The sequence below is a fragment of the Mycetocola miduiensis genome, assembly GCF_900115155.1.
Classification (GTDB): domain Bacteria; phylum Actinomycetota; class Actinomycetes; order Actinomycetales; family Microbacteriaceae; genus Mycetocola_A; species Mycetocola_A miduiensis.
This window is the reverse complement of the sequence record NZ_FOVM01000003.1, coordinates 86747-199909: the sequence shown is the minus strand read 5'-3', so window position 1 is coordinate 199909 and position 113163 is coordinate 86747. Positions and strand designations below refer to the sequence as shown.

The window sequence follows — 113163 nt, the reverse complement described above, 5'->3', positions numbered from 1 at the left end:
GATGGGCGCGGGCGCCCATGAGCGTATCCCGATGGACGCTGAAGTGGAGCTCCCATCAGACTGCGTCGGGGTCATTGCCATCACTCATGCCGCTGAGGGCCTCCGGTTTCCGGAGGCGTCTGCCCGGCTTCCCGTCGTCGCCATTGATCCGTGGGAGGACGCTCCTGCGCACTGGATGACCATCGGGGCGACGAACTGGATGGGGTCGAAATCGGCGACCGACCACCTGCTGGGGCTCGGGCATCGGGCGATCGGCTGGATCGGCGGCCCCGCAGGCAATGAGGCATCGGCCGAACGGCTGCATGGTTACAGGGCTGCGCTCCAATCGGCGGGAATCGAGGTCGTCGCGTCGAGAGAGCGTAATAGCGACTTCGAGTTTGAATTTGGGCGGGTCGCGGCCGTCGAACTCCTCGGGCTGCGCGATCGGCCGACGGCGTTCGTCGCAGCCAACGACGAGATCGCCATCGGAGCGATCGACGGGGCGTTGTCCATGGGCCTCAGCGTCCCCGGCGATGTGTCCGTCACGGGGTTCGACGACACCCCTCAGGCATCTTGGTCCACTCCCAAGCTCACGTCCGTGCGGCAGCCGCTAGCCGACATGGGACGAATGGCGGTGTCGATGATCCTTGATACCGTACGCGGGAGCGTCCCAGAGTCCCGCCACGTGCAGCTCGGCACGAGCCTTATGGTCCGTGAGTCGACCGCGCCGCCCCGCTCCTCTTGACAAACAAAGGGCGTGCTTGCACGCCCGCTTCGATCGAATGAGCGCGAGAGCGAATGTAGATTTCATCGATCTCAGTCGATTGATCTTCAATGACGGTCAAGTGATACTTGGTGCATGCGCGAGACGGACTGGATGCTCACTCCGCTCAAAACTCTGCTCCTGAAGTGCGGCTCGGCCGCTGCTCCCGTGCCGAAAGCGAGCTCCGTTAGCCGTCGGCGCTGTGGCTAGGTTGCCGAGGTGACGGCGATCCGAGTGGGCCTGGTGGCCGACCCGGCCTCGCCCACGGAGATTGCGCGTCGGATGATCAACCTGGGCCCGCCAGAGGGGGAGGGCCCCGACGTTTGGGACATCGAGGTCGTGAGCGAGCCGTTCACCCTGGGGTCCGAGGACGTCGACACCGCGTTGGCACGGCTGCGGGGCCAGGCACGCCAGCACGAATGGGACCTTGTCATCGGGGTAACCGAACTTCCGCTCCGGGACGACGACGGCCGATACCTGCTGGCCGCGAGCGACCCGCAACGACGAACGGCTGTGCTGTCGTTACCTGCGCTCGGCGGGCTCCGTGTGCACACACGCGCCCGTCACGCGGTGCGCGGGCTCGTCAGCGGCATGGCAGAGTCGATAGCGCAGGACGAGCAACGCGTAGCTCTCCCCGGCCTCAGCGCCCGCGGGCGGGTGCTCGTGGGCATGGTGCTCGCCAACCGTCCATGGCTCCTCATGTCCGGCCTCAAGTCCGCACTCGTTGCTGCCCTGGCAACCGGAGCTGTCGCAACGATCAGCTCTGACGTTTGGAAACTGGCCGGCTCCCTGTCGGGGTGGCGCCTCGGGATCGCGACGGTCGTTTCCATCGGGATCGTCATCGCGTGGATCGTAATCGACGGCGAGCTCTGGGACCGCCCTGACGGCAACTCCGCCGCGGCCAGGGAAAGGTCCCGTCTCTACAACACATCGACCCTGGTGACCCTGACGGTCGGCGTCCTCATCTGCTATCTGGCGCTTTACGTCGTAAATTTGGCCTGGGCTCTGTTCGTGCTCGACCCGGCCGTGATGGCCGATTCCCTCGGCAGACCGGTCGGCTACGGCGATCTCTTCGTGCTTGCCTGGTTCGTCGCGTCGGCGGCGACTCTCGGCGGCGCCCTCGGCACCGGCCTGGAGTCGGACGAAGCGATCCGTGCAGCGGCGTATTCCAAGCGGGAGGAGGAGCGCCGCAATCGACTCGCGAGCGAAGAAACCTAGCGGCCGCGACGGCGACCCTGTTCCCGTTGCGTTCGATCTCGCGCTCGATTGACCGGGACCGTGCGTCGCGCGTACTGTCGATGGAATGGGAAAGGAACGGGACTCCCCGTGAACGACCTGAGGATGGGAATCCCTGGGGTGGGCGAGATCCATCCGGGGATGCACGTCTGCGTGATCTATGCGGGACCAGAGGAACGAGACCGGCTGCTGGTGCCGTTCATGCAGGAGGGGCTGCGCCACGGGGACAAGTGTGTCTGCCTTATCGACGACGTCGAGCCAGCCAGCATGCGGCAACGGGCGTACGAACCGGCGAGTCCCGGCGACGCGCGCCGGTCCGGACAGCTCGACGTGTACTCGGCTCCAGACGCCTACCTCCAGACCAGCGGATTCTCGGTCAAGCAGATGATCTCGTTCCTCGTCGCCAAACCGGCATCGTCCGCCGATGCCGAGGTACCTCTGCTACGCGCCGCCGGGCAGATGTCCTCGGTGCCCTTTGAGCCCGGCGCGAGGGAAATGTTCGACTACGAGACGGCCGTCAGCCACATAATCGCCGGGCTGCCCGCCGTCTTCCTCTGCATGTACGACGTGCAGCGTTTCGGGGTGGGCGTGCTCATCGACGTACTGAGGCTCCACCCTATGGTGCTGCTCGACGGGATACTGCTCCCCAACCTGCATTTCCTTGCACCGCCCGATTATCCGAAGACCGCGCCAGATGCCGTCCCGCGTTACCCGTTGGCCAGGCTTCCCACAAGCCCCATGGACGGGGATGACCAGTGGTTGCTCCTCACCGGCGCCGAGGTCAGGGTTGCCGAGCTGGTGGCCAGGGGCATGACGAACCGCGCGACGGCCGAGGAGTTGATCGTGTCACCCCACACAGTCGACGCGCATCTCAAGCACATCTACGAGAAGCTCGGTATTCACTCGCGGGTTGAGCTCACCGTACTCGCGTTTCGCCACGGCTCGCCGGCCGCCTGACGCCCGGCGCCGAGGCGCAGACCGCACGAGTTATACCCGTTTACGGGATGCGCGGGGTGGTGCACAGCGAAAGCATTGCCAATGAAGGCATCGAGCGAACGGAGTGCGTCATGGCTAGGTCTGTAGGTATCGACTTGGGAACAACCAATTCGGTGATCGCCGCGATGGAGGGCGGCCAGCCCCAGGTCATCGCCAACGCCGAAGGAAACCGGACCACTCCCTCCGTCGTCGCGTTCCTTGAGGGCGGTGAACGACTCGTAGGTCAGATGGCCAGGCGACAGGCGATCCTGAACCCCAAGGGCACGATCTACTCGGCCAAACGCTTCGTCGGTCGCAAGTACGACGAGGTGGAGAGCGAAATCCACGCCGTCTCATACGACGTCGTCGCCGGACCGGACGGCGCAGTCCGTTTCTCGGTCCACGGCAAGCTCTATGCGCCTGAGGAAATCTCGGCGCAGATCCTGCGAAAACTGGCAGACGACGCAGGCAAGGCGCTCGGCGAGCGGGTCACCGAAGCCGTCATCACCGTGCCCGCCCACTTCAACGACGCCCAGCGCCAGGCCACCAAGGATGCCGGCAAGATCGCGGGGCTCGAGGTGCTCCGCATCATCAACGAACCCACCGCTGCGGCCCTGGCGTACGGCATGGAAAAGCTCGAGAACGAGACGATTCTCGTCTTCGACCTCGGCGGGGGAACGTTCGATGTCAGCCTCCTGACCGTCGGCGAGGGCGTTGTCGAGGTCCGGTCCACAGCGGGCGACACTCACCTCGGTGGGGACGACTTCGACCGGCGCATCGTGGACTACCTCGCGGACGAGTTCAAGAAGGAGGTCGGCGTCGACCTGCGGCAAGACCCGCAAGCCCTGCAGCGCCTATTCGAGGCGGCCGAGAAAGCCAAGGTCGAGTTGTCGGCCGTCACCCAGACAGCCGTGAACCTTCCCTTCGTGACCGCGGATGCTTCTGGCCCAAAGCACCTCAACGTCAACCTCATGCGCTCAACGTTCGACCAGCTCACCGCGGATCTCGTTGAACGCTGCATGGGTCCGGTCAAACAGGCCCTGGGAGATGCAAAGGTCACCGCGGATGACATCGACGAGGTCATCCTGGTCGGCGGATCCACTCGCATTCCCGCAGTGCAGAGCCTCGTTCGTCGGATGACCGGTGGCAAGGATCCCAACATGACCGTCAACCCTGACGAGGTCGTCGCCCTCGGCGCGGCCGTTCAGGCGGCGATCATCAAGGGTGACGTGAAGGACGTCCTGCTCCTCGATGTCACACCGCTCTCGCTGGGGTTGGAGACGCAGGGCGGGGTGATGACCAAGGTCATCGAACGCAACACCACAATCCCGGCGCGTCGGAGCGAGGTCTTCAGCACCGCCGACGACAACCAGCAGGCGGTGGACGTGGTGGTCCTCCAAGGGGAGCGGGAGCGCGCCAGCGATAACCGGGTCCTCGCGCGCTTCCGGCTGGAGAACATCCGCCCAGCGCCTCGAGGTGAGCCCCAGATCGAGGTCACGTTCGACATCGACGCCAACGGCATCCTGCACGTCTCCGCGAAGGATAAGGACACCGGTGCCGAGCAACAGGTCACCATCAGCGAGACGTCGACCCTGACCAAGGAAGAGATCGATCGCATGGTGTCGGACGCTGACGCGCACCGCAGCGAGGACGCCCAGCTCCGCGAGCTGGTCGACGCCCGTAACGAACTCGACGCCGTGGCCTACCAGGTCCAGCGCGTACTCGCAGAGGCCGGGGATGCAGTCCAGGAGCATGACCGCGCCCGGGCGGAGATGCTGGTCAACGACGCGCGCGCGGCTCTCGACGAGCAAGCCCCGATCGACCGTCTGCGGTCGCTCACGGGCGAGTTGCACCAGATGGCCCAGGCCCTGAGTACGTCCGCCCCGAGCCAGGCCGACGCCGGGCCCGGCGGTCAGCCGGCTGGCTCCAGCCAGGCTGGACCGGGCGACGATTCAGACGACGTGATCGACGCCGAGTTCACGACCCACTGAGCGTCAAAATGCCTGAACAAGAGAATCCGCCACCTGCGCCGGACGACAGCCGCGCGGCAGAGAGCGACGCAGAGAGCGCGAAGCAGATCGCCGAACTCGAAGACTCCTGGCGCCGTACCGCCGCGGAGCTGGACAACTTTCGCAAACGATGCGCGAAGGACCTGCTCCGTGCTCGCGAGCAGGAGCGGGCCTCGGTGGCCGCCCGCTGGTTGCCGGTCCTCGACAACCTCGAGCGTGCGCTGGAGCACGCATCCTCGAACCCCGACCAGATCGTCGAGGGGGTGCGTGCCGTGCACCAGCAGGCACTGTCCATTCTCGCCGACCTGGGTTACCCGAGGCGCGAGGATGACACGGGCGCAGCCTTCGACCCTGCCCGTCACGAGGCGGTCAGCACGATCGCCGGCGAAGACCTCGTTCCAGGCACGGTGGCGCACGTTGTCAGGGCAGGCTACGGGCCCGACAATGAGATCCTCCGCCCGGCGTCCGTAATAGTAGCGACCAGGAGCGAGTAATGGCCCGGGACTCTTACGAGGTCCTCGGTGTCTCCCGCGACGCCGACCAGTCGGAGATCCAGCGGGCTTACCGCAAACTTGCCCGCAAGCTCCACCCAGACGTCAACAAGGATCCCGGTGCCGAAGACAGGTTCAAGGAGCTCTCCGAGGCGTACGACGTGCTATCCGACCCCGACCAGCGCAAACGGTATGACGCGTTCGGCGAGAATTTCCGGCGCGTCGATGCGAACGTGGACCCGGACGCCTACCGCCGTGCGCGCGCTTATGCGGGTGCCGATGCCACCGGCGGTCGGTCCGGCGGCTGGGGCGGGGCTGGTCCCTACGGCGACTTCCGGTACTCCGGCTCCGGAGACGATGTGGATCTGGAGGATCTGCTCGGCGGCATCTTCGGTGCCCGCGGTCGCGGCCGGGGTGGATGGGGACCGGTCTCAGGCTCCGATCAGGAGACGGAGGTGGAGCTGTCCGTCGAGGAGGCATACACCGGGACCCAGCGAACCTTGTCGCTTCGTGACGCCGCCGGCCCGCGCACCATAGACGTTGTCATTCCCGCTGGTGTTGTGGACGGCCAGCGGATCCGGCTGCGCGGCCAAGGGGGTCAGGGATCCGGCGGTGGCGAGGCCGGTGACCTGTACCTCATCGTCCGCATCGCACCGCATCCTCGCTACCGGCTGGAGGGCCGTGACCTGCACGTGATGCTGCCGCTCGCCGCCTGGGAAGCGGCGCTCGGTACGTCGCTCCCCATCGAGACTCCTGGCGGCCCCGCCACCGTCAAGGTACCTGTCGGCACCTCGAGCCACCGGCGGCTGCGGCTGAAGGGGCGCGGGCTGCCGAACAAAGCGGGCAAGCCGGGAGACCTGTACGCCGAAGCCCAGATCAAGGTGTCCAAGTCGCTCTCCGCGGAGGAACGCAAACTGTTCGAGAAGCTCGGCAAGGTGTCCACCTTCGACCCGAGGAGCTCACAATGACCGACCCGACCGCCGGGACGAACTGGCCTCTGGCCCGCCCCTATCGCCTGAGTCTTGACAGCTACGCCCGGATCACCGGTGTGCACCCCGAGCTGGTTCGTCGGCTGGTCACTCTCGGGCTGCTCGAGATCACCCGGGACGCCGAGGGCAACCTCTGGTTCGCCCCGTCCCAGGTTCGGGAGATGGCCACGATCCAGCGGCTGCACCTGCGGCTGAACCTCTCTTACGCGTCGCTCGGCCTGGTAATGGACCTGCTCGACCGGATTGCCGACCTCGAGAGATCACAACGGCGCTCGCGCTCAGATAGGGGATTCCCATGGACCTGAACAGACTCACGCAGAAGTCGCAGGAAGCACTACACGACGCCCAGACCAAGGCGCTCCGGTTCGGCCACCAGGAGGTGGACGGCGAGCACCTGCTGCTGGCGCTGCTGGAGCAGACCGAAGGGTTGGTACGCCCGCTGCTGGCTCGGGCGGGGGCGGACGTGGACCGACTGCGTGAAGACCTGGAGGCCGAACTGGAGAAGCGCCCCCGGGTCACCGGCACCGGTGCCGAACCCGGGAAAGTGTACGTCACCCAGAGGTTGAACCGCGTCCTCGATGCCGCCGAGGAGGAGGCCCGCAGGCTCAAGGACGATTACGTTTCGGTCGAGCACCTGCTGATCGCGCTGCTCGACGAGGGATCCGGCTCGGCAGCCGGTCGGATTCTTTCGCAACACGGCGTGACTCGCGACTCATTCCTGAACACGCTGACCACCGTGCGGGGGTCCCAGCGTGTCACATCCGCCACCCCCGAGGGGACCTACGAGGCCCTCGCCAAGTATGGTCGCGATCTTGTCGCAGACGCGGCAGCCGGACGGCTGGAACCGGTGATCGGCCGGGACTCGGAGATCCGTCGCACCGTCCAGATCCTGTCCCGTAAGAGCAAGAACAACCCGGTGCTGATCGGAGAGCCTGGTGTCGGGAAAACCGCGATCGTGGAGGGTCTCGCACAGCGGATCCACAACGGTGACGTGCCGGAGGGGCTGCGGGACAAGACGGTTTTCGCCCTGGACATGGGATCCCTCGTCGCCGGGGCGAAGTACCGAGGCGAGTTCGAGGAGCGGCTCAAGGCCGTCCTCAACGAGGTTCTGGCCGCCGAGGGGAAGATCCTGCTGTTCGTCGACGAACTGCACACCGTGGTCGGCGCCGGCGCATCCGAAGGTGCGATGGACGCGGGCCAGATGCTGAAGCCTATGCTGGCGCGCGGCGAGTTGCACATGATCGGTGCCACGACGCTCGACGAGTACCGTACCCACATCGAGAAGGACGCGGCGCTCGAGCGTCGCTTCCAGCCGGTCGTAGTCGATGAGCCGAGTGTCGAGGATGCCCTGTCGATCCTCCGGGGACTGCGTGAGAGATTCGAAGTGTTCCACGGCGTCAAGATTCACGACGGCGCTCTGGTCGCCGCGGTCACGATGAGCTACCGCTACATCTCCGATCGGTTCCTGCCAGACAAAGCCATCGACCTGGTGGACGAGGCGTGCGCAATGCTGCGCACGGAGATCGATTCGATGCCCGCGGAACTCGACGAGCTCACCCGCCGTGTGACACGCCTGGAGATCGAGGACGCTGCGGTGGCACAGGAGACGGATCCGGCCAGCCAGCGTCGCCTCGAGGAGCTGCGCAAGGAACTGGCCGACCTCAAGGCCGAGGCCGACGCGATGCGCGCCCAGTGGGAATCGGAGCGTCAGGCGCTCCGCGAGGTCCAGGCGCTGCGGCAGGAAATCGAACACGTGCGCCTGGAAAGCGAACGGGCTGAGCGCGAATACGACCTGAACCGGGCGGCGAGCCTGCGCCACGGCAAGCTGCCCGAACTCGAGCGACGACTCACGGCTGCCGAGGAGAGACTCGAGGCCAAGCAGGGCGGAAGGCGCCTCCTTCGTGAGGTGGTGACAGCCGACGAGATCGCCTCGATCGTGGCCCGGTGGACTGGTATCCCGGTGAGCCGCCTCCAGGAGGGCGAGCGGGAAAAGATCCTTCGTCTTGACGAGGTGCTTCACGAGCGCGTGATCGGCCAGGACGAGGCGGTGCAGTTGGTGACCGACGCGGTCGTGCGGGCGCGCTCCGGCATCAAGAACCCGACCCGCCCGATCGGCTCCTTTGTCTTCCTGGGCCCGACTGGCGTGGGCAAGACCGAGCTCGCCAAGGCGCTCGCCGAAGCCCTGTTCGACAGCGAAGAGAACATCATCCGCATCGACATGAGCGAATATCAGGAGCGGCACACAGTGAGCCGGCTCGTGGGGGCCCCACCCGGATACGTCGGATTCGAGGAAGGCGGCCAGCTGACCGAGGCGGTTCGGCGCAAGCACTACTCCGTGATCCTGCTCGACGAAATCGAGAAGGCTCACGTCGACGTGTTCAATATCCTGCTCCAGGTTCTCGACGACGGGCGCCTCACCGACTCCCACGGTCGCACGGTCGACTTCCGCAACACCGTCATTATCATGACCTCCAACATCGGGTCGGAGTACCTGCTCGAGGGCGTCACGCCGGACGGCGAGGTGAAGTCAGAAGCCCGTACCCTGGTGATGAGTTCCCTGCGATCCCACTTCCGGCCGGAGTTCCTCAACCGGATCGACGAGATCGTGCTCTTCAAGCCGCTGACGTTCGCCGAGATCGAGCGCATCGTCGATCTCCAACTCGACGAGCTGCGGGAGCGGTTGGCCGAGCAACGGATTACGCTCGAGGCCACTGAGCAGGCCCGGCGTTACCTGGCGGAGCAGGGCTTCGACCCGGCGTACGGCGCTCGCCCGCTGCGGCGCTACATCTCCCGTGAGGTGGAGACGCGTGTGGCCCGCGCGCTCCTGCGCGGAGACCTGCCCGAGGACTCCACCATCGTGATAGACCTCGCCGACGGGGAACTCACCGTCCTCCCCGGACGAGCCGAGTACCGGAAGCAGGCAGTGGCGTGAGTACGACAGCGAGTAGTCCGACAAAGGTCGTGGTGTGCCCGAATTGCAGCACGAAGAACCGAGTTCCGGCCGCCGCTGACGGGGCACCACGCTGTGGAAACTGCCAAAAGCCACTTCCGTGGGTGGTCGACACGTCCGACGCGGATTTCCCCACCGTGGCAGATAAGGCAACCATCCCAGTGCTTGTCGACGTGTGGGCGCCGTGGTGCGGTCCCTGCCGAATGGTCAGCCCGGCGCTTGAGCAAATGGCGACGGAACTCGCGGGCAAGCTGAAGCTCGTCAAGGTCAACGCGGATGAGGCACCAGAGGTGAGCCGACGCTTCGAGGTTCAGGCGATCCCGACACTGGTCCTCATGCACCACGGCCAGGTGGTCGACAAACAGATCGGCGCAGCGCCCGCGGGCGCTCTGCGGTCGTGGCTCACAAAGCACCTGCCCGCGGAGGAGACAACGCCCACGCGAGAGAGCCCATCAAGCGGGGACGACCAGTGACTACGGCCTTTGGTCGGGTGGTCCCAGACGCGCACCTCGCATTGGTGCGGCCGGTGGGTCCGCCCAGGGCTCCCGGTTGTGAGGAATGCCTGCGCTTGGGCACGCCCTGGGTGCACCTGCGGCAGTGCCTCACCTGCGGTCAGATCTGCTGCTGCGACTCCTCACCGATGCGTCACGCTCGCGCTCACGCCGCCACGACGGGCCACGTCATCGTGCGTTCGATCGAGCCGGGGGAGAGCTGGAGGTGGTGCTATGTCGACGAGCAGTTCGTCTGAATTCGACCTTCAGGACCTGCCCGAAACCCCCGATACCACCGGAGCCTATCCCCGGCTCACCGACGACCAGATCATGCTGCTTTCTCATCACGGTGAGCGGAAGCGACTGACCAAAGGCTCCGCATTGTTCCGCGAGGGGGACCGCAACTGCGGACTGTTCGTCGTGCTGGACGGCCGGGTCCGGGTTGTTGACGAGGACGCCCCCGGGGGAGAAGCGCGGGTGATCGCCGTCCACGGGCGGGGCCGCTTCGTGGGCGACTTGTCGATGTTGACCGGCCAGCCCGTTTACGTCACCGCAGTCGCCCAGACCGACGTCGACGTCCTGGAAATTTCCTACGCCCGGCTGAAGGAGGCGGTCGCCCAGAGTCAGGCGCTGGGGGACCTGATCCTGCGGGCCTTCATCATCCGACGCAACATCCACGCCGATCTCGGCGTCGGCCTCCGGATCATCGGTTCCCGTTATTCAGCCGATACCCGCCGGCTGAGGGACTTCGCGAGCCGTAATCGCATCCCGTACCGCTGGGAAGACCTGGAGCAGGATCCCGAGGCTGAGACTACCCTGCGGGCCTTCGGCATCCCACCCGACCAGACCCCGGTCGTGATCTGGAAGGGGCGCACCGTTCTGCGCAACCCCGGCAACACGGAGCTTGCCGAGGTACTCGGCCTGCGGGAAGACGCGCCGCACCGCGACGCACACGACATTCTGGTGGTCGGGGCGGGGCCTGCTGGCCTCGCCGCTGCGGTGACTGCGGCCTCCGAAGGGCTCTCCACGATCGTGCTCGACGGGATCGCCACGGGAGGGCAGGCCGGGACCTCGTCCCAGATAGAGAACTACCTCGGCTTTCCGGCGGGAATCTCGGGTGCCGAGCTCGCCGACCGAGCGGTGGTCCAGGCTCGCAAATTCGGCGCCACCTTCACGATCCCCGGCGAGGCCCAATCGCTCGGGCAGATCGACGACCATTTTGTCGTGGGTCTGACCGACGGTGACCAAGTGGAAGCGCATACGGTCATGCTCGCGACCGGCGTGAGCTATCGCCGCCTCGACATCCCTGGCATGGACAGGCTCGAGGGGTCCAGCGTCTACTACGCCGCCACGGAGTTCGAGGCACGGCTCTGCCGCGGCGACCCGGTCGTCGTCGTTGGCGGCGGGAACTCCGCCGGGCAGGCGGCCCTGTTTCTCGCCCGTAACGCCACTGAGGTCAACCTTGTGATCCGACACGACGACTTGAATCGCGACATGTCCCGTTACCTCGCGGATCGGGTCGTGTCGGCTCCTCGAGTGCACCTCTGGCGGAACTGCGAGGTCTGCGAATTGCGAGGTAGCCTTCGCCTCGAGGAGGTCGTCGTACGGGACCTCAAGACCGACCAGCGTCGACCCCTCCCTGCGACGGCTTTCTTCGTATTGATTGGGTCAGAGCCGCACACCCAATGGCTCAAGGGCACGATCGCACTCGACGACCGAGGGTTCGTGCTGGCCGGCGCCGGCTCCGGAGGCACCGTGATGTTTGAGACCTCGAGTGCGGGTGTCTTCGCGGCCGGGGACGTGCGCAGCGGTTCGGTGAAACGTGTGGCGTCCGCCGTGGGTGAGGGCGCGGTTGCCGTGCGCCTCGTGTACGACTATCTCGTCAGCGCTGGCCGAAGGTGACGGCAGCGGAGCCGGAACGGGCGACGCTGCTTTGCGCCCCGACTTATCCGAGCGGGCAGTCCGGTGCCAGGCGCTTATGGAGGCAGGCGGAACTCCACCCACAACGGATAGTGGTCGGAGATCCGCCACGACTGCTCTGAGCGTGTCAGCCCGCCAAGCAGGTTCGGCAGGAAGTCGAAGGAGCCTGCTCGCATTGAGTAGGTCAGGGAGTGCAGCAGGGAGGCCCCGTTCGGCCCGCTGAACCAGGCGATCTGGTCATAGAAGTGCTTGGACCTGTCGTTGTCGAACACCGTCCGCGGGACGTCGTTCAACTCTGCTGGCGGCCACAGGCCCGTCGAGACAAACGCCTCGAACAACGGGTCCCCGATGCGATCCAGATTGAAGTCACCGAGCACCAGAAGGTTGTCGTTCCAGTCGTGAGGGCGATCCGCCCAAGCGCGCATCCACTCCGCGAACGCCGCGATCTCAGGCAGGCGCGCTTGGGCGTTGGCGCCCCAGATGACGTGCAGCGTCGTCAGAGTGAACTCGGCGGATCCGCGAGAAAAGCTGGCCACGTATGGCGTGCGCGCGAACTGCTCGGTTGGACCCTGGACGGTGGCCGGCAAGACGATCTCGCCCACCAGCCCCGAGGCCTGTACCCGCGTCGAGTCATAGAGAAACGTCAGCCGTTCGCCGTTTCCCGGACCGCCCTCGGTCACGTCTGAAACGATCACCCGCCACTCGTCGCCAAGCTGCTCGAGAAGAAAACGTAGTGCGGTCGTGGTGCGGCGCACCTCCTGGATGGCTATCACGTCGAAGCGCGAGACGATCTGGGCGATGCACGCCACGGCGTACCAGTTGCGTGCTGGTGAATCGCCAACGTCGGAGTGCCACTTCGCCGTCAGGCCACCCATCGCGCGAAGATTCCAGGTCGCGATCAGCAGGTTGGAGGCATCCTTCGGTGGGATCACCTCGGATAACATTGCGCCGCGGAGGGCGAGATTCTCAGCGACATCGGATGGCACTGTCGTCGCCATACTTCATGAAACCACGCCACAACTTCCGGTGGAATCCCATACTAAAAAGACGCGTCGTACACGGCATCCTGACCCCTATCGCTCAGGCACGGAACGATATATCGTTGAGCATCTTTCACGTTCGAGGAGGAGATTCATCATGGGTAACTCATTCCCAGCAGGAGCGTTCGGTGCCGGCAACCCCGCCGATGGTATGTGGCAGTTCATGGAGCAACTGCGCTCGGCATTCGAGAAACGCGGCGGCAGCCGCATGGGCCGAGGCGACGTGCGCGCGGCGGTTCTTGCACTGCTCGCCGAGAAGCCGATGCACGGTTACCAGATCATCCGAGAGATCGACGAGCGCAGCAACGGCACCTGGAAACCGAGCGCCGGCTCCGTGTACCCGACGCTGCAACTACTCGCCGACGAAGGACTGATCAGCGCCGAGGAGTCCAACGGTCGCAAGACCTACTCACTCACAGAGGCCGGGCGTCAGGAGGCCGCCAGTTCCAGCTCATCGGCACCGTGGGAGACCGCGGGTTCGGGCAGCGGATCCGGCTTCTCCGCCCTGCCGAAAGCGGGCATGGAACTTGCACAGGCAGCCGCCCAGGTCGGTCGAACCGGATCACCTGAGCAGATACAGCAGGCGGTGAAGGTGCTCGACGAGGCACGACGCCGGCTCTACTCGATTCTCGCCCAGGACTGACGGCGGTGCCGTCGGCTCCACAGGGTTGGTGGATGGCTCAGCCATGTGCGGCTCGTCTGCGACCGTACGCTCAAAGATGTGACGGCGATCAAGATCACCGACAGGGCATCGCTTCTGGCAGCAGGAATGACCCCGTGGAGGTGGCGCCGGTTTTCGCCACGGTGATGTTCGACCAGCTGTTCACACAGGGTTTCTTCCACGCCGACCCGCATCCGGGCAATATCTTCGTCACTCCGGTGTCGGATGGCTCCGGCGAGCGACCGTGGAGACTGACGTTCATCGACTTCGGCATGATGGGGGAGGTGTCGAGCGGTACGCGCAGCGGCCTGCGCAAGCTTCAACCTGTGGGATTCCGTCGAACCGTACGCGGCGCAACTGCTGCGGGACGAAGGCAGCAACGTGGTGAAGGATGTCGCCCTGCAGGCGCTTGAGGTCGCAGGGCGCTCCGTACGCTTGCCCGAACGCCTGGACGGGATCATCGCCCGATTCGAAGACGGTTCGGTTTCGGTGCAGACTCCCGCGGTCGAACGACGGATCGCGCGGTTGGAGAGTATCGGGCGGCGGCTCGTTCCGGCGCTCCTTTTTGGCGCCCTCCTCATCGGCGGTGTTCTGCTCCGCGCCGATGATGCGGTCTTCGGCACGGTGCTCATGGTGGCGTCGATTGTTCCGCTTTTGCACGTGCTGTTCACCTCCCGCCGGGGATAGCTCTCCGGGACTTTTCCGGCCGATGAATCGTGCTGTTACCAGACCCCGTGTGCTTCGCACTCCGCCGGGGAGCCACTGTCAAGGCAGAGACCTCCTTCAACTTCGGGTTCAGTTCGTCACCGTCCTCGACCACGCCCGTGCGCCACCAGATTCTGAGCCCCTCCGGTGTTTCCTCGAGGCAGGCGAGGTTGTTGTCGAACCACGGACCCTTGAGGCCCGCCCAGCGGAACGGCGGATCCGGAACTCTTGCCGAGCGGGCAACCAACGCTCCGATCGTCCCGGCAACGCCGAAAGACATGACCGCCGCAAACGACCTCGTCAGCCGGGGGAGCGGATTGCGGATCGGCGAGCAGACGGCCTGCACGATCTTGCTCCCTGACGAACGCTTCACCTCCGACACGTAGGAGAAGTGCACATCCCCGGAGAGGAACGCGACGGTTTCCGGAGCCGGGCCGCGTCTGCCATCCGCGACCTCGGAAACCATGACCGCTACCTTCCGGAAGCTGTCCTGGAATGCCGCCCAATGTTCCAGATCGACCGCCTGGCGCAGCTTCTCGCCGATCCGACCCGCTCGTTTGCCCCATGCGCCCTGCGACAGAGCCTCGTCCCAGGACTCGACATGGTGCAGGCCCATAGGAAGCAGGAAGGGCAGCGACGTCGCCACCAGCAGGTTGCGGAAGCCGCCGCGCATCCTGTCATCGAGCCAGGCCATTTCCTCGGAGTCCAGCAGTCCCCGGTTATCGGGCGCCAGATTTCTCGCGGCGCGGGAGTCCACAACAACGAGCCGTGTGTCCCCGAAGTCCCGGCAGTAACTCCATCGGTAGAACGTCGGCTCCTTGTCGGCCCGATCCGCGAAAGCGTCCAGTACCGCGCTCAGATCCAGTTCGGCCTCACCGCTGTACCGGGCGACATGCTGCCAGATGGCATCCTCGGCCCGCTCCTTCGGCGACAGGTTGCCCAGGTGCTGGTAAACCCAATAGGAGGCGAGCCCCGCCACGATCCGTTCGTGCCACCACGATGTGGCCTCCATCTCCTGCTTCCAGTTCATCGACGTGTTCCAGTCGTCGCGGATGTCATGGTCATCGAAGATCATGGCGCTGGGCAGAGTCGACAGCAGCCACCGGTTGGCGGGATCCGACCAGGCCAGATAGTAGAGATGCGCGTACTCCTCGTAGTCCTTGAGCTCTTCACCAGGCGGCGCCTTGATATCGCGGCGGGCGCGGATGAACTCCTGCATCTGCTCGCTGGTCGAATCGGCGTACACCTGATCGCCGAGGAAGGCCACCAGATCTGGCCACGGCAGGTCATCGCTATTCGAGGCCATTGCCAGTGCGTAGGCACGCAACGAGTCGACGCCGTGGGTCCGGTTTCCGGATGCATCGTGCGGAACGCTCGTGCGGCAGGAACCAAAGGCCATCCGCAGCGGTTTTCCCGGAGTCAGGGTGGCGATTCTCGACGGCGGGAACGCGGACCCCACATCGGGCCAGACCTGGCTGCCGTCGATGTCCACCGTATACGCCGTCACCGATCCTGGTTCCAGCCCATCTACCTCGACCAGGGCATAGTGGTGGCCGTGCACCCCGAAGGTGCGGGCAGCCCAGCTTCGGCCTCCGGCCCGGACCGCGACCTGGACAGCGTCCCGAGTTTCCACCCAGATCGTTGCCGAAGTCTCATCCACATGCCGCATCAACGGGCCGAGCACGAGCGGTGAGATCGTCATGACACAGTCTTACCCGTTTCGGCTCGGCGCAGCCAAGGCCCCCAGAACAGCTTGCGGCCGATAACTGCCAGGGTTTAACGTCGCGACAGTCGGGTTACAAACCGCGTCCGGCTACCAGTGGGCGCCGATCATCCGTTGGGGTGAGGAGAGCGTCAACAACTACTTCCGGTCGCCCGCCACCACGCCCGGCCAGAAGCGCTACGGCCTGTCGACGTCGGCATCCACCTACGGCTGGGAAGCCCTCGAACCGCGCTTTGATGCGGTGGCCAACCCCGGCTACGTCAACGAGCCGAACCGGTTCGGCTACATCGTGGAGATCGACCCGCACGACCCCACATCCACCCCGGTGAAGCACACCGCCATGGGCCGCATGAAGCACGAAGGGGCCAACGTCACCGTCGCACCCGACGGCCGAGTGGTCGCATACATGGGTGATGACGAGTGCTTCGACTACCTCTATAAGTTCGTCTCCCACAAGACGTTGCGACCAGCGGCGAGGTGTACGTGGCCTGCACCAACAACACGCAGCGCGGCACGCCGGGCAAGGCGGGCGTCGACGAGATGAACCCGAAGACGATCAACCGCGACGGCCACGTGCTCGAGATCACTGAGGCGCGGAACGACGCCACTGCGACGAGTTTCGGATGGAGCATCCTGCTCGTCTGCGGCGACCCCGCCGTCTCAGGCTCGGCATACTTCGCCGGCTACCCCGTCGACCAGGTCTCGCCGATCTCCTGCCCGGATAACGTCGCCTTCGACAAGGCAGGCCTATTGATCTCGACCGACGGCCAGCCCGGCGCCATCGGTTACAACGACGGCCTGTTCCGCGTCGGCCTCGAAGGTGCCAACCGCGGCCGCGTCGACCAGTTCCTCGCCGTACCGCGCGAGGCGGAGACCTGCGGCCCGATCATCCGCGACGACGAGAGCATGGTCTACGTAGCCGTGCAGCACCCGCGTGAGCACGGCAGCTTCGCCGAACAGCACTCCGACTTCCCCGATTACACCGCGGTGACCGGCAACGGCATGGTGGCCGCACCTCGCCCCTCTATGGTGCAGGTCTGGCAGAAGTAGAGTTGCGGCCTATTCGACCGTACGGAGAGCGTGGTCGGTGTTGTTGAACCGCTCACCGGTGGTGTCGGTGACCGTGACGATGTCCTCGATCCGCACGCCGAAGCGACCGGCGAGGTATATCCCCGGCTCGATCGAGAAGCACATCCCGGGCCGGAGGGTCTGCTCCTCACCCTCGACCATGTACGGCGGCTCGTGAGTCGTCACACCGATTCCGTGGCCGGTGCGATGGATGAACGCCTCGCCGTACCCGGCCTCCGTGATGACCGCCCTCGCCGCCCGGTCGATCTCCTGGCACGCGATCCCCGGACGGACCGCTTCAAAAGCCGCCTGTTGCGCCAGTCGAACCACCTCGTGAACCGCCCGCACCTCCGCGGATGGCTCACCGACATACACCGTACGGCTCGTGTCCGACCCGTAGCCGTACATGAGGCCGCCGAAGTCCAGCACGACCGCATCTCCCTGCTCGATCACCCGATCGCCCGCCTCGTGGTGAGGGTTGGCCCCGTTGGGGCCAGAGCCGACGATCGTGAAGTCGACCTGCTCATGACCGAACTCCCGCAGGAGCCTGGCGAGATCGGCAGCCACCTCCGTCTCGCGCCGGCCGGCGAACCGCAGTTTCACGATCTCGCCGTAGGTTGCGTCTGCGGCGGCGCCCGCCATCGCGAGGCGGCCGAGCTCATTCGAATCCTTGACCGCGCGCATCATCGGAAGGCTTGCGCTCAACGCCCGATACCTGGTGTCGGGCAGCGTTGTTTGCAGCCCGAGCAAATGCAGTGCCCACGCCGAGTCTGACACTCCGAACCGGCCGTCCGGCGGGAGCAGGTGTCTGGCAGCCTCGTAGGGGTCCGTCCCATCGGCCCAATCGACGACTGTAACGCTGGACGATCCTTCGGCAGCCTCCGCATCGGACCTTTCAAGGGCGGGCACGAGTAACGTCGGATGTTCGTCGGGTGCGAGAACCAACATCGTCAGCCGCTCGGTGATCGCGGTGGGCTGGTAACCGGTGAGCCAGACGAGGTCCGGTCCCGGTGTCGCGAGAACTCCGTTGAGGCCGACCTCGGCCGCGTCCTCGACAACGCGAACCATCCGGGCCGCATAGTCGTCGCTTGTAAATCTGACCGGTTCTGTGTGCACTTTCTGGTTCATCGCATTCCTTCCTTCACCGCCACGGCGGAAATCGCGGCCACCACCCCGGCCATCGCCATCCAGAACGCGGTTGAACAGCTGAAGATGCCGGCCGGGAGTCCCGCCGCGGCACAGTAAGCATGCGCGGTTTCGCCGAGGGGGCTAGGCGCCCTGCTGCCGGTCCACCATCTCGGCGATCCAGATCGGCGCGAACGGAGACGTGCAATTCGGGGGAGTGGGATAGTCCTTGAGCACCTCAAGGCGCTCACCGATGTCGACCGCGCGGGCGCGATACTCGGGGTGCTCAATCCCGATCGAAGCGAGGGTGTTGTTCATCGCCCACTGCAGGCGATCCGGTGCATCTTTCATTTCTGCCTCGATGGCGTCAAGCAGACCGGGAAGGTCGAGGCCCTCCGGCTTCTTGGCCACGCGTCCACCGGTTAGCGCCCAGCCGGCACTTGCCACCAAAGGGTCCGGGTCGGTAAACCAGAGCACTCGCAGCTCTTCGGCGTGCGGGTTCTTCTTCACCACGTAGTTCACGAGCCAGTCCTGAACTTTGGGAGTGCGCGACTCACGCAGCATCCTGTCGAGCTCGCCTGGTTCGAACGCCTTCGGGCGGCAGATCAGTAGCGCGAGCAGCCGCGCAGCGGTGTCGCCGGTCTGCCACAGGTCCAGTGCGAGCTCCTGCTGGGTCTTGAGTCGCTTCGCGATGGCACGCAGCTTGCCAAGATTCACGCCGTGGTCATCGCCATGCCTGGCGTTCACCTCGCGTGCTCTCGGGTCGTCGAGCGCAGCCAGCTCCGCCATCAACTCAGGGACCGTCGTTCTGGTCGGCCTACTGGCAGTCGTTGTCTGGGCCATCGTCGTCTGGGCCATCGCGGCCTCCTGTTCTCGCGCGACATCCAGTCTACGAGGAGGGTTCCCGCTCTGCCTGGGACCCGGGATCGTGCAAGGCTTGGCTCATGGACCTGGAGGTGTCACCGGCGCTGACGATTCCGTCATCCGAACTCGGCTGGCGATTCTCCCGTTCGTCCGGGCCCGGCGGCCAGCACGTGAACACCTCGGACAGTCGCGTCGAGCTCTTCTGGAGCGTCGCCGATTCGTCGTCGCTCACGGATGAGCAGCGCCAGAGACTTAACGCGCGTCTCGGACGCCGACTCGTCGGAGGGGTTCTCACCGTTACCGCTTCTGAACAACGCTCGCAGTTGCGCAATCGCGAGGTCGCCCGGCGCAAGCTTGCCGAGATCGTGAGTGCAGGTCTCGCTCCTGACGGGCCTCGTCGTCGGCCGACCAAGCCCTCCCGGGGCTCGCAACGCCGTCGGCTTGCCGCGAAAGGGCAGCGCTCCGAGACCAAGCAACAGCGGCGGAGGCCGTCGGCCGATTAGCCCGCAGACAAGAAGTGGGCCCCTCCGTTTCCCGGCATGTTCGACACGAGAGTCGCGAAGTCGCGCTTCTGGCCGTTCGCACACTTGGTGCTGAAGCCGGACTGCGAGATCAAATCACCCCTGAGGCGGTAGACGTAGTTGCCTGCGCCATCCGTGATCTCGAATGGTGAGTTGACACCCGAGGTGAGGTCGCGCGAGGCGACGACCTGGGCGTCCACGAAGTACGCGCCGCCGGATGTTCCGGTGAGGCCGGCGCCCTCGGTGTTGTTGCCGTGGGGGTTGTCGCTGCTGGTGACAACCGTGCCCGCGTCGTCGACGAGCGGAACCGTTACCCATTCGCCGTTGACGAGCGCCTCAACGAAACCGTAGTCCCAGCCCTCTTCAATGAAGTGCGTACGGGAGGTGGTCGACGCCGGGTCGCCGAAGTCGACGGCCTTGATGTCGAAGCGGTCCGACTCCTCATCGTCGAGGTAGACCGCGACGGCCCAGTCCTGGAACAGTTCCTCAGCCGAGCGCAGCTGCGATCCCGACTCAGCGTTGAACGCGTCGATCGCGGCCTGGACACCATCCATGCCATCTGCCTGGTGATCGAAACGGAGAGGGACTGATGTGGCTTCTAGGCGCCCGGCGGGCGGTAACTGATTTGTCGCGCCTTGCTCAGCGCTTCCAACGTTTCGTCCACCGTCAGCAGCACCGTTGTCTGGATGGAACTCATGGCGCCGCCCCCGTTGATCGCAAGCGCAACTGCAGCCATCGAGACGTTGTCCGGAGCTTCCCACAGGGTGTAACCGTCGTGGTCGCCGAAGGCGTACCAGAACCCGTGGAGTTGTCCGCCGACCGATTCGATGTAGGTCTGAGCCGCCTTCCGGCGATCTTCGGGGTTGCTCGCCAACCGCGCCCAGGTCTCGGCCGTGTAGCTGAATTTCGTCAGGTAGAGAGGCATCGTTCGCTCCTTGCTCAGTCTCGCAGTGCCGTTTCACCCAGAATGAACTCCTGCAGCCGCGCCATCAACGGGGTAGCAGGACGCGCGGATAATCTTCTCTTCCTATTCAGCATGTTCAATGTTACGATTTTGAAATTATGAACGAGTCCTTCGGCGGTGACGTCAGCCCAACCTTCGACCGGGTGACCAATGACCACGTCTCGCGGGCGGAGGCTGTTGCGCACCAGGTCAGCGAGCTGATCAAGCGGCAGCATCCGACTCCGGGAGCGCGCCTGGGGAGGAAATCCGACCTGCGCGCTCAATTCGGAGTGGCAGCCTCCACCCTGAACGAAGCCATTCGCCTGCTGGAGAGTCGCGGCCTGGTCGAGACGCGCCCGGGCCCGCAGGGTGGCATCTTTGTGGCGGAGCAGTCCGCCCAGCTTCGTCTCAGCCACCTGATCCTGGCTCTGGACAGCAACTCGCTGTCGGTGTCTGACGCGCTCGAGATTCGCAACGCGCTGGAGATTCCGCTGGCCGCACACGCCGCTATCCGTGCAGATCGCGAAGGACTGGCTCGCTTGGAAGCGATTCTGGCACGAATGGGCGAGCTTCAGGATGACCCAGCCGAATACCTCAGGCAGAACTGGCACCTGCACGAGGAAATCGCGCGGATGTCGCCCAACGAGATGCTCCGCACGATCTACATCTCCTTGATCGATACCGCCCGCGAGGCACTGAAGAACGTTGCGGCCGACCCCCATTTCAGGAACTCATGGCGGGACAACTGGGAACTGCATCGGGAGCTTGTGGATGCCATCGCGTCCGGCAGCCCCGGACGCGCACGCATCGCGGCCGAGCGACATGCCCCATACTCGGAGCGACTCACCGACACCATGAGTTGACGACAACATAGGGAAACTCGCCCATCCCTATAGACATATTCGACATGATGAATAATATGGTTCTGCCGCTCCGGAATCGCTGACGATTCCCTGACAACGAGGTCCGATCTTGAACGACATCGACATCGCCGCCCTCGGCGGACACCTGCACGAGGCCTACGGGACACGTATGCCCGTCGCTCCGCTTACGGACGCGCACCCCGACCTGCAGCTCGAGGACGCTTACCGTATTCAGCTCCACCAGGTCGAGCGGTGGAAGAACTCGGGTCGACGTGTGAGCGGCTACAAGGTAGGCCTCACCTCGCTCGCGATGCAGCGCCAGCTGGGCGTCGACCAGCCCGACTTCGGTCACCTCTTCAGCGACATGATCGTTGACGGCTCAGCTGTCGACGCGGCTGCGTTCATCAGCCCGAAAATCGAACCGGAGATCGCCTTCGTACTGAAGCATGACCTGCGCGGACCGGGACTCAGCCTGGTCGACGTGATCGGAGCCGTCGACTACGCGATCGCCTCACTCGAGATCATCGACTCGCGCGTCGCCGACTGGAAAATCAAGCTTGCCGACACCATCGCCGACAATGCATCCTCCGGCGCCGTTGTGCTCGGTAATCGCCCCGTCCGGCTGGACGTCGCAGACCTCGGTCTCGCCGGTTGCATACTCACCAGGAACGGCGACGTCGTCGCCACCGGGGCCGGTGCCGCAGTACTCGGGAACCCGCTGAACGGCGTGCTGTGGCTGGCGAACAAGCTCGGATCGCTCGGTCAGACGCTCGAGGAGGGCTCGGTCGTGATGGCCGGCTCGATCACCGCCGCCGTCCCCATCGCCCCTGGCGACGTCTTCACCGCCACGTTCGCCCACCTGGGCGACGTGCGCGCCCGCTTCACCGCAGCATCCGAGGAGGACGCAGTATGACCGCAGACTGGACGATCGAGAAGGTCGCCGACATCCTGCTCGACGCCGAATCCAACCGCACCGACCGCGGCCGGATCACCGACGAGTGGCCGGGGCTCGACCTCAAAGCCGGCTACGACGCGCAGAAGGTCCTGATCGAACGCAAGAAAGCCGACGGTCACACCGTCGTGGGTGTGAAGCTCGGCCTCACCTCGCGCGCCAAGCAGAAGCGGATGGGCATCGACTCACCATTGACCGCGGTCATCACCGACAAGATGGTGCTCGAGGCCGGGGTTCCGATCGTGCTCGACCAGCTCATCCACCCACGAGTCGAACCCGAGATCGTCTTCGTGCTCGGAGAACGGCTGGAGGGCCCGGGGGTCACCGCCGCGACTGCCATGCGTGCCGTCGCCTCGGTGCACGCCGGGCTCGAAGTGATTGACAGTCGATACCGCGACTTCAGCTTTGCGATGCCCGACGTGGTGGCCGACAACGCTTCCAGCGCCCGATTCGTTGTCGGCGCGAAGTCGGTGTCCCCAGACGGCCTCGACCTCGCGCTCGAGGCCTGCGTGCTGCGCATCAACGGCGCGGTCGTCGACACGGCGACCGGTGCCGCCGTTCAGGGGCACCCCGCTGAGGCGCTGGCGCTGGCGGCGAACGCACTCGCGGCTCGCGGCGAGGCGATCGAAGCCGGCTCGATCGTTCTGACGGGTGGCATCACCGACGCCGTGTTCATCTCGGACGGCGACGAAGTGTCCGTTGAATTCACCTCGCTCGGCCAGATCGTCGTCCCCGTGCGGAGGTCGGCATGAGCGCCGTCGCCACCGTGCCCGTCCGCCGGGGGGTGACCCCCAAGGTCACCCGCGGCCTGATCGGTGTCGCCGTTCTCCTCATCCTGGCCGAGTCGGTCTCCCGGCTCGGAATCATCCCCGGAAACATCCTTCCGCCGATGTCCCGGGTGCTGCTCGACACGGCCGGCCTCATCGTGGACCCGGAGTTCCTCCATGACGTCGGCTCAACACTGACCGCATGGGCGATCGGACTCGGCATCGCCATCCTGGTCGCCGTGCCGCTCGGCCTGGTGCTCGGCTCGTTCCGGATCGCCTACGAGGCGTCGTCAGCGGTCGTCGAGTTCATGCGGCCGATTCCCTCGGTCGCGCTGATCCCTCTCGCCATCCTGGTCTTTGGTCAGGGCACCGATATGAAGATCGCTCTCGTGGTCTACGCCTCGCTGTGGCCGATCTTCTTCAACACCGTCTATGGAGTCCGGGATGTCGACCCCGTCGCTAAGGAGACGGCCCGCACGTTCCGGCTCAGCCGCGTCGGCATCCTCGCCCGCGTCAGCCTGCCGTACGCCGCACCGCTCGCGGCGACCGGCGTGCGGATCTCTGCGGCGATCGCGTTGATTGTGACCATCAGTGCCGAGTTGCTCGCCGGCTCCGCCAGCGGTATCGGCTCGTACATCCTTCGAATCAGCTCCGGTGGCGGTGACACCTCGCTCGTGTTCGCCGGAACCATCGTGGCCGGTTTGCTCGGGATGCTCATCAACTTCGTTCTGGTGGCCATCGAGCGCAAGATTTTCGCCTGGAAGAAGGAGGGGGTGGCGTAATGGCACTCACAGCATCGATATCCACCGCCAACCGGCCGCGCGCCAGTCGCGAGCCGCAGTCCGCCCGGCGCCAGTGGTGGAGCCGGTTCGCGCTGCGCTGGATCGTCCTCGCCGTCCTGCTCGCTCTGTGGCAACTGGCGACGATGGCCTTCCCTTCGCCGTTCTTCCCCCAGCCGATCCGAATCTTCGAACGGGCCGCGCTGCTCTGGCTGCCCGGTCCGAACGGTGTGCTCACGCCGAGCATGCTCAACGATGTGCTGCCGAGCATGGGCCGCGTGCTGCTCGGATTTGCGATCTCGGTCGTGCTTGCGATCTCCCTTGGCGTCGCGATCGGGCTGAGCCGCAAGTTCGCTGACTATGTCGACCCGATCATCCAGTTCCTGCGGGCGGTACCCCCGCCAGCACTCATCCCGATCTTCCTTGTGCTGTTCGGCACTGGCGACGAGATGCGCGTCCTGCTGATCGCCTTCGGGACGGCCTGGCCGATTCTGCTGAACACCATCGACGGCGTGCGCTCGATCGAAGAACTGAAGTACGAAACCGCCACGGTGTTCAGGATCAGTTTCGTCAGCAGACTGAAGCGAATCGTGCTTCCGGGCGCCGCCCCGAAGATCCTCGCCGGCGTGCGCACCAGCCTCTCACTCGGACTGATCCTCATGGTGATCTCCGAGATGGTGGCCGCTTCCAGCGGTATCGGCTTCTCGATCGTGCAGGCCCAGCGTGGCTTCGGATTCCCCGACATGTGGGCCGGGATCGTGCTGCTCGGAATCATCGGCTTCCTTCTCAACACCTTGCTCACCGTTATTGAGCGTCGCATCCTCGCCTGGCAGCGCAGCTCAGGTCGCGAAACCGCCTAGTCCGTAAGGAAAATTCATGCTGAACATCGAACACCTCACCCACACCTACGGCACGGGCGCGAAGGCGCACCTGGCGCTGAAGGACATCACGTTCGCGGTCGAGCCAGGTGAGCTGGTCTCCATCGTCGGACCCTCCGGCTGCGGCAAGACCACCCTGTTGCGCACGATGGCAGGGCTCATGCGACCCACCGGGGGTGACCTCACCTTCCTCGGTAACGAGATCACATCCGTCCCAGAAGGACTCGCAATGGTCTTCCAGGACTACCGCGGTTCGCTATTCCCGTGGCTCAGTGTGGAGTCCAACGTGCGCTTCCCGCTCAAGCGGCTCGGTCTCAGCAAGGCCGACCTCGACGCCCGCGTGTCTGAGTCGCTCGTGGCAGTCGGCCTCACCGGCTTCGAAGATCGCTTCCCGTTCCAGCTCTCAGGCGGCATGCAGCAGCGCGTCGCCATCGCGCGTGCGCTGGCCTACCGGCCGAAAATCCTGTTGATGGACGAGCCGTTCGCGTCCGTCGATGCGCAGACCAGGGAAGACCTCGAGGACCTCGTGCTCTCGGTGAAGAAGAAATTCAACATGACCATCCTCTTCGTTACGCACGACATCGACGAGAGCGTGTACCTCGCCGACCGGGTCGTCGTCCTCTCCAAGCCGCCCACATTCGTTGTCACCACCCTCGACATCCCCCTGTCGGACAACCGCGACCAGATCGAGACCAAGGAAGATCCCGAGTTCATTCGTCTGCGCGGCGAGGTAGCCCGCCTCATCCGTCATCCCAAGAGCGACGACGTCACCATCCCGGTGGCCGACGTCGCCTGACAAACCCCGCACCACCAACAAGCACCGCACTATTCAAGGAGGAAACGTGCCCATCACATCCCTGACAGTTCGCACCAAAAAGACCTGGCTCGGCGTCGCCGCAGCCTCTGCCCTGGCGCTCAGTCTCGCCGCATGCTCGGCAGGAAGCGCAGCAGCACCCGCTGACGACGCCCCGGCGCCGGCAGGCGACGGCAAGCCGGAGACCACGGAACTGCTCGTCGGTATCACGCCAGTCGCCGACCAGGCATCCGTCTTCATCGCCATCGCAGAAGGCTTCTTCGAAGACGAGGGCCTCGACGTCACTGCGCAGCCCGCGCAGGGCGGGGCCGCCGCGGTCCCCGCAATGATCGCCGGCGACATGCAGGCTGCATTCGCGACCTACCCCTCGTTCCTGCTCGCACAGAGCGGAGGCGTCGGCATCAACATCGTCGCCGAGGGCGTTCGTGGCAACGAAGAGAGCAACGGCGTCTACGTCAAGGCGGACTCTGGCATTGAGTCCATCGAGGACCTCGAAGGCAAGAAGGTCGCCGTCAACACGCTCAAGAACACCGGTGAGCTCACCATCAAGGTGCTCATGGAAGAAGCCGGCATGGATGTGAGCAAGGTCGAGTTCCTCGAGCTGCCGTTCCCCGACATGGTGCCGACCCTGCAGTCGGGTGGCGTCGACGCCGTGTGGCTGGTTGAGCCGTTCCAGACCGCTGCGAACGAAGCCGGCGCCAAGAAGCTCTTCGCGAACTTCTCCGGCCCAACCGCTGGCGTTCCGCTCTCCGGCCTCGGCATGACCGCCGACTTCGTGAAGGCGAACCCAAACACAACCGCCGCGTTCATCCGCGCGTTGGAGAAGGCGAACGCACTGCTCGCTGAGAACCCCGACGCTGCTCGTGAGATCGTTCCGACCTACAGCAAGACCACCCCTGAGCTCGCTGCCAAGATCATGCTCCCTGAATGGGTCGCCGGATCGGCGAAGGCCGAGAACCTCGAGGTCTGGAACGAGATCATGGTCGACCAGGGCGCGATTCCCGCTCCCGTGGACCTCGACGCGATGGTCTACGTCCCAGGCAAGTAAACACTTCACAATCCGCCGGGCGGGCGGGACCGTCCGCCCGGCACACCACGAAAGGCACCAGGCCATGCAGAGATTCGGTCACATCATCGATGGCCAGGAGATCGCCTCCATCTCGGGGGAGACTTTCCCGAGCATCGACCCCTACACCCGCGAGCCGTGGGCGGAGATCGCCCTCGGCGCCAAAGCCGACGCCGACCTCGCCGTCGCCGCCGCCCGTCGAGCATTCGATGAGGGCCCATGGCCCCGGATGACGGCAGGCCAGCGCCGCGACCTGATCAACAAGTTCGCCGATCTGATTCTCGAGCACGGCGAGGAACTCGCAATGGCCGACACCCGCGACATGGGCAAGCCGATCACTCAGAGCCTCGGCAACGACGTTGCACGCACCGCACAGAACTTCCGTTTCTTTGCCGATCACGCGCACCTCAGCCCCGCCGACGTTCTCCCGATGGACTCCGGCCACCACACCTACACGCGCTACGAGGCAGCCGGCGTCGTCGCCGCGATCGCCCCGTGGAACTTCCCGATGATGCTCGAAAGCTGGAAGGTAGCTCCTGCGCTCGCGTGGGGCAACACCGTCGTCCTCAAGCCAGCCGAAGACACGCCGGTTTCCGCCACCATCCTCGCACGCCTCGCCCTCGAGGCAGGCATCCCGGCCGGGGTCTTCAACGTCGTCCACGGATTCGGCCCGGACTCTGTGGGCCAGGCGCTCACCGAGAACCCCGACGTCGACCGCATCACGTTCACCGGCGAATCCAACACGGGCCGGATCATCGCCCGCGCCGCCAGTGCCAACCTCACCCCGGTCAGCCTCGAACTCGGCGGAAAGGGCGCAAACGTCGTGTTCGCCGACGCCGACCTCGACAACGCGGTCAGCTGGTCGATCCGCGCCATCTTCACAAACGCCGGCCAGGTCTGCCTCGCCGGCAGCCGGATCTACGTCGAACGTCCCATCTTCGACGAGTTCCTCGAGCGCTTCACCGACGCCGCGGATGCCATGGTGATCGGCGACCCCAAGGATCCGGCGACCCAGATCGGCCCGCTCGCGAGCGAGGAGCACTACACGAAGGTGCGCGGCTACTTCGACACCATCGAAGAGGTCGGCGGAACCCGTGTCACCGGCGGCCTCGGGGACGGCTGGACGGTCAAGCCAACCGTGGTGACCGGTCTCGACCGTGACGCGAAGCACCAGCGTGAAGAGATCTTCGGACCGATCGTCACGATCACGCCGTTCGACTCCGAAGACGAGGTCGTGCACGAGGTCAACGACAGCCCGTACGGACTGAACGCGATGCTGTTCACCGAAAACCTCGTCAAAGCGCACCGCGTCTCTGGTTCGCTGCGGGTCGGAACTGTCTGGGTGAACTGCTTCTTCATCCGCGACCTGCGTGCACCATTCGGCGGCGTCGGAGCATCCGGTGTCGGCCGCGAAGGCGGCAACTTCAGCCGCGAGTTCTTCACCGAACCGAAGGCCGTGGTCATGCAGCTCGTACGACCGGCGGCGCACCCGCCTGTCGTGCTGTCCGGAGCGCACTGACGCCATGACGTCGGTCTACCGCGAGCCGATCTTCGACGTCGCCCAGCTCGGCCACACCGAATTGCTGACGCCGACCCTCGAGAAGTCAGCAGCCTTCTTCACGGAGGTATACGGGTTGTACCCGGTCGCCGAGACCGCGGACTCCGTATACCTCCGGGCGTGGAACGACGACGTGCTCACCTCGCTCAAACTCACGGCATCGCCGGAGGCAGGACTCGGCCACGTCGCCTGGCGCGCGAGCAGCCCACAGGGGCTGGAACGACGGGTGGCTGCGCTCACCGAACGGGGAATCGAAGGCCGGTGGATCGACGGGGACATCGGTCACGGCAAGGCGTACTCCTTCATGGCGCCCGGCGGGCACTCGATGGAGGTCTACTTCGAGACGGAGAAGTTCCGCCCGGCTCCCGATCAGAAGCCGTACCTGCCGAACCAGCCCCAGCGATACAACCCGCACGGCGTCGCCGCCGCGCACATCGACCACATCAACCTGCTGGTGCCGGATGTCGCGGCCAGCCGGGCCTTCCAGGAGGAGGCCCTCGGCTTCAAGCTGAGGGAACGGCTAGTTCCCACCGAGGACAACGAGGTCGGCGCATGGCTCAGCCTGATGACCAAATCCCACGATCTCGCCCTCACCCGTGAACCGGCGCAGACCGATGGCCGCCTTCATCACCTCGCCTACGCGGTTGAAACCCGCGACGACGTGCTGAAGGCCGCGGACATCTTCATGGAGAACGGGGTGTTCCTCGAGTTCGGGCCGGCCAAGCACTCCCGCACGCAGGGGTTCTTCCTGTACGTGTTCGAACCGGGCGGCAACCGGATCGAGGTGTTCGCCGGCGGCATCCATATCTTCTCGCCCGACTTCGAGCCCGTGACCTGGACCACAGAGGCGGGTGGGCGCGGTACCGCCTGGGGACTCGCGGTACCCGACTCGTTCCACTCGCACGCCACCCCGGTGCTCAGGGGCTGAGCGCGGGCGCACAATTTGCAGGAGATCACACGGTTATCAGGATGCTTTCGCTGCTTTTCTCCTGAAAATCGTGCGATCTCCTGTTCCAGGTGCCAACCACATCCGCTCCAGTAACGCGAAAGCCCCGAATACGTTGGTATTAGGGGCTTTCGCGTCACCGGAAGTTATGCACAGCGGGAGCGCTACGTCGAGGTTGCCTTCTCCGCGAGGGTGACCCCACCAGACAACCACCGCGCCGGAGGAACCTCGCGGACCAGCACCCGGATGCTCTGGCCGGGGGCGCCCCACTCTTCGATGGCGTCATGCACGCGACCCATCAGGTCGCGCAACTGCTCCTCGCTGCGGCCTTCAGCAACGTTGATCTCGACGAATGGCATCAGGCATCCTGCAATTCGGTCGAGTCGAGCGGACGACGGATCTGCTTCTGCGTCTGCACACGCTGGGTGACTCCGCCCCACATATCGATCGACTTGGGGTGCAGAGGGTCGAACGTGCGCGGCTTCCAGGTGGCATCGTCCTCGATGAGGCGCACGCCATACGAGTACTCGTAGGTGAGCCCCTCCGGCCCCTTGAAGTAGATGAAGATGGCGGTGGACTGCGGATGACGGCCGGGGCCCTGCTCGATCTCGACACCCTGCTCGAGCAGGAAGTTCCAGCTCCGCATGACGTCGTCGATCGATTCGACCTGGAAGTTGATGTGGCACAGTCCCGGCTCGCTGCCGCGGAACACGGCGAGCTTGTGGTGCACCGGGTCGAAGCGCATGAGCGCCGCCCAGTCACCGATCCAGTCGCTGATCTTGATGTTGAACAGCGAGCTCCACCATTCGTACGCCGCCCTCACATCCGGAGCATCGACGCAGAGGTGACCGAACTCGACGATGCCGGCCTGCCTGCCCCAGTGCACCGTATCGGCGTCATGGACCTGGCCGACCACGAGGTCGAAGCGGTTGCCCCACGGGTCGTCGAAGCTGATGAAACTGCTGACACGGCGGGAGCGCGCCTCTTCGGCGGTGCCACGCACGACGTTGACGCCGGCCAGAGTGAGTTCGGTCTCGGCGAGTCGCAGTGCGTCGTCGTCTTTCAGAGTCAGGCCGGAGCTGAGCACGCCCGCCTCTCCTTCGACGAAGGCGAGGCAGTGGTGGCGGTGGTCGGCACGCAGGTAGTGCACTCCGTTGTCATTGCCGGCGTATTGCATTCCGACGATGTCCACGGCGAAACGCACGGCAGCGTCGACATCCGCAGACCCGGATCGCACGTAGGCGATGTCGGTGATTTCGATCATCATTGACCCTTTCGGTAGGTGTGGGTGAGGTAGTTGTAAATTCTGGGCAGCAGTTCGGTGGCACGCTCCCGCCACCAGGACTGCTCGTCTGCCGGCAGCGGATGCGGCGTGCCGGCGGCAAGCGCGCGAAGGTTGAGTTCTGCGGTCTTCTCCAACACCCACATCAGGGCGACGGCACTGGCAAGGTCCGAGCCGACCGTGACCGCGCCGTTGCCACGGAGGATGATGGCGTTCGAGGTGCCCATCGTGTCGCGCACCGCCGAAGCGCTGGCGGCGTCGCGAATGAGGCGGGAATCGTCGTAAACCGGAACGCTCTCGCCGAGGAACGAACCGTGCCCGTTCAGCGGCAGGACCGGCTGGCCGGCAGCGACGAGGGCGGCAACGGCGGGAGGCTGTGCCCGGCAGATCGCTCCGATCTCCGGCCGGGACTCGGCGAGTGCAAGGTGGATCCATGCCTCCTTGGGGGCGGCGGCCGGCAGTTCGTCAGCGCCGGGGGAGAAGTGGCTGAACCGATGGTCCGCAGTGAGTGCGGACAGGGCCACCGGTGGGGTGATCATCCATTCGTTCGTCGCCGTGCGCATGGAGAGGTGGCCGAATGCGTCGGTCAGTCCGGCGCCGGCGACGACGGCCGCTGCGTCAAGCAGTGCCGCCTGGGGGTCTGTGGTCACGCTCATCCTTACTACTCTGTAGAACAGAACTAGACTACATGTATGAGTAGAAATGTCAATTGAGACATATTTCGAGTTAGGATGATGCCCATGTCCCTGCAGTATGCCGTGCTGGGCGTGCTCGAAGCGCGTCCGATGAGCGGTTATGAGCTCACCCAGTTCTTCGAGTCAACGGCCCGATGGGTGTGGACCGCGCCGCAAAGCCAGATCTACCCGCTGCTGACGCGGATGGCCTCAGACGGCCTGATCACGGGGGAGGAGCAGGTGCGAGGCAGCAAGCTGAAGCGCACCTCGTATTCGATCACCGATTCGGGCGTTCTCGAGCTCCGCCACTGGCTTGCAGAACCGCACGCCGAACCGAACGTGCGCGATGCGTTTCTGCTGCAGACCCTGTTCCTCGACATGATCCCGCCCGCTGAGGCGGAATCCGTCCTCCGGGCGCACATCACCCAGATCGAGGAGCGACGGGAACAGTGGGCGGCACACCGGGCGCGACTCGCTGCCGCCGACACGCCGCTCATTCGGGAGCGACTGCAGCGCCGTGACCCTGCTGAGCATGCCCGGATCGTGAACCTCAAGACTCACGTGTTCGACTACCTGATCGACTCCGCTACCCACCGGATCGCCTGGGCCGAGGAAGCCATCTCGATCCTCAGCTAGGGCTGCCCAGTCTGCCTCGGTATCATGCAGCGCATGGTCATCAAACTGGAGAACGTCGGCATCGCCGTTCGCGACCTCGAAGCAACAATCGCCTTTTTCACCGACCTCGGCCTCACGGTCGTCGGCCGTGACACAGTCAAGGGCGAGTGGACCGACACTGCCGTCGGCCTTGACGCCAACCACGCCAGGATTGCGATGCTCCAGACGCCCGACGGTCAGGGTCGCCTCGAGCTCTTCGAGTACATCCACCCTCAGGCGATCGAGACGAGCCCCACTCTGCCCAACGAGATCGGCATGCACCGCGTAGCGTTCTCGGTCGACGACATCGACGAAGCCCTCGCGATAGCGGCCAAGCACGGATGCCTTCCGCTTCGGGGCGTCGCAACCTACGAAGACGTCTACAAGCTGACGTATATCCGGGGTCCGAGCGGCATCATCGTGATGCTCGCTGAGGAGCTGAACCCCTCGATCAGCGGGTGAAGCGTTTCCGCATCTGCGTCGTCACCACGTAACCGTTCTGTTCGTATAACGCGACGGCCGCCGCGTTACGGCCGAACACGTTCAGCCCCCGGACCGGCAGCGTCTGGTTTACGCATTGACCTCAACGGCAGATCGTGAAGGGGCTCGGTCTCCCAGCGCGCGACAAAGGTCAATTCTTCCCAGTCGAGAGTCAGGTGAAGGCGGTGGGGCGTCTCGAGGAAGATCACGTCGACGGCCAGGAGCGCACCGCCTCCTCCCCAGCCCGCGCTGGCCGCCGTGGCATCGTTCGTCTTCCAGTGGCCGAAGCGGGCCGCCACCGCAAGCGGACCGTCCTCCTCGACGAGCGTGAACGTCCACGGGTTCGTGCCATGGCCGGGGGCGACGTCGATGCGGGTGAGGCGCGGAAGTGCATTGTCCGGTGCAGGCAAGTACTGCCCGGCCCCGATCGGGGCGCCAACACCGTTGGTCGGCACGGGGGAAAGGCCGAGCGACGCCAGTCGTTCGGCGAGCGCGGAGTCCGCGCTCCTGTCGCTGCCATCAGCGTCGTCCGGCCCGGCGAACGCCGGGAGCAGGTGCTCCCAAGCACGATCGAGGACGCCCTGCATGTCTTCGCTCTGGCCGGTCATTGCCAGAACCACACCGTGCTCCGGCAGAACCACGCAGAACTGGCCGTATGCGCCGTCTCCGCGGTAACGCCACGCTGCAGGTAGAGCTGGCCGAGCGCTGCGATGGCCTCCGTCTGCGCGTGCAGGCCGCTGAAGCCCAGCTCGCACCCTTCGGAGTCGCGAATCCAGCCGACGTCGCCGATTCCGAGCGGGTCCAACAGTCGGGGCCGCAGGTAGTCGATGAGCGACATGCCGCTGAGGCGCCGCACCAGGGCGGCCAGCGTGTACGTGCATGGCTGGTTGTACGCGAAAACCGATCCCGGCTCTTCATCGGGTGGCAGGGTCAGAAAGCCGCGCACGAGATTCTCGCCGTCTTTCTCGAGCGCCCGCTGCAGTGTTTCCTCCCGGTGCCCGCTCGCCATGGCAAGCAGGTGCCGCACTCGCATCCGCCGACTGCGGGGGTCCGTGATGTCGGCGTCCAGCTCGGGGAAGTGGCTGAGGACCGTGTCATCCAGACTCAGAAGCCCTTCACTGACCGCCAGGCCGACGGCCGAGGACGTGAAGCTCTTGCTGAGGGAGTAGAGCAGGTGCGTTCTCTCGGCCGTGCACGGCGCCCACCACCCTTCGGCGATCACGTCACCGTCGCGAAGCAGCATCAGGCTGTGCGGTTCGATGTTGGGAGCGGATTCCACAGCGTCGATGAACGCGGTGATGCCGCGCGCATCCACAGCATGAGCGGATGGTGTGCTTCTCGGCAATGAGCGGTGCATGCGTCCATGCTAGAGCGGCGCACCCCTGCTCTCGGTCGCCTTTCGCCCCGAATACATCGAGTACCCGCCGGCACTGCCGCAGTGCCAGACGTAAACGCGACGTCCTGGAACGGTGCGTTGTTGTTCGCCATGTCGAGGATTGTCATAGCGAGGGTCGCCGGCACGCCGGAGCGCTGTGATCCGCTGGGGTAACGCCTATGGATCCGCTATGCCGGGCTCCTTTTGACGCAAGTTGCACTCCAATGCAGGAAGTGCAAACATATACTTCGTGTCAGACAGTGCAATTTCGAATCGTCGTGAGCGGCGGATGGCCCAGACCGCTGCCCGCCTCACCTCCGTGGCGCGTCGTCTGACCGCTGAACGCGGCCTTAACGGGTTCACCGTTGAAGAGGTGTGCGACGAGGTGGACATCTCGCGCCGGACCTTCTTCAACTACTTCCCCACGAAGGATGACGCCGTACTCGGCGTCGACCCCGGTGAAGAGATGGGGAAGTTCTCAGAGGAGTTCCTGGCCCGGGGGTCCCGCGGCTGGGAGATCGTTATCGATGACCTCGTCGACCTCGTCATCGCGCATTTCGAATCGACCGGGCACGACCACAAGCCTCACGCAGAGTTCCACGCCGCGCTTGACCGGGAGCCGCGACTGCTCCTTCGTTTTCTCGGGGCCACACGCGAACGGGAGAAGCAGGCCGTAGCGCTCGTGGCATCCCGTGAGGGCGTCGCGGCCGATGACCCCCGGGCCGTGGCCGTGGTCGGCGTCCTGTCGACGCTTCTCAAGCACGCGGGTGAGCACTATCTCGCCCGCCCAGGCACCGACGACATCTCCACTTTTCTCCGTGCCCAACTCGCCGCATTCCGCGTCGTGATGGCTGCACCATCTTCTTCTCGAAAGGCAACCTTGTGACAATCCCGACCGAGGCGCCGCTGCTCCTCACCCAGCGACGCATCTGGATCATCTTCGGCGCCCTCATCGCCGGCATGCTGCTGTCGAGCCTGGACCAGACCATCGTCTCCACAGCCATGCCCACGATCGTCGGCCAGCTCGGGGGAGTGGATCACCAGGTTTGGCTGACCACGGCCTACCTCCTTGCGACGACGATCGTCATGCCCGTGTACGGCAAGTTCGGCGATGTGCTCGGGCGCCGGCGGCTGTTCCTCGTCGCTATCGCGCTCTTCACGATCGCATCGGTCGGCTGCGCGTTCGCCGGCGACTTCAGCCATCTCGTGATCTGGCGCGCCGTGCAGGGGCTCGGTGGCGGCGGGCTCATGATCCTCTCCCAGGCGATCATCGCCGACATCGTGCCGGCCTCTGAACGCGGCAAGTACCTCGGACCGCTCGGTGCCGTCTTCGGCCTCTCCGCCGTCGGCGGGCCGCTCCTCGGCGGCTTCTTCGTCGACCACCTCACCTGGCAGTGGGCGTTCTACATCAACATCCCGGTCGGCATCGCCGCGTTTACGATCGCCTGGTTCACGCTGAAGCTCCCGAACAAGAAGGCGACAGCGCCGATCGACGTGATGGGTGTTCTCCTGCTCTCCGCGTTCACCACATGCCTCATCTTCTTCACCGACTTCGGTGGCAGCTCCGACCACGGCTGGGATGCCATTGAGACGTGGGCGTTCGGCATCAGCATGGTGATCGCCGCCCTGCTGTTCGTCCTCGTCGAGTCCCGCGCGAAGGATCCGATCATTCCGCTGTCGCTGTTCAAGAACCCGGTCTTCGTCAACGCGACAGCGATCGGACTCACCCTCGGCCTCGGCATGTTCGCGGCGATCGGTTTCGTGCCCACCTTCCTGCAGATGTCGTCCGGCACGTCCGCCGCGGCATCCGGGCTTCTCATGCTTCCGATGATGGCGGGGCTCATGCTCACCTCCATCTGGTCAGGAATCGCGATCTCGAAGTCCGGGCGCTACAAGATCTACCCGATCGCCGGCACGATCGTGACCGGCGCTGCCATGGTCGCGATGACCACACTGGCTGCTGAGACCCCGATCTGGATGATCTGCGTCTTCCTGTTCGTGTTCGGCGCCGGGCTCGGCCTGATCATGCAGGTCGTCGTGCTCGTCGCCCAGAACTCCGTCGATGCGTCAATGGTCGGAACGGCCACGAGTACGAACAACTACTTCCGCGAAGTGGGCGCCTCACTCGGCGTCGCCGTCTTCGGCACAATTTTCACCACGCGACTGACCGAAAACCTGACGGATGTCTTCACGAGCGCGGGAGCGGACCCATCCGCCGCAGCAAACGCGACGTCGACCCTCGACCCGCAGACCCTCGCGACACTGCCGGACACGGTCCGCGACGGCGTCGTCACGGCATACGCGGATGCGCTCGCACCGGTGTTCTGGTACCTGCTGCCGTTCATCGCGATCGCGTTCCTGCTCTCCCTGTTCCTCAAGCGGATCCCCTTGTCAGATGTCGCCGGACTCGTCGCCCGCGGTGAGGCCATCGGCGGACAGGAAGCGGAAGAACTCGAGGCTGCGCTGCGGGACGGTTCTGCGACGGCATCCCTTATCGATACCCAGGACGACCGACTGGAGGAGTCGCCCGCGCCCCGGTGACGGGAGAGGAATGCGTAAATGCCCTGGTTGGGCAGGTCAGGTCATCTGACGGTTGCGGGCTGCCCACTCGATCCCGTGCGTCGCCTGCTCTTTCGTCAGCGGCGTTGCCCCGCCGCAGTTCCTGCAGACGTTGACGTAGCGCCGCCCGACGGTGAACAGCGGAAGAAAGAAGACCGAGAACTTCGTCGCGCTCTCGATGACGTCCTGCGAAGCGTCCGTCCGGCAATACTCGCAAATGAACCTGACGACGACGAGGACCCGGTCGCGCACTGTCGTACCGAAGATGAGAAGCATCCGTCGAGTGTATGAACCGACCCGGACGAGGACGAGGGGGTTGCGCTGGAGCGAACATCCGTTTGTTTGCCGTACCTCCCGCCGACACCTTTTTCGTCTCGGCGGACCTGCGCGTCCGCGGCTGATCTGAGGTCCGGCGGACAGGACGCCGGACCGGCAGGGCTTCCGGGGAATGAATCCGCGGTCCTAGACTCGCGTCATCCTCGTGGAGAGGCGAGATCATGGCGAACATGCGAGTGCTTGAGTTGCGCATTCATGGCATCGCGAACGCGCCGCCCGCCGACGTGCTCTGCACGACGAACGAGGAAGTGGAACAAAAGGACGGCGACGAACAGGGGTCGTTCTGGAGGATCAAGCCGAAGGCATCCGTCGCGTCGCAGGCATCCGTCACTCCGCCGGTACCCGCGCCGGTGCCTGGTGCCGCAGTGGACACCGAAGCGTACTCGTGGGGCAACCAGGCCAGGAGTGGGGCCTCCGCACTGGCCCTGATCGGTCGCGCTGTCGTCCACGTGGGGTGGTTGTTCGTTCTCCCGTTCGGACTGTGCAACCTCGCCTATTGGGCAAGACGCGACATCAAAGGCACCGACGAAGACCCGAAGTGGTGGGCAGGAGGCGATGGCGCCGTCATACTCCGCGTGTTCGCCCTCCTCCAGACGCTCTTCTACACCGTCGGGTTCCTCACGGTGTCGGTACACCTGATGGGGCTGCAATGCTTCCAGGCGACCTCCGGCCCGGACGGCACTCTGCGGTATCACGCCTGTGCGGCGTTGCCGGGCTGGCTCGATTTTCTCGCCGGATGGAGCCCGATCGCTCGCGCGGCACTGTTCAGCATCGCACCGATCGCCGTAACGCTGTTGATCTACATGATCAGTTCGCGGGCGCGCGGAATGTTCAACCCGCAGAGCTCGTTCGATGACGACGCCAAGGGCCGGCCCAGCGAAGAGGAACCCACGGACGACGGTGCGAGTGAAGCCGATCCTCCGCGACCTGCGCTCCTCTCATCCGCTGGTTTCTGGCATCGTTCCCGCGTGGGGCAGACGTCTGAGCGGGCCCACTTCGCAGCCGCCATCGCACTGATCCTCCTCCTTCTCGCCTCAGACGCGCTCGTCGACTCCATTCGAGGCGAGAGCGACATTTCCGTTCCGGGCGCGGACCTGGTCGAAGTGCTCCTGGGCCGAGTCGACACGACGGGTACCGGTCCTGTGCCATTCGTCGCACTTGCTGTCGCCGCCGTGCTGCTCGCCGGCGCCGGGATGATCGCGGCAGCGGCAGGATTGAGCGGTAAGAGATGGTCCACCCGATCCAAGCGCGGCTGGTCGACGACCATCCTCGTGCTCTCCGCCGGCGCCTACGTCGCCTGGGTGGCGTGGGCGATCATCGCCGCTCGAACACCGACAGCGGGCGAGCAGCTTCTGGCCGCCAGCAGCCTCCGCGGGCTCACCGTGACCCCGACGATCATTGCCGCCCTCGGGGCGCTCATCGCTGTCGCGAGTCTCACCTGGGGATACCGCTGGCGACGCCGCCTGGTGATGTGGTTCGTGTTGCCGGTGGCGGTCGCCTGCGGTGCCGCGTCCTCCGTGTGGGGGCTCGCCCCGGCCGAACTTAGCGGGGTCGGGCCCATCCTGACCTGGTCATCGGCGGGACTCATCGGGCTGGCCATCGTGGTCGGATATCTGCCCTTCGCCGATCCGCGGGTGAGGGAAGCACGCCGCCACACCGGCTGGCACGGCAACGGGGCTGCGGTGATCCTGTTGCTTGCCCTGCTGGCCTCGCTCATCATCACCAGTCTGCTTGTGCTCGGTACACATGCCTGGTTGACGACGGATACCGACCTGCCGGTGGTCAGGGACGGCTGGCGGCTCATCAACCCGCCGGAGGCGGACCCAACCGCGGCCGCATCGCTTCCAGCGCCCGCGGTGATCGAGGCGCCTCCATTTCACTCGCTCTTCGCCGGCATGCTCGTGGTTGGGCTGATCGTCTTTCTGGCACTCGTTCTGCTCACCGTGGGCGCCGCGTTACGCCGGTTTCCCGCCTTCAGTCTGCCCGGCCCTGGGAACGAGGGCCTCGGGGGGACAGGGCGGTTGGTTCCCGAGGACGCCGAGCTTCCACCCCCGCCGGCAGCCACGACCGTCGTGAAGGGGAGCCCGCTCCTGGCTCCCGCAGAACACCCGCCCCAGACGGTGCATGAGAAGGACTACCCTCCGGACGAAATCCGGCCAAGCGGTCGCCTTCGTGTTGTCGCGGACGCCAGACGGGTCGCCGGGCTTCTCCACCGCGGAGAGCCGCTCCTCGGGGTGCTCGCCGTCCTCACCGCCGTCGCTCTCGTTCCCCTCGCCATCCCGCCGGTCGGCGATCTTCTCGAAGGCGCACCGTTCTGGAGCACCCTCCTTGCCGTGTCGCGGTGGGCGATCGGGCTCATTGCGCTCGCAGCGGTTGCCTTTGTCGTGACCAACGCGGTCACGTCCACGGAACGCCCACTCGCACTCGTCTGGGACATCATCTGCTTCTTCCCCCGGGCAGGGCATCCGTTTGCGCCACCGTGTTACGCCGAACGAGCCGTTCCCGAGGTGACCAAGAGGATCAAACGGTGGATGGGGCCCAACGAGGCCGGCCCAGACGGAAAGGTCATTCTCTCGGCGCACTCGATGGGGGCGACGATCGCCGTCGGCGCGATCCTCGCAATGAAGGGCGATGAGGAAATTGACGCGCTCGGCAATGTCGCCCTGCTGACCCACGGCGTGCAGCTGCGTCCCTATTTCAGCAGGTTCTTCCCTGAGGTGTTCGGCCCACGTGTGCTCGGTGTCCGTGGGACGCTCGGACCCCGGATGCTCGAATCCGATCCGTGGAGAAGGCAAGTGATCGCCGACAACCGGCCGCCCGTGCTGCCGGTGCACAAAGAAGACGATCCGCCATCCGTCGTCGAACTCCTGGGTGGGGACTTCCGCGACCGGGAGCATCCGGTGGCGCCGCGGTGGCGGAGCCTCTGGCGGCGAACCGACTACCTGGGCTTCCCGGTGACCGGCTTCTGGAGCAACGAGACGGACGGCGTCAATGAGAACCCGATCGACCGTCGAGCGACAGAACGGTCGCCGCGTTCGTACCTCTGGGCGGTCGCGAAGCACAACGACTACCTGTCGACACCCCAGTACCGGTCAGCACGTGACGAACTGGTCGCGATGCTCACGGACGGACGAGTCCTCAGCGAACCTTCCGTGCCCGAACCGGAACCCCGGTCCGACTGGCGCGCTTTCTGGTTCGGTTGGCTGCGGTGGTTACGGGAGCGCAGTGGAATGGTTTCTCTCGCAAATGCACGGCGGCGCACCGGGGAATGAGGCGCCGCCGAAAAGAGCGGCACCCCGGTCCGTCGGGGGTCAGCCTACTGCCGGCACGCCGCCTCGTTTTCCGGCGTCACCACCCGGGCGGGTGGATCCCCCGAGGGCCATGTCGAGTGCGTCCCGGCGTGACAGCGCACGTCCCCGCTCCCGCGCCTCCTCGAAGCGTGATACCTCCTCGGAAGCGAGGATCCGGTCGAGGAGGGACCGGAGAAGACGGACGTATGACCGTTGCTCGATCATGCCGGTACGCTTCCTGGCGGTCTCCGCTGCGCCGAGGAGGAGTCCGGCCGTCTCGGTGTCGCCGACCAGCGCGGCGCAGGCTGCGAGTCCCTCGAACGCGTAGCCGATGCCATCCTCGTTCGCCATCTGAAGTGACAGCTTCAGGTGCTGCACGAAAAGGCCGGGTCGTGCCTCGCCGAGAGCCAGCCGCGCCCAGCCTGCGTTTGTGAGGGTGATGCTTTCGATAAAGCGGTCGCCAATCCGAACGGCCTCCTCGATGACGGCGTCGAACGTTTCCAGGGCCTCGGTAGCGCGGCCTTGAACGAGCTGAACACTACCGAGCGAGCCGCGGAACAGGGCCTGGAACGTGGGGTAGCCGTGCGAAAGCTCGATCGCGCGACTCTGAGTCTCCTCGGCCCGATCCAGGTCGGGGGGAGTGATCGACATGTAGGCGATGCTGAGGACCGTGAGTGCGCAGGCTTCACCGAAATCGTCGCCGGTGGCGTGGAACAGCGCGACGCTTTCTTCGACAGGTCCCGGATCGCCGCGAGCGCCGGGCTGCGACAATGCGACCCACGCCGAGAACGCGAGCGCGATCGCACGGGTGCGGTCGGTCAAGGGCACACCGGCGACGAGGATGTTCTCCATCCACGCCCTCGCCTCCGGAAGGAGGTTGCGGATCCACCAGTAGAGAAGCAGGCTCCACACCGCAACGGCGACGCTGTCCACCTCTCCGATGGAGATGAGGTGACGGTACCCAGCCCGCAGGTTGTCCTTTTCCGCTTCGAGCCTGGTCAGCGCCGTCAGCTGCGTCGGACCCTGAAGCAGCGGTTCGGTCTCGGCGGCCAGGCGAAGGTAATGTTCGGCGTGTTTTCGGCGAGCGTCGGTGACGTCGGGGTCGGCCTCGAAGCGTGCGGTCGCAACCTCACGCACCGGGGCGAGCATCGAAAAGAAAGGCACGCCGAGAACGTCGTGCTGGCGCAGGAGGCTGCCGTCCACGAGCTCCAGGATCGTTTCCAGCAGGTCAGTGGTCCATTGCGCGTCCCCGGCGACCGCTTCGACGGCGTCGAGGCTGAAGTCCCCGACGAAAACGCCGAGCAGCGTGAAAGGATCTGGGCGTCGTCGCTGAGCAGGCGGATACTCCACTCGACAGTGGCCTGGATGGTGCGTTGGCGCTCAGGCACGTCACGGGCGGCCGTCACGAGCAGGGGGAGTACCCGGTCCAGTTTCGCGAGCATCGCCGCCGGGGTGAGCGCACGGATGCGGGCGGCTGCGAGTTCGATTGCCAGCGGTACACCGTCAAGCGCTCGGCAGATGGAGGCGACGTGCGCGGCATTGTCTGAGGTCACGTCGAAGCGTGGGTCGGCTGCCTGCGCCCGCTCGCGGAACAGCTGGACTGATGGCATCAGCAGGATCTCCGTTGCGGATGCCGCGGCCGGATCCGGGAGCACACCCAGAGGTTCGACGTCGAAGACATACTCCCCGCGCAATCGCAGCCTCGCCCGGCTGGTGACAAGAACGGTGGCACCGGGCAGATCGGTGAGAAGCGATCCGAGAAGCGGGGCGGCTCCGAGGACCTGCTCGAAGTTGTCGAGGACCAGAAGATCGCGGCGACCCGCACGTGCAGGAGGAAGGAGTTCCATGATCGGACGGTTCCCGCCCTCGCGAACTCCGAGTCCCCTGGCAATGGCGGGAAGTACGTCCTCGACGGCTTCGACGTGTTCCAGGGCGACGAATGTCACTCGGTCGAAGCGATTTCGGCCGAGCGCGGCGACTTCGACGGCCAGCCTGCTCTTGCCGATTCCGCCGGGCCCGGTCAGCGTGATCAACCTTCGTGTGCCGTCATCGAGCCACTCGAGGAGCGTGGAGATTTCTTTCTCCCGGCCGATGATGTCGGCGGGTTGAACAGGCAACCGGCCCGATCGCGGATCCTCGGCCGGAACCGGCTCCGTCGGCGCGCGCGACGCGTCGAACCGCTCCGCCAGTAACGTCGCGAGATCGGCTTCGATCAGTTGTTCGAGTTCGTCCGGGCTCGAAAAGGCCTTATAGGAGGCGGAGTCGTCATCCCGAATGCGGGCGAGCAGACCGGCGAGGCGCTCGTTCCGCTCCGCCGGTTGCTTCAGATAGATGAGCTTCGGCATCGCTCCAGGGGCGAGCCGATATTCGTCCTCCAGTCCGGAGAGTTCCTCTCCAGGTGCGACCCAGCCATACTGCTGCCAATAGAGCCCGACAAACACATCGCTCTGTTCGAGGTAGGCGCGGTACAGGTCCCGCGGCGGATGAGGACGCGCGCCGAGTTCGAACATGACGGGTGCGAGACGCAGTCGTTCGATCGCCCCGCGTGCAGCACGCCGTTCGGGTTCGAGCTCGCGCAGCGTCGAACTCACGAACACCCGAAGGCGTTGGTCGGGCGTCCGGATCGAAGGCGCACCGGCGGTCATGACGGCCACCCCGTTCTCCGGCTGCCTGCGACTCGGCCCAACATGCAGCCATTCTCCGGCGCACGGTGGTCAGCGTCCAGCCCGGCGGGGCCTCGGCGAAAAAGGCGCGCGGCTTCGTCGAATGCGACGTATCGTTCAACCCATAAGAGTGAAGCGAGGAGAACGCGTCATGTCAATTCGTCGCTGGCACACCCATTCCCGCTTCTCGGCGATCAGCGAAGGGCGATGAACATGCCGGCAGCGGTCGCAGCTGGAGTGCTGCTCATAGTGCTTCCCATCGCCTTCAACGCGGCGTTCGTCCTCCTTGCCAAAACATTCGACTATCCCGACATTCTTCGCCGCCCCGGTGCGACGGTGGGTGTGCTCGCGGCCACCGTGCAGTTCCTCGGCCTGGTCCGATGGCCCTTCCTCGTGCCGTATCTCGCCCGCCAGATGGACGACACGGCCTCATCGCCGACACGCAAGGAAGCGATCGACGTCGTCTTCCAGTCCTTTCATCGATACCTGGGTGTCGCTGTTGGCAAACATCTCGGCTACCTGTTCACCGGGGCGTGGAGCGTCCTCGTGGGAGCTGCCATGATCCAGGCTCCGGCCGGGCCAAAGGGGGGAATCCGTCGAGGACCGAACACCCATACAGTGGCAGCATGAACAGGGGCAGCAGGACGAACGTGAAGAAGGAACGATGATCGGCTCTGCCGTCACGACGGTCGTCGTCGTCGGGGCCGGTTATGCCGGTGTGATCTGCGCCAACCGGCTTCGGTCCTCGATGACAGCTGATGAGGCGGCTGGCACCGTCATTCAGCTCATCAACCCAAGCCCACTGTTCTACGAACGCATCCGCCTGCACGAAATCGTGGCCGGCAGCAGAAAATCAGCGGCAATCCCGCTCGCTGACATGTTGCACCCCGACATCGACGTGGTGCTCGGCACTGCTGTTCGAATCGACGCGACCGTGGGGAGTCTCACGGTCCGGTCCGGGGACGAAACACTCGCCGACCTTCAATACGACACTCTCGTCTACGCCGTCGGCAGCACGTCGTCGGCACATCGCGTGCCGGGTGCCGCGGAAAACTCCTACGCCGTCGGCGACCCAGCGACTGCTGAAGCGGCAGCACGCGTCATTGCGGACGGGAGCGGCCGCCAGCGGATCGTCATTGTCGGAGGAGGATTCACCGGGGTCGAGACGGCGAGCGAAGCCGCACAGCAGTGGCCGGACGCTGAGGTCACCCTGGTCACGAACGGGCCGATCGTCGGGTCGATGCGGGGGGCGGCTCGGAGAAAAATCACTCGGAAGCTCGAGACGCTCGGCGTGACGATCCTCGAGCGCAGCCCGGTGGCCTCCGTGGCAAAAACCGCCCTTCTCTTCGCCGACGGCCCGGATCTCCCCTTTGACGTGTGCCTGTGGACGGCATCGTTCTCGGTTCCTGAACTCGCCTCAGGGAGCGGACTCGATTGCGACGAGATTGGGCGACTCCGGGTTGACGAGCACTTACGATCCCCTGAGTTCCCCAACATCCTCGGTGCCGGAGACGCCGTGCGGCTGCCCGATCCCTTCGGGCGTCATCTGCGCATGGGCTGCGCTGCCGCTCTTCCCCTCGGTGGCGCCGCCGCGGCAACCATCCTGGCCGCGCGCCGTGGCACACCGCTTCCGGTGGCTTCCGTGGGTTTCCTCCTTCAGTGCATAAGCCTCGGCCGTCAGGACGGGTACGTCCAGGTCGTCCGGGCGGACGACTCGCCTCGACCACTTGCATTCTCCGGCTGGTTGGGCGCCAGGATCAAGGAAGCGATCTGCCGGTTGACGGTCACCGGGCCGCAGCGAGAGGCGGGAAGACCCGGGGCCTACTGGGCGCCGAAAGGTCCGAAGGTCTCCGCTGTCCGCACCGTCGTCCCGCTCGCCCCGGGACAACCGGATGCAACAACGCCGGGGGATTTACGCAGCACCGGGCCCCTGCGCTAAATTTCGGAAACAGGGCCCTCCTCGGAGAAGCCTTCGTCAGCGACCACGCGCGTCCGTCCCGGGATGACGGGGTGCTCGGGCGTCACGGTGCCTGGATTCTCGTCGTAAGATGCCCTGAGCGATATTAGAACCGTAAGTTCGATTATCGGACAACGGGCCGACGATGTTGTCCGAACCGCCCACAGAGAAGTGAGGAAGCCGTGCAGTTCCACCACCACGGATATGTGTCCACAGATCCGCGAATCCAGCCAGCTGCAGGGGTGGGTATCGACCGCCCCGATGAACTTCCTGCCGAGGTCGACGTTCTCATCGTCGGAACCGGGCCCGCAGGCATGATCACGGCCGCGCAGCTGTCGCAGTTCCCCGGCATCACAACCCGCATCGTCGAGCGCCGAGGCGGCCGTCTTGCGATCGGCCAGGCCGATGGCATCCAGGCCCGCAGCGTCGAAACGTTCCAGGCGTTCGGGTTCGCCGAAAGGATCATCGCTGAGGCGTATCGCATCACCGAGATGGCCTTCTGGAAGCCTGACCCCTCCGACCCGTCGCGGATCGTTCGCCATGCGCGCGCGGACGACGACCCCACTGGCATCAGTGAGTTCCCGCATCTCATCGTCAACCAGGCTCGCGTCCTTGACTACTTCGCAGAAGTGATGGCCAACTCGCCGACCCGCATGAAGCCGGACTACGGATACGAGTTCCGCGGGCTGGAGGTGACCGGCGATGGCGACTATCCGGTCACCGTGACCCTCGGTCAGCCCGCCGGTGACAGCGAAGGAGGCGAGCGCGTGGTCCGCGCCAAGTACGTCGTCGGCGCTGACGGCGCCCGCAGTGGTGTGCGCCAGGCGATCGGGTGCACGATGGCCGGCGACCAGGCGTTTCACGCCTGGGGTGTCATGGACGTCCTCGCCGTCACCGACTTCCCTGACATCCGAACCAAGTGCGCCATCCAGTCGGAAGTTGGGAGCATCCTGCACATTCCTCGCGAGGGTGGCTACCTTTTCCGGATGTATGTCGACCTCGGTGAGGTGGCTGCCGACAACAAGGGAGCGATCCGGAACACGACCATCGAGGAGATCATCGCGAAAGCGAACGACATCCTGCACCCGTACACCCTCGATGTGAAGAACGTGGCCTGGCATAGCGTCTACGAAGTCGCCCACCGTCTCACCGACCGGTTCGACGATGTCCTACCCGAAGATCTCGGCACCCGCACGCCTCGCGTCTTCATCACCGGCGACGCTTGCCACACGCACAGTGCCAAAGCCGGCCAGGGCATGAACGTGTCGATGCAGGACGGTTTCAACCTGGGTTGGAAGCTCGCGCACGTGCTCGAGGGACGCAGCCCGGAAAGCCTTCTCAGCACGTATTCCGCTGAGCGCCATGTCGTCGCGCAAAACCTCATCGACTTCGACAAGGAATGGTCGAGCCTCATGGCACGCAAGCCGGAGGAGCTCAAGGACCCGGCCGAGCTGGAGACGTTCTACACGAGTACCGCCGAGTTCCCCGCTGGTTTCATGACGCAGTACTCACCGTCGATGCTGATCGCTGAGGCGACTCATGGGGCGTTGGCGACCGGCTATCCGATCGGCAAGCGTTTCAAGTCCGCCCCCGTGGTTCGCGTCTCAGACACCAACCCGGTCGAACTCGGTCACCACCACCGGGCAGACGGACGGTGGCGGGTCTACGCGTTCGCCGACTCTGCCGCGCCCGGCGAAGCGTCGGCAGTCGCTGAGTGGGCCGAGTGGCTTCGGACTTCACCGGAATCGCCCCTCATCGTCCACACACCTAAAGACGCCGACATCGACAGTGTCTTCGACGTCAAGGTCGTCTACCAGCAGGACCACACCGGACTCGATATCGGCCGAGTTCCAGAGACGTTTTTGCCCAGGGTCGGCCCGTTCGAGCTGATCGACTACGAGAAGGTGTATTCCGCCATTCCGGCGCGGAACATCTTTGAGCTTCGCGGGATCGACAGAGGCGGTGCGGTCGTCGTCGTCCGGCCGGACCAGTATGTCGCCAACGTGCTGCCGCTGACGGCAACCGACGAACTCGCGGCGTTCTTCAGGCCGATTTTCACGGCATGAGTCCCACCCCCGAGAAGGATGCCGGGAAAGGGCGCTCCGCCTGCGCCCCGGCATCCTCCGGAGGCGACCTCAGCGCCCGTAGGCTCGCGCGACGCTTTCGGCCCCGGACTTCAGGCGGTTGGCGATCTCGCTCTCGGATCGAGGAAGGGCAACGTGGATCACAGCGATGGACGCTGCCGGCTGCCCGGGCAGGACGAGCGGCACCGCGACCGACGACAGCGACGGGACCACTTCGTCGTGGCTTGACGCGTAGCCGCGGGCACGACTCTGGATGAGCTCCTGTCGCAACCCGTCACTCAGGTCGGCGGGCCATGCGCTCTCCGGCATCCCAAGAAGGATCGCTTTGCCCGGACCTCCTCGCGTCGTCGGGTGGCGGTGGCCCGGCCGATACGACACCACGGCGATACTCTGGCGGGGCATCGCGCTGACGAGCGTCACGGCCTCGCCGCTGTCGAGGCGCACGGCGAGCAGACACGTCATCGCGAGTTCGTTCGCGATCTCGTTGAGGGTTGGCAGGGCGGCCTGTTGGAGGTCCCGCGCAACGTTGGAGGTGAGGGCTGCGAGCCCGGCTCCCAGCGCCATGCGCCCCGCATCGTCCCGGGTGACGAGGTCATGGGCCTCGAGGGTGCGCAACAGACGGTACGCAACCGATCGGTGCACGCCCAGGCTCTCGGCCAGTTCGCCGATCGACAGGTTGCGGTCAGCGGTGGCGAGGATCTCCAGGAGACGGATGCCTCGGCTCAGCGTCTGGGATCCCGCTTGCGTTCCTTCGTCCGATGCCATCGACAAACCAGCTTTCGAGTCGGGCCAGGGGCGGGCATCCGCTTCACCCTCCCGCCTGTTCGATAATAGGACAGAAGCGTGGCCGTCGCCGAATGCGTGAAACGACTCCAGGCAGCCGGGTGACGTACGATCGGTGGGTGCCTCCCCGTTCGCCTCTGCCGCAACGACTCGGGCTCGATCCGGCGTGGATGCGGACCCCCGATCTCGACCGCTCGCGGCCGGACCCGTGGCCGAGTATGGGTGCCTGGCTCGGGGAGCGCCTGTCAGAATTCCTCGACGTGGCCGCGTTCCTCGCCGCTGGACGATTCGTCTACGAGTCGGGTTCGCCGGTGATCGGAACGGACCCATACCGACCGCACACCTTCGTCTGGTTCCACCGCGACTTGCGCGACGAGGCCGCCGTTCCCGGCGCCATCCGCGTGATATCCCAGGACGAGCGTATCGTCGTCGTCGACAAGCCCGCGTTCCTGTCGACGATTCCTCGGGGCCGGCATGTTGCGCAGAGCGTCGTGGTACGTCTTCGCGCGGAACTCGGACTGCCGGAGGTATCTCCGCTGCACCGCCTGGACCGTGTGACGTCGGGACTGCTCATCCTTGCGACGGAGAAACGCTGGCGTGGCGCCTACCAGTCGATGTTCCAACGAGGCGAGGTCCAGAAGGTCTACCGAGCGCTTGCGCCACTGCGATCGGACCCGGACCTGCCGGTCATCGTTCGCAACCACCTTCATAAACAGCGCGGTCGGATGCAGGCCGAGATCGTGGCCGGCGCTCCGGCCAACTCAGAGTCGCTGGTCGAACTCGAGGCGACGGTCGACGAGGCGACGGCCATCTATCGCCTCACCCCACGAACCGGGCGCACCCACCAACTCCGGATGCACATGCTGGGACTCGGGATCCCGATCAGCCAAGACCCGCTGTACCCGCTCGTGCGGGATGTTTCGGTGGATGACTTTGCCCATCCGCTGCAATTGCTCGCCAGCGAATTGAGCTTCACCGATCCGGTCGACGGCGAGCCTCGGCAGTTCACCAGTGCGCGCTCCCTGCCGTTGCAGGGGGAGCGCGTTACCGCGCGATGAACTCGGGTGGTCAACCTGGCTGACCCCGTGGCTTTCCGAGAAGCCGAGGGGTACCTTGTTGGCCATGCTTGGAGAAACCGCACGTTCGCCGACGTAGGAGCGCTTGCCCTCGCTGCGTCCATCCTGTTCGCAGGATCTCTCTCCACGGTGACCGCGCAGGCTGCCCCGGCCGCTGCCGTCTCCGCCGTCAGCGCTCAGGCTGCCGGCGCGGAGAGCGCTGTTATTGAATACGTAGCACGTGGTGACTCCTATGCAGCTGGACAGGGTGCCGGATCCTACGAGAACGCCTGCATGCAAAGCGCACTGAGCTACCCCGAGATGCTCGACGACGTCGACAGGGTGGAATTGGTCGCCGACGCCAGCTGCAGTGGCGCGACGACACGAGACGTGCTCACGCGTCAGCTCAGGGTTGTCGCAATGAACAGGGACGCGGACCTGGTCACGGTCACGGTCGGCGCGAACGACCTGGGAGGGGCCGCCGTTGTCGCGGCGTGCTCTACGTCGTTCGCATCGCCGGAGTGCCAGGCAGCGTTGGATTCTGTGTATGCCCTCCTGACCCCACGTGCCTCCGGGATACCGAGCAGGTTCGCCATCCGACTCACAACGGCATTGACCGGGGTGGCGATGGTCGCCCGAGACGCGAAGATCCTGGTGACCGGCTATCCTTACCTGTTCGAGACGCCGCCACCCTCCGACCCGAACTACGCCGCCATTGTCGAGATCAATTCCGCGACGGCACTGCTGAACGCCACAATCCAGGGGGTCGTGCAGCAGCTCGCGTCGAGGGGAGTCGACATCCGTTATGTCGACGTCACGGAAGCCTTCACCGGTCACGGTATCGGCAGCCCCGACCCGTGGATTCACGCGAGCGGACCCGACGCGTTCCACCCGACCGCCGCCGGTTACGTGGCGTACACCATGGCGATCACGTCCGCTCTCTGATCGGCCCAGCTGCCGGCGGGATCGTTCTCTCGCTGCCGTTCACCCACCGTTGACTGGTTCAGAACAGCCCGGCGTTTCGAGTGCCAAGCCACGGAACCGATGCGCTGGGGGAGCGATACGCCATCGACCTGGAGCCCGATCATGAGGCGAGGCGGTCGCCGTTCGCGCTCGTGCCGCATGCGCTCGACCAGCCGCAGACCCGTAGCGGTGCTCGCTTCAGCTCGGCCGCGAGGTGTGAGTCCTATAACTTGGCGATACCTGAGCCGATGATCACCACACCGGCCATGAGCGAGACAACGACCATGAGAATCTCTCCGTGGTTGACGAGCCAGGTGCGTGTGGCGTTCAGCGGTTTCCTCGTCTTCTCCGGCGCCGCCAGGTATCCGATGATCGGCGCGGCGACAGTTGATACGCCGACGAGGGTGAAGATGGCAATGACGATGGCCGCATCCCCCTCACGTAGTGACGCATCACCGATCACCACGGCCCCGGCCACGGAAAGGATCACGTTTTTCGGGCGTAGGGCGAGCGCGATCCCGAATCCCAGCGCCCCCCACGCGTTGATCTTGCCGAGCGTGCTCATCCAGTGGGGCAACTCGGACGGCGGCCTCGGCGGGTGGCGCCGCCACACGATGACCGGGTAAACGAGAAGCACACAGCCGAGCACCATCCGGAAGATTCCAACAGCCGAGTCATTTCGCCGCAGGAAGGATGCCGGGATCAGCCCGATGCCGATCGTGAAGAGGGTGAGAACCGAGGCCACTCCAACGGCCCAGCCGACGAGGAGCGCGATGCTCACGATGGGCTTCGCATCCGAGAGGAGGATGAGGATCGTCGCGAGGATCGGGACGGTACTGAGCGCCACGGCTATCGCAAGCGGCAGGATCTGCCCGATGGCCTCCGTCATGCCGACTCGCCGATCTGTGTCGTCCGATTTCGCCCGGGCGGCGTGACGTTCGCTCGTGGCGCTACGTCAGCGCCCTGGCTTTGAGCGCCGCAAATTCCTCCTGGGTGATCGCCCCGGACTGGAGGAGTTGCTGCGCCCTGGTGATTTCTTCGGAGGCGCTCGGCTGCGTTCCCCAGTGGGGCACGTAATCGGCCGGTTCGGCCGGGGTCGCCATGCCGCGGGAGTTGCGTTCGCTCATGCCCTTGCCCCTGGCGATGACGTAGACGATCACGGTCAGCAACGGTATGAAGACGAGGCAGATGGTCCACAGGGCCTTGAGCCACCCGTTCAGGGTCTCGTCCCGGTAGACGTCCACAAGGACGAGCACCAGCGCGAACAGGAAGGCGAAGAACACATAAGCCCAGAAGAACCACACGGTGATGTCCCACACGTTGCTCAACAACTCCATGCTGATCAGCTCCTCTACAGCGCCACCGTCATCGATTGTTCAGAAACATAACGCACTCGGGAGAGCGAATAGTCATCCGCAGTGGGTGACATTCGTTCGCCCGTTCTGGTGCGCATTGCGAGCTCGACTGATCGTCGTTTCGGGCGTTCACCCTCTGCGTATGACGACGGAGCGAAAGGCGGACCCGAAGATGAATGCGAGGCGTGGGAGGGCTCAACTGTGACCAGTGAATCGTATGAGATCGTCATCAAAGGCACGCTCAGCGAGCCGGTCGCCGACCTGATCGACGGCTTTGAGATCAGCAAAGTGGAACACGGCGAGACGCATCTGATCGGGTTGGTTCCTGACCAGACCAAGCTGCAGGGGATTCTCACGATCTTCGGCAACCTCAACATCGAACTGGTGTCGGTGAACCCGGTTTCGGGGAGTTAGCCTGGTTGTTCAGCCCGGCGGCCTCATCGGCACGCCCACATCGACTCCACCCTCGCGAGTGAGACGACTGCCCATCCTTACCATCATCGGCGCGGCGGTGAATCCACCCGCGAAGAGAGCTTCACCCTGCGAGAAACGAGAGGCCCTGGCGAGCATCGCAGGGGAACAAAACCGAAGATCGTGGCAAGGCCGTCGAGGTCGATCGGCGACGTCATCTTCATGAGCGCGAGGTTGTCGCACTGCGAAATGATGCTGGGGTGAATCCGTGACGGCCGCTGCGTCGACAGCAGGAGCCATAACCCGAACTTGCGGCCTTCCGCTGCGATCTGGATGAGTCGTTCGCGCACGGCTACGTGGAGCGGACTCTGCTGTTCAGGCGAGCCGAGGTTGTGTGCTTCGTCGATCACAAGCAACACCGGGCGTCGCAATTCCCGCTTCGCCCAGAGGTCGTCGAGCACCGCCATCGCAACGACGAGCGATTCGTTTGGATTGTCGAACCCGCCGAGGTCGAGCACTGTCGCATCGGGCCGGGTGTCGATGATGTCGGTGACCGCCTCGAAGCCCCTGGCCCAGACATTCCAGTTGAGGAGACCGAGGTTCTCGACACGCGCGGCGAGTGCGGTCGCGGAAGGAGTGCTTTGTGCGAGCAGAGCCGAGACGACATCATTACCCTCGAGCGCCCCCATGGTTTCCTCAATGTGGAGGAGTTCGCTGAATTCTTCGCGATCCTCGAGCGGATCGAGGTGCATCACGGCTGCCTTGGCCTGAAGGGAAAGATCGACGAACCTGACCCGAAGGGAGTCGGGGTCCGGTGATGAGGGCCGAAGGATCCGGATGTCACGCTCAGCGAGTGTGCGTGCGGAACCCTGGTCTCCTGCTGAAGGGTTGGGCTCACGAACCCGGACGAAGTCACCGTTGGGGTCGAAGATCACCATCGGCAGGCCGGTGTGAAGCAGAAGTTGCTCGAGGACGACGCCGAGTGCGTACGTCTTGCCTGACCCGCTCTGCCCGCACCAGAAGGTGTGACGGTTGAACCGGTGGGGGAGAAGGTGCGCAGGGACGTCTGCGGATGCCAGGTACGAACCGATCTCGAGGACGGCCCCCGTGCCGTTGTACAACGCCTCGACCTCTGCGGCGTCAGCTGTCCGCACCCGAGCGGAACCGAACGGCATCGAACGGCGCTGGTCGAGTTCGTCGCCGTCCGCAGACACGATCCCGAGTATGCGGCCGGAGCCCTGCAGTTCGCCGCCACCGATCGAGAACGCGACATCCTCCACCTGGGCCCAGTTGCCGAACGCCGTTCTCAGCCTGGAGAGCGACGAACCCACCGGGTTCGAACGCGGACCGGAGCGACCCGGCGAACTGGAAGTATCTGCCATCGAGCGAGACCGCTGTCGTGCCGGGGATGAAACCGTCCGTGTCGCCCATCGTCGAATCCTCTGTTCTGCGCTCAACACCGTCCATCCTGAGCTCCCGCGGCGCTTGGCGAAAGAGTATCGCCGCGTGTCGGCCGCAGAAAGGTACGTACCGCCCTTCGTCGATTTCTCATGCTCTGTGGGTGATCTGCACTGTAGAAGGTGCGGGCAGAGTAGCCGTCAGCACACGAATCGGTACGAGTGAGGACCTCATGGCGGACCAGTCGAACGTCGACCTGCAGAGACGGATCGAAGAACTCGAGGCTGAAAACGGCGCGTTGCGCGAGCAGAGATCTGTGCCGCCGGCGGCACCGGCCGTCGGGGCGGCGCCCCGTCAGAAGCGACGCAGCTGGGGGTGGACGCTTCTCGCGACCGTGCTCATCGTGCTTGGCGCCGTCCTCGCCCCTGTCGCGCTCGTGGCATCCTGGACGAAGACCGCTCTCACCGACACCGACCGATTCGTCGCCACCTACGCCCCGTTGGCCGAGGATCCGCAAATGCAGGCCTACGTCACCGACCAGGTCGTTGCGGTGATCAACCAGCAGATCGACATCCCGGAGATCACCTCCGACGTCATCGACGGCATCACAGAACTCGGCACCGGACCCCGCGCCACGGAGGCACTCCAGGCGTTGAAAGGGCCGGCTGCGTCAGGAATGCAGACACTTGTCGAGAACGCGGTGACCCGTTTCGTGCAGTCCGATGCGTTTGCGAACGTCTGGGCAACCGCGCTTCGCGTGAGCCACACGCAGCTGGAACGGGCGATGGGGACAGATCCGGATGCCGCCCTCCAGCTCGGCGATAACGGCTCGATCGGCATTCAGCTCGGGCCGATCATCGCCGAGGCGAAATCCGCGTTGGTCGACAGGGGCATCAGTCTGGCGAATCAGATCCCCGAGGTCGACAGGACGATCATCATCGCCCAATCGGACGCGCTCGCTTCGGTGAAGCTGGCCTACGGGCTGGCGGTGACGGCGGGAGCGTGGCTACCGTGGACCGCCATCTTCCTGCTGGCGTTGGGTGTTGTCGTGGCCCGTCGCCGATCCATCGCGCTGATCTGGGCCGCCGTCGCGCTTGCCCTGTCCATGGCGCTGGCCCTCGCGGGGCTTGCGGTTGGCAGCATTCTGCTGATTTCGGCCTTGAGCCCGGCGGTTCTGCCATCCGGTGTTGCTGCTCTGCTCTACAACACCGTCGCGAGTGACATGCGAGCAACAGCGATCGCGGTCCTGGTGCTTGCCATCGTCGTAGCGCTTGTCGGCTGGCTTGCCGGCCCGTTCGATATTCCCCGGCGTCTTCGCGCTATGGCGAGCGAAGCTGCGGGTGCCGTTCGCGGGGCGGCCGAGCGCCGCGGGATCACGACCGGGCGTGTCGGAGTCTGGATTTACACGCGACGGATGCTGCTGAGGGGCGTGATTGCCGTCGTGGCTGCTGCTGTCGTTCTGTTCGTGCGGCCGATCACCGTTGAACTGACCCTGTGGACGCTGGTGCTCGCAGCCCTCGCCCTCGCAATCCTCGAACTCGTGCAGCGTCCTGTGATCACCGTCCCCGCGGCGGCCGAAGAAGGCGTGCCCGTCGTCGAAGTCGAGTGATACTGCCGGGAAACATGGCGCGCACACAACCATCCGAGAGGACGACATCATGAGCACTGCAGGTTCCCGCCGGGCCACGTCGCAATCGGAGTGGGAAGGATAGGTGCGGTTTGCGGCGATCATCCTTCTGGTCAGCGGTTTGTTCAGCGTCATCCAGGGGCTGGCCGCTGTCATCGGCCCCAACACGTACTACGCCGTCAGTGAAGGAGACCTGTGGCTCCTCAACGCGCAGGGCTGGGGCTGGACCAACCTGATCCTCGGTGCCCTCCTGATCGCCACCGGATTCGGGCTCTTCACCGAAACCGGCTGGGCGCGCGTCACGGCGATCATTCTCGCCGTTCTCAGCGCCGTCGTGCAGATGTTCCTCGTCCCGTTGCAGCCATGGTGGTCCTTCATCGTCATCGCCGTCGACATCACGATCATTTACGCTGTCGTGGTGCGAACCGCGGAGATCCGCGAGGCTCGCTGACCGCTAGCGTGGTGCGAACTCGGACAACTCTGTCGTGAAAGATCGTGGAGCCCGTTGACGGTCTCCACGCCCAGCCGCGAGTGCTTGCCCGGCCAGGGTGAACCGGCCGAGCGGTGACTACCGGTCGGAGAGCGCCGGAACCAGGCGCACGAGGCGTGCTGTGCTGGTCTCGTCGATCTCGGCGACGGTGTCACGAGACTTCACGAAATCGGAGAACGAGCGGAAGCCGAGTGCCTTCTCGCTGAACGAGGGATCCATCCGCTTCATCTGTGTTTTCACGTTCGAACTGTGCAGCCAGTCGGCGTCGTCCTTTTCGTGCCCCAGCCGCAGGGCCCGTTCGAGCAGCCCGGTGGCGACCTCCTGTGGGTCCGGTTCGACGTCGAATTCGTCGTCAACGACTGGTTCAGGCGACTTCGCGCGCCGTGACGCCCGACGGCGCGGTGCGCCAAGAGCCGACTCCGGATCTGAGAAGACCGGCGCGGCAGGAGGGGCGACATCCTTCGCAGGTTCTGCTGAAGTGGCATCCGTCGCTGTCTTCTTGGAGCGGGAGGGACGCGTGGCCGCTGGGGCCGCCTCAGGGGCCGCCGTGGCTTCGGCCGCCGGGGCGATCGGCTTCACACCTGGCAGCGCGTCGTATGAGGCGAACTCGTCACAGGCCGCAGCGAGCGACCGGCTGGTCGAGCCAGCGACGCCGATGCCGACAACGTACCGGCCCAGCCGTTTGCAGCGTTGCGCGAGGGGGATGTAATCGGAGTCGCCGGCGACGATGATCACGTGGGTGAGGTCGGGGAGCCGGAACATGTCTTCAACTGTGTCGACGGCGAGACGGATGTCGGCACCGTTTTTCGCGTACGCGGCGGCCGGGAACAACTGCACGAGATCGACGGCGCGGTTGACCAGCTGACCGCGGTAGTCGGCGTTCACCGGGGCGGACCAGTCGGCGTACGCGCGAGTCAGCACGATGGTGCCGAACGACGACGCGAAGTCGATGATGGCCCCGACGTCGACGGTGGCGCGGTTGAGTTTCTCGGCGATCTCCGGGTCGGCTTTGCGGTCTGCGGGGCTGAACCCACGCGGTTTGTCGCGCATGAACTGGCTGCGTCCGTGCACCTGGTCGTACCGAGAGATGACGATGTTGTCGAAGTCGATGTAGACGGCGACGCGTGGATCGACGGCTTCGGGCATGAAGTACTTCTCTCAGTCGGGGGCGTCTTCTTAGTCTGGTCGGTGTGTGGCGGGTGCGCCAACTGCGGCCCCGAAGGACGGCTGGCGTCTCTTTCTTCTACTCGTCGTGCGATGTGAGATATCCGCGATGTGCCGACAGCATCTCGAACTCCGGACGGTTCGCCACCGAACGCTCCACCTCATCGAGCACATCGACGGCGTGCCGGCGATCCGCTGACACGACGGTCGTTCCGATCGCAGTGCGTCGATGGAGATCGAGGTGACCGACCTCGGCCGCGCTCACCTCGAAGCGGCGCCTGAGCTCCGCGACGAGGGGTCGCACCACTGAGCGTTTCTCCTTGAGGGTATGCACGTCCCCGAGTAGGAGGTCGAATTCGACCCAGCCGATCCACATCCCCTCAGGATGCCACGGGCGCGTCCGGCCGTTTGCGAGCGAGCGGGGTGTGGCGGGGCGGCATCCGCGTTGCGTGGACGAGAACGGCCGGACTTTTCGCGAAAGTCCAGCCATTCGCGACCGAGCAACGGCGCGAACAACCGTTTGCGGCCGAGCCGTGTGTGGCGGGGCGGCTAGCGCCGAGGCTTGCGCGCCGGGCGGTCATCACGGTCGTCGCCACGCTTGCTTGGGGCGCCGCGGTCGGGCCGAAGCTCGATCAGCTTGCCACCGATGCGCGTGCCGGTGAGCCTCGAGAGCACGTCGTCCGGCAGGTCTGCCGGCAGTTCGACTAGCGAGAACTCCGGTCGGATGTCGATGTGGCCGAAGTCATTCCGGCTGAGGCCGCCTTCGTTCGCGAGGGCGCCCACGATCTGACGCGGTTCGACCTTGTGGCGTTTGCCGACAGCGATGCGGTAGGTCGCGAGCGACGAATCGCCGGCACCACGTGGACGGCGCTCAGGTCGGCTGCCGCGGTCGCCCTTGTCGAAACGTGACGGGCCGCGGTCGTCCCGGCTCGGCCGGGAGGCGGACGCTTCCTTGCGGTCACGCTCGTCGCGGTCACGCTGGGCGCGCATCTCCTCTGGGGAAAGCAGAAGGGGGGTGTCACCCTGCGACACAACGGCGAGTGCGGCCGCGACGTCGGCTTCGGGCACGTCGTGGTGCTTCACGTAGTGCCCGATGATGTCGCGGAACGCTTCGATCCGGTCCGGCTGGCCGAGTGCCTGCGTGATCGCGTCGTCGAAGCGGCTCAGACGCGTGGCATTGACGTCGTCGACGCTCGGCAGCTGCATCTGTGTCAGCGGCTGGCGGGTCGCCTTCTCGATGGCGGTGAGCAGCCGGCGTTCACGCGGGGTGACGAAGCTGATCGCCGTGCCGCTGCGTCCGGCTCGGCCGGTGCGTCCGATGCGGTGCACGTACGACTCCGTGTCGATCGGGATGTCGTAGTTGACCACGTGGCTGATGCGATCGACATCGAGGCCGCGAGCGGCGACATCCGTTGCCACCAGAATGTCGAGCTTGCCCGACTTGAGCTGGTTGACGGTGCGCTCGCGCTGTACCTGCGCGACGTCGCCCGAAATGGCTGCGGCGGAGTATCCGCGCGCACGGAGCTTCTCGGCGAGGGTTTCGGTCTCGTTCTTGGTGCGGGTGAAGACGATCATGCCTTCGAAGTTCTCGACCTCGAGGATGCGGGTGAGGGCGTCGACCTTTTGCGGGTACGAAACGACGAGGTAGCGCTGCGTCGTGTTCACCGAGGTCGTGGTCTTGCTCTTGACCGTGATCTCTTCGGGGTCGTGGAGGTACTTGGCCGAGATGCGGCGAATCGCCGACGGCATGGTCGCTGAGAAGAGAGCAACCTGCTTGTCGTCGGGGGTGTCGGCGAGGATCGTCTCGACATCCTCGGCGAAACCCATCTTCAGCATCTCGTCGGCTTCGTCCAGGACGAGGTACTTGAGCTCAGACAGGTCGAGGGTGCCTTTGTCGAGGTGGTCCATGATGCGTCCGGGGGTGCCGACGACCACGTGGACTCCCCGGCGCAGCGCCGACAACTGGACGCCGTAACCCTGGCCGCCGTAGACCGGCAGCACGTGCACGCCCTTCAGATGGGCGGCATACTTCTCGAACGCTTCACAGACCTGGAGGGCGAGTTCACGGGTCGGGGCGAGTACGAGTGCCTGCGGAGTCTTCTGCGACACGTCGAGGCGGGAGAGGATCGGCAGGGCGAATGCGGCGGTCTTGCCGGTTCCGGTCTGGGCGAGACCGACGACATCGCGGCCCTCGAGGAGCGGGGGAATGGTGGCGGCCTGGATTGCCGACGGAGTTTCGTATCCAACATCACGCAGTGCCTTGAGCACGGCGTCTGCGAGTCCAAGCTCGGAGAAGTTCTGGCCGGCGGTTTTCTCGTCGCTGGGCGCGGTGGTTTCAGGGGAAGTCATAGGACTAACGGTAGTCCTATGCGGGTGTGTATCGGTCGTGCGGATGCTCCGCCTTCGGGGAGAAGAAGTTCCGGCTCACGGTCGGTTCTCAGGAAGGCGGGAACAGCCGCGGTAGGTCTCCTGTTCTTATCAACGGCACGATGCCCGACAATGGACAGTGTTCAACATGAGGAGGCCACACATGACCGGCACGACTGAAACCGCGATCCTCGCAGGCGGCTGTTTCTGGGGAGCGCAGGAGCTCCTCCGCAAACGCCCGGGAGTTCTCTCGACCCGCGTCGGCTACTCAGGCGGGGAAACCCCGAACGCGACGTATCGCAACCATGGGAACCACGCGGAGGCGGTTGAGATCGTTTTCGACCCGACGCAGATCTCCTACCGTGACTTGCTTGAGTTCTTCTTCCAGATTCACGACCCCTCGACCAGGAACCGCCAGGGCAACGACATCGGTGCGAGCTATCGATCGGCGATTTTCTACCTCAGCGATGAGCAAAAAAGCGTCGCCGATGAGACCATCGCCGACGTCGACGCATCCGGCCTCTGGCCGGGCAAGGTCGTCACCGAGGTCACTCCCGCCGAAGACTTCTGGGAGGCAGAGGAAGAACACCAGGACTACCTGGTGAAGTACCCCAACGGCTACACCTGCCACTTCGTCCGCCCGGGCTGGAAGCTCCCGCACCGCGAGGCGGAAGTCGCCGGCTAGGTCGCAGACGTGAAGACGCCCTCGAGAACCTGGTTCTCGAGGGCGTCCGTGCGCCAGGGGATCAGCGGCTGACGGACGTTTCGGACAGGATCTCGTCGATCTGGGCCATCGCCTCCGTCGTGCCCTCTTCCATGCCCATCTCCGACATCTGCTCGAGCTGATCAGCGCTCTTGAATGTCGTGACCGACGTCATCCGTGTGATGCCGCCATCTTCCTCGAGGGTGACGACGCAGCGCGTCGTGTCTGCTGGGTCGAGAGGCTCGCCGTCGTCTCCGGCGAACCCGTCATCGAACTCGAAGCGGCGCGGCGCCGACACGTCGATGATCTTCCACCAGCCTCGCGCCTTCTCGCCCTCCGGACCCGTCATGTAATAGCGGGCATCCCCGCCGCGCCGGAATTCGAGCTTGTCGAACGTCGCGGGCCAGGTCGGGGGTCCCCACCACCGTTCGAGCAGGCGGGGGTTCTCCCAAACCTGCCAGACCTGGTCGACGCCGGCGGTGAATTCCGCGGTGACGGTGAAGGTCAGGTTGTTCACGTCCTTGTGTGAGCTGATCACGGTCACTGTTCTGTTCCTTTCTCTGGTTCGGCGAGGAGGATGTCTCCGATGCGTGCGGCACGTGAGTGCCAGATCTTCTCGTAAGCGTCGAGCAGCTGTGCCGCCCGGCGGAGGGTATCCGCATTCGAATGCACGAGCTGTTCCCGGCCCCGCCGCACCTTGGTGATGAGAGACGCACGTTCGAGCACCGCCACATGCTTCTGCACAGCGGCGAAGCTCATCGCGTAGTGTTCGGCGATCGCCGAGACGGACAGTTCGTGGGTGAGGGTGCGCGCCACGATGTCGCGGCGGGTCGCATCCGCCAGTGCCTGGAAGATGCGATCCACCTCAGTGTCCCGCTCGCTATCTACAACCATTTGGTTGCACATTAGCACCGGCGGCGTTTCCCGCCAAGGGGTTTACCAACGATTTCCCGCCGATCCGTCAGTTCTCCGCTGCCGGAGCGTCGTATCGAAAAACGTCGTCGATCGGAACCTGGAACACCCGGGCAATCTGGAAGGCGGTCTCGAGCGAGGGGGAGTAGCGGCCCTGCTCGATCGCGATGACCGTCTGGCGGGTGACAGCGATGGAGGGGGTGAAGATGGTCACGCTGACTCCTCGAGGGTCGGATCGGATGCTCTAAATGTAAAGCGGAGTGAACCTCGTGTCAGGAATTTTTTACATCATGTCTTGTCCACTGACATGCGACAAGCGGAGGGCGCGGGAGCGGCGGACGGAGCCGGTGTTAGGGTGACCGCCGGGGCGCTCACTCGCACCACCCGCCGGAGGAGGATTGTGGACGAAACTGACGATGTCTGGTCGATGGTGTCGGCGGAGTGGGCCGAGCTCTGGGGCGACGTCGCCGATCCGGTGCGCCGCGCAATCCTCGATGCCACCGGCATCCGTCCGGGAAGCAGGGTTCTGGACATCGGCTGCGGGAGCGGTGAGTTTCTCCGCATGCTCGCCGACGCCGGAGTCGCCGCCGCGGGGGTCGACCCGGCGCCCGGCATGATCGAGCTCGCTCGTGCTGCGGTTCCCGAGGGCGACATCCGCCCGGGCGGCGCAGAATCGTTGCCGTGGCCCGATGCGTCCTTCGGCGTTGTGGCGGCGATCAATGCCCTGCAGTTCACCGAGGACCCGGATGCCGCGGTCGCGGAAATGGTGCGGGTCACGCAGTCGGGCGGATTCGTGGCTGTGGCCAACTGGGCTGAAGGGGCTCGTAACGATATTCACGGAATCGAAGCGGCCGTCGCCCGATCGTTCGGGGAAGCCCCGCAGCCCGACGGCGAACTGCGGATGCCTGGGGGACTGGCCGAACTTCTTCGCGACGCGGGACTCGAAGTGGTCGTGACCGACATCGTGGACGTCGTCTGGGGAGCCGAAAACGACGATCGCCTGGTACGCGGTGTCCTGCTGGGCGAGGACGAAGAAGGCATTGCAGCGGGGTTCGATACCGTGACGGCCGCCGCCAGGCCCTTCCGGACGCCGTCTGGCGGCTATCGCCTGGTCAATGCGTTCCGCTATGCGGTCGGTCGCACGCCGACCCCGGGTTCGTAAAGGCGCGCGGAACAGGGACATACCCTCGGCGTCCAATCCGGATCAGAATGGCTATCGCGGGGCATGAACCTCGCGCACCGGATGAGAAAGAGGGTTCCCTCGATGACACTCGCGATCCGTTCAGACGCCTTCGACGACGGTGAGCCGATTCCCAGGCGGTTCACTGGCGACGGCGACAACGCCATTCCGTCACTCACCATCGACGGGATCCCGCCCGCTGCGGTGGAGCTCGCGGTGATCTGCCACGACCCTGACGCCCCCGGTCCTGGCGGGTTCACCCACTGGACCGTCTATGGCCTCGCCCCGACGACGACGACCGTCGAGGACGCCGACTACCGGGAAGGGCCGAATGATGCAGGCCGATCGGGCTGGTACGCCCCAAAGCCCCCGGCGGGCCACGGTGCGCACCATTACGCCTTCACCGTCTACGCTCTGTCCAGGTCCGTCGACGGGTTGCCTTCCCGCGACGAGTTCCTCCGCAGCCACGTCGATGCGATGGTCGGCCAGGCTACGCTCGTCGGCACCTACGAGCGCTGAGCCGACCCGACCGGAGGCTTTACGGTCGGTGTTGGTGGCGCGCGGCACAGCCATCGAGAGACTTGCGTTTCCTGTTGTTTATCGATATCTTTCTATCGATTCGGAAGAAGGCTCTCTCATGGGAAAACTCCCCATCCTCGCGCTGCGCGTCGTGATCGCGCTTGCGCTGATCGGTTCGCTCGGTGTCCAGATCCTGATGATGCCGCTCATCTGGGCGGATCTCGAAGAAACCGACGACCGGCTCCGCATTCTGCTGATCGTCATCCTCGTCCTGGGCATCCTGACCATGCAGGTCAGCGCGTTGTGCGTGTGGCGTCTGCTGACGATGGTGCGCCGCGGCTCAGTATTCACCCGAGGTGCGTTTCGGTACGTCGACACCATCATCGGGGCGATCGCGGCTGGCTCCATACTCACGTTCTTGCTCGCCATACTGCTTGCCCCGGGCGACGCCGCACCGGGCATCGTCGGACTGATCTGCGGTGCGGCCCTTGTCATCGCCGGCGTCGCACTGATCGTCCTCGTGCTGCGTGCGCTTCTGGCCCAGGCTGTCGCCCGGGAACTCGAAGCCGAGCAGCTGCGATCCGAGCTGAACGAGGTGATCTGATGCCGATCATCGTTGACATCGACGTCATGCTTGCCCGTCGGAAGATGGCCGTCGGCACGCTCGCCGAACGGGTCGGGGTCACGCCCGCGAACATCGCTGTGCTGAAGAACGGCCGGGCCAAAGCCGTGCGGTTCACCACCCTCGAGGCGCTCTGCGACGTTCTCCAGTGCCAGCCAGGCGACCTGCTGCGCTGGGAGCCCGAGAGCCCGGTGAACTCTGGAGGAGTGTCGGAGGATCAATCTAAGCTCGGGGCATGAACCCCAGCGACGAGGTCAAGGTCCGGATCGTTCCATGGAGTGCCGACGATCAGCCGGTCCTCGAGCGGAGCAACACCCCCGAGATGACGGTGTACCTCGGCGGGCCCGAGTCGCCGGAGAAGATCGTCGAACGACAGTCGAGGTTCCTCCGGCTGTGGCAGAGCGGCGAAGCTCGCATGTTCACCATCCGGGTCGATGGGATCCCGGATGCCGTCGGCTCGGTCGGCTACTGGACCACCACCTGGCATGATGCCCCCGTTTACGAATCCGGGTGGAGCATCGCCACCGCCCACCAGGGCCGCGGGTTCGCCTCGAAGGGCCTCGCCGCCTGCCTGGAAGACGCCGCCGATCACGGAGACAGAGACACCCTTGTTGCGTTCCCGCGGATCGACAACGGGGCATCCAATGCGTTGTGCCGCTCGGTGGGCTTCGAATTCGCGGGGGTGGAGGACTTCGAATACCCGGCTGGCAACCCGATCAAGGTACACGCGTGGCGGTTCGATCTCGCCCGGCTGCGTGACGCCCGCCGGGAGGGTTGACGGCACGCCGACCGCGGGCGCAGGATGGGCGCGCAATCACCGCACCGTTCCTGAAACAGATCGCCGCACAGTTCCTGAACGAAGAACGGCCGGGCGGGATGCGACGAACGCCGGGATGGCCAGCGCGCTCCCTTCATGATCCGGTCATGTCACGCACCAACCGGAAAGAACTCCCATGAAAACATCACGAACAGCGTTGTTTGGTGCCGCGACGGCGGCACTTCTGCTGCCAGCCCTTCTCGTGCCCGCCGCTGCTTCGGCCACACCGAACACCGGCGAACCCACGGTCACCGTTCTCGCGTCGGGCCTGCAAGGCACAACAGGAAGCGCAATCGGCCCCGACCGGGCGCTCTACGTTCCCCAGAGCGCAACCGGCGAGATCACCCGCATCGATCTGGACAGCGGGGCGACCTCGACCTTCGCCAGCGGCCTGCCGTCGGATGTCGTCGGCATCGGCGGTATCACGGACGTCGCCTTCGTCGGCGACACCGCATACGCCCTCGTCACCCTGGTCGGCCCGGATGTCGGTGGTTCAGAGGTGAACGGTATCTACCGGATCGACGACGCCGACAGCTTCACCCTGATCGCCGACCTCGGCGCCTGGTCCACCATGAATCCTCCTGACACGCCCTTCGACCAGCCCAGCGGTCTGCAATTCGCGCTCCAGCCGGTGCACGGCGGCTTCCTCGTCACCGACGGGCACCACAACCGCGTTCTGCTTGTGACGCTCGATGGCTCCGTTTCGGAGGTGATCCAGTTCGAGAACGTCGTACCCACCGGGCTGGATGTGAAGGGCCGCACGGTATACCTCGCTCAAGCCGGGCCGGTCCCGTACCTGCCCGAGGACGGCCGGATCGTCAGCTTCTCCTGGAAGGCAGACAGCCCAACAGCCAGCACCGTCGCATCCGGATACAGCCTGATGATCGACGTCGAAACCGGTCGCTGCGGTTCGCTCTTCGCCCTCTCGCAGGGGGATTCACCTGGTGACGTGATCGAGGGCTCTCCTGCCCTTCCGGACAGCGGAGAACTGCTCATGGTTCACCGCGACGGTGAGGTGTCGGTGATCGCCGAAGACCTCAACCTGCCCACGTCACTCGAAGTCGTCAGGAACACGGCCTACGTCGTGACCCTCGGTGGCGACGTCCTTAAGATCACCAACCTGATCGGCCACGGGGACTGCCAGGGCACCAGGCACGGACACTAGCGGGATCGGCGCTAAACCGCAGGAGGGACCCCACCCCGTCACGTCGGGGTGGGGCCTCTCCTGCACTGCCATGGCTTGGGTGCCCGGTGCGCCGCTAGGTTGTTCCCATGGCAAACGACGCAGTTGTCCTCCCTGTCCCCGGACCCGGCGAAGGGCATGAGGTGCGAATCTCCAGCCCAACCCGGGTGCTGTGGCCTGAATCCGGGCTCACCAAACTGGACCTCGCCACGTACATGATCGAGGTTGGCGACGCCTTCATCCGCGCCAACGGCGATCGCCCGGTCTCCCTTCAGCGCTTCCCCGGAGGAATCGACGGCGAACAGTTCTTCTCGAAGAACCCTCCAAAGGGCGCACCGGATTTCGTGCGGTCAGTGCCCGTGGTCTACCCGAGCGGCCGGTCCCACCCGCAAGTCGTCCTCGACGAACCGGCGGCAGCCGTCTGGGCCGTGCAGATGAACACCGTCGTCTTTCACCCTTGGCCGTCCCGTGCCGGAAACTCCGACAACCCCGACCAGTTGCGCATCGACCTCGACCCGCAGCCCGGGACCGACTTCGGCGACGCTGTCCCCGCCGCGTTCGAGCTCCGCAAGGTCCTCGACGAGGCAGGCCTCACCGCTTTCGTCAAAACCAGCGGCAACCGCGGCATCCACGTTTTCGCCCCGATCGAGCCTCAGCGCGAGTTCCTCGACGTGCGTCACGCGGTGATCGCGGCTGCGCGGGAACTCGAACGCCGGATGCCTGACACGGTCACCACGAACTGGTGGAAGGAAGAGCGCGGCGAGCGGATCTTCGTTGACTTCAACCAGGCCAACCGGGACCGCACGATGGCGGGTGCATACAGCCCACGTGCTCTCGCGCACGCGCCGGTGTCCTGCCCGCTCGAGTGGGACGAGCTGGAAGGCGCCGACCCGACCGCGTTCACAATCCTGACGCTGCCAGAACGGCTGCGCACGGTCGGCGACCCGTGGGAGAACATGCACGACAAGCCAGGCACGATCGACGTATTGCTCGAATGGTGGGAGCGGGACCTGTCCAACGGCCTCGGAGAGCTACCGTTCCCGCCGGACTTCCCGAAGATGCCGGGGGAGCCCCCGCGTGTGCAGCCGAGCCGGAAGAACGCGAAGAACTGGGACGGGGACGAGCCGGTCGAGTAGTCCGCATGCACGGAATCACTCAGTGTGGACGGAAACACGCGGTGCGCCGGGTGAATTGGTCTGGAGTGGGCGTATTCGTGGCGCCGCGGGGACTCTTAGGTGCTTCCGGTGACGCGAGGGCCCCACCCCCGCTGGCTGGAGGCCCTCCGCTGGCTGGAGGAGCGCCAGCGACGAAGCCCGTCGGCGAGGACTTCCTGCTGCCAGGGGCCTTAGCCGCCTCCCGCACGCTTCAGTCGCTTCGCTCCTTCAAGCGAGCGGAGTTGATGTAGCCCGCACGCTTCGGTTGGAGCGTCCGCGGATGACACGGAATCACTCACTCCGGACGGGAACACTCGGTGCGCCGGGGGTGAATTGGTCCGAACCAAGTGAATTCGTGACGTTGTGGGGCCTTGTGGGCGGATGCCACGGGGCGCCGAGCGGGCGGCATCCGTTGGCATCGGCGCAAGCGCATGCACGGAACCACTCACTGCGGACGGGAACACTCGGTGCGCCGGGTGAATTGGTCTGGAGTGTGCGTATTCGTGGCGCCGCGGGGTCTCGATGCGCTCGCTGAGCGAGCTACTCGATCAGCGGAGGAGAGCGGAGGGGGAGCGGAGGCGGGCTGCCTAGTCCAACACATCGCTGAGGTCATAGGCGATCGGCTGATCGAGCTGTTCGAACGTGCACGACGTGGCTTCCCGGTCTGGCCGCCAGCGGGAGAACTGCACGGTGTGACGGAACCGCATGCCCTCCATCTGGTCGTACTGCACCTCGGCGACGAGCGTCGGCTGCAACGGGACGAACGAGACATCCTTGCTGGCGCTGAACCTGCTGCGGTCCGTCGCCGCGGTTGCGATTTCGCCGTCCTCGTCCCTCAGCACAAGGGGAGCGAGTTCGTCGACCAGCTCACGCCGTCGGGCGTTGCTGAACGCGGATGCCCCTCCGACGTTGCGCAGGATGCCCGCGTCGTCGTAGAGGCCCAGGAGCAGTGACCCGACACCGCTGCCGCTCTTGTGCACGCGGTAGCCGACGATCACGACATCCGCACTCCGATGGTGTTTGATCTTCAGCATCAGCCGTTTGCCCGGCGCGTACCCCGCCGCGAGCGGTTTCGCGACAACACCGTCGAGTCCCGCGCCCTCGAATTCGACCAGCCACTTTCTCGCGAGGTCCACGTCCGTCGTCGTACGGGTGAGGTGCAGCGGATGCTCGGCACTGCCGACGAGTGCCTCCAGCCGTGCCCGCCGCTCGCCGAATGGCACGTCGAGAAAGCTTTCCCCGCGCTGTTCGAGAAGGTCGAACGCGACGAACATCGCCGGCGTCTCAGCCGCAAGCGTCTTCACCCGGCTGTCCGCCGGATGAATCCTGGCCGTCAGCGCCTCCCAATCCAGCCGCTGGCCGCCGGCCACGCCGGTCGGAACGACGATCTCGCCGTCGAGGATGCAAGGTTCAGTCAGGAGCCGGCTGAGAGCATCCGTCAGTTCAGGAAAGTAGCGGGTCAGCATCTTGGCTCCGCGGCTGCCGATCTCGACGGTTTCGCCGTCGAAGGCGATGATCGCGCGGAACCCGTCCCACTTCGGCTCGTAACTGAGCCCGCCGTCGACGCTGTTCTGGTCGGGAACGGCGTCGACCGCTTTGGCGAGCATGGGAGAGGGGAGCGCAGTTTCCATGGCTCGATCCTGCCGCACTCCAGGCCGCTCCGACAGTGGCGGGAGTCGACGCGTCAACCCTTACCGTCTCAAGGAGGGCCGGTGTTAGCGTCGTGCCACTGTGCAGACGTTCCTTCCGTATTCCTCTTTCGCCGAGAGTGCCCGAGTGCTCGACCGAGCCCGGCTCGGCAAGCAGCGTGTCGAAGCGCTGCAGCTCCTGCGTGCGGTGACCATTCCCACGTATGGCTGGCGCAACCACCCGGCGGCGAAGATGTGGCGCGGTTACGTTCCGGCGCTGACCCGGTACGGTCTGGAGATGACGGATGCCTGGATCGAGCGCGGCCACTCTGACACGGTGCGTGAGCAGGTGCTGATGTTCGCCCCCGAGGTGGAGCTCCTCAGCCAAGACGAACTCGAGCTGCCGCCGTGGATCGGGGACGAAGCCCTGCATCTCAGTCACCGATCCAACCTGATCCGCAAAGACCCCGCCCACTACGGACCCCTGTTCCCCGGCGTCCCCGACGATCTTCCTTATGTCTGGCCAGCGCCCACCCGGTAGCGACATCGGTACGGCGCGCATCGGGATCTCAGGCTGGCGGTACAAGCCGTGGCGGTCGGTGTTCTACCCGAAAGGCCTCGTCCAGAAAAAGGAACTCGCGTACGCCGCGGAACGCCTCGACTCGGTCGAGATCAACGGGTCGTTCTACTCGCTCCAAACACCCGCCAGCTATGTGCGCTGGGCCTCTGAGGTGCCAGACGACTTCGTGTTCGCGGTGAAGGGAAGCCGGTATCTCACCCACCTGCTCCGGTTGCGAAACGCCGACACGGCACTGCCGAACTTCTTCGCGTCGGGGCTGCTCGCGCTCGGACCCAAGCTCGGCCCGATCCTCTGGCAGCTTCCACCGAACCTCGAATTCGATCCGGAACTGGTGCGCTCCTTCCTCTCCGCGCTGCCGCGGACGACGACGGCCGCCGTCGAGTTCGCGCGTGGCCACGACGAACGGCTGAAAGACCGAACCTGGCTGCGGACCGACGCTGACCGGCCGATCCGGCACTGTGTCGAGGTGCGGCATCCGAGCTTCGACTGTGAGGAGTTCGTCGAGCTCATGCGGGAGCAGGATGTCGGCCTCGTCGTCGCCGACAGTGCCGGGCACTTCCCGCAGATGTTCGAGGTGACCTCCGACTTCGTTTACGTGCGGCTGCACGGCGCGCAGGAACTGTATGTCAGCGGCTACCCGGAGGAGTCCCTGCAGGAATGGGCGGCCCGCATCGACGGCTGGCGCACCGGCGCCAGCGTCAGCGATGGCCTGCCCCGCGACGTCTACGTGTACTGCGACAACGACGTCAAGGTCCGGGCGCCGTACGACGCAATGCGACTGCGTGAGCTGCTCGCGCCGGCACCGTGAGACGGTCAGCCCTTCTCGGCCGACTGCTCCGCGAGAAACGCGTGCACGGACGAGATCACCACTGACCCTTCCCCGACGGCCGAGGCGACACGTTTGACTGACCCGCGCCGCACATCACCGATGGCGAAGAATCCGGGTACGGACGCCTCGAGCGACCCCGGCGCCCGTTCGTGGGACCAGGCCCTGCGACCACCCTCAAGGACAACGTCGCTTCCGGTCCAGACGAACCCCCAGTCGTCACGCAGCACCGCGTCGGGCAACCAGCCAGTATGCGGGGCGGCGCCGATCGTGATGAACAGCGCATGCGAGGGAACAGTGGTCTCCTCGCCCGTGCCCCTGTGCCGCAGCACCAGATGGTCGAGCCGATCGCCGGTACCCCCGCCGCCGACGACCTTGGTCTCGGTGAGCACCGCGACGCCCGCCGCCGACAGCTCGTCGATGAGGTAGGCGGACATGCTGGCCGCGAGATTCGGGCTGCGAACGATCAACGAGACGGATGCCGCGTAGCGGGCGAGGTGCAACGCCGCCTGGCCGGCGGAGTTGCCTCCGCCGACCACGTGCACGATCCGACCGGTCTGTGCCTTCGCTTCGACGGCGGATGCCCCGTAGAACACCGCAGAGCCTACCCACGGGTCGAGTCCGGGAATTGCGAGCCTCCGATAGGACACACCGGTGGCGAGTACAACCGCGCGGGCGCGCACGGTGTCACCAGGGGCCACATGGAGCACGAACCCGTCATCGTCCACCTCCATACCGACGACTTCACGTGTGTGGCCGAAGCGGGCGCCGAAGACCCAGGCCTGCTGGTAGGCGCGCTCGGACAGTTCAGCGCCGGAGACGCCCCGCGAGAAACCGAGGTAGTTGCGGATGAGCGAGCTGGACCCGGCCTGCCCGCCGATCGACTCCCGCTCCAGGACAAGGGTGTCGAGGCCCTCAGAAGCGGCGTAAACCGCGGCGGCGAGCCCGCCGGGCCCGGCGCCGATGATTGTGAGGTCGACGGTGTGCGACGGCAGAGTGGTGGTGAGGCCGACGGCATCCGCTAATTCCGCGTTTGCCGGGTCGACGAGGAGCCTGCCGTCGGCGAGGCGCACCGCCGGCGCGTCCGACGCCGGGAGCCCCGTCTCCTCGGCCGTCCCCTCGGCGAGCGCGGAGCCGGGAGCCGCATAACGAAAACGGATGCCGGCCCGCGACAGGAACCGTCGGATCTCATGGACCCGCGGCAACCCGTCCCGGCCGAGGACGATCGCATCGGGCGAGTGGTCGCCCGCTGCCCGCTCCCATTCGAGCAGGAACTCGGTCACCATGCGGTGGAAGTATTCGTCGGGTGTGTGCCGTGGTTGCACCACGTAATAGTCGATCAGCGTGCGGGTCATGGCACTGAAGATGGCCTGGGCCACGTCTGGGTCCACCCAGGAACCCCACCGCACGACGAGCCCACGGCGCACGTCGGGAAACAGACGGCGCGCGACATCGAAGATTGTCCCTTCGTTCTCGTCTTCAGTGAGGTCGTCGGAGAGGACGAGGGCGACCGCATGTCCGTCGGCTGCGGCGCGGCGGAGCAACTCGGCAGATTCGGCAGCGCTTGACGACGAAAGGATGCGATAGCTCGCGGAATAGCGGCTCTGCAGTTCAGCGGCGAGTCGTTCCCTCGTGTCATCAGCCGCCGCGCAGGCGAGGATGATCGGCCCGGAACTCGTCTCGGTTTCGGTCATGTCTCCTCCTCCGACTGCCGGAATTCTGCGGCAAGAGTACTCCGGGCCACGCACGCGCACCACCGGTTTCGTCGCGGAGGGGTGGACGGACCCGGGAGCCGCGTTTCAGAATCCCAGTCATGAATCCCTCGCGGACGATTCGCACACCCGATCAGCGCCTGCGCGTTTTCGTCAGTTCGACGCTCAAGGAGTTGGCGCCGGAACGCCACGCGGCGCGCACCGCAATCGAGCGCCTGCACCTCGCGCCGGTGATGTTCGAGCTGGGGGCACGCCCGCACCCTCCCCGCGACCTCTATCGCTCGTACCTGGCCCAGAGCGACATTTTCGTCGGCCTCTACGGGGACCGATACGGCTGGGTGGCACCGGGTGAAGAGGTGTCGGGCCTTGCCGACGAATACCTGCTGTCACCGTCGTCGATGCCCAAGCTCATTTACATCCGCGAGTCGGATTCGAGGGAGTCCCGCCTCACCGAGTTGCTCGATCGCATCCGGTCGGACGATGCCGCGTCCTTCAAGTACTTCGCGGAACCTCCCGAACTGGAGGCCTTCCTCGAAGCGGACCTGGCGACGCTCCTCGCCGAGCGGTTCGACGTGGGCGCGCCTGGTCCCGCCGAGGGGCGACCGGAGACCATGACTCTGGTCGGTGACAAACGGTTGCCGGTGCCGCCTACCGGACTGGTCGGCCGCGAACACGAGCTGGACATCATCGAACGGATGCTGACGGACGCGCCGACCCGGCTTCTGACCCTCACCGGTCCCGGCGGCATCGGCAAGACACGACTGGCCATCGCAGTGGCTGGACGCATGGGCGGTGTCTTCCCCGACGGGACGCTCTTCGTCGATTTCTCATCGGTGCGCGACCCGTCACTCGTGCCGGTGACGATCGCCCAGGCCCTGGGCATTCGTGACACAGGAGATACTCCGGTCGAGGAGAAGCTCGCGGTGGCGCTCCGCGATCGCCGGATGCTGCTCCTGCTTGACAACTTCGAGCAGATCGTGGGCGCGGCGCCTGCGCTGGCTGACCTTCTCGCCAATGCCCCCGACGTCAGCCTTCTGGTCACGAGTCGGAGCCTGCTGCGGCTGTCGGGCGAGCACAGCTACCCGGTAGGGCCCCTCGAACTGCCGGCAGTAAGGACGCGGGCCGATCCAGGCACGGTGGCCGGCATCCCCGCCGTGGCACTCTTTCTCGAGCGTGCACGCGCCGTGAAGCCCGACTTCGAGCTCACCGCCGCAAACGTTCACGCCATCGTCGGGATCTGCGCGGCACTGGACGGCGTGCCGCTCGCCATCGAACTGGCGGCGGCGAAGATCCGTATGCTGACGCCCGCATCGATCCTCTCCAGGCTCGACCACCTGCTGCCGTTTCTGGGCGGCGGGCCTCGTGACCTTCCGGCCCGCCAGCAGACGCTTCGTCGGACGATCGACTGGAGCACGCAGATGCTCGGTGCGGACGAGAAGGACCTGCTCGCCGCGATCGGCGTATTCGAAGGCGGGTTCTCGTTTGAGGCGATCGAATCAGTCTGGGATCCGGACTCTCGCGCTGACACCCTCAGCGCCCTGGGCTCGCTCGTCGACAGCAGCCTCGTTCGGCAGCAGGACAGAGGCGAACGGTCCTATTTCGCCGTGCTGGCGACGGTTCGCGCGTACGCGCTCGAGCAGCTCGAGTCGGCCGGGGGTCTCGCCACGCTTCGGGAACGTCACGCCCGTTACTTCATCACGGTCGGTCTGGAGGCTGACGCCGGGCTTGTCGGCCCGTCACAGCAGGAGTGGATGGCGAGGCTCGGCGACGACTCTGACAATCTCCGTGCTGCCGGGCGATACCTTCTCGAGAAGGAGGACTGGGATCGTGCCGCCGCCTTCGCATGGTCGCTGTACCTGTTCTGGTGGGTGGGTGGGCATCTGGGGGAGGTGCGCAGGTGGATGGAGGCGGTGCTCGCCGCCGGGGCGCCGCTGACGGAACGAAGCCGGGCGATCGCCCTCTATTTCAGATACGCGATCACCTACTGGCAGGATCCCGACGGGCAGGTGGTGCCTGGCCTTCGCCGCAGCGCTGAGCTGTTCAACCGCGCGGGTGATCGGTCGGGCGAGGCCCTGACGCGCCTCTCCCTCGCCCTCGCCTTGTTCATAACGCCCGAACCTGACCCGACCGCGACCAGGGAGCAGCTTGAATCCAGCCTGACGCTCTTTCGCAGTGCGGGGAACGTGCGGGGGGAGGTGATGGCCCTCGTCACCCTCGGGCACGTCGCACTGTTGCACCACGACGTCGATGACGCGCTGGCCCGGTTCCAGACGAGCCTGACCCTTGCCAGGGCGCAGGGAGATCAACTGACCGAAATGATCGTCTTGCATCATCTCGGCTGGGCGCAACTTCTGCTCGGAGCGATTCGTGAGGCACAGGCGTCATTCAACGAGAGCCTCACTCTGTCGCTCCTCGTCGGCCACGACGAGGGCAACGCCCATGGCCTAGAGGGCATTGTTGCGATCTCAGCCTCCCGTGGGAATGTGAGGAGCGCTGGTCGCCTGCTTGGAGCCGCCGAACGGCTGAGGGAACAGAGCGGTCTCTACAGTGCACCGGCGATGTCCTTCGTCCCCGCGTGGATCTCGCCCATCCTCGCCGGCGATTCCGCCGCGACGTTCGAGGCGGCCCGGGCAGCGGGTCGATCGCTCTCGCCGAGAGAAGCGGCAGAGGAGGCCCTGGGCCTGGCTCTCTAGCGACTCCAGGCGGAGATGCGCTGCCGGGTTCAGTGCACGAGGGGTGGACGCGGCGAGCGGATCGACCGAGAATTTGCGCATGAATCCCTCACGAGCGATTCGAACCCCCGACCAGCGTCTGCGCGTTTTCGTCAGTTCGACGCTCAAGGAACTCGCGCCTGAACGCAAGGCAGCGCGCACCGCCATCGAGCGATTGCACCTGGCGCCGGTGATGTTCGAGCTCGGCGCACGGCCGCATCCTCCCCGCGAGCTGTATCGGTCGTACCTTGAGCAAAGCGACGTCTTCGTCGGTTTGTACGGAGACCGGTACGGCTGGGTTGCGCCGGGTGAGGAGGTATCAGGGCTGGCAGACGAATACCTGCTGTCGTCTCCGGCGATGCCTAAGCTGATCTACATCCGTGAGTCGACGTCGCGTGAACCCCGCCTCACCGAGCTGCTCGACCGCATCCGTTCGGACGACTCCGCGTCTTTCAAGTATTTCTCGGACCCGCGTGAGCTGCGGGGGCTCCTCGAGGCCGACCTCGCCATCCTTCTGGCCGAGCGGTTCGACCAAAGCCGGGTCGAACCTCTTGCTGTCCCGCCCCCCGCCGCATCGGCCGTCGTCGACTCTGATGACGCCGTGATCCTTCCTGCGCCTCTCACGGAGCTGATCGGCCGCGAGATGGAACTCCATTCCCTGGACGGGATGCTGCGGGGCGGGACTGTTCGGTTGCTCACCCTCACCGGTCCGGGAGGCATCGGGAAAAGCCGGCTGGCGATCGCGGCCGCCGCCCGGGTTCGCGACGCCTTCGACGGCGGCGTGCGCTTCGTCGACTTCTCAGCGGTGCATGACCCCGCGCTGATCCCGAGCACTCTCGCCCGGGCACTCGGAGTCCGTGACATCGGGGACACTCCGCTGATGGAGAAGCTGACGATAGCTTTGCGCGCTCGCCGCATGCTGCTCATCCTCGACAACTTCGAGCAGATCGTCGAGGGCGCGACAACGCTGGTACAGCTTTTGACGGCCGCCCCCGGCCTGACCCTCGTCGTCACCAGCCGAATCCTCCTTCGCGTGTCGGTTGAGCACAGCTTCCCCGTAGGGCCGCTTGCGCTCCCGCCTGCCGGTGCGGGGATGGCACCGGAGAACGTGGTGCGAGTTCCGGCCGTCACACTCTTTCTCGAGCGTGCGCACGCGGTGAAGCCCGACTTCGAGGTGACACCGGCCAACGTGGCGGCCGTCGTCGGCATCTGCACCGCGCTCGACGGGGTACCTCTCGCGCTGGAACTCGCGGCGGCGAAGATCCGGGTCCTGTCGCCCGCGGCGATACTCGAACGGCTCGACCGCCTGCTGCCCTTCCTCGGTGGCGGCGCTCGTGATCTCCCTGCACGGCAACAGACGCTGCGCCGGACGATCGAGTGGAGTACACAGATGCTCGGGGAGGACGAGAAAGAGCTCCTCGCCGCGATCGGGGTCTTTGATGGCGGATTCTCCCTGGAGGCGATCGAAGCGATCTGGGACCCGGCGGGGCGGTCAGACACGCTCGGCATTCTCGGAGCGCTCGTCGACAACAGTCTCGTGCGGCAGCAGGATCGGGGGAGTCGTTCGTACTTCTGGGTGCTCGCCACGGTTCGCGCGTATGCCATCGAGCAGCTGCAATCGTCCGGTACCCTCGCTGAGCTCCGGGAGCGGCATGCCCGGTACTTCCTCGAGCTCGGCGTCCAGGCGGAGGCCGAGCTCGAAGGTCCGAAGCAGCGGGAGTGGATGATGAGGCTTACCGACGACTGGGCCAATATCCGTGCCGCCGAGCAATATTTTCTTGAGCTGGAAGACGGGGATCGTGCAGCCCAATTCACGTGGGCGCTGTACATTTTCTGGTGGGTCGGCGGTCACCACGGGGAGGTGCGCGGATGGATGGAATCGCTTCTCGCTTCCGGGGTGCCCCTTGCCGACCTGAGCCGGGCTGTCGCCCTCTACTGGACGTACGCCATCACCTTTTGGCAGGACCCGGACGGACAGGTGCTGCCGGGCCTCCTCGAAAGTGCTGACCTGTTCCGGCGGGCCGGTGACCCTCCCGGTGAGGCGCTGACCCGGATCTCCCTCGCTCTGGCGCTTCTGGCCGCGCGGGAACCTGACCCTATCGGGGCTGCCGAGCACCTCGAGTCCAGCCTGGAGATCTTCCGGCAGGCGGACGACACCTGGGGCGAGGCGATGGCGCTCGTCACCCTTGGGCGGGTCGCCCTGTTGCAACAGAACGTTCAGGGCGCTCTCGAACGATTTCACAACAGCCTGACACTCGCTCGAACGCTGCGGGACGAACTCAGTGAGGCGATCGCCTTGCACCACCTGGGTTGGGCACAACTTCTGCTCGGTGCGCTACCAGCCGCGCAGGAATCATTCGATGAGAGCCTGAGCCTGTCACTCCATGCCTCCCACGACGAGGGCATCGCTTACGGCCTCGAAGGCATGGTCGCGACGTCAGCGTCAAGCGGCGACGTTGAGCGCGCCGGTCGACTGCTCGGAGCAGCGGAACGGCTGCGGGAGCAGAGCGGCCTCTACAACGCGCCGTCGTTCTCGTTCCACCAGCAGTGGGTGGCGCAGATCCTCGCTAGCGAGGGAGCACCCCTGTTCGAGCAGGCCCGGGCGGCGGGGCGGACGCTCTCGGCACGGGCGGCGGCGGAAGAGGCGTTGCGCCTGCCTGTCACGAATACACCGGAACGGAGTCTTTACTGATGGCGGAGCGCGGGACCTCCCCATCGCGGCCTCCGGGCACACCACCGGCGCGCGGTGATGACGGCATCCGACCGCTCACCAAGGCGGTGTCCGTCTTCGTGCTGCCGTTCCTCACGGCCGCGGTTCTCCTGCTCTATTTCTTCCCGGGCGACACCGAGCAACTGTTCGCGTGGACGATCCAGCCGCCGCTCACCGCCATGGTTCTGGCCTCCGCGTATGCCGGCGGCATCTGGTTCTTCGTCCAGGTTCTTCGACAGGATCGCTGGCACCGGGTAAGACACGGATTCCCCGGGGCTCTGCTCTTCGCGACGCTCCTCGCCGTTGCCACGGTGCTGCACTGGGATCGGTTTCATTTCGGCCATATCTCGTTCATCACGTGGGCGACGCTCTATCTGGTCACACCGATCCTTCTGCTGGCTGTCTTGATCGTCAACTGGCGGGCGGACAGAGGCAGACCGGATGCCATCGACACGACGATCCCCTGGCCTGCGCGAATTCTTCTCGCCCTCTTCGGAGTGGCGGCGCTGGTGACCGGACTCGTCCTGTTCATCGTTCCGACGGTTGCCGTCGGCTCGTGGGCCTGGGACGTCACGCCGTTGACGGCACGGGTAATCGGGACCGTACTGACCCTTCCCGGTACCGTGCACCTCTGGTTGCTGCTCGACTCGCGGTGGAGCGCGTTCCGCTGGGTGTTCCAGGCGCAGTTGGTCAGCCTGATCTTCCTCAACCTTGCCCTCATCCTCTGCCGTGAGCAGCTCCTGTGGGAGAACCTCGTGACCCTGCCGGTCGTCGCAACCCTGGTACTGGCACCCGTGGCGTATGTGCTTCTGTACGTCTACTGTGAGCGACGCGCTCGCCGAAACCGCGACGCCGGGGCATTGTGACCGCGCATCGATCGTGCCAGTCTGAACGCCTGTCACCGCTACCACCGGGAGAATCGTGACCGGATTCTCCACCTCCGCCGACGGAACCCGCATCGCCTTCCAGCGAGAGGGTAACGGGCCCGCCATCATCCTGGTCGGGAGCGCCAACCAGTTCCGCGCATTCGACACGGGGACCGCCGAGGTCGCCCGGATGCTGGCCGAGAATGGTTTCACGGCGATCACCTTCGACCGTCGTGGTCGCGGCGAGAGCATGGACACGCTGCCATTTGACGTGGACCGCGAGGTGGATGACATCCGGGCGCTTCTGGACGTTGCCGGGGGATCGGCGGCTCTGTACGGCAGTTCATCGGGCGCTGTGCTGTGCCTGTGGGCCGCTGCGGTTCTGCCGGGCGCCACGAGGCTTGTGCTGTGGGAGCCCCCGCTCGACCTGGAGAGTGACGGTTCCGAGAACCTCGCCGGCCTCGAGGAGCGCCTGGCTGCGGGCGACCGCGAGGGCGCGGTTGCCTTCTTCATGCGTGACATGCCGCGACAGTGGTTCGAGGGGGCGAAAAACAGCCCGGCCTGGCCCACGCTGCTCTCGATCGCCCACACGCTCGCCTACGACGCGGCCGTCCTGGAGAAGGCGGAACGGGGCGCGACGTTGCCCGGGGAGTGGGGGTCGATCGCCGTTCCCACGATCGTTCTGCTCGGCGAGGAGACCCAGCCGATCTTCCCGCCGGCGGCTGACGCCATCGTCGGCGCGCTGCCCAACGCCAGCCAACGGCGGATCGATGCGCGCAATCACGGCTGGGCGCCCGAGGTCATGGCGCGGGAGATCACGGAGTTCCTCACAGCGTGAGAGCCGCTGTCAACCCCGGGGCCTGACCGGGGGTCTGGACTGAATGGCGTAATAGTCTTCGTACATGTCTGTGCTGACGAGCCACCTCGACCTCATCGCCCCCTGGCTCGGATCCCAACGCTGGTTCGCCAGCAAAGGGCGCCTCCCCGAGCTCGAACTGATCGGCAGTTGGCAGATACCCGCCGCCGACGCCCAGGTCCACAGCCACCTGATCATGGATCACAGTGCGACCGTGCCGGTGCTGTACCAGGTGCCGGTCACCGAACGGGAATCCCCCCTCGACGATGCCGATGGGGCGCTGATCGGCACGTACCCCAGCGGGAACGACACGGTCTATCTCTACGACGGACCCCATGATCCCGCCTATTCCCAGTCGCTGCTGACCATGATCACCGGCAACGCCACGGCGGCGTCGGAAGGGGCGGATGCCACCGGGCGCGCTTTCGGGAAGCTGGAGGTGACGTCCATTCTCAGCGCACGCGTGCTGACGGGAGAACAGTCGAACACGTCGATCATCTACCGCGTCGACACGCCGGACGGTCCCCTGCGAGTGATCTGCAAGGTTTTCCGTGCGCTGCACCATGGCGAGAACCCCGACGTTGTCCTTCAGTCCGCGCTGGCGGCAGCGGGTTCGCACAGCGTTCCGCACTCGATCGGGTGCGTCGAGGGGGAGTGGAACGACGTGGGCCAGCCCGGCGGCCGGGCCCGCGGGCACCTTGCCTTCGCCCAGGAATTCATGACCGGCGCTGAGGATGCCTGGCGGTTCGCGTTGCGAGCGAGTGAGGCGGGCATCGACTTCAGGGCCGACGCGCATGCACTCGGCGCGGTCACCGCTGAGGTCCACCGCACGCTGGCGGCATCTTTCGGGACGCGTCCGGCCTCTGTGGAAGACATCGCAGAGGCGCTCAGCAGCTGGCAGTCCCGGCTGCAGGTTGCCATCGACGAAGTTCCGGCGATCGCTGAGCTCCGCGGAGTCATCGACGGCCTATACGCTGCCGCCGGCGACCTCGAGTGGCCGCCGCTGCAGCGCGTCCACGGTGACTACCATCTCGGCCAGGTGCTGCTCGCCGACGGCCAGTGGATCCTCCTCGATTTCGAGGGAGAACCGCTCCGCCCGATGCTCGAACGGTCCCGGCCAGACTTCGCCCTTCGCGACGTGGCCGGAATGCTGCGCAGCTTCGACTACGTCGCGGGTTCGCTCGGCAGCACCGAGCACGCCGCCGAGTGGACGAGCGCCTCCCGCCGTGCCTTCCTCAGCGGCTACATCGAGGAATCCGGCACCGACCTCAGAGCCCACCGGGAACTGCTGGACGCATTCGAGATGGACAAAGCGGTGTACGAAGCGGTGTACGAGGCACGGAACCGACCGGACTGGTTGCCCATCCCACTGTCGGCGTTGCGCCGGCTTGCCAGCCGAAGCCGCTGATCGCGAGGGGTTCCGTCGCGTGATTTCGTCGGAGCTCAGCGGCGCTGAAGCACGCCCCGGATAAACGCAGCCTGCCCGATGTGCTCGAGGTCATCGGTGAGCACGCTCACAAGCCGGACCCCCAGGGTGACAGCCGGGGTCCAGTTCTCGTCGACGATCCGATCGAACTCGTTCTCCGTCAGTCCGGCGACGAGATGCAGGGTGCGGTCGTGCACCTCGTCGAAGTAGCCGAGGAGCAGATCCGCTGATTCCACGACCACGGCGGCGACCTCGTCGCTCGAGTGACCGTAACCGGTGTCCGCAGGCGGCAGTGGCAGGCGGAACCGGTCGACCCAGCCGGCCGACAGCCAGATCTGATCGGTGTCGAGGATGTCCGCGATGTGGTCGTCCTGGATCCGGGTGAGGTGCCAGATCAGCCAGGCGATGGAGTTCGCGTCTGCGTCGATCCTCGCCATCAGAATGCGGGCGTCGAGGCCTTTCACCACCCGGTGGACGCTCTCGGACACCCGGCCGAAGGCATCCGTCAACAGATCTGCACCGGTCATGATGGTCTCCCCTGAACTGTCGAATAGGACGGTTCCCGCACGCGGCGTGCCCACGGGTACGATTCTGTGCCCGGCAGCGCGTTGCTCACCGGGTCGTAACGGTCGGATCTGTCGAGGGGGCTGCCCGCTGGACGGCCCAGTTCGAGTACCGCGAACGGATGCCACAGGCCGGTCGGTGTCGCAGCGTACAGGCGGAGACGCCACGTGGTGTGTTCGAGTGCCGCTGCCAGGTCGCGCGGTTCGGTCGGCAGATTCTCCGGGTCGATCGTGCGTGCGGCGAGGAGTACCGGGCCCCGCGGCGAGCGATACGGGAACAAGGTGGTGAACTTGGCCCGTGAGGGCGAGCGCTGCAGCGCCAGCCAGAATCGCGAGGGAACGCCGAAGCCCGTCGATGCGAGCAGGATGTCTGCGGCACCGGCCGGGGTGGCTAGACGCAGGGCGAGACCGATCACATCGGGCAGGGGAGACGGCACGCCGATCGAGCGGGATACGCGCGCTGACACGGCGATCTCCGCTGCCGGTGGCGAATCGAGGAAGGCCACGCCGGTGGGGGCACTGCCGGTGAGGAATCGCACCGTCCCCTGCAGGGCGACGCCGTGCGGATGGATGGGACGAGGATGCCGCAGCCGTTTCAGCAGCGAAAAGACCTCGGCGAGCAAGCGGCCGACGGTGGACGCTCCGCTCATCGGGGCCCCGCGTCATCCCGGCCGACCCGGAGAGCCAGAGCGATCAGAGGAACCTGCATCGGCAGCCGGGCGAGTGCGACCAGCCGGGCCGGCAGCGGTTGCCTGCGAACCACCCTCATGGTGCGGAGGTTGGCCGGAAAGACGGCGACGAGGAAGCACGCAGCCAGAAGCCCGCCAAGACTACGGAACCGGCGGGATGCCACCAGACCGGCGAGCAGGAACTCGGCTGCGCCCGAGCCGTACGTCCACGAGCGGCTGGGGCCTGGCAGACGGCGGGGCACGATGGGATCGAAGATCTCTGGGCGGATGAAGTGCAGGGCGCCCGTGATAGCGAAGATGCGGGACATGGCTGCCGCCGAGGCGTCGGCCCGTGGCAGGGACCGGTCAGTTCGGAACGCGGGCATGGAGCAACAGTATGGGCAGACGCCGGCGGAGGCAATGGCGATCGCTTCGTGGGGCATCTCGTTCGTCGTTGCGCGCGGCGCATCGATTGGGCCCAAAGGGTGCTTCCCACGACGTGGGGTGACCCTTCGGGCCCGATCGATCGGCCGCTGAGATTCCCATCGATCGCCTCACGCTGACCCGGCCGGACCTCTTCCCAGCCGAATGCCGTCCGTGCCATGTCGCGAACGGCGTCCGCTCGCTCACCGCTCGGGCGCCTCACCTGCAACACCGCGCCGCACAGCTCCGTCGCTCAGCGCGCTGTGTCATCGCCATAGCGGCTCGCCTTGGTGATGAGTGTGCTCAGATCCGAGACGTCGCCTGTGGGTTCCGGCAGGTCGTCGAGGGTCAGCAGCCCGTCCGGGTCCTTCGGATCACGGATGCCCGTGATCCGCTCGCCGATGCTCAATCCGGGGCCGCGTGGTTCATCGCGCCCGTCAGATTGTTTCTTGCTCATGACTCTTCCTGCATTTCTTCCAATGTCACGCTATCGGCCGGGACCCACCGGGGACTGCCGGACCGGTGGGCCAGCGGAGCACAGCCGCGACGCCCGCGCGCTGCGGCAGCCGGTCGGCGTCCACGAACATCAGGCGGGAGTCGGCAACCAGCGCGGCACGGGCGAGGGCGAGGGTGGCGGGAACGGATTCAAGCACGGAGACCCCGAGTGCCTCTTCGGGTGCGGACGCCACCCACGGTTCGGCCGCAAGCGCGAAGAGCGTGCGGTCTCCGATCGCGTTCTGGTCGATCAGCATCGTCTCCACCTGGCCTTGCTGGAGCGCATGGAGCACGGCCCCGACGCCGACAGCACCGTTCTCGAAATCACCGGCGGAAAGGCGATCGATCGCTGCGGCCTCGTCCTTCGCACGCAGCTCATCGAGTTTGGCGGCTACGTGTTCGTTGAGGGCATCCCTCGATGATCCCGCGGCACGAACGTGTGTCGGCACCGTCGACGCGATCTCCCGCGACGCCGGCGCGAGTTCCTCCGCGAGCAGCTGCACAGCCCTCACGTCACCGGCGAGCACGAGCAGCCGCGGACGCAGTTCACGGACGAGCGAATCGACGGCGTCGGCGAGCTGGTTCTGGTTCTGCTTCCAGATCTCCTCTGAGTGGTGCTGGTACCGGCTGTGCGACCAGCCACCCGCCTGCACCTTGTTCAGGCTGTCGGTCCGCCCCTGCACGTCCGCTTGGCGCAGGCTGCTGTTGTGCCGAGCGCGGAAGGCCTGGATCTCACCACCGTCGCGCCCCGCCTCGACGATGAGATAGAGCGCATTGTTGCTCTTGTCGACCAGCAGGGGGAGCAGGTTCGGAACGTTCGAGTACGACACGATCTCAGCGGATGTCATCGGTCCGGCCAGGATCTCGTCGACAACCGGTTCACCATCAGTGACAACGATGAAGCGGGAGCACGGACCACCGAATCGGGTCGGCTCGGCCTCGATCCGGTCGATCGCAGCGCGGTCAGCCTGCGGGGCACCGGCTTCGGCCAGGGCCTCCTGAATGAGCTGGCGGCGTGCGTCGGCATCCTGCCCTAAGCCGTCGACCAGTGTGGCAGCGTCGACATAGACGACGCTCGAAGGGTCCTGTCGCCGCCAGAGAGCCGCCCATTTCTGGAGATGCTCCGAGGGAATGTCACCGTTCTCGGTTGGTGGGTGGTTGGCCATGATCTCCTCCTCCGATGTGCGCGGGGTACACCGAGCGTCGAATGGGCCGGGGACTTCCGCGATGTAACGGTTGCTTCAATGAAACCCTCGGAGCGGGGGCGGCACAAGTACCTGCAGTGAGTCGTCAGATCGCCCTATCATCCGGCGCGCGAAAAAGCCAGCGACTGACCCCGAAAAGGGTGCGCGGGAACCCACACCTTAGATTTGTACCCGGCGCGCCCGCACGTTCGCGGGCGACCGTCCAACAAGGAGATCGATGGAAATCTGGCCAGGAACCGCCTATCCGCTCGGTGCGACGTACGACGGGAGCGGCACGAACTTTGCCGTCTACAGCGAAGCCGCACACAAGGTCGAGCTCTGCCTCGTCAATGAGGAAGGCGGCGAGGAGACCAGGATCGAGCTGCGCGAGGTCGAAGCCTTCATCTGGCACTGCTACCTGCCCGAAGTGCAGCCCGGGCAAAGGTACGGCTACCGGGTGCACGGCGACTACGACCCCAGCCAGGGCAAGCGGGCCAACCCCAACAAGCTCCTGCTCGACCCGTACGCCAAGGCGACCTACGGAACGAATGACTGGAGCCAGGCGCTGTTCGCCTACAACTTCGGTGATCCAGACTCCCGCAACGACGAGGATTCGGCCCCGCACACGATGCTCAGTGTCGTGGTCAACCCGTTCTTCGACTGGGCCGGCGACCGGCATCCGCGCACCCCGTACAACCAGAGCGTGATTTACGAGGCCCACGTCAAGGGCCTCACGCAGCTGAACGAAAATATCCCAGAATCGCAGCGGGGAACATACTCCGGCATCGCGCACCCCTCCACCATCGAGCACCTGCAGAAACTGGGCGTCACAGCGATCGAACTGATGCCGGTGCACCAGTTCGTTCAGGATTCGACACTGCTCGACAAGGGGCTGAGCAACTACTGGGGCTACAACTCGATCGGCTTCTTCGCCCCGCACAGCGCATACTCCTCGACCGGTGACGACGGCCAGCAGGTGCAGGAGTTCAAGGGCATGGTTCGGTCCCTCCACGCGGCGGGTATCGAAGTGATCCTCGACGTGGTCTACAACCACACCGCCGAAGGCAACCACCTCGGCCCAACGCTCTCCTTCCGTGGCCTCGACAACGAGGCTTACTACCGCCTCGAAGAAAACGACAAGCGGTACTACACCGATTACACCGGCACGGGGAACACCCTCAATGTGCGGCACCCGCACTCGCTACAGCTCATCATGGACTCTCTGCGTTACTGGGTGACCGAGATGCACGTCGACGGATTCCGCTTCGACCTCGCTAGCGCGCTGGCGCGCGACCTCTACGAAGTCGACCGACTCTCCACCTTCTTCGAGCTGGTGCAGCAGGACCCGATCGTCTCCCAGGTGAAACTCATCGCCGAGCCGTGGGACGTCGGCCCCGGTGGCTACCAGGTCGGCAACTTCCCGCCGCAATGGACGGAGTGGAACGGCAAGTACCGGGACACGGTGCGCGACTTCTGGCGTGGGGAACCGTCGACCCTTGCAGAGTTCGCCTCGCGGCTTACCGGCTCGGCTGACCTGTACGAACACTCCGGTCGCCGCCCGGTCGCGTCGATTAACTTCGTCACCGCGCACGACGGTTTCACCCTGCGTGACCTCGTGTCGTACAACGAGAAACACAACGATGCGAACGGAGAGGACAACAACGACGGGGAGTCCCACAACCGTTCGTGGAATTCCGGCGTTGAGGGCGACACCGACGACCCGACGGTGCTCGCGCTCCGTGCACGCCAGCAGCGCAACTTCATCGCAACGATGATGTTGTCGCAGGGTGTGCCGATGCTGCTGCACGGTGACGAACTCGGCAGGACCCAGCAGGGTAACAACAACGGGTACGCACAGGACAACGAACTGACCTGGGTGCACTGGGACCAGACTGATGCGCCGCTTGTTGAGTTCACCGCCGCCGTTGTTCGGCTGCGGAAGGAACACCCTGTCTTCCGGCGCAGCCGCTTCTTCGACGGGCGACCGGTCCGGCGCGGCGAGGGGGAGCCGCTTCCCGACATCGTCTGGCTCAACCAGGACGGCGCCGAGATGCAGCCGGAGGACTGGGACGAGAAACTGGCTCGCACGGTCGGGGTGTTCTTCAACGGGCAGGGCATCCGCGAACGCGACGCCAGAGGGCAGGTCATCACGGATGTGAACTTCCTCCTGTTTTTCAACGCGGATGCCGAGGACACCGAGTTCACGCTCCCGCCCGAAGAATATTCGCCAGCGTGGGAGATCGTCGTCGACACGGCGGGGGAGGGCGCGGACTCTGTACCGCGCCCGGCCGGAGCACAGCAGCCCGTCGCAGCACGCTCTCTCATCGTCATGAGGGCATACAGTGCACCGGAGGCTGAACCCGACCACTCCGTCGCGGCATCGCTCGCTGTTCTGACCGGGTCGCAGCTCACACCGTCCACGGAGGTCAAGCCTGGAGCGGTCACGTGAGACTGCCGCTCTCGACCTACCGGCTCCAGATCCGCGAGAGCTTCGACCTGAACGACGCGAGCGAGGTCACCGATTACGTGACCTCGCTCGGCGCCGACTGGCTCTACCTGTCGCCGCTCCTTGTCGCCGAGCCCGGATCCGACCACGGCTACGACGTGATCGATCACTCGCGGATCGACCCGGTCCGCGGTGGTGCGAGCGGGCTGGCGAACCTGGCGGATGTCGCCCGCTCCGCCGGCCGCGGCATCCTCGTCGACATCGTGCCCAATCACATGGGCGTCGCCACCCCGTCGGCCAACGCCTGGTGGTGGGACCTGCTTACCCACGGGCAGGGGTCCCGGTACGCCGAAGCGTTCGACGTGGACTGGGCTGCGGCAGCAGGACGGATCCGCATTCCCGTCCTCGGCGACGGAGACGGCGAACTCGACGCCCTCGAGCTCGTCGACGGCCAACTGCGCTACTACGACAACGCATTCCCTCTCGCCCCAGGAACCGCGGATGACGGTGCGTCTGCCCAAACGGTGCATGATCGGCAGAACTACGAGCTGGTGAACTGGCGTCGGGCAGACGCCGAGCTCAACTACCGCCGGTTCTTCGCCGTGAACTCGCTCGCAGGCATCCGTGTCGAAGTGCCATGGGTCTTCGCCGAATCCCATGCGGAGATCGTGCGCTGGGTGCGCGAAGGACTCGTCGACGGACTGCGGGTGGATCACCCGGACGGGCTCGCTGACCCCGGCGGATACCTCGACGCACTGCAGGCCGCGACCGGAGGCACGTATGTCCTGGTGGAGAAGATCCTTGAAGGGAGCGAGCAGCTCCCGCCCAGCTGGGCCGCCGCCGGAACCACCGGCTACGACGCGCTCGGAGACATCGACCGGGTTCTCGTCGACCCCGCAGGCAAGGTTGTCCTCGACGACCTCGAGGGGCGCCTCCAGGGCACACCCGCCGAGATCGACGCGGTCTGGCCTGAGCTGATCTATGACAGCAAACGCGACATCGCCGATGGCATTCTTCGCTCAGAGGTGCTTCGCCTGGCGCGGTTGATTCCCGAAGTGCCCGGAGCGGACGACGCTCTTGCCGAGCTCCTCGCCGCCTTCCCGGTGTACCGGTCGTATCTGCCGTTCGGTGTCGACCACCTGAACCATGCGGCCAGGGCCGCCGCCGCGAGACGCCCCGATCTCGCCGCCCGGATCGACGCCCTCCTGCCCGTCCTCAGCGACCCTGAGCATCCCGCGGCCGTCAGGTTCCAGCAGACCTCGGGCATGGTGATGGCGAAAGGTGTCGAGGACACCGCTTTCTACCGCTTCTCGAGGCTCACCTCGCTGAATGAAGTGGGGGCCGAGCCGGGCGAGTTCGCGATCGGCGTCGACGAGTTCCATGCGCGCCAGCAGCACAGGCAGGCGGTACTCCCCGCTTCGATGACAACCCTCTCGACCCACGACACGAAACGTGGAGAAGACGTTCGGGCTCGGATCTCTGTGCTCGCGGAGATCCCCGCCGAATGGGAGTCCGTGCTCAGCGAACTGCGTTCGCTCGCGCCGCTCGATGACGGCCCGTTCGAGAAGCTGCTCTGGGAGGCCGTGATCGGTGCATGGCCGATCACGCGGGAGCGACTCGACGCGTACGCCGAAAAAGCGGCACGGGAAGCCGGAACCTCGACCACCTGGACCAAGCAGAACGAGGCATTCGAGAAAAGGATGCACGAACTGGTCGCGGCTGTTTTCGACGACAGCCGTGTGAGCGACATCGTCACCGCGTTCGTGCGGCGAGTGGCCCAGGCCGGATGGTCGAACTCGCTCAGCGCAAAGCTCATTCAACTCACGGCTCCGGGGGTACCCGACGTGTACCAGGGCAGCGAACTCTGGGAGACGTCACTGGTCGACCCGGACAACCGCCGACCGGTCGACTTCGCTGTGCGACGGGACTACCTCGCCCAAATCGATCGCGGCTGGTTGCCGGAGATCGACGACACCGGGGCTGCGAAGCTCGTCGTCACCTCACGGGCGCTCCGCCTGCGCCGCGACAAGCCCGAATTGTTCTCCCGGTACCTCCCCGTCCCCGCCTACGGAAGCGCTGCCGGCCACGTCGTCGCCTTCGACCGCGGCGACGCCGTGACGGTTGCCACCCGGTTGCCTCTCGGGCTTGAGGCCGCGGGCGGCTGGGGCGATACGACGCTCGAACTCGCCGGGCGGCGCTGGGTTGATTCCCTCACAGGCGAACGATTCGAGGGCGGAACGGTGCGGCTGGCTGACCTGCTCAGCCGTTACCCTGTCGCGCTTCTCGTCGCAGACGATTTCGATGACTCCCGAGCATTGGAGGACTGACATGACCGATGGCATCCGCGTCTGGGCGCCGAGCGCGTCCCGCGTCGACCTCAGGCTGGGCACGGACACGCTCGAGCTAACCCGGGTCGAGGACGGCTGGTGGGAGCGGCCGGGACTGGCCGTTGCACCCGGTACAGATTACGGCTTCCTTGTCGACGGGGGTGGGCCGTTCCCCGATCCACGGTCCCGGCGTCAGCCGGACGGAGTCCACGGCCTGTCCCGCACCGTCGATCTCACCGGGAAAGAGCCGTCGGATGTCACGTGGACCGGCCGCCAGCTGCCTGGTTCGGTGATCTACGAACTCCACATCGGCACTTTCACCCCCGAGGGCACGTTTGACGCCGCAGCAAAGAAACTCGGCCACCTGGCGTCAATCGGCGTGGACTTCGTTGAGATCCTCCCGGTGAACGCGTTCAACGGAACGCACAACTGGGGCTACGACGGGGTGCTCTGGTACGCAGTGCACGAAGGATACGGCGGACCGGACGGGTACCGGCGCTTCGTCGACGCCTGTCATGCGGCCGGCATAGGTGTTATCCAGGATGTCGTTTACAACCACCTCGGGCCGAGCGGAAACTACCTGCCCAAATTTGGCCCGTACCTCACCGACGGGCCCGGCAACACGTGGGGCTCGTCGCTCAACCTCGACGGCGAACACTCCGACACCGTTCGTCGTTACATTCTCGACAACGCCCTCATGTGGCTCCGCGATTACGGTGTCGACGGGCTGCGGCTCGACGCCGTGCACGCCCTCGTCGATTCGCGCGCAACGCACCTCCTCGAGGAACTGGCCTCAGAGGTTGCCGCGCTCAGCGCTGCGGTCCGTCGCCCGCTCACCCTCATCGCCGAGTCCGACCTCAACGACCCGACCCTCATCACCCCGCGTGAAGCGAACGGCTACGGTCTGGACGGGCAGTGGAGCGACGACTTCCACCACGCGGTCCACGTCGCCCTGACCGGCGAAGTGAGCGGGTACTACGCCGACTTCGAACCGCTCGGGGCACTGGAGAAGGTGCTCACCCGAGGGTTCTTCCACGACGGCACGTACTCGAGCTTTCGCGCACGCGACCACGGTCGCCCGATCGACACCGAACGGATGCCCACCTGGCGGCTCGTGGTCGCGAACCAGAACCACGACCAGATCGGAAACCGCGCCATCGGCGACCGGCTGTCTGCCCAACTGGATGCCGGGCAACTCGCCATCGCTGCGGCGCTCACCCTGCTCGGGCCGTTCACCCCGATGCTCTTCATGGGGGAGGAGTGGGGAGCGTCCACCCCGTGGCAGTTCTTCACGTCGCATCCCGAACCGGAACTCGGCAAGGCCACGGCTGAGGGTCGTATCGCCGAGTTCGCCCGGATGGGCTGGGACCCGGATGTCGTCCCTGACCCGCAGGACCCGTCCACCTTCGAGAATTCGAAACTGGACTGGAACGAGCTCGAACAGGCCGAACACGAGCGGGTACTTGCCTTCTACCGTGCACTAGCCGACCTGCGCAGGCAGCGTCCTGAGTTCACCGATCCACGATTCGGCCGCATCCGGGTGACGTTCGACGAAGCGGAACGCTGGCTCGTTCTCCGGAGGGGCGGGACGGCGGTGGTGCTGAACTTCAGCGCAACCGAGCGCGCCGTTCCGGTGCCGGACGGTTCGGCATTGCTGTCGTTCGCCGCGACGGGCGAGGACGTGGGAGCTCTTACGGATGGGAGCCTCAGGGTCCCTGCCCACTCGGTGGTTGTCCTGGGCTGAGCGATCAGGACGTCAGCGCGGCACGGAACGCGTCAGCGGCCTGCCGGTTGAACACAACGAAGCGCACCGGGAACGGTGGTGCTTCGGCGCGCGTCGTCCGAACCGCGATGGCCGCGGCATCCAGGAGGGGCCAGCCGTACACCCCGGCCGAGATCGCCGGGAACGCGAGCGAGGCGACCTCGAGTGAGGCGGCGAGCCTGAGGCTGTTCCGATAGGCGGCGACGAGCAGGTGCGAGCGGTCCTCGGCTGGATGCCACACCGGACCGACGGTGTGGATGACGTAGCGAGCGCGGAGCCTGCCGGCGGTTGTCGCGACGGCTTCACCGGTCGGAAGACCGTTCGGTACTGTCGTTGCGCGCAGCGCGCGACAGGCGGCGAGGATCTCCGGCCCACCGGCGCGATGTATCGCGCCATCCACGCCACCGCCGCCGAGCAGGGAATTGTTCGCGGCGTTGACGATGGCGTCGACGTCCTGCGCTGTGATGTCACCTTCGACCAGTTCGATGTCCACGATCTCCCCTTCGTCCGACCAGCCAGCGTAGCCCCGACGCAGCACTCGGACCATCCGTTGCCCGCGACGGGTACGAGCGGTAGACCGGGTGCATGAGCGATCTGACGGCCTGGATCCAGGCATACGAGCGGGCCTGGGAATCGAACGCGCCGGGCGACATCCGCTCGCTGTTCACCGATGATGCGGCGTACTACACCGAACCGTGGATCGAGCCGTGGCGGGGAGGGGTGATCCGGCCGGCACCGGACAACCGGGCTGTCGAGTTCACCGAGTGGTGGATGGACCAGTCGCGGCCGTCCTGAGCTTCGACGAGCGACGTTCAGAGGGCACGGAGTCGTTCGAGGAGGGGACCGGCTGCTTCGGCGAGGAACTGGTCCTGCCGCTCGTCGCCCACCTGAATCAGGGCGATGTCGGTGTAACCCGCTTCGAGAAACGGGCGGACGCTTTCGGCGAGTTCGTCGAGGTCGGGACCGCAGGCGATCGAGTCGGCGATGTCGTCGGGCCGGACGAACTGCGAAGCACCGGCGAATCCTGCCGGGGTCGGCAGGTCGGCGTTGACCGCCCAGCCGCCGGCGAACCAGCGGAACTGTTCGTGGGCCAGCCGGATCGCGGCATCCTTTTCGGGTCCCCAGCAGATCGGTACCTGGCCGATCACCCGCGCCGCTGAGATGTCGCCGCCGTGCGCCGTTTTCCAGGTCTCGACGAGATCGGCGTCCGGCTCCGTCGAGATGAAGTGGTCGGAGAGCGGGGAGAACCGCTGGATCGATTTTTCGCCGGAGACCGCGATGCCGATCGGTACCCCGCCGTCTGGAACGTCCCAGACACGGGCCGAGTCGACCCTGAAGTGCTCACCTTCCCAGGTGACGAGTTCGCCGGTGAGGAGTTCCCGGATGATGTGCACCGCTTCTTCGAGCATGTCCTGCCGGGAATCGACCGACGGCCAGCCGGCGCCGACGACATGCTCGTTGAGATTCTCTCCTGAACCGAGTCCAAGGAGGAACCGGCCCTCGGACAGCAACTGCACTGTGGCTGCTTTCTGAGCGACGACCGCGGGGTGGTAGCGGAGGGTCGGGCAGGTCACATAGGTGGCGAGATCCACGTTGCGGGTGGCCTGGGCGACCGCTCCGAGGATGGTCCAGGCATACGGGGCGTGGCCCTGTTCGGTGAGCCAGGGTGAGTAGTGGTCACTCATCACTTCGAAGTCGAAGCCCTGGTCCTCGGCGGCGACGGCGTATCGCACGAGCTCGCGGGGGCCGGACTGTTCCGTCATGAGGGTGTAACCGAATCGAGTCATGTCGTCGAAACTGCCACCGCTCTCATCGTGCGGTCAAGGGCTTGTGATCGCTCAGTCCCTCGGCGGCAACTGCTGCAAAGCCCACCGGTTCCCATCAGGATCCTCGAACATCACGAACCGGCCCCACGGCTGCTCGTCGACTTCGCTGGCCTCCACGCCGTTCTCGAGAAGCTGTGCGCGCGCGGCATCCGCGTCAGCGACCACCATCTGGATGCCGGTCTGCGATCCGGGCGCCATATCGGTGATCCCCTCACCGATGACAATGCTGCAGGCGGAGCCGGGCGGTGTCAGCTGCACAAAGCGCAGGCCATCCGAGACCGGGAAGTCGTGGTCGGCATGAAAGCCGACCTGGTCCACGTAGAACGCCTTCGCCCGTTCCACATCCGCGACCGGGACGGCGATGAGTTCGATTTTCATGTCCATGAGCGTCTCCTTGTCGGATTCTTCCGCGACAGCCTAGGAAGCTCGCCTGGGATGCCGTAACCCCCCTCGCGGTTCACCGGCGCGTGTGCCATCGTGAACCTGTTCTCAAGGGAAGGAAAGCAATGTTCACACCTGTTCACGCCTTCAGCGGATTCAGCGTCGACGACATCGACGCGGCGCGCTCGTTCTACTCCGAGAAGCTGGGCCTGACCGTGGCCGACGACGACATGGGAATTCTCCGGATCACGCTGCCAGGTGGCGCCGAGGTGATTGCCTATCCGAAGCCCGACCATACGCCGGCGACCTTCACCATCCTCAACTTCGTCGTCTCAGACGTCGATGCCGCCGTGGACGAGCTCAACGGCAGGGGTGTCACGACGAAGATCTATGAGGACGAGAACCTTCCGACGGACGAAAAAGGGGTCATGCGGGACAACGGTCCGACGATCGCGTGGTTCCGCGACCCTGCCGGCAACGTGCTGTCGGTTATCTCGCAGTAACTCCCGCCCGCTGCCCCTGGCCGAAGCGGAGGAGCCCCGGCTCAGCCCTGCTTGGTCGCGGGTCCAAGCAGGTTCGTTGCGACCGTCGAGTGCGCAGATTCCGGGTCACTGGGGTGGAACAGGCCGGCCAGGACGTCACGGTAGAGCCTCGACAGCTCGGTGCCGGCGTCATAGGAGCTGCCGCCGGTGACCCGAATGGCGGTCTCCACCACATCGCGACTGACATCCACCGCGCGGGTCTTCGCTCCCGCCAGCAGGCGGAACCAGGCCGGACCGTGGTCGGCGAGCGAGTCGACGTCTGCGGCGAGTGACTTGAGCTGAGGAGCGAGGGAATCGAGGGCGATCGCGGCGTCGGCGAGCTGCCAACGGATGTCTGGGTCGTCTGAGTACGGCCGCCCGCCGTTCTTCAGGGAGGTGCGGCGGCCGGCCGCTTTGACACCGAGTTCGAGTGCGCGGTCGCCGATACCGGCGTAGACCGCACCGATAAGCAGCAGGAAGTTGCTGAAGATGCCGAAGATGTACGGGTCCGGGCTGGGGCCAACGGGCAGGATTCGGGCGATCCGTTCGGCGGGGACGACGGCTCCCTCCAGTTCGGTCGAATAGCTTTGCGTCGCCCGCATCCCGAGGGGGTTCCAGTCGCCGACCGGACGGTGGCCGTTCGTGTCCCGGGTCAGATAGCCGTGCACGAGCGACGGGTTGGCTGGGTCGGAGTCGTCGCGGCCGAAGATGCCGAGGCGTGTCCAGGCAGGGGACAGCGAGGTGAAGATCTTGCGCCCCGTGAACGAGAACGACCCGTTCTCGGCCGGTGTCGCTGCGGTTCGGGAATCGAACAGCACCTCGTCGTTGCCTGCCTCGCTGACACCGAAGGCGAACAGCTCGCCACGCCCGGCATCCTCCAGAATCCAGTCGAGACTCGAATCGCCGCGGTCGTGCAGCACACGGGCAACTCCGACCACCACATGGTGCATGTTGATCCCCAGTGCCGTGGCTGGTGCGTACCGGGCCAGGAGGCGTTGATTCCTCACACCCTCCGCAAGGGATTGCGGGGCGAGGTAACCAGCATGCCGGAGTTCATCGAGGTCCTCCGTGAAGAAAATGTTGTCCCGGTCGTAGCCGGCAGCCCTCCCGCGGATCCGTTCAAGCAGGTCGATGTCCAGGATCGTCACGACGTCCAGACTACCGAAGAACCCGGTCAGTCCTCCGGGTCGTATGCGACGGCATCCCGGCCGCGCAGTTTCTCAAGGTCACGGCGTTCGCGCTTCGTGGGGCGCCCCGCGCCCCGGTCGCGCATCGGCACGAGCGCCACCTCTTCACGTGGCGGCGGTGGGGGAGTCCTGTCGATCAGGCACTCGGCGGCAACACTCGCGCCCACGCGCTTGACCACGATGCGCTGCACCTCGACGATACGGTCGAAACCGCTCTCGCGAACCCGGATCTCGTCGCCGACCTTCACCGCGTGTGACGCCTTGACCCGTTCGCCCCCGACCCGTACGTGCCCGGCCCGGCAGGCCGTCGTCGCCATCGACCGTGTTTTGTAAATGCGTACCGCCCACAGCCAGCTGTCGATACGTGCGCTCGCAAGCGAGGTGTTCATGCTCTGAGCCTACGACCGCGCCGGCCCGGCAGACGCCAGCAGGGTGTACCCCCGCAGAACGCCGGACTCGACGATCTCGAGGGGCAGGCGCGAGACCGATGCGACACGTTCACTGGCGGACTCAACAGACTCAGACTGCTCGAACGACGAACGGATGCTGTCTGCGACAACGTGCAGGACGGCTGCCTGGTCCACGAGAAACGCGCGGTCGACGGGGCTTCCGTGTCCGGGGATGAGGACGTCTCCTGGAGCGATGAACTCGGCGAGTCTGTCGAGGACCCCGGGCCAGTCCAGCGGGAAACTGCCCGAGCCGTACATCGGGGGACCGGACTGTTCGATGATGTCACCGACCAGCCAGGTGGCGGCGTCCGGAACCTCGACGACAAGATCGGTGTCGGTGTGGCCTGGTGACAGCGGATGAAATCGCACCACGCGGTTTCCCAGGTCGAGTTCGTGGATCGACGACACCAGGACCGTCGGCGCTGTCAGTTCCACACCGTGCCAGTCGTATTGCGGGTAGGCGGACGGGTTCTCGGTCCAGGCGTCCAGTCTCGGCTGTTCGTACTCCGCGAAATGCTTTGGAACGAGATGGTGGCCGATGATCTCCGCGTCCGGGAAGCGCTGGTTACCGAAGCTGTGGTCGTAATGAGCGTGGGTGTTCGCCACCCAGCGGATCGGCAGTGAGTTGAGTTCAGCAACGTCGGAACGAATCTCATCTGCTTCTCGCGGATTGCACCGCGTGTCGACAAGCAGGAGACCGTCGACGCCTTCGACCACCGAAACCGAAATGTCGAGGGGATCGTACCGGCGATGGTAAACACGGTCAGATACCTCGATCCACTCGGACATGGCTCGATTCTACGGTCGCAACGAGGAACGCTCAGTCCGTGCCGGTGTTCAAGGCAGGTCGAGGTCGAACATGTCCGTTCGCTGCGGTTCCGCTTGAGGACGGCTCGGCTGGAGCGCCCGGGTCATTCTGTCGAGCTTGTCGATGACCTCGGCGTCGAACGGATCATCTCCGTCGCTCGCAGCAGGCATCGAGAAGAGCTGACTTGCCGGTCCGACAAGCAGGTGGGCGGAACCCCTGATCCCGTCGTCCGTGACAACCGGGATGGCGATAATATCCGCGTCGCCTGTCCCAGCAAGGGCGCGAGCGTAGCGGAGAACGGCTTTGCACACCTCGTCGCCGGTCAGCGTGGATCCGCTGGAATAGTAAAGTCGTCTCATTCCCTCGACTGTCCTCCGGTCGGGGCTCTGCGCTCAAGGGGCTTGTGCCACAGCAGGCGGTCGATTATGCGGGTCATCCGATGCCTTTCCAGGCTAGGCTTCCGGCGCTATTGCCTCTCGCTCTGCCTGTCCCGGGGAGACTATGGTACAGAATAGATCGGCCACCCTCAGCTGATTGTGCAACCCCGAAAGGTCCCGATGGGCAAGCTCTTCTACGACTCCACGCTAACGGTCGACTTCGACGACCGGGTGCTCGCTCACCTCCAGATCGTGATCGGTGCGAAATTGCGACGCGGTGAGTCGTTCTACTTCAGCTGGAAAGACGACCCCGCGGTTGGGGACGGCCGAAGCACGATCTGGCTGGCCCCGAACATCCCCCTGCACTACAAATACTTCGGATCACGCCTTCCGGCTCTCAACCGTGATTGGATCATCGCGCTGAGCGCGTCATCCAACTCCGCCGGCGGCCTCCAGATCGTGCCCGAACCGGCCGCCGGTTCAGGCCCAAGCGACGCCGGTCAACTGTGAAGCGCATCGAGGTCCTCTACGGCGGCGGCAAATACACGATCCCCAATCGCGACCTTGCCGACGTGCAGGACGAAATCACCGGCGCCATGGCGAGCGGTTCACCTCACTGGCTTGAAGTGAACAGCGGCGAAGGCATTCTGGAGCCCGCCTACCTGCTGATCACCCCTGGGATCCCGGTCGCTGTCGTCGACGTGATGGCGACGGTTCGCTCGGACAGCGACAGCCTGCTCTAAGCCTTCCCCGTTGTGCGGTTCTCCGCACTGATCATCCAGGCGTATTGCTCGAGCTTCGCGATGATGGCGTGCAGGATGTCCGCGCTCGTCGGGTCTTCCTCATCGACCTGGTCGTGGACATCTCGCATGGTGCCGACAACCGCTTCGATCCGAACCGTGACGAGGTCGACTGTTTTCGCCGTGTCCACCTCACCTGCCGGGTATTCGGGGAGGGTGGTGCTCTCGGCCACGGTGTCGCTGCGGCCATCAGGTGTGGCGTGAAGCGCACGCATCCGCTCGGCGACCTCGTCGGAGAATTCCCTGGCCGCCTCGACGACTTCGTCAAGCTGGAGGTGAAGGTCGCGGAAGTTCTTGCCGACGACGTTCCAGTGGGCCTGCTTTCCCTGGATGTGAAGCTCGATGAGGTCAACGAGAACCTTCTGCAGGCAGTCCGCGAGTTCCTTCGACGCCAGGAATCCTTGCTCCGGCTTCTGGCGCCTCGTCGTCTTCGCGCCTGCTGCGGATGTTGTGGTGGCGCGTTCGCGGGTTGCGGTCGACATGGAAAGTCCTTTCGAAGACGGATGGAACACTCGAAAGGCTAGGCGCTCACCTGGAGGGCCTCAAGGGCCTTGCGATCGCTGGTGAAGCTGATATCGGGCGCGCGGATTCCTGTGGATTTTCAGTGGAATAGTCAAGCGCCGGTCGGCTTGCTTCTGGTCTGCCTAAGGTGAACTATGCCCGCGTACATCCGCACCATTCAGACCGCACTGCCGCCGACCGTGCTTGTGCAGTCGGAGGCCCGCGAAGTGTTCTCGGAACAGGCCGGCCTGACGCGGTTGGGGCAGCGGCTGGTGCGCACGTCGTTCGACGGGTCAGGGATCGAGACCCGCCGCAGCGTGATCGCCGACTTCGACGCGGACGCCGGCGTGATCGACCCGCTTTTCTTCGACTCCGCGACCGGTAGCCTGCTGGCACCGTCGACGCGCGTGCGCAACGACGTGTACATCCGCGAGGCGGGCCTCTTGTTCTTCGCGGCGGCTGAGGCGGCGCTCGGCGCGTGCCCCGGAATCAGCGCTGCCGACGTCACCCACGTGGTCACCGTCTCATGCACCGGTTTCTACGCCCCTGGCCCGGACTATGAAGTCGTGCGGCAGCTCGGCCTGTCGACGGCAACCCAGCGGTACAACATCGGGTTCATGGGCTGTTACGCCGCCTTCCCCGCTTTGAGAGCCGCCGCCGCGTTCTGTGCGGCCGACCCGGACGCCGTCGTCCTCGTCGTTTCCTGCGAGTTGTGCACCATCCACGTGAGGTCGTCGAACGACCCGGACCAGATCATCGCCTCCTCGGTGTTCGGTGACGGTGCGGCCGCAGCTATCGTCACCGGTCGTGCGCCGGAATCGGATGCCCCGTCGCTGATTATCGACAGGCTCGCAAGCGACCTCACTCCGGTGGGGGAGAAGGACATGGCGTGGACCATCGGGGACTCTGGCTTCGAGATGGTGCTGAGCGCAGCGGTTCCGAAGATCATCGACGTCTACATCGAAGGCGCACTCAAGCCGCTGCTCGCCGGGGAGCCGGACCTTGGCGGCGACCCGGCCACCGGCATCCGGCACTGGGCCATTCACCCGGGCGGGCGGAGCATCCTCGACAAAGTCGAGGCGAAGCTCGGTCTCAGCGAAGAGCAGCTCGCACCGTCGCGGCGGATCCTGCGGGACTACGGCAACATGTCGAGCGCCACTGTGCTCTTCGTCCTCAAGGACATCCTCGAACAGAAGGCGCCGGAGGGGACGGACCGCGTGTGTGCGATGGCGTTCGGGCCGGGGCTCACGGTCGAAACAGGCCTTTTCACGCGCGTCGTCGCTGCATCGTGATGATGGTGCTTCAGCAGAAGTTCGCCCCGTCGCTGACGGCACGCGACGACGCATTGGTCGAGCGGATGGACGAGCCGTCCTGCGACCGGGACACGTTGTTCCGCACCTACGCGGACTTTCCCCGCGTTAATCGTGTGGTGTCCGGCTGGCGGACGACATACCTGTCGCAGATCCGGCCACGATTCACCGGGCCGGTACACAGCCTCGTCGACATCGGGTCGGGCGGCGGCGACGTCGCACGGGCGCTGATCGACTGGGCGAGGCGCGACGGAGTGAAGCTCGATGTCACCGCCATCGACCCGGATCCGCGGGCAGCCGACTACGTGCGTACGCTGCCACCGGCCCTGGGCTTCGCCTACCGCGAATGCTCGAGCACCGACCTCGTCGACGAGGGCGCCCGGTTCGACTTCGTCGTATCGAACCATGTACTCCACCACCTCGCCGCTGCCGAACTCGGCACCGTGCTCGCGGATTCGAAGCGGCTCGCCCGTCGAGCGGTGGTGCACAGCGACATCCGCCGGTCCGGTGCCGCCTACCTGCTGTTCTCGGCATTCACAGCGGCCCGCTTCCGCGGATCCTTCATCAGGGAAGACGGGTTGCTGTCGATTCGGCGCAGCTATAGCCGGGACGAACTGGCCGCACTGGCGCCGCGGGGCTGGACCGTGAAGACGCAGGCGCCGTTCCGGCTCCTGCTTGTGTTCGAGCGGCACACCCCCGGTGCATGATGTCGTGATCGTGGGGGCGGGTCCGGTCGGCTCGTTCCTGGCGGCGGTGCTGTTGGACGCCGGACTCGACGCGATCGCCGTTGATGCACGAACGGGAGCCTCCGCCTCGTCGCGCGCCATCGGCATCCATCCTCCGTCGCTTCCGCTGCTCGACGCGATCGGTGTCGCCGGTCCGGTCCTCGACAATGGCGTGCAGATCTCGAGAGGTGTCGCCAGGGCGAATGGGGTTCAACTCGCGGAACTCCGTCTGACAGCGCCCGGATCCCCACCCATCGTCGCGATTGGGCAGCCGGAAACCCAGTCGCTCCTGGACGGTGCGGTCAACGCCAGGCGACCCGGCGGCATCCGTCGCGGCATCCGCGTGCATTCGGTGCGCCGGACCGCAGATGGTTTCAACCGCTCGGTGGGCATGTGGCCCGGGTGTTTACGATGGCGACCCTGTGACGCTGTGACGCCCTGACGCCGTGACGACCTCATGCTCAGCGACGCAGTGCATCCAGAACGGTCGCGGCGGTGAGGGCGGATCCCTCAGGGCTCGGGTGCAGCAGATCCGGCAGGAGAAGCAGTTCCGGCGTCGGGGACGCCAGGTAGGCGGCGTGCGTGTCGATGGGCCGAACGGCCTGGTTCTCGGCAAGCCAGGAGCTGACGTTGTCGATCACGGCGGTGTGCGCGGCTGACCAGTCGTCGAAGCGAGGGTTCTCGAGGATCGCCGCATACCCGACGGACTCCGGCCAGTACCGTTCGATCTCAGCGACGAGAGCGGTGAGCTGCGGGGCAACCGTCTTCGGCTTCTGCACATTATTCAGGCCGTGGTTGAAGATGACGATGTCGGGCTGTGCAGGCACCAGTGTGTCGAAATGCGCAAGAGAGTACTGTCCCGTCTTGCCGCTCGCTGAACCGTTCCAGACGACGATCGGAGCTGACGGCGCGTCTTCGTTGAACGAGATCTCCGGCAGGTAGGAACCCGTGAGGATGTCCCACGGATGCTGAATCAGCGGCCGGTCAAGGCTTTCGGCGAGTTCGCGGAACGCAAGGTCGACCCATTCACCCGGTTGGTCACCGGTCGAGTCGCCGATCACGGTGACGACAAACGGCCGTCCGGAGTCGTCAAGGCGGTCCCTCGCGTCGGCGAAGGAAACCAGTGTTGAGCGGTGCTCTGCGGCGATGGCCGGTCCGCTGTCTGCGCCGGCCGCGGTTCCCGCAGCTGGCCTCGGTAGTGTTGCGAACGCGATGCTGAGTAGCACCCCAGCCACGACAACGGGGATGCCTACGCGGAGGAGCACCGTCGAGACGAAGCGTCGACCGCGCCGACGGGGACCCCGAGGGATTGGTCGGGGCGGCATATGCATGCGTTGATCGTACGTCGTCGGTGGGGCCTCTACCGAGATCCCCCGCTTTCTGGGGTCAGCGGAAGCGTCTTCTCCGCGACCGCGCGGCGGCCCGGCTATCGCCATGGGGTTGTTTAGACTGGGTTCGTGGCGCAGCGGGAGGAACCAGAGGCGAGTGACCGTATTCTGACGGTCCCCAACATCCTGAGTTTTCTCCGCCTCGCGCTCGTTCCGGTTTTCCTCATCCTCCTCGTCGAGGGAGAGGACCTCATCGCCCTCGCCGTGCTGGCGTTGTCGGGTTTCACCGATTTCCTCGATGGGTACCTGGCCAGGCGCCTCAACCAGGTGTCGAAGCTCGGGCAGTTGCTCGACCCGGCGGCTGACCGCCTGTACATCCTCGCCGCCCTGCTTGGACTGGGTTGGCGCGACCTCATCCCGCTCTGGGTCGTGATCGTGATCCTGGCCAGGGACATCATGCTCATCATCCTGGCTGCGTGGCTGGCGAAGATCGGCCATGGGGCATTCCCGGTGAACTGGGTGGGCAAGTGGGCGACAGCATTCCTGTTCGTCGGGCTTCCGCTGCTGATGCTGGCTGCAGCGTTCCCTGCTACCGCTGCCTTCACGCAGCCGGTCGGCCTCGTGATCACAATCGTCGGTGCCGCGCTGTACTGGTGGGCTGGCGGGCTGTACCTGCTGCAAACCGTGCGAGCGACCAGAAAACGCAAGGGACAGACGGACCCTCAATCCGATACGCTGGAACCCTAGGAGGTTCAGGTGTCATATCCCCACGAGCAGGCTCCCCGTACCGGGGCGTTCCTGCGCGAGCCAGCGGCGCAGAACGATGCAGCCGGCGGTGCCGCAAACGATACAACCGCGAGTTTCAGCCGGGAGCTCGGCGCAAACCTGTCGAACGTCGACAGCGACGTCAGTGCTGAGGAGCACGACGCCATCGCCGCGCTGCCGAGCGGGTCAGCGCTGCTGATCGTTCGACGCGGCCCGAACAGTGGCGCCCGATTCCTCCTCGATGCCGACGTCACCCTGGCAGGCAGGCACCCGGACGCCGAGATCTTCCTCGATGACGTCACCGTCTCGCGCCGCCATGCTGAATTCCTCCGCCACGGGGTCGCGTTCGAGATCAAGGACCTCAACTCGCTCAACGGCACCTACTTCGACGGAGTCCGAATCGATAACGCGCTGCTGAGCGACGGTGCCGAAGTACAGATCGGCAAGTTCCGGCTGACCTTCTACCCGTCACGACTCGACCTGCACCCGCCGGCGGGCGCCTAGCCCGTGACTGGCCAGGCAGCGCAGCGCAGCTACGATCAGCGCGAACCCGGCAAATCACGGACCACTCCAGGCCAGCTCCTCAGCATCGGCCAGGTTCTGGCACGACTGGCGAAGGAGTTCCCTGAACTCAGCAACTCGAAGCTGCGCTTCCTCGAGGAACAGGGTCTGGTTTCGCCGTCGCGTACCAAATCGGGTTACCGCAAGTTCTCGCCGCAGGACGTGGAACGGCTGCGGCTGATTCTCTCGATGCAGCGCGACCATTACCTTCCGCTCAAAGTCATTCGTGGTCACCTCGCCGAGATCGATGCCGGGCGAACGCCGGTCATGCCTGGGGCTCCAGCCAGCGGTCAGCTCTCTACGATCATCCCTGCCGGTCGCCGTTACCAGCGTGAGGACGTTCTCCGTGAGTCCGGAGCGACTGCGGCCCTCTTTTCCGAGGCAATCTCGGCATCGATCCTCACCCCGGCCGAGAGCTACGGGGAGGATGCCGTGACCGTTCTTCGATCCCTTGTCGCACTCAAGAAGTGCGGCATCGAGCCGCGCCACCTCCGTGGCTACCGCGCAACCGCGGAACGCGAAGTGAGCATGATCGAAAGCGTGCTGCTGCCCATCGCCCGACGCAAGGACGCCGCAAGCCGCGCCCGCGCCGCCGAGCTCTCCGGAGAAATCGCTGGCCAGCTCGATGTCATCCGTGCCAGCCTCGTGCGAAGCGCACTGGGCCGATTGACACAGTGAGATTAGACTGAATCCACAGGCCTGATTGTCACAGAATGATCACGGCCTACCGACACGCCGACCACTCCCGGCCGGATGTCGTTGAAGAAGACCACAGCCCTCGGTACCGTGGACTGTGCGGTACCGCCGCAGTTGGATAACGCCGCAGTCGAACATAGAGGAGCACCCGGATGAGCGAGATCCCCGCCAACGACAGTCCTCGCTATGACCTCGGCTTGCTGTTCACCGACGGGCTGCCCGAGATGGACGACCAGGCCGGCTACCGTGGCGCCGTCGCCGCCCGCGCCGCAGGTATCAGCTACCGCCAGCTCGACTACTGGGCACGCACAGGGCTCGTCGAGCCGACGGTGCGTGGGGCAGCGGGCTCCGGATCCCAGCGACTCTACGGTTTCCGCGACATCCTTGTCCTCAAGCTCGTCAAACGTCTGCTTGACACCGGGATTTCGCTCCAGCAGATCCGGACCGCCGTCAATCAGCTGCGCGAATCCGGAATCAACGACCTCGCCCAGACCACACTGATGAGCGACGGTGCGAGCGTATACCTGTGCACCTCCGACGATGAGGTCATCGACCTCGTCAGCCGCGGCCAGGGAGTCTTCGGTATCGCCGTTGGCAAGGTCCTCCGCGAGGTGGAGACCACGCTGATCGAGTTCGATTCGCAGGCGTCAGACCCGATGGACGAGCTCGCCGCCCGTCGCGCTGCACGCACGGCCTGAGAGCGCCGCGCCGCCGGATCACTCATTGCGGACAGGAACACCCGGCCGAACCAGGTGTATTCGTGGTGCCTGCGAGCCCACGTCGTTGTTCCGGTGCGGATGGGTGGCTCACGGTGTCCGGCGTCGCGCGGGCCGGATCATCCGGAGCGGACGGGAACACCCGGCGTAACGGATTCCTGCGTCGGGAAAGCGTGACCTCGCGACGCGGGGGAGCGCGAGCCTCCGCGCGGTGCACCGGCCGGGACGCTCGCCGAACGCGTGAAGTCGCGGACCCGAGGTCTAGCGCGTGGCGCTTGCGGTGTCGGCGTACTCGCCGACACGACCGGTGCGCAGTACGCGGTCGAGCAGCTGGTCGAAGTTCGCCGCCATCTCCTGGGCGCTGTCGCCTGGCCAGATGTGCAGTGGCTTGGCCGCGCCCTGAGCCTGTTGGAGCGAGGTGCGCTCGGGCAGCTGTGGGCTGAGAACGAGGGGGCCGAACATGTCGCGCAGTTCCTTGATCCGGAACTGGTGCTCCATGGACTGCGACCGAACCCGGTTGACGACGATGCCGAGGGGCTGCAGCCGGGGGCTGAGCCCGCGGCGGATCTCCTCGATCGCGCGCAGCGCGCGGTCGGCCGCGGCCACGGAGAACAGTCCGGGCTCGGTGACCACGACGACGCGGTCGCTGGCGGCCCACGCCGTGCGGGTGAGGGCGTTGAGTGACGGTGCGCAGTCGATCAGGACGAGGTCGTAATCGTCCTCGACGTGGGCAAGTGCTTCTTCAAGCTTCCAGATGTCACGGATCGACGGGTGGGGACCGTCGAAGTTGATCGCAGACGGGCTGCCGATGAGAACATCGATGGTTCCGGCATGGGACTTGGTCCAGCCGCTCGGCGCGATCGCCTGCCGCACCGTCTTCTCCTTGGGAGAAGCGAGCACATCGGCGACGTTGAGCCGACCAGCGAGGGCGATATCCATGCCGGTAGAAACGTCAGACTGGGGGTCGAGGTCGACGACAAGGGTGCGGACACCTTTGGCGAACGCGGCGGACGCCAGGCCAAGGCTGACTGTGGTTTTCCCGACGCCTCCCTTGAGGCTCGAGACGCTGAGTACGTGCACAAGTAGATACGTTACCTTCACTAAGCTTGCAGAACCTAACTGTTCCCTGTGCGCTGTTCTGCCAGAGAGGTCTGAATGTTCAAAAAGATTCTTGTTGCCAACCGAGGCGAAATCGCTATCCGCGCTTTCCGCGCCGCCTACGAGCTGGGGGCGAAGACCGTCGCGGTCTTCCCGTTCGAGGACCGCAACTCGATGCACAGGCTCAAGGCCGACGAGGCCTACCAGATCGGTGAACCGGGTCACCCGGTGCGCGCGTACCTCGACGTCGCAGAGATCATCCGCGTTGCGCTCGAGTCCGGCGCGGATGCCATCTACCCCGGTTACGGCTTCCTCTCTGAGAACCCGGACCTCGCCGAGCAGGCCGCGGCGAACGGCATCACGTTCATCGGACCCACCTCGAACGTGCTCGAAATGGCAGGCAACAAGGTCACCGCCAAGACCCACGCGATCGAAGCCGGCGTACCCGTGCTCGCCTCCACCCCGGCATCCCGCGACATCGACGAGCTCCTCGCCGGTGCAGACGAGGTGGGGTTCCCGCTCTTTGCCAAGGCTGTCGCAGGCGGCGGGGGGCGAGGGATGCGCAAAGTTGCCACCAAAGAAGAACTCGCACCGGCACTGGCTGAAGCGATGCGCGAAGCGGACAGTGCTTTCGGCGACCCGACCATGTTCCTCGAGCAGGCAGTGATCCGTCCCCGCCACATCGAGGTGCAGATCCTCGCGGATGCCACCGGCGAGACGGTCCACCTGTTCGAGCGCGACTGCTCAGTGCAGCGCCGCAACCAGAAGGTCATCGAAATCGCACCGGCGCCCAACATCAGCGACGAGCTCCGCGCCAACCTGTACCGCGACGCCATCGCGTTCGCCCGGTCGATCGGCTACGTGAACGCCGGCACCGTCGAGTTTCTGCTGGACACGGCAGGAGCGAACGCGGGCAAGCACGTCTTCATCGAGATGAACCCGCGCATCCAGGTCGAGCACACGGTGACCGAAGAAGTCACCGACGTCGACCTCGTCCAGGCCCAGATCCGCATCGCCGCGGGGGAGAGCCTCGCTGAACTCCGGCTCACCCAGGACCAGATCCAGTTGCACGGCGCCGCCCTGCAGTGCCGAATCACCACCGAAGACCCGGCGCAGAACTTCCGGCCCGACACCGGCAAGATCACGACCTACCGTTCGCCGGGTGGCGGCGGCATCCGTCTCGACGGTGGAACCATCAACCCCGGTGCGCAGATCAGCCCGCACTTCGACTCGATGCTCGCCAAGATGACCTGCCGCGGCCGCGACTTCCCGGCCGCCGTCGCACGGGCAAAGCGCGGACTCGCCGAGTTCCGCATCCGCGGTGTCTCAACGAACATCTCCTTCCTCCAGGCTGTGCTCGAAGACCCATCGTTCGTCGCCGGTGACCTCAGCACCTCGTTCATCGATGAGCGCCCCGAACTGGTTCGCGGGCGCGTCTCGAAGGACCGCGGCACGAAGATCATGAACTGGCTCGCCGACGTCACGGTGAACCAGCCGAACGGTCCGCGCCCGACCAACCTCCACCCGGTCGAGAAGCTGCCGGAGATCGACCTGAGCCAGCCCGCTCCCGCCGGCGCCCGCCAGCGCCTGCTCGAACTCGGCCCGCAGGGGTTCGCCCGTTCGCTTCGCGAGCAGACCGCCCTCGCCGTCACCGAGACCACATTCCGCGACGCGCACCAGTCGCTTCTCGCCACCAGGGTCCGCACCCGCGACCTCCTCGCCGCCGCCCCGTACGTGGCAAGGCTGACGCCCGAGCTTCTGTCGGTTGAGGCGTGGGGTGGCGCGACGTACGACGTCGCCCTCCGCTTCCTCGGCGAAGACCCGTGGGAGCGGCTGTCGAGCCTCCGCGAAGCGCTGCCGAACATCAACATCCAGATGCTCCTCCGCGGGCGGAACACAGTGGGCTACACGCCGTACCCGACAGCGGTGACGGATGCCTTCGTCCGCGAAGCAGCCGACAGCGGCGTCGACATCTTCCGCATCTTCGACGCCCTCAACGATGTCAGCCAGATGCGCCCGGCCATCGACGCCGTACTCAACACCGGCACCACCGTCGCCGAAGTGGCGGTCTGCTACACCGGTGACCTCCTCGACCCGAACGAGAACCTCTATACGCTCGACTACTACCTGCGACTGGCCGACGAGATCGTTTCCTCGGGGGCGCACATCCTCGCGATCAAGGACATGGCGGGGCTGCTGCGCCCGGCAGCAGCCGCCAGGCTCGTCTCGGCGTTCCGTGACCGTTTCGACGTGCCCGTCCACGTGCACACTCACGACACGGCCGGCGGCCAGCTCGCCACGCTTCTCGCCGCCTCCCAGGCCGGCGCCGACGCGGTCGACGTCGCCAGCGCACCGATGTCTGGCACGACCAGCCAGCCGTCGGCATCCGCCCTCGTCGCCGCGCTCGCGCACACCGAACGCGACACCGGACTCTCGCTTCAGGCCGTCACCGACCTCGAACCGTACTGGGAAGCCGTCCGTCACATCTACAAGCCGTTCGAGTCAGGCCTGCCCGGTCCGACCGGCCGCGTCTACCGCCACGAGATCCCGGGCGGCCAGCTCTCCAACCTGCGCCAGCAGGCCATCGCGCTCGGCCTCGCCGACCACTTCGAGCTGATCGAGGACATGTACGCCGCGGCCAACAACATCCTCGGCCGCGTGCCGAAGGTGACTCCGTCGTCGAAGGTCGTCGGCGACCTGGCCCTGTACCTCGCCGCAGTGAAGGCAGACCCGGCCGACTTCGCCCAGAACCCGGAGAAGTACGACGTCCCTGACTCGGTGGTCGGCTTCATGGCCGGCGAACTGGGCGACCTGCCCGGCGGATGGCCCGAACCCTTCCGCAGCAAGGTGCTCGCCGGAAAGAACATCAACATCGAGGTCGAGCCGCTCAGCGACGACGACCAGAAGTTGCTCGACGGCAGCTCCCTTGAGCGACGCGCGACCCTCAACCGTCTGCTCTTCGCCGCACCCACGAAACAATTCGAGACCGTACGTGAAACCTACGGCGATCTCTCCGTCGTCGACACGATCGACTACCTGTACGGCCTCGAACCCGGCGCGGAGCATGTCATCGAAATCGCCAAGGGCGTACGCCTCTACGCGGGTCTCGAAGCGATCGGTGAGCCGGACGACAAGGGAATGCGAACGGTCATGACGACCCTCAACGGACAACTGCGTCCCGTGTTCGTGCGCGACACGAGCATCAAGGTTGAGACGAAGGTCGTCGAGAAGGCGGACACGTCGAAGCCTGGGCAGGTGGCCGCACCGTTCTCCGGTGTCGTGACCCTTAAGGTCCAGGAAGGCGACCTGGTCTCGGCCGGGGATGCCGTCGCATCGATCGAAGCGATGAAGATGGAGGCGGCCATCACCACGGCCATCGACGGCCGCGTTCAGCGGCTCGCCATCCCCGGGACGCAGCAGGTAGAGGCCGGAGACCTCCTCGTCGTCGTTCATCCTGAGGATTAGCGAAACGCGAGGAAAGCTCGCGATTTGGTGCCGCCCGCCTAAGCTTGAGCTCGAACCCGAAGGAAAGGGGTAGTCTCATGACTTCCACCAGACCACGCGGCGGCTCCGCACGTCACACCAGTGACGAGGTCGTCGCGCCAACCCTCGATAACGTCAACGTCGACACCGCGGCAATTGACGTCGTCGGATCGTCGCCGACGGTGACGGTCCAGCTTCCTGCTACGCCGATCCACGACATCCCTGAGGACGAACGCGCCGTCGCGATCGACGATGTCGCCGTGCATCCCGAAACACTCGATTCCGAACAACCCACCACCCATTCCGTCGACGTCGTCGCGACCATCCCCCCCGCAGAGCCGGAACCGTCCGGTGTCCGGGCAACCCGGTACCAGACCGGGGCGCCCGAATCGTCGGCCGAGCTGACGAGTGACCGCCTCCTCGAGGGGATGCCGTCGACCCGCATTGCGCCGGAGGGACGTTGGCAGCGACTCGTGTACGACGCGACTTTCCACCGCGTGAACCTCGGCGATTCAGCCGCAGCGGTCGCGAGGAAAGAGCTCGACCGTCGCATCCGTCGGCCGATCGAGGGCGGGGCACGATTCGTGCCCGTCCTGACCCGCAAGGGAGGTGTCGGCAAGACCACCGTCACGGCGCTGCTCGGGATGGCCCTCGCCGACGCCCGCGACGACCGCACGATCGCGATCGACGCCAACCCTGACCGGGGAACGCTCTCGGAGCGGATCGCCCAGCGCACCGGATCCACCGTGCGGGACGTCGTCCGCGACGCCGACAAGATCACCGGCTACACCGAATTCTCCGAACGGGTCGCCCGCGACGAAACCCGCCTGGACGTGCTGGCATCCGACACCGACCCGCACCTGGCCGAGGCGTTCAACGAGGGCGACTACAACACGGTTGCCGACCTCGCCGCCCGGTACTACTCCTTCGTGCTCACCGACTGCGGCACAGGGATCGTGCACTCCGTCATGCGGGCGACGCTTTCCCGCGCCGATTCGATCGTGATCGTCTCCGGATCGAGCGTCGACGAAGCCCGGCTGGCATCCGAGACGCTCACCTGGCTTGAACAGAACGGCTACGAGCATCTCGTGTCCAATGCGCTCGTCGCCCTCAACACGGCGACGCAGGGGGCACACATGGTGCGGCTCGACGAAATCGAGAGCCACTTCCGCTCCCGCGTGCGCCAGATCGTACGCATCCCTTACGACCCGCAGCTCGCGGCCGGCGCCGCCATCAGTTTCCGGAACCTGCGTCCGGTGACACGGCACGCGGCACGCACCCTTGCCGCACACGTCGTCGAAGGCCTTCCTTCACGGCAACCCTGACCATCGCACCAACCGAAAGACACCAGTGACAGAACGACAAATCCGCCTCTTCGGAGACCCCGTACTCAAGACCGCGTCCGCAGTGATCGACACCATCGATGAAGGCATCCGTGGTCTCGTCGACGACCTGCTCGACAGCGTCCGGCCGCCCGGCCGGGCAGGCGTCGCGGCCAGCCAGATCGGGGTGAACCTTCGCGCCTTCAGCTATAACGTCGACGGTGACATCGGTTACATCCTCAATCCGAAGATCGTCGAAACCGGGGGAGAGAAGGAGCCGGTCGACGAGGGCTGCCTCTCTGTCCCCGGGCTCTGGTACCCGACGCCCCGCTATCCGTTCGTGCGCGTCGTCGGCAACGACCTCGAGGGTAACCCGGTCGAGCTCAGCGGCACAGGGCTTCTCGCCCAGGCGCTGCAGCACGAGGTCGACCACCTCGACGGGCTGCTGTACCTCGATCGCCTTGACAAGGACAACCGCAGGGCTGCGATGAAGGAAGTCCGCGAGAGCGCCTGGTTCTGATCGGCGACTTGTCGTTCAACACAAAACGGCCGGTTCCATCCCTTCGGGGAGCGGAACCGGCCGTTTCCTGTGCGGATCAGCCGAGAGGGATGCCCTGGGTCGGCGCTTCGGCGTACACGCCTTCGATCTCGCCCTGGAAATCCTGCAGGATGACGTGGCGCTTGATGCTCATCTTCGGCGTCAGGTGACCGCTGGCTTCGGTGAACTCCAGAGGCAGGATCACGAACTTGCGGATCGACTCAGCACGGGACACCCGGCTGTTCGCCGCGTCGATGGCCCGCTGGATCTCGGCGCGAACGGCGGGGTTTTTCGCCGCGTCCTCGAGGGAAAGTGACTCTTCCTGTCCGTTGTTCTTCAGCCAGGTCGGAAGCATCTCCGGGTCGAGGGTGATCAACGCCGAAATGAACGGCCTCTGGTCGCCGACGACGACGACCTGCCCGACCACCGGGTTGGAGCGGATCGGGTCCTCTAGGGCAGCCGGTGCGACGTTCTTGCCCGCGGCCGTGACGATGATCTCCTTCTTGCGACCGGTGATCGTGAGGTTGCCTTCCGGGTCGAAGGATCCGAGGTCGCCGGTGCGGAACCATCCGTCGTTGAACGATTGAGCTGTCGCTTCGGGGTTGTTCCAGTACTCCTTGAAGACGTTGATGCCCTTCACCTCGATTTCGCCGTCGTCGAGGGTGCGGATGGCGACACCGGGCATGGCGGGTCCAACGGTTCCGATCGGGGTCTTGCCCGGGCGCCCGACGCTCGCCGGCGCTGTCGTCTCGGTGAGCCCGTATCCCTCGAGGATTTCGATTCCGAGGCTGTGGAAGAAGTGGCCAAGCCGTGGGCCGAGGGGTGCGGAGCCTGAAACGGCGTACTTCACGTTGCCGCCCATCGCCGTGCGCAGCTTGCTGTAGACGAGCTTGTCGAAGAGCGCGAACTGAAGCTTCATGCCCAGCGGGATCGGTCCGCCCTTCTGCTTTGCGATCGAGTGAGCGACGGCCAGGTCGGCTGCCTTCCTGAAGATCTTTCCCTTGCCGCCAGCCTCAGCTTTCTGCTCGGCGGAGTTGTACACCTTCTCGAAAACCCGGGGGACAGCGAGGAGGTAGGTGGGTTTGAACGAGCCGAGCGACGGGAGAAGCTGCTTGGTGTCTGGCTGGTGGCCGGTCTTCACACCGGCGTGCACGTTCAGCACGGAGATGAACCGGGCGAAAATGTGCGCAAGCGTGATGAAGAGAAGAGTGGATGCCCCGTTCGGGCCGTCCACCACCTCGTGGAGGGCTACTTCGGAGTTGCGTGACAGTTCGACGAAGTTCGAATGCGTGATGACGCAGCCCTTGGGCTTGCCGGTCGAGCCGGACGTGTAAATCAGGGTGGCGATGTCTGAGCCGACGGCGAGGTTGCGCCGGCGTTCGATCTCCTCGTCGGGAATTGCGGTGCCGCTCGCCGCGAGCTTGTCGAGGTCTCCGAGGTTGATCTGCCACACGTTCCGGACGAGCGGAAGGTCGGGGTGGACCTCATCAAACCGGGCGAAGTGGTCTGCTGTCTCAAGGATGGCGGCGACGGCGCCGGAGTCGCTCATGTTCCACTGGACCTGGCTCGGGGCGCTGGTCTCGTAGATCGGGACCAGGATCGCACCCGCGAACCAGGTAGCGAAGTCGATCAGCGTCCACTCGTAGCTCGTCTTCGCCATCAGGCCGATCTTGTCGCCCGGTTCGATCCCAGCGGCGACGAGACCCTTCGACAGGGCGATGACCTGGCGGTGGAACTCGGCGGCTGAGACGTCTTCCCAGCCCGAGCCGCGAGGGACAGCAAAGAGAGGGGATGTCGGAGTGAGCTTCACGCGCTCCACAAGGAGATCGGTCGCATTGGCGGTCGGATCGGCCGGTACGGCTGCGGGGACTTCGAACTGTTCCAAGGTAGCTCCTTTGGTACCTGTAAGGGTATGGTACGTCTACTCTAGGGGGCAGTCGACCCGTGCCCAGCGCTCGATGGCGGCGGTTAGCCGGGATCACTAAGCTGAACCGGGCCGCGAGGATACGTTGTTGTGGCTTTCGACAATTCACCCGTCCCCAGCCTGGAGGTCTTTTCGCGTGCACGCCATCGGCATTGACATCGGCGGGACGAAGATCGCCGGCGCCCTGGTTGACGATGACGGGGTCATCGTCAATGAAGCACGGGTGGCGACACCGACGGGCTCGACCCAGTTGATCGAAGACACCGTTGTTGACATGGTGACCCAGCTGGCATCCGGCCGTCTGGTAGAAGGTGTCGGCGTCGCGGCCGCCGGATTCATCGACGCAGCCCAGTCGACGGTGTACTACGCCCCGAACATCAACTGGCGCAACGAACCCTTTCAGTCACGGCTGTCCGCGCGCATCGACCTGCCCATCATCATCGAGAACGACGCCAACGCCGCGGGGTGGGCGGAGTTCCGGTTCGGCGCCGGGCGCCTGGTCAGCGACATGGTGATGCTCACCATCGGCACAGGAGTCGGGGGAGCGTTCGTCACCGAGGACCGGCTCTTCCGTGGCGGGTTCGGCGCAGGAGCCGAACTCGGCCACCTGCGGCTCATCCCCGACGGCCTGCCGTGCGGCTGCGGACAGCACGGATGCCTCGAGCAGTATGCCTCTGGCCGCGCGCTCCTGCGGATGGCCAACGAGTTCGCCGACGCCGGCGGGATCGGCCAGGCCCTCGCCGAACGGCGCAGCATCTCGGGCATCCTCTCCGGTCATGACGTGGCCGAACTGATCGGCGAAGGCGACGGCGGGGCACTCGCCGCCCTCCGTCAGCTCGGCAACTGGCTCGGCCAGGGCTGCGCCACACTCGGGGCGGTCCTCGACCCGCAACTGTTCGTCTTCGGAGGGGGAGTGGCTCAGGTCGGCGAGTTGCTTCTCGAACCGATCCGCCACTCCTACCTGGAACACCTGCCTGCGCGGGGGTACCACCCGGAGCCGGAGTTCCGCATCGCGGAGCTCGTCAACGATGCCGGCGTGGTGGGAGCTGCGGACCTCGCGCGCGTGTCGGCACGCCGGACCGTTCCACGGAACCGGGCATAGGGGATACTTGAACGACGATGTTCTATTGGTTCATGAAATATCTGGTGGCAGGGCCGATCCTGAAGACCCTGTTCCGCCCGTGGGTGGTTGGCCAGGAGAACATCCCCAAAGCCGGCGGCGCCATCATCGCGTCCAACCATCTGTCGGTCATCGACTCGGTATTCCTGCCGCTGTACCTGGACCGCCGGATCTCCTTCCTCGCGAAGAGCGAGTACTTCACCGGCAAGGGCATCAAGGGCTGGGTCACCAGGATGTTCATGAAAACGACGGGGCAGCTGCCCATCGACCGGTCTGGCGGTAAAGCGTCCGAGGCATCCCTCCTCACGGGGCTCCGCGTGCTCGGCGGCGGCGACCTGCTCGGCATCTACCCCGAGGGGACGAGAAGCCCCGACGGCAAGATGTACCGGGGTAGAACCGGCGTTGCGCGCATGGTCCTCGAGGCCGGTGTTCCCATCGTGCCCATCGCCATGGTCGACACCGACAAGATGATGCCGATCGGCACCAGGCTTCCCCGATTCCGCAGAATCGGCATCATCATCGGCAAACCGCTCGATTTCAGCCGCTTCGAAGGCATGGAGGGTGACCGCTTCATTCTCCGCTCGATCACCGACGAGTTGATGTACGAAATGCAACGGCTGAGCAAGCAGGAGTACGTCGACGTCTACGCCACAAGCGTCAAGGGAAAGACGCCAACTCTTTCGCGGTAGGGTTGGAAATTGGGCCCTCTCAGGTTCCCGCTTCCCCTTCAGAGAAAGAAAACGTTCGTGACAAATGTGACTGACCCGGTGGTATTGGCAGATGATTCTGTGATTTCCGGTTTGGACTATTGGCGCGAACTGCCGATCAAGCAGCAGCCCGAGTGGCCAGATGCGGATGCCGTCGGTCGCGCGTCTGCGCAGATCGCATCCTTCCCTCCTCTCGTCTTCGCCGGTGAGGTGGACATCCTCCGGGAGCGCCTCGCTCGCGCCGCGAGTGGTGACGCTTTCCTCCTGCAGGGCGGGGACTGCGCCGAGACTTTCGCCGGCGCTACCGCTGACCAGATCCGCAACCGTGTGAAGACGATCCTCCAGATGGCGGTCGTCCTCACCTACGGCGCCTCGATGCCTGTCATCAAGATGGGCCGGATGGCCGGGCAGTTCGCCAAGCCGCGCTCGAGCGACACCGAAACGCGCGGCGACGTCACCTTGCCGGCATACCGCGGCGACATCGTCAACGGTTACGACTTCACTCCTGAGTCCCGCCGGGCGGACCCGAACCGTCTGGTGCAGGGCTACCACATGGCCGCGTCGACGCTCAACCTGATCCGCGCGTTCACGCAGGGTGGCTTCGCTGACCTGCGTCAGGTTCATAGCTGGAACAAGGGTTTCGCCGCGAACCCCGCGAACCACCAGTACGAGCAACTGGCCGGGCAGATCGACAAGGCCGTGCGCTTTATGGAGGCGGCGGGCGCTGACTTCGACGAGCTCAAGCGCGTCGAGTTCTACACGGCGCACGAAGGCCTGCTGATGGACTACGAACGACCCATGACACGGATCGACTCGCGCACGGGCACCCCGTACAACACATCCGCACACTTCATCTGGATCGGGGAGCGCACGCGTGACCTCGACGGTGCCCACGTCGACTTCCTGTCACGGGTTCGCAACCCGATCGGTGTGAAGCTCGGCCCGTCGACCACGCCCCAGACGATGCACGAGCTCATCGAGAAGCTCGACCCGGACCGCGAACCAGGCCGGCTCACGTTCATCACCAGGATGGGTGCCGGGAAGATCCGGGATGCCCTCCCGCCGCTCCTTGAGGCAATCAAAGCGGCTGACGCGAACCCGCTCTGGGTGACGGACCCGATGCACGGCAACGGGATCACGACCCCGAACGGGTACAAGACCAGGCGCTTCGATGACGTCGTAGACGAGGTCAAGGGCTTCTTCGAGTCGCACCGGGCAGTGGGAACGCACCCGGGTGGCATCCACGTCGAACTGACCGGTGATGACGTGACCGAATGCCTCGGCGGGTCTGAGATGCTCGACGAAGCATCCCTCGCCACCCGGTACGAATCGCTGTGCGACCCACGGTTGAATCACATGCAGTCCCTAGAGCTGGCGTTCCTCGTCGCCGAGGAACTCGGCAAGTAGAGCTGATCGACAAAGGCGCCGGGCACTGCCCGGCGCCTTTGTTGTTGCGGCGTTTCAGGGGTCCCGAGGTGTTGTTTCGGGGCTCGAACGGTCCCGAAGTGCTGTTGGGCGGGCCTGCGAGCGACCTTTTGGGCCCTCTCAGGGGCAAGCCGCACCACTGGGGCGGGCGGATGCGATCGGTTGGGCCCGAATGGTCGTTGCGGGGCTCGAGCGGTCCCGAAGTGTCGTTGCGGGGCTCGAGCGGTCCCGAAGGGCTGCCGGGGCGGGCTGCGAGCGACCTTTTGGGCCCTCTCAGGG

Annotated in this window: 111 protein-coding genes and 2 pseudogenes (1 of these 113 running past the window's edge); 72 read left to right on the top strand and 41 right to left on the bottom strand. The window is 65.5% G+C overall.

The window, feature by feature from the left end:
- The 11 genes from BM197_RS06815 to BM197_RS06765 all read left to right on the top strand — a co-directional run.
- Positions 1-724: the 3' portion of a LacI family DNA-binding transcriptional regulator gene (locus BM197_RS06815; protein ID WP_177216750.1), read on the top strand. The gene continues 326 nt to the left of window position 1, outside the view; 724 of the gene's 1050 nt are visible here — the last part of the coding sequence; the start codon falls outside the window, past its left edge; it ends in the stop codon at positions 722-724.
- A gap of 237 nt (positions 725-961) precedes the next feature.
- Positions 962-1960 carry a hypothetical protein gene (locus BM197_RS06810; protein WP_245762430.1) on the top strand — a complete coding sequence of 333 codons (999 nt, stop codon included), beginning with the start codon at positions 962-964 and terminating at the stop codon, positions 1958-1960.
- A 108-nt stretch (positions 1961-2068) separates the two neighbouring features.
- Positions 2069-2935: an MEDS domain-containing protein gene (locus BM197_RS16585; protein WP_245762429.1), complete on the top strand. Its 867-nt coding sequence runs from the start codon at positions 2069-2071 to the stop codon at positions 2933-2935.
- Positions 2936-3045: 110 nt separating this feature from the next.
- A complete protein-coding gene (dnaK, locus tag BM197_RS06800) occupies positions 3046-4944 on the top strand; it encodes a molecular chaperone DnaK (RefSeq protein ID WP_090710236.1) in 1899 nt (632 codons plus the stop codon).
- Positions 4945-4952: 8 nt separating this feature from the next.
- Positions 4953-5456 (top strand): nucleotide exchange factor GrpE, encoded by a 504-nt coding sequence (locus BM197_RS06795; RefSeq protein WP_090709989.1) that lies wholly within the window; start codon positions 4953-4955, stop codon positions 5454-5456.
- Positions 5456-6421 carry a DnaJ C-terminal domain-containing protein gene (locus tag BM197_RS06790; protein WP_090709986.1) on the top strand — a complete coding sequence of 322 codons (966 nt, stop codon included), beginning with the start codon at positions 5456-5458 and terminating at the stop codon, positions 6419-6421. Before BM197_RS06795 ends, BM197_RS06790 begins: the two co-directional genes overlap by 1 nt.
- Positions 6418-6747: a chaperone modulator CbpM gene (locus BM197_RS06785; RefSeq protein ID WP_090709985.1), complete on the top strand. Its 330-nt coding sequence runs from the start codon at positions 6418-6420 to the stop codon at positions 6745-6747. The genes BM197_RS06790 and BM197_RS06785 overlap by 4 nt, the downstream gene beginning before the upstream one ends.
- On the top strand, positions 6738-9374 hold the full coding sequence (gene clpB, locus BM197_RS06780) for an ATP-dependent chaperone ClpB (RefSeq protein WP_090709983.1): 2637 nt from the start codon (positions 6738-6740) through the stop codon (positions 9372-9374). Before BM197_RS06785 ends, clpB begins: the two co-directional genes overlap by 10 nt.
- A 155-nt stretch (positions 9375-9529) precedes the next feature.
- The gene (trxA, locus tag BM197_RS06775) at positions 9530-9865 is read left to right on the top strand and encodes a thioredoxin (RefSeq protein WP_425435694.1); all 336 of its coding nucleotides are present in this window, start codon (positions 9530-9532) and stop codon (positions 9863-9865) included.
- Entirely contained in the window at positions 9790-10140 is a 351-nt protein-coding gene (locus BM197_RS16785) for a UBP-type zinc finger domain-containing protein (protein ID WP_342714562.1), read from the top strand. Before trxA ends, BM197_RS16785 begins: the two co-directional genes overlap by 76 nt.
- On the top strand, positions 10118-11785 hold the full coding sequence (locus BM197_RS06765) for a cyclic nucleotide-binding domain-containing thioredoxin-disulfide reductase (protein ID WP_090709980.1): 1668 nt from the start codon (positions 10118-10120) through the stop codon (positions 11783-11785). Before BM197_RS16785 ends, BM197_RS06765 begins: the two co-directional genes overlap by 23 nt.
- Before the next feature lie 74 nt (positions 11786-11859).
- Here the strand turns inward: BM197_RS06765 and BM197_RS06760 are convergent, their stop codons facing one another.
- Positions 11860-12801 carry an endonuclease/exonuclease/phosphatase family protein gene (locus BM197_RS06760; RefSeq protein ID WP_090709979.1) on the bottom strand — a complete coding sequence of 314 codons (942 nt, stop codon included), beginning with the start codon at positions 12799-12801 and terminating at the stop codon, positions 11860-11862.
- A gap of 139 nt (positions 12802-12940) precedes the next feature.
- Between BM197_RS06760 and BM197_RS06755 the strand changes: the two genes are divergently transcribed.
- Both BM197_RS06755 and BM197_RS16580 read left to right on the top strand, forming a co-directional pair.
- Positions 12941-13486 carry a PadR family transcriptional regulator gene (locus tag BM197_RS06755; protein ID WP_090709978.1) on the top strand — a complete coding sequence of 182 codons (546 nt, stop codon included), beginning with the start codon at positions 12941-12943 and terminating at the stop codon, positions 13484-13486.
- A 66-nt stretch (positions 13487-13552) separates the two neighbouring features.
- Positions 13553-14191, top strand: a pseudogene (locus BM197_RS16580) (AarF/UbiB family protein); the annotation flags it as partial.
- Here the strand turns inward: BM197_RS16580 and BM197_RS06740 are convergent.
- On the bottom strand, positions 14172-15911 hold the full coding sequence (locus tag BM197_RS06740) for an alkaline phosphatase D family protein (protein WP_090709973.1): 1740 nt from the start codon (positions 15909-15911) through the stop codon (positions 14172-14174). The pseudogene BM197_RS16580 and the gene BM197_RS06740 overlap by 20 nt on opposite strands.
- Positions 15912-15996: 85 nt before the next feature.
- On the opposite strand from BM197_RS06740, the pseudogene BM197_RS06735 reads away from it, so the two are divergent.
- Positions 15997-16982, top strand: a pseudogene (locus tag BM197_RS06735) (PhoX family protein); the annotation flags it as partial.
- A gap of 9 nt (positions 16983-16991) precedes the next feature.
- Here BM197_RS06735 and BM197_RS06730 read toward each other — a convergent pair.
- Together BM197_RS06730 and BM197_RS06725 are read right to left on the bottom strand one after the other, a co-directional pair.
- Positions 16992-18128: an aminopeptidase P family protein gene (locus BM197_RS06730; RefSeq protein WP_090709971.1), complete on the bottom strand. Its 1137-nt coding sequence runs from the start codon at positions 18126-18128 to the stop codon at positions 16992-16994.
- 141 nt (positions 18129-18269) lie between these two features.
- Positions 18270-18983: a DNA alkylation repair protein gene (locus BM197_RS06725; protein WP_218151838.1), complete on the bottom strand. Its 714-nt coding sequence runs from the start codon at positions 18981-18983 to the stop codon at positions 18270-18272.
- A gap of 86 nt (positions 18984-19069) precedes the next feature.
- Between BM197_RS06725 and arfB the strand changes: the two genes are divergently transcribed.
- A complete protein-coding gene (gene arfB, locus BM197_RS06720; protein ID WP_090709969.1) occupies positions 19070-19492 on the top strand; it encodes an alternative ribosome rescue aminoacyl-tRNA hydrolase ArfB in 423 nt (140 codons plus the stop codon).
- Here arfB and BM197_RS06715 read toward each other — a convergent pair.
- Together BM197_RS06715 and BM197_RS06710 are read right to left on the bottom strand one after the other, a co-directional pair.
- A complete protein-coding gene (locus BM197_RS06715) occupies positions 19489-20064 on the bottom strand; it encodes a hypothetical protein (RefSeq protein ID WP_090709968.1) in 576 nt (191 codons plus the stop codon). The two genes, arfB and BM197_RS06715, sit on opposite strands and share 4 nt — an antisense overlap.
- Before the next feature lie 44 nt (positions 20065-20108).
- Positions 20109-20435, bottom strand: a complete 327-nt coding sequence (locus BM197_RS06710) for a GYD domain-containing protein (RefSeq protein ID WP_090709966.1) — start codon at positions 20433-20435, stop codon at positions 20109-20111.
- Positions 20436-20572: 137 nt separating this feature from the next.
- Here BM197_RS06710 and BM197_RS06705 point away from each other — a divergent pair, with 137 nt between their 5' ends.
- From BM197_RS06705 to BM197_RS06665, 9 genes are all read left to right on the top strand, one after another.
- Positions 20573-21316 (top strand): FadR/GntR family transcriptional regulator, encoded by a 744-nt coding sequence (locus BM197_RS06705; RefSeq protein ID WP_090709964.1) that lies wholly within the window; start codon positions 20573-20575, stop codon positions 21314-21316.
- A gap of 109 nt (positions 21317-21425) precedes the next feature.
- Complete coding sequence (locus BM197_RS06700; RefSeq protein WP_245762428.1) at positions 21426-22229, top strand: 2-keto-4-pentenoate hydratase; 804 nt, start codon at positions 21426-21428, stop codon at positions 22227-22229.
- Positions 22226-23020 carry a 2-keto-4-pentenoate hydratase gene (locus tag BM197_RS06695; protein WP_090709963.1) on the top strand — a complete coding sequence of 265 codons (795 nt, stop codon included), beginning with the start codon at positions 22226-22228 and terminating at the stop codon, positions 23018-23020. The genes BM197_RS06700 and BM197_RS06695 overlap by 4 nt, the downstream gene beginning before the upstream one ends.
- The gene (locus BM197_RS06690) at positions 23017-23817 is read left to right on the top strand and encodes an ABC transporter permease (protein ID WP_090709961.1); all 801 of its coding nucleotides are present in this window, start codon (positions 23017-23019) and stop codon (positions 23815-23817) included. Before BM197_RS06695 ends, BM197_RS06690 begins: the two co-directional genes overlap by 4 nt.
- Entirely contained in the window at positions 23817-24674 is an 858-nt protein-coding gene (locus tag BM197_RS06685; RefSeq protein ID WP_090709960.1) for an ABC transporter permease, read from the top strand. Before BM197_RS06690 ends, BM197_RS06685 begins: the two co-directional genes overlap by 1 nt.
- A gap of 16 nt (positions 24675-24690) precedes the next feature.
- Entirely contained in the window at positions 24691-25488 is a 798-nt protein-coding gene (locus BM197_RS06680; RefSeq protein WP_090709958.1) for an ABC transporter ATP-binding protein, read from the top strand.
- 46 nt (positions 25489-25534) lie between these two features.
- Positions 25535-26554, top strand: a complete 1020-nt coding sequence (locus tag BM197_RS06675; protein WP_177216749.1) for an ABC transporter substrate-binding protein — start codon at positions 25535-25537, stop codon at positions 26552-26554.
- A gap of 64 nt (positions 26555-26618) precedes the next feature.
- Positions 26619-28091, top strand: a complete 1473-nt coding sequence (locus BM197_RS06670; RefSeq protein WP_090709954.1) for an aldehyde dehydrogenase — start codon at positions 26619-26621, stop codon at positions 28089-28091.
- Positions 28092-28095: 4 nt separating this feature from the next.
- Positions 28096-29058, top strand: a complete 963-nt coding sequence (locus tag BM197_RS06665; protein WP_090709953.1) for a VOC family protein — start codon at positions 28096-28098, stop codon at positions 29056-29058.
- A 182-nt stretch (positions 29059-29240) separates the two neighbouring features.
- Here the strand turns inward: BM197_RS06665 and BM197_RS06660 are convergent, their stop codons facing one another.
- The 3 genes from BM197_RS06660 to BM197_RS06650 are packed head-to-tail and all read right to left on the bottom strand — an operon-like array spanning position 29241 to position 31008.
- A complete protein-coding gene (locus BM197_RS06660; protein ID WP_090709951.1) occupies positions 29241-29435 on the bottom strand; it encodes a tautomerase family protein in 195 nt (64 codons plus the stop codon).
- Complete coding sequence (locus tag BM197_RS06655) at positions 29435-30343, bottom strand: VOC family protein (protein WP_218151837.1); 909 nt, start codon at positions 30341-30343, stop codon at positions 29435-29437. The genes BM197_RS06660 and BM197_RS06655 overlap by 1 nt, the downstream gene beginning before the upstream one ends.
- A complete protein-coding gene (locus tag BM197_RS06650; protein ID WP_218151836.1) occupies positions 30340-31008 on the bottom strand; it encodes a class II aldolase/adducin family protein in 669 nt (222 codons plus the stop codon). The genes BM197_RS06655 and BM197_RS06650 overlap by 4 nt, the downstream gene beginning before the upstream one ends.
- 90 nt (positions 31009-31098) lie before the next feature.
- On the opposite strand from BM197_RS06650, the gene BM197_RS06645 reads away from it, so the two are divergent.
- Complete coding sequence (locus BM197_RS06645; RefSeq protein WP_090709948.1) at positions 31099-31668, top strand: PadR family transcriptional regulator; 570 nt, start codon at positions 31099-31101, stop codon at positions 31666-31668.
- A gap of 33 nt (positions 31669-31701) precedes the next feature.
- A complete protein-coding gene (locus tag BM197_RS06640; protein ID WP_090710228.1) occupies positions 31702-32148 on the top strand; it encodes a VOC family protein in 447 nt (148 codons plus the stop codon).
- Positions 32149-32213: 65 nt separating this feature from the next.
- Here BM197_RS06640 and BM197_RS16465 read toward each other — a convergent pair whose 3' ends face one another.
- Both BM197_RS16465 and BM197_RS16460 read right to left on the bottom strand, forming a co-directional pair.
- Entirely contained in the window at positions 32214-32774 is a 561-nt protein-coding gene (locus BM197_RS16465) for a hypothetical protein (RefSeq protein WP_218151835.1), read from the bottom strand.
- Entirely contained in the window at positions 32771-33523 is a 753-nt protein-coding gene (locus BM197_RS16460) for a serine hydrolase domain-containing protein (RefSeq protein ID WP_218151834.1), read from the bottom strand. Before BM197_RS16460 ends, BM197_RS16465 begins: the two co-directional genes overlap by 4 nt.
- Before the next feature lie 268 nt (positions 33524-33791).
- Between BM197_RS16460 and BM197_RS06630 the strand changes: the two genes are divergently transcribed.
- Together BM197_RS06630 and BM197_RS06625 are read left to right on the top strand one after the other, a co-directional pair.
- Positions 33792-34427, top strand: a complete 636-nt coding sequence (locus BM197_RS06630) for a TetR/AcrR family transcriptional regulator (RefSeq protein WP_143095017.1) — start codon at positions 33792-33794, stop codon at positions 34425-34427.
- Positions 34424-36082, top strand: coding sequence for an MDR family MFS transporter (locus tag BM197_RS06625; protein ID WP_245762427.1), 1659 nt, complete (start codon positions 34424-34426; stop codon positions 36080-36082). Before BM197_RS06630 ends, BM197_RS06625 begins: the two co-directional genes overlap by 4 nt.
- A gap of 36 nt (positions 36083-36118) precedes the next feature.
- Here the strand turns inward: BM197_RS06625 and BM197_RS06620 are convergent, their stop codons facing one another.
- Positions 36119-36376, bottom strand: a complete 258-nt coding sequence (locus BM197_RS06620) for a zinc-ribbon domain-containing protein (RefSeq protein ID WP_090709943.1) — start codon at positions 36374-36376, stop codon at positions 36119-36121.
- A 221-nt stretch (positions 36377-36597) separates the two neighbouring features.
- Here BM197_RS06620 and BM197_RS06615 point away from each other — a divergent pair, with 221 nt between their 5' ends.
- Positions 36598-39708, top strand: coding sequence for a hypothetical protein (locus tag BM197_RS06615; RefSeq protein WP_090709941.1), 3111 nt, complete (start codon positions 36598-36600; stop codon positions 39706-39708).
- Positions 39709-40733: 1025 nt separating this feature from the next.
- Here the strand turns inward: BM197_RS06615 and BM197_RS06610 are convergent.
- A complete protein-coding gene (locus BM197_RS06610; protein WP_245762454.1) occupies positions 40734-42371 on the bottom strand; it encodes an ATP-binding protein in 1638 nt (545 codons plus the stop codon).
- Between the two features lie 231 nt (positions 42372-42602).
- Between BM197_RS06610 and BM197_RS06605 the strand changes: the two genes are divergently transcribed.
- The 3 genes from BM197_RS06605 (at position 42603) to BM197_RS06595 (ending at position 46412) form a co-directional block, all read left to right on the top strand.
- Positions 42603-43019 carry a DUF4386 family protein gene (locus tag BM197_RS06605; protein WP_090710227.1) on the top strand — a complete coding sequence of 139 codons (417 nt, stop codon included), beginning with the start codon at positions 42603-42605 and terminating at the stop codon, positions 43017-43019.
- A 34-nt stretch (positions 43020-43053) separates the two neighbouring features.
- Positions 43054-44328, top strand: a complete 1275-nt coding sequence (locus tag BM197_RS06600) for an NAD(P)/FAD-dependent oxidoreductase (protein ID WP_090709937.1) — start codon at positions 43054-43056, stop codon at positions 44326-44328.
- 200 nt (positions 44329-44528) lie between these two features.
- Positions 44529-46412, top strand: coding sequence for an FAD-binding monooxygenase (locus tag BM197_RS06595; RefSeq protein WP_090709935.1), 1884 nt, complete (start codon positions 44529-44531; stop codon positions 46410-46412).
- A gap of 69 nt (positions 46413-46481) precedes the next feature.
- On the opposite strand, the gene BM197_RS06590 is transcribed toward BM197_RS06595, so the two are convergent.
- The gene (locus BM197_RS06590; RefSeq protein WP_090709934.1) at positions 46482-47195 is read right to left on the bottom strand and encodes an IclR family transcriptional regulator; all 714 of its coding nucleotides are present in this window, start codon (positions 47193-47195) and stop codon (positions 46482-46484) included.
- Between the two features lie 137 nt (positions 47196-47332).
- On the opposite strand from BM197_RS06590, the gene BM197_RS06585 reads away from it, so the two are divergent.
- Together BM197_RS06585 and BM197_RS06580 are read left to right on the top strand one after the other, a co-directional pair.
- The gene (locus tag BM197_RS06585) at positions 47333-48271 is read left to right on the top strand and encodes a pseudouridine synthase (protein ID WP_218151833.1); all 939 of its coding nucleotides are present in this window, start codon (positions 47333-47335) and stop codon (positions 48269-48271) included.
- 27 nt (positions 48272-48298) lie between these two features.
- Complete coding sequence (locus BM197_RS06580; RefSeq protein WP_177216748.1) at positions 48299-49213, top strand: SGNH/GDSL hydrolase family protein; 915 nt, start codon at positions 48299-48301, stop codon at positions 49211-49213.
- 241 nt (positions 49214-49454) lie between these two features.
- Here BM197_RS06580 and BM197_RS06570 read toward each other — a convergent pair whose 3' ends face one another.
- Together BM197_RS06570 and BM197_RS06565 are read right to left on the bottom strand one after the other, a co-directional pair.
- A complete protein-coding gene (locus BM197_RS06570; protein WP_090709927.1) occupies positions 49455-50120 on the bottom strand; it encodes a GAP family protein in 666 nt (221 codons plus the stop codon).
- 61 nt (positions 50121-50181) lie between these two features.
- Positions 50182-50568 carry an SHOCT domain-containing protein gene (locus BM197_RS06565; protein WP_090709926.1) on the bottom strand — a complete coding sequence of 129 codons (387 nt, stop codon included), beginning with the start codon at positions 50566-50568 and terminating at the stop codon, positions 50182-50184.
- 219 nt (positions 50569-50787) lie between these two features.
- Here BM197_RS06565 and BM197_RS16090 point away from each other — a divergent pair, with 219 nt between their 5' ends.
- On the top strand, positions 50788-51000 hold the full coding sequence (locus BM197_RS16090; RefSeq protein WP_143095016.1) for a hypothetical protein: 213 nt from the start codon (positions 50788-50790) through the stop codon (positions 50998-51000).
- A gap of 83 nt (positions 51001-51083) precedes the next feature.
- Here BM197_RS16090 and BM197_RS06555 read toward each other — a convergent pair whose 3' ends face one another.
- Positions 51084-52379, bottom strand: coding sequence for an ATP-binding protein (locus BM197_RS06555; RefSeq protein ID WP_245762426.1), 1296 nt, complete (start codon positions 52377-52379; stop codon positions 51084-51086).
- Between the two features lie 248 nt (positions 52380-52627).
- Between BM197_RS06555 and BM197_RS06550 the strand changes: the two genes are divergently transcribed.
- Together BM197_RS06550 and BM197_RS06545 are read left to right on the top strand one after the other, a co-directional pair.
- A complete protein-coding gene (locus BM197_RS06550; protein ID WP_090709922.1) occupies positions 52628-54004 on the top strand; it encodes a hypothetical protein in 1377 nt (458 codons plus the stop codon).
- A 103-nt stretch (positions 54005-54107) separates the two neighbouring features.
- The gene (locus tag BM197_RS06545) at positions 54108-54473 is read left to right on the top strand and encodes a DUF7144 family membrane protein (protein ID WP_245762425.1); all 366 of its coding nucleotides are present in this window, start codon (positions 54108-54110) and stop codon (positions 54471-54473) included.
- A gap of 117 nt (positions 54474-54590) precedes the next feature.
- On the opposite strand, the gene BM197_RS06540 is transcribed toward BM197_RS06545, so the two are convergent.
- The 3 genes from BM197_RS06540 to BM197_RS06530 all read right to left on the bottom strand — a co-directional run bounded on the left by BM197_RS06540 (position 54591) and on the right by BM197_RS06530 (position 58025).
- Positions 54591-55658 carry an NYN domain-containing protein gene (locus tag BM197_RS06540; RefSeq protein ID WP_090709920.1) on the bottom strand — a complete coding sequence of 356 codons (1068 nt, stop codon included), beginning with the start codon at positions 55656-55658 and terminating at the stop codon, positions 54591-54593.
- A gap of 97 nt (positions 55659-55755) precedes the next feature.
- Entirely contained in the window at positions 55756-56052 is a 297-nt protein-coding gene (locus BM197_RS06535; RefSeq protein ID WP_090709919.1) for a DUF503 domain-containing protein, read from the bottom strand.
- A 173-nt stretch (positions 56053-56225) separates the two neighbouring features.
- Complete coding sequence (locus BM197_RS06530; RefSeq protein WP_090709917.1) at positions 56226-58025, bottom strand: DEAD/DEAH box helicase; 1800 nt, start codon at positions 58023-58025, stop codon at positions 56226-56228.
- 181 nt (positions 58026-58206) lie between these two features.
- On the opposite strand from BM197_RS06530, the gene msrA reads away from it, so the two are divergent.
- Positions 58207-58728 carry a peptide-methionine (S)-S-oxide reductase MsrA gene (gene msrA, locus BM197_RS06525; RefSeq protein WP_090709915.1) on the top strand — a complete coding sequence of 174 codons (522 nt, stop codon included), beginning with the start codon at positions 58207-58209 and terminating at the stop codon, positions 58726-58728.
- Positions 58729-58789: 61 nt separating this feature from the next.
- Here msrA and BM197_RS06520 read toward each other — a convergent pair whose 3' ends face one another.
- The 3 genes from BM197_RS06520 to BM197_RS16455 all read right to left on the bottom strand — a co-directional run bounded on the left by BM197_RS06520 (position 58790) and on the right by BM197_RS16455 (position 59899).
- Positions 58790-59290, bottom strand: coding sequence for an SRPBCC family protein (locus BM197_RS06520; protein WP_090709913.1), 501 nt, complete (start codon positions 59288-59290; stop codon positions 58790-58792).
- On the bottom strand, positions 59287-59640 hold the full coding sequence (locus BM197_RS06515; RefSeq protein ID WP_090709911.1) for an ArsR/SmtB family transcription factor: 354 nt from the start codon (positions 59638-59640) through the stop codon (positions 59287-59289). Before BM197_RS06515 ends, BM197_RS06520 begins: the two co-directional genes overlap by 4 nt.
- Positions 59641-59707: 67 nt before the next feature.
- Complete coding sequence (locus BM197_RS16455; protein ID WP_218151844.1) at positions 59708-59899, bottom strand: helix-turn-helix transcriptional regulator; 192 nt, start codon at positions 59897-59899, stop codon at positions 59708-59710.
- A gap of 159 nt (positions 59900-60058) precedes the next feature.
- Between BM197_RS16455 and BM197_RS06510 the strand changes: the two genes are divergently transcribed.
- The 7 genes from BM197_RS06510 to ligD all read left to right on the top strand — a co-directional run bounded on the left by BM197_RS06510 (position 60059) and on the right by ligD (position 65115).
- Entirely contained in the window at positions 60059-60820 is a 762-nt protein-coding gene (locus BM197_RS06510; RefSeq protein ID WP_245762424.1) for a class I SAM-dependent methyltransferase, read from the top strand.
- Between the two features lie 102 nt (positions 60821-60922).
- Positions 60923-61357, top strand: a complete 435-nt coding sequence (locus tag BM197_RS06505; RefSeq protein WP_090710224.1) for a YbhB/YbcL family Raf kinase inhibitor-like protein — start codon at positions 60923-60925, stop codon at positions 61355-61357.
- A gap of 118 nt (positions 61358-61475) precedes the next feature.
- The gene (locus BM197_RS06500) at positions 61476-61961 is read left to right on the top strand and encodes a DUF2975 domain-containing protein (protein ID WP_090709907.1); all 486 of its coding nucleotides are present in this window, start codon (positions 61476-61478) and stop codon (positions 61959-61961) included.
- Positions 61961-62218, top strand: coding sequence for a helix-turn-helix domain-containing protein (locus BM197_RS06495; RefSeq protein ID WP_090709906.1), 258 nt, complete (start codon positions 61961-61963; stop codon positions 62216-62218). The genes BM197_RS06500 and BM197_RS06495 overlap by 1 nt, the downstream gene beginning before the upstream one ends.
- Positions 62215-62757, top strand: coding sequence for a GNAT family N-acetyltransferase (locus BM197_RS06490; protein WP_090709904.1), 543 nt, complete (start codon positions 62215-62217; stop codon positions 62755-62757). The genes BM197_RS06495 and BM197_RS06490 overlap by 4 nt, the downstream gene beginning before the upstream one ends.
- Before the next feature lie 175 nt (positions 62758-62932).
- Positions 62933-63961, top strand: coding sequence for a ScyD/ScyE family protein (locus BM197_RS06485; protein ID WP_090709902.1), 1029 nt, complete (start codon positions 62933-62935; stop codon positions 63959-63961).
- 107 nt (positions 63962-64068) lie between these two features.
- Positions 64069-65115, top strand: a complete 1047-nt coding sequence (gene ligD / locus BM197_RS06480) for a non-homologous end-joining DNA ligase (protein WP_177216747.1) — start codon at positions 64069-64071, stop codon at positions 65113-65115.
- Between the two features lie 605 nt (positions 65116-65720).
- On the opposite strand, the gene BM197_RS06475 is transcribed toward ligD, so the two are convergent.
- Entirely contained in the window at positions 65721-66764 is a 1044-nt protein-coding gene (locus BM197_RS06475; protein WP_090709900.1) for an ATP-dependent DNA ligase, read from the bottom strand.
- A gap of 100 nt (positions 66765-66864) precedes the next feature.
- Between BM197_RS06475 and BM197_RS06470 the strand changes: the two genes are divergently transcribed.
- Together BM197_RS06470 and BM197_RS06465 are read left to right on the top strand one after the other, a co-directional pair.
- Positions 66865-67302: an MSMEG_6728 family protein gene (locus BM197_RS06470; protein WP_090709899.1), complete on the top strand. Its 438-nt coding sequence runs from the start codon at positions 66865-66867 to the stop codon at positions 67300-67302.
- On the top strand, positions 67277-68149 hold the full coding sequence (locus tag BM197_RS06465) for a DUF72 domain-containing protein (protein WP_245762422.1): 873 nt from the start codon (positions 67277-67279) through the stop codon (positions 68147-68149). The genes BM197_RS06470 and BM197_RS06465 overlap by 26 nt, the downstream gene beginning before the upstream one ends.
- A gap of 5 nt (positions 68150-68154) precedes the next feature.
- On the opposite strand, the gene BM197_RS06460 is transcribed toward BM197_RS06465, so the two are convergent.
- A complete protein-coding gene (locus tag BM197_RS06460; RefSeq protein ID WP_090709897.1) occupies positions 68155-69861 on the bottom strand; it encodes an NAD(P)/FAD-dependent oxidoreductase in 1707 nt (568 codons plus the stop codon).
- Between the two features lie 119 nt (positions 69862-69980).
- Here BM197_RS06460 and BM197_RS06455 point away from each other — a divergent pair, with 119 nt between their 5' ends.
- The 5 genes from BM197_RS06455 (at position 69981) to BM197_RS06435 (ending at position 78430) form a co-directional block, all read left to right on the top strand.
- Entirely contained in the window at positions 69981-72572 is a 2592-nt protein-coding gene (locus tag BM197_RS06455; protein WP_090709895.1) for an ATP-binding protein, read from the top strand.
- 79 nt (positions 72573-72651) lie between these two features.
- Entirely contained in the window at positions 72652-75282 is a 2631-nt protein-coding gene (locus tag BM197_RS06450; RefSeq protein WP_090709893.1) for an ATP-binding protein, read from the top strand.
- The gene (locus tag BM197_RS06445) at positions 75282-76166 is read left to right on the top strand and encodes a hypothetical protein (RefSeq protein WP_245762421.1); all 885 of its coding nucleotides are present in this window, start codon (positions 75282-75284) and stop codon (positions 76164-76166) included. The genes BM197_RS06450 and BM197_RS06445 overlap by 1 nt, the downstream gene beginning before the upstream one ends.
- Positions 76167-76221: 55 nt before the next feature.
- The gene (locus BM197_RS06440) at positions 76222-77004 is read left to right on the top strand and encodes an alpha/beta fold hydrolase (RefSeq protein ID WP_090709892.1); all 783 of its coding nucleotides are present in this window, start codon (positions 76222-76224) and stop codon (positions 77002-77004) included.
- 64 nt (positions 77005-77068) lie between these two features.
- Positions 77069-78430, top strand: a complete 1362-nt coding sequence (locus BM197_RS06435; protein WP_090709890.1) for a maltokinase N-terminal cap-like domain-containing protein — start codon at positions 77069-77071, stop codon at positions 78428-78430.
- 35 nt (positions 78431-78465) lie between these two features.
- Here BM197_RS06435 and BM197_RS06430 read toward each other — a convergent pair whose 3' ends face one another.
- From BM197_RS06430 to BM197_RS06410, 5 genes are all read right to left on the bottom strand, one after another.
- Positions 78466-78975: a mycothiol transferase gene (locus BM197_RS06430; protein ID WP_090709888.1), complete on the bottom strand. Its 510-nt coding sequence runs from the start codon at positions 78973-78975 to the stop codon at positions 78466-78468.
- Positions 78972-79661 carry a hypothetical protein gene (locus tag BM197_RS06425; protein WP_090709886.1) on the bottom strand — a complete coding sequence of 230 codons (690 nt, stop codon included), beginning with the start codon at positions 79659-79661 and terminating at the stop codon, positions 78972-78974. The genes BM197_RS06430 and BM197_RS06425 overlap by 4 nt, the downstream gene beginning before the upstream one ends.
- Entirely contained in the window at positions 79658-80065 is a 408-nt protein-coding gene (locus tag BM197_RS06420; RefSeq protein WP_090710217.1) for a DoxX family protein, read from the bottom strand. The genes BM197_RS06425 and BM197_RS06420 overlap by 4 nt, the downstream gene beginning before the upstream one ends.
- Before the next feature lie 290 nt (positions 80066-80355).
- Positions 80356-80559: a hypothetical protein gene (locus BM197_RS06415; protein ID WP_090709884.1), complete on the bottom strand. Its 204-nt coding sequence runs from the start codon at positions 80557-80559 to the stop codon at positions 80356-80358.
- 25 nt (positions 80560-80584) lie between these two features.
- Positions 80585-81763: a baeRF2 domain-containing protein gene (locus BM197_RS06410; protein WP_090709883.1), complete on the bottom strand. Its 1179-nt coding sequence runs from the start codon at positions 81761-81763 to the stop codon at positions 80585-80587.
- 256 nt (positions 81764-82019) lie between these two features.
- Here BM197_RS06410 and glgX point away from each other — a divergent pair, with 256 nt between their 5' ends.
- Genes glgX through treZ form a run of 3 tightly spaced genes read left to right on the top strand, consistent with a single transcriptional unit; the run spans position 82020 to position 88298 of the window.
- Positions 82020-84230 (top strand): glycogen debranching protein GlgX, encoded by a 2211-nt coding sequence (glgX, locus tag BM197_RS06405; RefSeq protein ID WP_090709882.1) that lies wholly within the window; start codon positions 82020-82022, stop codon positions 84228-84230.
- Positions 84227-86554 (top strand): malto-oligosyltrehalose synthase, encoded by a 2328-nt coding sequence (gene treY, locus BM197_RS06400; protein ID WP_090709881.1) that lies wholly within the window; start codon positions 84227-84229, stop codon positions 86552-86554. Before glgX ends, treY begins: the two co-directional genes overlap by 4 nt.
- 1 nt (position 86555) lies before the next feature.
- The gene (gene treZ / locus BM197_RS06395; RefSeq protein ID WP_090709880.1) at positions 86556-88298 is read left to right on the top strand and encodes a malto-oligosyltrehalose trehalohydrolase; all 1743 of its coding nucleotides are present in this window, start codon (positions 86556-86558) and stop codon (positions 88296-88298) included.
- A 4-nt stretch (positions 88299-88302) separates the two neighbouring features.
- Here treZ and BM197_RS06390 read toward each other — a convergent pair whose 3' ends face one another.
- The gene (locus BM197_RS06390) at positions 88303-88809 is read right to left on the bottom strand and encodes an O-acetyl-ADP-ribose deacetylase (RefSeq protein WP_425435693.1); all 507 of its coding nucleotides are present in this window, start codon (positions 88807-88809) and stop codon (positions 88303-88305) included.
- 92 nt (positions 88810-88901) lie between these two features.
- Between BM197_RS06390 and BM197_RS06385 the strand changes: the two genes are divergently transcribed.
- Complete coding sequence (locus tag BM197_RS06385; RefSeq protein ID WP_090709878.1) at positions 88902-89111, top strand: hypothetical protein; 210 nt, start codon at positions 88902-88904, stop codon at positions 89109-89111.
- Between the two features lie 17 nt (positions 89112-89128).
- Here the strand turns inward: BM197_RS06385 and BM197_RS06380 are convergent, their stop codons facing one another.
- Positions 89129-90103, bottom strand: a complete 975-nt coding sequence (locus tag BM197_RS06380) for an LLM class F420-dependent oxidoreductase (RefSeq protein ID WP_090709877.1) — start codon at positions 90101-90103, stop codon at positions 89129-89131.
- Positions 90104-90154: 51 nt separating this feature from the next.
- Positions 90155-90526, bottom strand: coding sequence for a glyoxalase superfamily protein (locus tag BM197_RS06375; protein ID WP_090709876.1), 372 nt, complete (start codon positions 90524-90526; stop codon positions 90155-90157).
- Positions 90527-90648: 122 nt separating this feature from the next.
- Here BM197_RS06375 and BM197_RS06370 point away from each other — a divergent pair, with 122 nt between their 5' ends.
- Positions 90649-91026: a VOC family protein gene (locus tag BM197_RS06370; RefSeq protein WP_090709875.1), complete on the top strand. Its 378-nt coding sequence runs from the start codon at positions 90649-90651 to the stop codon at positions 91024-91026.
- Between the two features lie 41 nt (positions 91027-91067).
- On the opposite strand, the gene BM197_RS06365 is transcribed toward BM197_RS06370, so the two are convergent.
- Genes BM197_RS06365 through BM197_RS06350 form a run of 4 tightly spaced genes read right to left on the bottom strand, consistent with a single transcriptional unit; the run spans position 91068 to position 93847 of the window.
- Entirely contained in the window at positions 91068-92201 is a 1134-nt protein-coding gene (locus BM197_RS06365) for an acyl-CoA dehydrogenase family protein (RefSeq protein ID WP_425435696.1), read from the bottom strand.
- Between the two features lie 17 nt (positions 92202-92218).
- Positions 92219-92620, bottom strand: coding sequence for an RNA-binding S4 domain-containing protein (locus BM197_RS06360; protein ID WP_090709873.1), 402 nt, complete (start codon positions 92618-92620; stop codon positions 92219-92221).
- Between the two features lie 9 nt (positions 92621-92629).
- Complete coding sequence (locus tag BM197_RS06355) at positions 92630-93469, bottom strand: MBL fold metallo-hydrolase (protein ID WP_090709872.1); 840 nt, start codon at positions 93467-93469, stop codon at positions 92630-92632.
- Positions 93470-93517: 48 nt separating this feature from the next.
- Positions 93518-93847, bottom strand: a complete 330-nt coding sequence (locus BM197_RS06350) for a hypothetical protein (protein WP_090709871.1) — start codon at positions 93845-93847, stop codon at positions 93518-93520.
- 198 nt (positions 93848-94045) lie between these two features.
- On the opposite strand from BM197_RS06350, the gene BM197_RS06345 reads away from it, so the two are divergent.
- Both BM197_RS06345 and BM197_RS06340 read left to right on the top strand, forming a co-directional pair.
- Positions 94046-94375: a DUF7882 family protein gene (locus tag BM197_RS06345; protein ID WP_090709870.1), complete on the top strand. Its 330-nt coding sequence runs from the start codon at positions 94046-94048 to the stop codon at positions 94373-94375.
- Complete coding sequence (locus BM197_RS06340; RefSeq protein WP_090709869.1) at positions 94372-94608, top strand: hypothetical protein; 237 nt, start codon at positions 94372-94374, stop codon at positions 94606-94608. The genes BM197_RS06345 and BM197_RS06340 overlap by 4 nt, the downstream gene beginning before the upstream one ends.
- Here the strand turns inward: BM197_RS06340 and BM197_RS06335 are convergent.
- Positions 94605-95147, bottom strand: a complete 543-nt coding sequence (locus BM197_RS06335) for a Dps family protein (protein ID WP_090709868.1) — start codon at positions 95145-95147, stop codon at positions 94605-94607. The two genes, BM197_RS06340 and BM197_RS06335, sit on opposite strands and share 4 nt — an antisense overlap.
- Positions 95148-95321: 174 nt before the next feature.
- On the opposite strand from BM197_RS06335, the gene BM197_RS06330 reads away from it, so the two are divergent.
- Genes BM197_RS06330 through BM197_RS06320 form a run of 3 tightly spaced genes read left to right on the top strand, consistent with a single transcriptional unit; the run spans position 95322 to position 97643 of the window.
- The gene (locus BM197_RS06330; protein WP_090709867.1) at positions 95322-96458 is read left to right on the top strand and encodes a type III polyketide synthase; all 1137 of its coding nucleotides are present in this window, start codon (positions 95322-95324) and stop codon (positions 96456-96458) included.
- A 5-nt stretch (positions 96459-96463) separates the two neighbouring features.
- On the top strand, positions 96464-97183 hold the full coding sequence (locus BM197_RS06325) for a class I SAM-dependent methyltransferase (protein ID WP_245762420.1): 720 nt from the start codon (positions 96464-96466) through the stop codon (positions 97181-97183).
- Positions 97176-97643 carry an FAD-dependent oxidoreductase gene (locus tag BM197_RS06320; RefSeq protein WP_177216746.1) on the top strand — a complete coding sequence of 156 codons (468 nt, stop codon included), beginning with the start codon at positions 97176-97178 and terminating at the stop codon, positions 97641-97643. Before BM197_RS06325 ends, BM197_RS06320 begins: the two co-directional genes overlap by 8 nt.
- A 19-nt stretch (positions 97644-97662) precedes the next feature.
- Here BM197_RS06320 and BM197_RS06315 read toward each other — a convergent pair whose 3' ends face one another.
- Positions 97663-98532 carry an SGNH/GDSL hydrolase family protein gene (locus tag BM197_RS06315; RefSeq protein ID WP_177216745.1) on the bottom strand — a complete coding sequence of 290 codons (870 nt, stop codon included), beginning with the start codon at positions 98530-98532 and terminating at the stop codon, positions 97663-97665.
- A 126-nt stretch (positions 98533-98658) separates the two neighbouring features.
- Here BM197_RS06315 and pgsA point away from each other — a divergent pair, with 126 nt between their 5' ends.
- The 4 genes from pgsA (at position 98659) to BM197_RS06295 (ending at position 101249) form a co-directional block, all read left to right on the top strand.
- Entirely contained in the window at positions 98659-99276 is a 618-nt protein-coding gene (gene pgsA, locus BM197_RS06310) for a CDP-diacylglycerol--glycerol-3-phosphate 3-phosphatidyltransferase (protein WP_245762419.1), read from the top strand.
- 51 nt (positions 99277-99327) lie between these two features.
- A complete protein-coding gene (locus BM197_RS06305) occupies positions 99328-99798 on the top strand; it encodes an FHA domain-containing protein (RefSeq protein WP_245762452.1) in 471 nt (156 codons plus the stop codon).
- Between the two features lie 3 nt (positions 99799-99801).
- Positions 99802-100533 (top strand): transcriptional regulator FtsR, encoded by a 732-nt coding sequence (gene ftsR / locus BM197_RS06300; protein WP_090709864.1) that lies wholly within the window; start codon positions 99802-99804, stop codon positions 100531-100533.
- A gap of 170 nt (positions 100534-100703) precedes the next feature.
- On the top strand, positions 100704-101249 hold the full coding sequence (locus tag BM197_RS06295) for a MerR family transcriptional regulator (protein ID WP_090709863.1): 546 nt from the start codon (positions 100704-100706) through the stop codon (positions 101247-101249).
- Positions 101250-101528: 279 nt separating this feature from the next.
- On the opposite strand, the gene BM197_RS06290 is transcribed toward BM197_RS06295, so the two are convergent.
- Positions 101529-102347 (bottom strand): ParA family protein, encoded by an 819-nt coding sequence (locus tag BM197_RS06290; protein ID WP_090709862.1) that lies wholly within the window; start codon positions 102345-102347, stop codon positions 101529-101531.
- 75 nt (positions 102348-102422) lie between these two features.
- Between BM197_RS06290 and BM197_RS06285 the strand changes: the two genes are divergently transcribed.
- The 3 genes from BM197_RS06285 (at position 102423) to def (ending at position 107690) form a co-directional block, all read left to right on the top strand.
- A complete protein-coding gene (locus BM197_RS06285; RefSeq protein ID WP_090709861.1) occupies positions 102423-105830 on the top strand; it encodes a pyruvate carboxylase in 3408 nt (1135 codons plus the stop codon).
- A gap of 77 nt (positions 105831-105907) precedes the next feature.
- On the top strand, positions 105908-107173 hold the full coding sequence (locus BM197_RS06280) for a MinD/ParA family ATP-binding protein (protein ID WP_090709860.1): 1266 nt from the start codon (positions 105908-105910) through the stop codon (positions 107171-107173).
- A gap of 25 nt (positions 107174-107198) precedes the next feature.
- Positions 107199-107690 (top strand): peptide deformylase, encoded by a 492-nt coding sequence (gene def, locus BM197_RS06275; RefSeq protein WP_090709859.1) that lies wholly within the window; start codon positions 107199-107201, stop codon positions 107688-107690.
- 76 nt (positions 107691-107766) lie between these two features.
- On the opposite strand, the gene BM197_RS06270 is transcribed toward def, so the two are convergent.
- Positions 107767-109593 carry an AMP-dependent synthetase/ligase gene (locus BM197_RS06270; protein WP_090709858.1) on the bottom strand — a complete coding sequence of 609 codons (1827 nt, stop codon included), beginning with the start codon at positions 109591-109593 and terminating at the stop codon, positions 107767-107769.
- A gap of 175 nt (positions 109594-109768) precedes the next feature.
- On the opposite strand from BM197_RS06270, the gene BM197_RS06265 reads away from it, so the two are divergent.
- The 3 genes from BM197_RS06265 (at position 109769) to BM197_RS06255 (ending at position 112866) form a co-directional block, all read left to right on the top strand.
- Positions 109769-110734, top strand: coding sequence for an ROK family glucokinase (locus BM197_RS06265; protein ID WP_090709857.1), 966 nt, complete (start codon positions 109769-109771; stop codon positions 110732-110734).
- Positions 110735-110751: 17 nt separating this feature from the next.
- Positions 110752-111441 (top strand): lysophospholipid acyltransferase family protein, encoded by a 690-nt coding sequence (locus BM197_RS06260; RefSeq protein ID WP_090709856.1) that lies wholly within the window; start codon positions 110752-110754, stop codon positions 111439-111441.
- 99 nt (positions 111442-111540) lie between these two features.
- Complete coding sequence (locus BM197_RS06255; protein WP_177216744.1) at positions 111541-112866, top strand: class II 3-deoxy-7-phosphoheptulonate synthase; 1326 nt, start codon at positions 111541-111543, stop codon at positions 112864-112866.
- Positions 112867-113163: the final 297 nt, after the last annotated feature.

Coding starts and splice junctions, on each gene's coding strand:
- dnaK (WP_090710236.1), top strand. CDS start 3,046: ATGGCTAGGTCTGTAGGTATCGACTTGGGAACAACCAATTCGGTGATC.
- BM197_RS06795 (WP_090709989.1), top strand. CDS start 4,953: ATGCCTGAACAAGAGAATCCGCCACCTGCGCCGGACGACAGCCGCGCG.
- BM197_RS06790 (WP_090709986.1), top strand. CDS start 5,456: ATGGCCCGGGACTCTTACGAGGTCCTCGGTGTCTCCCGCGACGCCGAC.
- BM197_RS06785 (WP_090709985.1), top strand. CDS start 6,418: ATGACCGACCCGACCGCCGGGACGAACTGGCCTCTGGCCCGCCCCTAT.
- clpB (WP_090709983.1), top strand. CDS start 6,738: ATGGACCTGAACAGACTCACGCAGAAGTCGCAGGAAGCACTACACGAC.
- BM197_RS06765 (WP_090709980.1), top strand. CDS start 10,118: ATGTCGACGAGCAGTTCGTCTGAATTCGACCTTCAGGACCTGCCCGAA.
- BM197_RS06760 (WP_090709979.1), bottom strand. CDS start 12,801: ATGGCGACGACAGTGCCATCCGATGTCGCTGAGAATCTCGCCCTCCGC.
- BM197_RS06755 (WP_090709978.1), top strand. CDS start 12,941: ATGGGTAACTCATTCCCAGCAGGAGCGTTCGGTGCCGGCAACCCCGCC.
- BM197_RS06740 (WP_090709973.1), bottom strand. CDS start 15,911: ATGACGATCTCACCGCTCGTGCTCGGCCCGTTGATGCGGCATGTGGAT.
- BM197_RS06730 (WP_090709971.1), bottom strand. CDS start 18,128: ATGAACCAGAAAGTGCACACAGAACCGGTCAGATTTACAAGCGACGAC.
- BM197_RS06725 (WP_218151838.1), bottom strand. CDS start 18,983: ATGGCCCAGACGACGATGGCCCAGACAACGACTGCCAGTAGGCCGACC.
- arfB (WP_090709969.1), top strand. CDS start 19,070: ATGGACCTGGAGGTGTCACCGGCGCTGACGATTCCGTCATCCGAACTC.
- BM197_RS06715 (WP_090709968.1), bottom strand. CDS start 20,064: ATGGATGGTGTCCAGGCCGCGATCGACGCGTTCAACGCTGAGTCGGGA.
- BM197_RS06710 (WP_090709966.1), bottom strand. CDS start 20,435: ATGCCTCTCTACCTGACGAAATTCAGCTACACGGCCGAGACCTGGGCG.
- BM197_RS06705 (WP_090709964.1), top strand. CDS start 20,573: ATGAACGAGTCCTTCGGCGGTGACGTCAGCCCAACCTTCGACCGGGTG.
- BM197_RS06695 (WP_090709963.1), top strand. CDS start 22,226: ATGACCGCAGACTGGACGATCGAGAAGGTCGCCGACATCCTGCTCGAC.
- BM197_RS06690 (WP_090709961.1), top strand. CDS start 23,017: ATGAGCGCCGTCGCCACCGTGCCCGTCCGCCGGGGGGTGACCCCCAAG.
- BM197_RS06685 (WP_090709960.1), top strand. CDS start 23,817: ATGGCACTCACAGCATCGATATCCACCGCCAACCGGCCGCGCGCCAGT.
- BM197_RS06680 (WP_090709958.1), top strand. CDS start 24,691: ATGCTGAACATCGAACACCTCACCCACACCTACGGCACGGGCGCGAAG.
- BM197_RS06670 (WP_090709954.1), top strand. CDS start 26,619: ATGCAGAGATTCGGTCACATCATCGATGGCCAGGAGATCGCCTCCATC.
- BM197_RS06665 (WP_090709953.1), top strand. CDS start 28,096: ATGACGTCGGTCTACCGCGAGCCGATCTTCGACGTCGCCCAGCTCGGC.
- BM197_RS06660 (WP_090709951.1), bottom strand. CDS start 29,435: ATGCCATTCGTCGAGATCAACGTTGCTGAAGGCCGCAGCGAGGAGCAG.
- BM197_RS06655 (WP_218151837.1), bottom strand. CDS start 30,343: ATGATGATCGAAATCACCGACATCGCCTACGTGCGATCCGGGTCTGCG.
- BM197_RS06645 (WP_090709948.1), top strand. CDS start 31,099: ATGTCCCTGCAGTATGCCGTGCTGGGCGTGCTCGAAGCGCGTCCGATG.
- BM197_RS06640 (WP_090710228.1), top strand. CDS start 31,702: ATGGTCATCAAACTGGAGAACGTCGGCATCGCCGTTCGCGACCTCGAA.
- BM197_RS16465 (WP_218151835.1), bottom strand. CDS start 32,774: ATGACCGGCCAGAGCGAAGACATGCAGGGCGTCCTCGATCGTGCTTGG.
- BM197_RS16460 (WP_218151834.1), bottom strand. CDS start 33,523: ATGCACCGCTCATTGCCGAGAAGCACACCATCCGCTCATGCTGTGGAT.
- BM197_RS06620 (WP_090709943.1), bottom strand. CDS start 36,376: ATGCTTCTCATCTTCGGTACGACAGTGCGCGACCGGGTCCTCGTCGTC.
- BM197_RS06615 (WP_090709941.1), top strand. CDS start 36,598: ATGGCGAACATGCGAGTGCTTGAGTTGCGCATTCATGGCATCGCGAAC.
- BM197_RS06610 (WP_245762454.1), bottom strand. CDS start 42,371: ATGACCGCCGGTGCGCCTTCGATCCGGACGCCCGACCAACGCCTTCGG.
- BM197_RS06605 (WP_090710227.1), top strand. CDS start 42,603: ATGCCGGCAGCGGTCGCAGCTGGAGTGCTGCTCATAGTGCTTCCCATC.
- BM197_RS06600 (WP_090709937.1), top strand. CDS start 43,054: ATGATCGGCTCTGCCGTCACGACGGTCGTCGTCGTCGGGGCCGGTTAT.
- BM197_RS06590 (WP_090709934.1), bottom strand. CDS start 47,195: ATGGCATCGGACGAAGGAACGCAAGCGGGATCCCAGACGCTGAGCCGA.
- BM197_RS06570 (WP_090709927.1), bottom strand. CDS start 50,120: ATGACGGAGGCCATCGGGCAGATCCTGCCGCTTGCGATAGCCGTGGCG.
- BM197_RS06565 (WP_090709926.1), bottom strand. CDS start 50,568: ATGGAGTTGTTGAGCAACGTGTGGGACATCACCGTGTGGTTCTTCTGG.
- BM197_RS06555 (WP_245762426.1), bottom strand. CDS start 52,379: ATGGCAGATACTTCCAGTTCGCCGGGTCGCTCCGGTCCGCGTTCGAAC.
- BM197_RS06550 (WP_090709922.1), top strand. CDS start 52,628: ATGGCGGACCAGTCGAACGTCGACCTGCAGAGACGGATCGAAGAACTC.
- BM197_RS06540 (WP_090709920.1), bottom strand. CDS start 55,658: ATGCCCGAAGCCGTCGATCCACGCGTCGCCGTCTACATCGACTTCGAC.
- BM197_RS06535 (WP_090709919.1), bottom strand. CDS start 56,052: ATGTGGATCGGCTGGGTCGAATTCGACCTCCTACTCGGGGACGTGCAT.
- BM197_RS06530 (WP_090709917.1), bottom strand. CDS start 58,025: ATGACTTCCCCTGAAACCACCGCGCCCAGCGACGAGAAAACCGCCGGC.
- msrA (WP_090709915.1), top strand. CDS start 58,207: ATGACCGGCACGACTGAAACCGCGATCCTCGCAGGCGGCTGTTTCTGG.
- BM197_RS06515 (WP_090709911.1), bottom strand. CDS start 59,640: ATGGTTGTAGATAGCGAGCGGGACACTGAGGTGGATCGCATCTTCCAG.
- BM197_RS06505 (WP_090710224.1), top strand. CDS start 60,923: ATGACACTCGCGATCCGTTCAGACGCCTTCGACGACGGTGAGCCGATT.
- BM197_RS06500 (WP_090709907.1), top strand. CDS start 61,476: ATGGGAAAACTCCCCATCCTCGCGCTGCGCGTCGTGATCGCGCTTGCG.
- BM197_RS06495 (WP_090709906.1), top strand. CDS start 61,961: ATGCCGATCATCGTTGACATCGACGTCATGCTTGCCCGTCGGAAGATG.
- BM197_RS06490 (WP_090709904.1), top strand. CDS start 62,215: ATGAACCCCAGCGACGAGGTCAAGGTCCGGATCGTTCCATGGAGTGCC.
- BM197_RS06485 (WP_090709902.1), top strand. CDS start 62,933: ATGAAAACATCACGAACAGCGTTGTTTGGTGCCGCGACGGCGGCACTT.
- ligD (WP_177216747.1), top strand. CDS start 64,069: ATGGCAAACGACGCAGTTGTCCTCCCTGTCCCCGGACCCGGCGAAGGG.
- BM197_RS06475 (WP_090709900.1), bottom strand. CDS start 66,764: ATGGAAACTGCGCTCCCCTCTCCCATGCTCGCCAAAGCGGTCGACGCC.
- BM197_RS06465 (WP_245762422.1), top strand. CDS start 67,277: ATGTCTGGCCAGCGCCCACCCGGTAGCGACATCGGTACGGCGCGCATC.
- BM197_RS06460 (WP_090709897.1), bottom strand. CDS start 69,861: ATGACCGAAACCGAGACGAGTTCCGGGCCGATCATCCTCGCCTGCGCG.
- BM197_RS06455 (WP_090709895.1), top strand. CDS start 69,981: ATGAATCCCTCGCGGACGATTCGCACACCCGATCAGCGCCTGCGCGTT.
- BM197_RS06450 (WP_090709893.1), top strand. CDS start 72,652: ATGAATCCCTCACGAGCGATTCGAACCCCCGACCAGCGTCTGCGCGTT.
- BM197_RS06445 (WP_245762421.1), top strand. CDS start 75,282: ATGGCGGAGCGCGGGACCTCCCCATCGCGGCCTCCGGGCACACCACCG.
- BM197_RS06435 (WP_090709890.1), top strand. CDS start 77,069: ATGTCTGTGCTGACGAGCCACCTCGACCTCATCGCCCCCTGGCTCGGA.
- BM197_RS06430 (WP_090709888.1), bottom strand. CDS start 78,975: ATGACCGGTGCAGATCTGTTGACGGATGCCTTCGGCCGGGTGTCCGAG.
- BM197_RS06425 (WP_090709886.1), bottom strand. CDS start 79,661: ATGAGCGGAGCGTCCACCGTCGGCCGCTTGCTCGCCGAGGTCTTTTCG.
- BM197_RS06420 (WP_090710217.1), bottom strand. CDS start 80,065: ATGCCCGCGTTCCGAACTGACCGGTCCCTGCCACGGGCCGACGCCTCG.
- BM197_RS06415 (WP_090709884.1), bottom strand. CDS start 80,559: ATGAGCAAGAAACAATCTGACGGGCGCGATGAACCACGCGGCCCCGGA.
- BM197_RS06410 (WP_090709883.1), bottom strand. CDS start 81,763: ATGGCCAACCACCCACCAACCGAGAACGGTGACATTCCCTCGGAGCAT.
- glgX (WP_090709882.1), top strand. CDS start 82,020: ATGGAAATCTGGCCAGGAACCGCCTATCCGCTCGGTGCGACGTACGAC.
- treZ (WP_090709880.1), top strand. CDS start 86,556: ATGACCGATGGCATCCGCGTCTGGGCGCCGAGCGCGTCCCGCGTCGAC.
- BM197_RS06385 (WP_090709878.1), top strand. CDS start 88,902: ATGAGCGATCTGACGGCCTGGATCCAGGCATACGAGCGGGCCTGGGAA.
- BM197_RS06380 (WP_090709877.1), bottom strand. CDS start 90,103: ATGACTCGATTCGGTTACACCCTCATGACGGAACAGTCCGGCCCCCGC.
- BM197_RS06375 (WP_090709876.1), bottom strand. CDS start 90,526: ATGGACATGAAAATCGAACTCATCGCCGTCCCGGTCGCGGATGTGGAA.
- BM197_RS06370 (WP_090709875.1), top strand. CDS start 90,649: ATGTTCACACCTGTTCACGCCTTCAGCGGATTCAGCGTCGACGACATC.
- BM197_RS06360 (WP_090709873.1), bottom strand. CDS start 92,620: ATGAACACCTCGCTTGCGAGCGCACGTATCGACAGCTGGCTGTGGGCG.
- BM197_RS06355 (WP_090709872.1), bottom strand. CDS start 93,469: ATGTCCGAGTGGATCGAGGTATCTGACCGTGTTTACCATCGCCGGTAC.
- BM197_RS06350 (WP_090709871.1), bottom strand. CDS start 93,847: ATGAGACGACTTTACTATTCCAGCGGATCCACGCTGACCGGCGACGAG.
- BM197_RS06345 (WP_090709870.1), top strand. CDS start 94,046: ATGGGCAAGCTCTTCTACGACTCCACGCTAACGGTCGACTTCGACGAC.
- BM197_RS06335 (WP_090709868.1), bottom strand. CDS start 95,147: ATGTCGACCGCAACCCGCGAACGCGCCACCACAACATCCGCAGCAGGC.
- BM197_RS06330 (WP_090709867.1), top strand. CDS start 95,322: ATGCCCGCGTACATCCGCACCATTCAGACCGCACTGCCGCCGACCGTG.
- BM197_RS06315 (WP_177216745.1), bottom strand. CDS start 98,532: ATGCATATGCCGCCCCGACCAATCCCTCGGGGTCCCCGTCGGCGCGGT.
- BM197_RS06295 (WP_090709863.1), top strand. CDS start 100,704: ATGAGCGAGATCCCCGCCAACGACAGTCCTCGCTATGACCTCGGCTTG.
- BM197_RS06285 (WP_090709861.1), top strand. CDS start 102,423: ATGTTCAAAAAGATTCTTGTTGCCAACCGAGGCGAAATCGCTATCCGC.
- BM197_RS06280 (WP_090709860.1), top strand. CDS start 105,908: ATGACTTCCACCAGACCACGCGGCGGCTCCGCACGTCACACCAGTGAC.
- BM197_RS06260 (WP_090709856.1), top strand. CDS start 110,752: ATGTTCTATTGGTTCATGAAATATCTGGTGGCAGGGCCGATCCTGAAG.